This is a genomic window from Serratia sp. OLAL2 (assembly GCF_002752475.1).
In the GTDB taxonomy this organism is placed as follows: Bacteria; Pseudomonadota; Gammaproteobacteria; order Enterobacterales; family Enterobacteriaceae; genus Serratia; species Serratia bockelmannii.
The window spans coordinates 57672-172531 of sequence record NZ_MSTL01000003.1; the positions used below are offsets into that span (position 1 = coordinate 57672).

Here is a 114860-nt window from a genome sequence, read left to right on the forward strand (position 1 = left end):
CAGCAAGGCCAGCATCGGCATCTTCATTCTCTGTTCGGTGCAGAACTTCGGTTACTACGGGCTGATGATCTGGATGCCGACTTACCTGGCGAAAAACTTCGGCTTCTCACTCACCAAGTCCGGCCTGTGGACGGCGGTGACGGTGGTCGGCATGACGTTCGGTATCTGGCTGTTTGGCATGCTGGCCGATCGCTTCGCCCGCTGGAAGATTTTCGTGTTGTATCAGGTAGGCGCGGTAGTGATGGTGATCGGCTACGCCCAGTTGAGCGATCCGATGCTGATGCTGTTCGCCGGCGCCGTGATGGGCATGTTCGTCAACGGCATGATCGGCGGCTACGGCGCATTGATTTCCGATACCTACCCGGTACAGGCGCGCGCCACCGCGCAAAACATCCTGTTCAATCTGGGGCGCGGCGTCGGCGGCCTGGGGCCATTGGTGATCGGTGCGCTGGTGACGCAGGTGTCGTTTACCGCCGCCATCAGCCTGCTGGCGGCGATTTACCTGCTGGATATCTACGCCACGCTGTTCCTGCTGCCGAAAAAACAGGGCGCAGGCGATACGCTGGGCGCGATTGGTTAACGCTGGCGATGGATTAAGCAGAGGAGCACGCACGGCGGGAGAGAACAAAAAGTTGGGGGCACTGCGTTAACAGTGCCCCCGGTTCGTTTTATAGCTATCCCGCTACACAGTGTGCTCCCTGCTCAATCCTTGAAAACTTTTCCTGCGGCCATCCTGACCAAGTGATCCTTGCATCATCCTGCAGCATCGTCCTGACGCGGTTCCTCAGCCTTCCTGACCCGCCGACAGTCCTGTGTCGGCTCTCAATCTCCGTCCTGGAGGTGTCCCTGGTTTCTATCCTGAAACATCCTGGGCATCTCCTGACGCCATCCTTCGCTCTGCCTGAGCGCATCCCTTTCTTCTTCCTGAAGCTGCATCATCCTGATGCTTTCCTGCTCCGCCGGTTCCGTTCCGGTAACGATAAGATCGCTTAAATTCCCCGGAATCACAAGGGTTTGGGAGGTGTCTCACACTAAATTAAGACTAAGAGTTATCCTAAAGAAATTCTAACCAATTGATCTGGATAACAATAATCTCATAGCCTGGAAAAAGGTGGGAAAAATTAAGAGCGATATCTCACAGCCCGTGTGAGAGATCTCTCACACGGGCGACGGCGAATCCGTCGCGATTCAGTCCAACACCGGGCGCAGCGCATCGAGGAAATTCCCGAGCGTCGCCGCCAACAAGGTGCGCTTATCGCTGCCGAACTGCTCCAGTACCACGTTGCCGCTGACGTTGCACAGCGACACCATCGTCATCTCGGATTCGGTGGTCGCCAGGAAGAGGGTCGGCGACAATTTGAGGCGCTTTTGCGTCACTAAATGGCCGATGAGGTTTTCCTGCAGGCGGATAAAATCCTCTTCGCTCCAGACCTGCAGCAGGCTCAGGCGATGCTCGCCGAACTGCGCGCTCATGTCGCCGGCGTATTGCTGCGTGTAGAAGCGATGCGCATCCGGCTGCAAACGCAGCTCCAGCGCGGTCTCTACCTTTTCCAGCGTCGCCGCCGGTTCGAAAGGCTGCGGCAACCACAGCACGTCGTCCTCGCGATTCTCCACGATGCAGGGCGACGGCACGCCGTACAGCGCCTCGCTGGCCGGCGCGTGGCCGCGCTCTTGCTGCCACAACTCGACATAGCGTTGAGTGAATTCACGCAGAGCGTGCGATACATCATGGTCCATATTCTTTCTCGCATACGTTAAACTGACGGCCATTGTACCTATCTCTGACCGAGGTGACAGCAGATGTCCTCATATCAAGACCACCAGGCCCTGTCAGGGCTGACGCTGGGCAAACCCACCGCCTACCGCGATCGCTACGACGCCACGCTGCTGCAGGCGGTGCCGCGCAGCATGAACCGCGAGCCGCTGGGGTTGTATCCCGACAACCTGCCCTTCCACGGCGCGGACATCTGGACGCTGTACGAACTCTCCTGGCTGAACGCCAACGGGCTGCCGCAGGTGGCGGTCGGCGAGATCAGCCTCAACGCCGACAGCCTGAACCTGATCGAATCGAAAAGCTTCAAGCTGTATCTCAACAGCTTCAACCAAACGCCGTTCGCCGATGGGGAAACGGTGCGCAGCACCCTGCAACGCGATCTGTCCGCCTGCGCCCAGGGCGAAGTCAGCGTCACCCTGTTCAGCGTCGAGCAGTTGGAAGGCTTGCCGATCGCCCGTCTGGCCGGCGACTGCATCGACCAGCAGGATATCCGCATCGACAATTATGAGTTCAACGCCGACTACCTGTTAAACGCCGCCGGTGAAGAGGTAGTGGAAGAGCAATTGGTCAGCCACCTGCTGAAGTCCAACTGCCTGATCACCCATCAACCGGACTGGGGCTCGGTGCAGATAAGCTATCGCGGCGCCAAGATCGATCGCGAAGCGCTCCTGCGCTACCTGGTCTCCTTCCGCCACCACAACGAATTCCACGAACAGTGCGTCGAGCGCATCTTCAATGATTTGATGCGCTACTGCCGGCCGCAGAGCCTGACGGTTTACGCTCGCTACACCCGTCGCGGCGGGCTGGACATCAACCCGTGGCGCAGCAACGTCGCGTTCACTCCCGAGCACGGCCGCCTGGCGCGCCAATAAGTGCGAAACATTGCTCAACAACTGAGCTAACGAGCGGTTTGTGTTGGTAAAAGCGCAGGGACGGCGGTAAGGTTAAAACGAGGCTGCAGCCGGGCAGAACGCCCGTTGCACCGCAGCACGCCAACCATAACGAGATGCTGTTTTGCTGCGTATGGATTACTACCGCCCCGCACCGGGTGCAAAGGAGTTACCTTGATTACACACATCAGCCCGCTTGGCTCTATGGATTTATTGTCGCAGCTGGAAGTAGACATGCTGAAACGCACTGCCAGCAGCGACCTGTACCGCCTGTTCCGCAACTGTTCGCTGGCCGTGTTGAACTCCGGCAGCCAAACCGACAACAGCAAACAGCTGCTGTCGCGCTATGAAACCTTCGATATCAACGTGCTGCGCCGCGAGCGTGGCGTGAAACTGGAGCTGGTCAACCCGCCGGAAGAGGCGTTCGTCGACGGCCGCATCATCCGTTCATTGCAGGCCAACCTGTTCGCCGTGTTGCGCGACATCCTGTTCGTGCACGGCCAAATCGCCAGCGCCGGCCGTTTCCAGCATCTGAACCTGGAAAACTCGGCCCACATCACCAACCTGGTGTTCTCGATCCTGCGCAATGCACGCACGCTGCATCTGGATGAAGATCCCAACATGGTGGTGTGCTGGGGCGGCCACTCGATCAACGAGAACGAATACCTGTACGCGCGCAAGGTCGGCAGCCAACTGGGCCTGCGCGAGCTGAACATCTGCACCGGCTGCGGGCCGGGCGCCATGGAAGCGCCGATGAAAGGCGCGGCGGTCGGTCACGCGCAGCAGCGTTACCGCAACAGCCGCTTCATCGGCATGACCGAACCGTCGATCATCGCCGCCGAGCCGCCTAACCCGCTGGTGAACGAGCTGGTGATCATGCCGGACATCGAAAAACGCCTGGAAGCCTTCGTGCGCATCGCGCACGGCATCATCATCTTCCCTGGCGGCGTCGGCACCGCCGAAGAGCTGCTGTACCTGCTGGGTATCCTGATGAACCCGGAGAACAGCGAGCAGGTGCTGCCGCTGATCCTGACCGGGCCAAAAGAGAGCGCCGATTACTTCCGCGTGCTGGACGAGTTCATCATGAACACGCTGGGCGACGCCGCGCGCCGTCACTACACCATCATCATCGACGATCCGGCGGAAGTGGCACGGCAGATGAAAAAAGCCATGCCGCTGGTGAAGGAAAACCGCCGCAACACCGGCGACGCCTACAGCTTCAACTGGTCGATCCGCATCGCACCGGATCTGCAGCTGCCGTTCGAGCCGACCCACGAGAACATGGCGAACCTCAATCTGTATCCGAACCAGCCGCCGGAGCAATTGGCCGCCGCGCTGCGCCGCGCCTTCTCCGGCATCGTGGCCGGTAACGTGAAGGAAAACGGCATCCACGCCATTGAACAGTTCGGCCCGTACAAGCTGCACGGCGAACCGCAGATGATGAAGCAGATGGACAGCCTGCTGCAGGGCTTTGTCGCCCAGCACCGCATGAAGCTGCCGGGCAGCGCCTATGTGCCCTGCTACGAAATCGTCGCCTGATCCTCAATCCTGGGCGGCGTAACGGCCGCCCTGTTTTTTCTGACCTTGCCGCCCATGATGATACACCTACTGATTGTCGACGCCCTGAACCTCATCCGCCGCATTCACGCCGTACAGGGCTCTCCTTGCGTCAACGCCTGCCGCCACGCGCTGCAGCAGCTTCTCCAGCACAGCCGCCCGACCCACGCGGTAGCGGTATTCGACGAGGACGATCGCAGCGATAGCTGGCGTCACCAAATTCTGCCGGACTACAAGGCCGGGCGTTCGCCGATGCCGGAAAACCTGCAGCAGGAGATGCCGCAGTTGCGTGAGGCCTTCGCCGAACTGGGCGTCGCCAGCTGGCATTCACCCGGCAACGAGGCAGACGATCTGGCGGCCACGCTGGCGGCGAAGGTCGCCGGCGGCGGCCACCAGGTGACCATCGTCTCCACCGACAAAGGCTATTGCCAGCTGCTGGCGCCGAACGTACAGATCCGCGATTACTTCCAGAAACGCTGGTTGGATATGCCTTTCGTGCAGCAGGAATTCGGCGTGCAGCCGCAGCAACTGCCGGACTACTGGGGGTTAGCGGGGATCGGCAGCAGCAAGATCCCCGGCGTGGCCGGCATCGGGCCGAAAACCGCCGTGCTGCTGTTGCAGCAGTCGGGCAGTCTGGACGGGATCTATCAGCACCTGGAGCAGGTGCCGGAGAAATGGCGCGGCAAGCTGGAGCAGCACCGCGAGCTGGCCTACGTCAGCAAACAAGTCGCCACGCTGCGCACCGATCTGTCGCTGGACGGCAACCTGCAGCAGCTGCGACTGCCGATACAATAAGGGCGCTGCAAGCAGCGCCCTTCATCAGGTTTAACGCGATTAATCGCGCTCGTCGCGGCGACCCGGCACCGCCGACCACATGCGGCGCACGTGTACGGTGATCTCTTCGCGGTCGTGATACAGCTGTTTGGCGTGCACTTCGACGCTGATGCCGGCAGCGCCCAGCGCTTCGCGGATGCTCATCAGGTTTTGCGACACTTCCTCATAGCGCTTTTTCATCGGCAGCTTGAGGTTAAAGATCGCTTCGCGGCACCAACCTTTCACCAGCCACTGAATCATCAGGCTGGTCACTTTCGCCGGTTTCTCCACCATGTCGCACACCAGCCAGTAGATTTTGCTGCTGTTCGGCTCGAACTTGAAGCCGTCGGCGCGGTGGTGCGTCACCTGGCCGGTTTCCATCAGGCTCGGCGCCATCGGGCCGTTATCCACCGAATGCACCATCATGCTGCGTTTCACCAGCTGATAGGTCCAGCCGCCCGGGCAGGCGCCCAGATCGACCGCGTGCATGCCGCTGGCCAGGCGTTCGTCCCACTCGTCGACGGGGATGAACACGTGGAACGCTTCTTCCAGCTTCAGCGTCGAACGGCTCGGCGCATCGGCTGGGAAGCGCAGACGCGGAATGCCCATGTAGAACGGCGAGTTGTTGTTGCTGTAGGAGTAACCGACGTAGCAGCAGCCCGGCGCGATGAAGAACACGTGCACCACCGGGCGAGTCGGGTTCTCGCGCGCCATCAGCACCTTCTGCTCGCGCATCGCGGCGCGCAGCGGCACCGTCAATTTGCGGCAGAATTTCATCAGCTCTTTGCTTTCGTTGGTGTCCGGCACTTCCACCCGCAGCTCGCCGCCGCGGTCAACCACGCCGATCAGCATGCCAACGATCGGCGATACCCGATCTTCCGGTGGCAGATCGCGCAGCAGCTCACCTACCACGATCATCTGGCGGGCGAAAATCAGTTCGCGGAACGGAATCTCCCGCGCCAGGCGATCGGCATCGTCCGGCTGATAGCATTCGAACAGCACGTAACCGCTGTGCTCTTTTACTCGTGCAAAGCCGTAAATCTCCAGCTGGGCGGCTTTGTCGGTGATCTCTGCCGCACACTCTTTTTCAAAGCCTGGGCGGCAGTACAACGCAATCTTATTCATGGCGCTCGGCCTTTTTCCTCAGACGCAAAGCGCCAATCAACATCAATATCCAGCCGATCAGGAAGCACACGCCGCCAACCGGCGTGATATATACCCAGACCTTCAGGTGCGACAGCGCCAGGCAATAGAGGCTGCCGCTGAACAACACGGTGCCGAACGCCAACAGCGCTCCGCTCCAGTAAAACCACAGGCTCACGCGGCGCTGCATCGCGACCGCCAGCGCCAGGATGGCCAGGGTGTGGAACCCCTGATACTCCAGCCCGGTACGGATCCAGGCCATTTCATTGGCGCCGAGCGTACCGCTTAACACATGCGCGCCGAATGCGCCCAACGCGACAAACACAAAGCCGCTGATAGCGGCGAAAACCAGCATGGAACGGCTGCTCATCGTGATCTATCCCATTAAAAATCACCGGCCGCGGCAAGGCGGCGGCCGGCCTTATTGTTCGTAGCGGAAGCGGAACTTCTCTTGTTCGCTGGCGGCACGCGCCAGGATCCACTGCCGGAAGGCGGCTATTTTACCCAGTTCTGCCTGGCTGTCATGACATACCAGATAAAAAGCGTTTTTACTGACCAGCACATCGTTGAACGGGCACACCAGGCGACCGGCTTCAATCTCGGTTTGCGCCATCACGTTGTTCACCAGCGCCACGCCCTGACCGTGCACTGCCGCCTGCACCACCATGGCGCTGTGGCTGAAGATCGGCCCCTGCTGCACGTTGATGTGCTGCAACCCCAGCTGGCGCGTATAGGCCAGCCAGTCGCGGCGTGAAACGTCATGCAGCAACGTATGATAAGCCAGATCCTCTGCGGTTTTCAGCGGATGATCGCCGGTCAGCAGGCTCGGCGAACACACCGGCAGCAAATATTCCGCATACAGGCGCTCGGCGCGCAGTCCCGGCCAGTTGCCGCGGCCGTAGAAAATCGCCACGTCGACGTCGTCCGCCAGCTTGTCCTCTTCGCGGTCCACCGCCTGGATGCGCACGTCGATGCCCGGATAAGCTGAGTTAAAGCCGGACAGCCGTGGCACCAGCCACTGAATGGCGAAGCTCGGCGGCAGACTGACGGTCAATGCCCCCTTGGCGCTACGCGCCTGCAGCTTGCGCGTCGCCTCGTTGATCGAAGAGAAAATCTCCTTGATATCGAGGTAGTAACTTTGGCCCTCTTCGGTCAGAAGCAGCGAGCGATTGCGCCGGCGAAACAGCTTCAGTCCGAGAAAGTCCTCCAGCGACTTGATCTGGTGGCTCACCGCGGCCTGGGTCACGAACAACTCTTCCGCCGCCTTGGTGAAACTCAGGTGGCGAGCGGCCGCATCGAACACGCGCAGCGCATTGAGGGGAGGTAAGCGTTTAGACATTAAATTAGCTACTTTTGTGTAACATTAATCCGAATGATTCGGCGCCGAAAATCGGGCGGCTTTGTGTGGCAAGCCATCGGTAAACGCTAACGGCGTATTGCCATTAGTTTTTTTAATCCGAGCCATTATAATTTGTCCGTTGAGGATGCGCCAGCAAATACCTATAGTGGCGGCACTTCCCGGGCCGGAACGAAAAGGGAGTGGGTGTCGAGGACGCCGATGAACTTTTGGCTTGTGGTTGTGATGTTGTGTTTGCAAATTGTCCGGCGATTCCGGACATGGTAGCTAGGCTACTGTTTTTTCACTTCCTGTACATTTACCCTGTCTGTCCATAGTGATTTTATGCAGCACCGCAAAACTTGCGGTGCTTTTTTTTGCCTGACGGTTACTGGTTGCTTTCAACCATCTCTTTCACATCGGCGCGGTTGATCTGCTGCTCGACGCCGTTAGCGTCTTTATAGCTGATCATGCCGGTATCGTTGTCCACTTTTGGCTTGCCGTCAGCGACAATGGTGCGTCCGTCATTGGTATGCATCACGTAGTTGCTGGAACAGGCGGCCAGGGTGAACGTAAGCATCAGGGCAGAGAGAACTGCGGCTGTTTTCTTCATTGAGGACTCCTTTTTAGTTTTAAATGCTGATAAATACCTTTTATGTGTATAGATGCGATTAATAAGCGCACATTTAATAGCATAACAAACTTTTCCAATTTTGCCAGGCGATAAGTCCTAATAGGCAGGATCGCTTGTCTCCGGCGGCAAAATAGGACAGGATCACCCATCGACTCAAGCCAGTGACAATCAGGGTATGACGCCTTTTAACCCCAGCCTTTTTCGCCAACAGTTTCCCGCGCTCGCGCAGGATGGTATCTATCTGGACAGCGCCGCCACCGCGTTGAAACCGCAGGCGGTCATCGACGCCACGCAGCAATTTTATCGCGATGACGCCGCCACCGTGCACCGCAGCCAGCATCGGGCGGCGCAGGATCTGACTGCCCGCTTCGAGCAGGCACGCGGCCAGGTGGCGAAATTGATCAATGCGCCGTCGGCCGACGACATCGTCTGGACGCGCGGCACCACCGAGGCGATCAACCTGGTGGCGCAGAGCTACCTGCGCCCGCGTCTGCTGCCGGGCGATGAAATCCTGGTGAGCGAAGCGGAACACCACGCTAACCTGATCCCCTGGCTGATGGTGGCGGAACAAACCGGCGCGCGGGTGGTGAAACTGCCCATCGGCGCCGATCGGTTGCCGGATTTGACGCAGCTGCCCGCCCTGCTCAACGACAAAACCCGCCTTTTGGCGCTGGGGCAAATGTCCAACGTCACCGGCGGCTGCCCGGATCTGGCACCGGCAATCGCCATGGCGCATGCCGCCGGCGCGCACGTGATGATTGACGGCGCTCAGGGCGTGGTTCACGGCCCGGCCGACGTACAGCGGCTCGACATCGATTTTTACGCCTTCTCCGGCCACAAGCTGTATGGCCCGACCGGCATCGGCGCGCTGTACGGCAAAGCCGAGCTGCTGGCGCAGATGGCCCCCTGGCAAGGCGGCGGCAAGATGCTGACCCAGGCGTCGTTCGACGGTTTTACCCCACAAAAGCCACCGCACTGTTTCGAAGCCGGCACGCCAAACATCGCCGGCGTGCTGGGGTTGGCCGCCGCGCTCACCTGGCTCAGCGAACAGGACATGGCGGCGGCGGAACGTTACAGCCGCGAGCTGGCTGACCGGGCGGAACAGCAGTTGGCGCAGCTGCCGGGCTTTCGCAGCTTCCGCAGTTCCGGTTCCAGTCTGCTGGCGTTCGATATCGCCGGCGTACACCACAGCGACATCGTCACGCTGCTGGCGGAGCAAGGCATTGCGCTGCGCGCCGGCCAGCACTGCGCGCAGCCGCTGATGGCGGCATTAGGCGTCAGCGGCACGCTGCGCGCGTCGTTCGCCCCCTACAATACACAACAGGATGTCGATACGCTGGTCAGCGCGTTGACTCACGCCCTCGATCTGCTGGCCGACTGACGTGATTTCCGGAGACACTATGCTCGCCCCCCATCCTTTTGGCCGAGAGATCACCGCCGAAGCCTTGATCGCTACCTTCAGCGCGCTGAAACAGTGGGAAGACCGCTACCGCCAGCTGATCATGCTCGCAAAACGGCTACCGCCGCTGCCGGAGGCCTTGCGCAGTGAAGAAATGGCGTTGAGCGGGTGTGAAAACCGTGTCTGGTTAGGGCACCAATTGCTGGAAGACGGCACGCTGCACTTCTATGGCGACAGCGAGGGCCGCATCGTGCGCGGCCTGCTGGCGGTGCTGCTGACCGAAGTGGAAGGAAAAACGCCGCAGCAGATCGCCGCATTGGATCCGCTGGCGCTGTTCGACCGTCTGGCATTGCGCGCGCAGCTGAGCGCCACCCGCGCCAGCGGCCTGGCGGCCTTGGGCTCCGCCGTCAAGGCGATCGCCGCCCGTTACGCCTGACGCGCCGCCTTCGCCACCATCTTTTTCAGCGCGTGCGATACGGCGACGAAACCGAAGGTGGCGGTAACCATGGTCGCCGCACCGAACCCCGCGCTGCAATCCATTCTTTTTGGCCCTTCCGCCGTGCTGCGCGAAGCGCACACCGAACCGTCCGGCTGCGGGTAAACCAGCGGTTCGCTGGAGAAGACGCAGTCGATGCCCAGCTTACCCTTACCGTTTTTCACCACGTTGAAATCGTGCTTCAACCGCTCGCGCAGCTTGGCGGCCAGCGGATCCTGGATGGTTTTGGCCAGATCGGCCACTTCGATTTTGGTCGGGTCGACCTGACCGCCGGCGCCGCCGGTGGTCACCACCGGGATCTTGAAGCGGCGGCAGTATGACAGCAACGCCGCCTTCGGCCGCACGCTGTCGATCGCGTCGATGACGTAGCTGAAGTTATGGTCCAGCAGCTCGGCGACGTTGTCCGGGGTGATGAAATCGTCGATGCAGGTCACCCGGCATTCCGGGTTGATCGCCAGGATACGCTCCGCCATCACCTCGGTTTTCGATTGCCCGACATGCTGGCGCAACGCGTGGATCTGGCGGTTGGTATTGGTAACGCAGACATCATCCATGTCGATCAGGGTGATGGCGCCGATGCCGGTGCGCGCCAGCGCCTCAGCCGCCCAGGAACCCACGCCGCCGATACCGATCACGCAGACGTGCGCCTGCGCGAACACCGCCAGCGCCTGCTGGCCGTACAATCGCGCCGTGCCGCCGAAACGCTGCAGATAGGCTTCCGAATAAGCTGTGCTCATAACGCTTTAATTACCTTCGTAATGCAAATGATAAGGGCCGGAAAATCCGGCCCTTGCGGGTCAATCTTTTCACGTCGTATGCGTTTACCGAGTGGCCAGCAACGAACCGCCGCCGTTTGACTGATTGGCGCTGAACAACTGACCGCCACCGTTGTTCTTCAGCACCCAGACGCGGCCATAGTGGTTGTAGTATCCCGCCGAGTGGCCGGCATCCGGCCCGATGCCCTGATACATGTCAAAATGCTGGCCCTTGATGGCCCCGCCCACGTCGAGTGCGACCATCAGACGCATCTCGTATTTTCCCGTGAATTTACCCTTGTTGTCCAGCAGCGGCACTTCGGCCAGCAGCGTAGTGCCCGCCGGGATCAGCGAACGGTCGGAGGCCACCGAGGCTTTGGCGATCAGCGGCACCGCACTGGCGCCCTTCACCGGCGCAAAAGCTTCCGGACGGAAAAACACGAACGACGGGTTCTGCTCCAGCAGCTCACGCACCTCTGCGGCGCTGTGGGTATCCGCCCACTGACGGATCGCCTGCATCGACATGTCCGCCTTGGCCACTTCACCGCGATCGATCAGCACCTTGCCGATGCTGCGATAGGCGTGGCCGTTCTTACCGCCGTAGCCGAAGAACACCAGCGGCTGGCCGTTGCCGTAGTCGACATAGCCACTGCCCTGGACTTCCATCATGAAGTTGTCCATCAGCGAGTTGGTGTAAGCGATGATATAGCGATCGTCAAGCGCGCCAGAATAGATGCCCGCGCGATCCGGCAAGCGGCCTCTGCCCTTCGGCGGCATGCGGTACAGCGGATAGCGGAACTCGCCCTGTTGGGTATAGCGCGCCTGCACCACCGGCGTATAGTAGCCGGTAAACTGCACGTTGCCGTAATTGTCGACACCTTCCATCTGGTAAGCGCTGAGGCCGTACTGGCTCAGCATGCGCGTGTCGGCGCCGGACGCCATCCAGCTTTGCACCGCCTGATAGGTGCTGTTGTTGCGGTTAAACAGCGAAGGCGACGCGTACTTGATCTCCATCAACTGATCCGAATAATCCTTGGCGTTGACCGGCGAACCTTTGGCGTTGGGCTGATTGACCAGCTCCAGCGATTGATCCAGACGGCCGTCTTTATATTGCTGACCCCGATCGGTCGGCTTGGACGAACAGCCCGCCAACACCGCCACCAACAACCCGCCCAGCAGGTATTTGCCCCAACGTCCTTTCATCGCGCACACTCTCAAACTGATATGATCTACCGGCTGAACGATAACAAACGCTCATTGATAAAGGAATCGCTGCAAATAAAAAAAGCCGCACGGAGGATGGTGATGAAAAAGAAGGCAAATTGCGGGCAAATCCAGCAGAAAAACGGGTTTAGGCCAATAAAATGCAAAAAGGGTTTGCAACAAAACGCACGGAGAGTATAGTGCGCATCCATCGGACGCGGGGTGGAGCAGCCTGGTAGCTCGTCGGGCTCATAACCCGAAGGTCGTCGGTTCAAATCCGGCCCCCGCAACCAACCGATGCCGCATTGGCGGTATTTGCGTTTGGCTTCGATAACAAAGTATTATACGGACGCGGGGTGGAGCAGCCTGGTAGCTCGTCGGGCTCATAACCCGAAGGTCGTCGGTTCAAATCCGGCCCCCGCAACCAACCGAATGTCGTACCAGCGGCATAACATGAACGGTGGCTTCGTAGTAATACAGCATCAAGACGGACGCGGGGTGGAGCAGCCTGGTAGCTCGTCGGGCTCATAACCCGAAGGTCGTCGGTTCAAATCCGGCCTCCGCAACCAACTCTTGATGACAACAGATAAGCACCCTTCCGGGTGTTTTTTTGTATCTGCAATCCGCAAAAATAGCCGGACTCTCGCCCGGCCCTGCTTTTATCGGCTCGCCAGCGCGCCGCCGTTGGCGAAATAAGCCTTGATCCCCGCCAGAATCGACTCCGCCACCTGCTGCTGGAAATGGCTGGTGCGCAGCTTGCGCTCCTCTTCGATGTTGCTGATAAATGCCGTCTCTACCAGGATCGACGGGATATCCGGCGCCTTCAACACCGCAAAACCGGCCTGATCGACGCGATTCTTGTGCAACCGGTTGATTTTCCCCATCCTATTCAACACTTCCTTGCCGAACTTCAGGCTGTCGTTGATGGTCGCGGTCTGGATCAGATCGAACATGGTATGGTCGAGATAGCGGTCGCCGCTCTTGCTAACGCCGCCGATTTGGTCCGACGCGTTCTGCGTCTGCGCCAGGAACTTGGCCGCCGAGCTGGTGGCGCCCTTGGTGGACAACGCGAACACCGATGAACCGCGCGCGGCGCGGCTGGTAAAGGCGTCAGCGTGAATCGAAACGAACAGATCGGCGCGCTGCTTGCGCGCCTTGGCGACACGCACCTTGAGCGGGATAAACACATCTTCGTTGCGCGTCATGAACACTTTCATGTTCGGCTCGCGCTTGATCATGGCGCTTAGCTTGCGGGCAATCTGCAGCACGATATCTTTCTCGCGCGTCTTGTACTTGCCGATCGCGCCGGGATCTTCGCCGCCGTGGCCAGGATCCAGCATGATGACGATCGGCCGATCGCGCCCCGCCTTGCCGGCCTGCGGCGCTTCCGGCGGCAGCGTGCGCTCCAGATCGCCCTTGTTGTAATCTTCCAGTAACGCCAGTAGCGGATCATACTCCTCACCGCCGCTGCCGCCCTTGGTCGGGTAGAGATCCATCACCAGACGGTTGCGATACTCCGGCACCGGCGCCAGCGTGAAAATATGCGGGCTGACGCTCTGCTTGAGCTCCAGCACCAGCCGCACGGTATTCTGATCGAACTGGCCGACGCGCGCCTGCTTGAGATACGGATCGTCGGCGCGCACCTGCCCGGCAATGCCTTTCAGCACGCTGTTGAGGTGTACGCCTTCGATATCCACCACCACGCGATCGGGATTGGTCAGGGCAAACTGCTTGTATTTCAGTTCGACGTTGGATTCGAGCGTGACGCGGGTATAAGTCGAGGATGGCCAGACGCGCACGGCGATCACGTGCGATGACGCGGCGAAGCCCGTGCGACTCACACTCAGCAACCAGCTGGCGGCAACGCCCTGTAATAAACGACGGCGGCCCAGATTGTGATTAGAGTTTGGCATGCGGCTCCGGCAGTAATAGCTGTTTACAACAGATGAAAAAAACACCAATAGAATGGGGATGCCGAAAACTTTAACCAATCATTCCAGCCCTGTCATCAGAAAATCTTTTTATGGTTTTTCAATTTATTAACGATTTAGCACCCTTAGCGCACTCTTCATGACGATTTCCCACTTGCCATTGGCGCCACAAAAGAATAAAAATACAAAAATATCGTATAAATATGCAAAAGAGGTTTAGCCGTGAAGGAACGTAGTACAGAGCTGGTGCAAGGATTCCGTCACTCAGTCCCCTATATCAACGCCCACCGCGGCAAAACGTTTGTCATCATGCTCGGCGGGGAAGCCATCGAACACGAGAATTTCTCCAATATCGTCAACGATATCGGGCTGCTGCATAGTCTGGGCATTCGCCTGGTGGTGGTTTACGGCGCACGGCCGCAGATCGACGCCAATCTGGCGCAACATAACCATGAGCCGATCTACCACAAGCACATCCGCGTGACCGACGCCCATACGCTCGAACTGGTCAAGCAGGCCGCCGGTTTATTGCAGCTCGACATCACCGCCCGGCTGTCGATGAGCCTCAACAACACGCCGCTGCAGGGCGCGCACATTAACGTGGTCAGCGGCAATTTCATCATCGCTCAGCCGCTGGGTATTGATGACGGCATCGACTATTGCCACAGCGGCCGCATTCGCCGCATCGATGAAGAAGCGATCCATCGCCAACTCGACAGCAACGCCATCGTGCTGATCGGTCCGGTCGCGGTCTCAGTCACCGGCGAGAGTTTCAACCTGACTTCGGAAGAAGTGGCCACCCAGTTGGCGATCAAACTGAAAGCGGAAAAAATGATCGGTTTCTGCTCCTCACAGGGCGTGACCGATGCAGAAGGCAATATCCTTTCCGAACTGTTCCCCAACGACGCGCAAAAGCGCCTTGAAGAACTGGAGGAAGGCGGCGATTACCATTCCGGCACCGTGCGCTTCCTGCGCGGCGCGGTGAAAGGCTGCCGCAGCGGCGTGCGCCGCAGCCACTTGATCAGCTATCAGGAGGATGGCGCGCTGGTGCAAGAGCTGTTCTCGCGCGACGGCATCGGCACCCAAATCGTGATGGAAAGCGCCGAGCAGGTGCGCCGGGCGACGATCAACGACATCGGCGGCATCCTGGAACTGATCCGGCCGCTCGAACAACAGGGTATTCTGGTGCGCCGTTCACGTGAACAGCTGGAGATGGAGATCGACAAGTTCACCATTATCGAACGCGACAACCTGACCATCGCCTGTGCGGCGCTGTACCCGTTCCTGGAGGAAAAAATCGGTGAGATGGCCTGTGTCGCGGTACATCCCGATTACCGCAGTTCTTCGCGCGGCGAGATGCTGCTGCAGCGGGTAGAAAACCAGGCGCGCCAGATGGGGCTGAAGAAGCTGTTCGTGCTGACCACCCGTAGCATTCACTGGTTCCAGGAACGTGGCTTTACCCCGGCGGAGGTCGACGTGCTGCCGATGCAGAAACAGGCGTTGTACAACTACCAGCGCCGCTCCAAAATTCTGCTGGCGGATCTGTAATCACAGTGGGCGCGGCCGTTGCCGCGCCCGTTCATCGCTTATTCCGTTGCCTGCAACCGTTCAGCCAATCCGCTGCGGCGCTGGGTCGGCGTGCGAATAGCCCGCAGCAGTACCGTCTCCGTAGCGTACAGTGAGAGCTGCTTACGCGCACGAGTGATCGCGGTATAGACCAGCTCACGCGTCAGCACCGGCAGGAAATGGTTCGGCAACACCAGAACCGTATGGTCAAACTCCGATCCCTGTGATTTGTGCACCGTCATGGCATAAGCGGTTTCATGCGCCGGCAAACGGCTTGGCTGTACCGACTTGATGCTGCCGTCGGGCAGTTGGAAATGCACGCGCAGATCGCCGTGCTCATCCGGCAATGTAATGCCGATATCCCCATTGAACAGCCCCAGTGCGCTGTCGTTGCGGCCGATCATCACCGGCCGCCCCCGGTACCAGCGGCCGAGCACGCCCGGTTTGCGGTCGATCAGGCCCGCACGCTGCAGCCCGAGCTCAATGCGCTCGTTCAGGCCGGCGACGCCGAACGGCCCTTCACGCAGCGCGCACAGCACCTGGAAACGGCCAAAAGCCGCCAGCACCGTCGCCGCGTCCGCGCCTTCGGCGGTCAGCCGCAGATAGTCGCGGTAGCCCGCCACGCAGGCATCCAACAGCGCCTGATACTCTTCGCTCGTCGCCAGCGCATAGCCCGCGACATCGCCGAAACTGCCGTTTAGTGCCGCCAGTGCGCGATCCCCCGCGCCGGCGTTGACCGCCAACGCCAGCTGGCCGATGCCGGAACGGGCATCGAAGCGATAGCTCTTGCGCAGCAGACACAGGCTATCGCGCACCACCGCTTCCGCGTCGGCCTGCCGCCCTTCGATCGAACAGCCGGTCAGGCGGCTCAGCTCTGCGGCACGCGCATCGCTGTATCCCTGCTCGGCAAAACGGCAAATATCCCCCAGCACCGCGCCGGCCTCTACCGAAGCCAGCTGATCGCGGTCGCCAAGGAAAATAACCCGGGCCCGATCGGGCAACGCGGCAATCAGGCGCGCCATCATCGGCAGATCGACCATCGAGGCCTCATCCACCACCAGCACATCCAAATGCAGCCGGTTGCCGCGGTGATAGCGCATGCGCTGACTGTTCGGTTGCGCCCCCAACAGACGGTGCAACGTCGCCGCCTCCGTCGGGAACAACGCCTGCTGCGCCGGGGTCAACGCCAACTGACGGCTGGCGCTGCCAAGCGACTCCGTCAGGCGCGCCGCCGCCTTGCCGGTCGGCGCCGCCAGCTGAATTCGCAAGCGCGCACTTTCATCCAGCTGCACCAGCGCCGCCAGCAGCTTGGCGACGGTGGTGGTTTTACCGGTGCCCGGCCCGCCGGAAATCACCGCGATACGCCGCGTAGCCGCCACCGCGGCGGCGATCTTCTGCCAGTCGGGTTCGTCACTCGCCGTGCCGAACAAGCGGTCGAGAATGGCGCGCAACGCCTCCTCCGGCACCGCCAGCGATTCACCTTCGCCGCCGATAAACGCCGCCACTTCACCTTCGTTTTGCCACATGCGCTGCAGGTATAAACGCGGCCCGCGCAGTACCAGCGGCGTTGCGCCGCTGCCATCCCCGACCGCCGCACTGGCCGCCAAACGCTGCTGCCAACGCGCGCTATCCGGTCGCCCGACCGCCTCCCACACCGCCAACGCCAGCGCCGGTTGGCGCCCTTCAAACAGCGTGTCCGCCTGCAGTTGCTCCAGCATCAGGCAGACATGACCGGCCCCCGCCTCTGCGCTCAGGCAGGCGGCGGCCAGCAAAATATCAGGCTCGTCTTCGTTCGCCACCACTCGGGCGAACTGCACGTCCAGCGGGCGCAGCGCGCCAAGCGCCACCGCCTGCTCCAGCAGTGCGATCATGATCCTTCCTCCGCCGCCGCAGCCTCGCCGCTGAACAAGCGATCCATCCCCTCCACCAACTCAAACTCGGGGAGACAGGTGAAAATGCCATTGCCCGGGTGCGCCGCATCCACGCCGCGCAGGAACAGATAAATCACCCCGCCAAAATGGCGTCGGTAATCATAATCCGGCAACCGATGGCGCAGATAACGATGCAACGCCAGCGTGTACAGCTGGTATTGCAGATCGTAACGATGCTCCGCCATCGCCTGCTCCATCGCCGGCCGGGTATAGGCGCTGCTGTCCTCTCCTAGCCAGTTGGACTTGTAGTCCAGCAGGTAGTATTTGCCCTGCCAGCAGAACACCAGGTCGATAAAGCCTTTCAGCATGCCCTGCACCTGGTGAAAATCCAGCGCCGGACAGCGGGCGGAAAGCGGATCGTAACGCTTCACCAGGGAATCGAGCTCCTTCGCCTGCAACAGCCGATTAATCGGTAAATAGAACTGCAGCTCTGCCTGCTTATGCTGCGGCGTCAGCGCCGCCAGCGTCACGCCGCTGTCATCGAGCGACGTATTGAGCAGCACCTGCATCCACGCCAGCAGAATCGGTTGCCAGTGTTCGGCGAACCCTTGCTGCTGTAGCTGTTCCAGCAGCCACTGTTCGTCGAGCGGCTGGGTGAAGTCCAGCGTTTCAAACAGGCTGTGCAGGAAGGTGCCGGGCGTTGCGCCGCGCGGGAAGGTATGCGGTGTAAGCGCTGGCTCACTTTCTTCCCCGCGCTCACCGGCCGCGTCGACATCCAGACGCGGCAGCAGATCCTGCATCAGGCTCGCGCCGTGCTGTTGCAAACCGGTATAGCTGGTCACCCGCCAAAAATCCTGGATCCGCCGGGTAAAGCTTTTCGCCTCCAACGCCTCGGTTAGCGAAGCCTGGGGGTGCCAGGGTTCTTCATCCGGCGGTTCAACCAGCGACAGCGCGATACCGCCGCCCGCTAATTGCTGCAGCCGCTCCTGCAGATACACGGCGTCACCGGCTTGCCCGCCCTGCACCAGATAACCCAATGCGCTGCGGTGCAGATCGGTATCGCCCTGTTTCTTGCGCGTGCCCTGGAACAACGGTGCGATGCCGATGCTGCAGTGGTACACCGAGCGGGTCAGCGCCACATACAGCAGACGCAGGTCTTCCGCTAATCGCTCCTCCTCCGCCCAGGCCTGGCTCTCTTCATTGGCGTCGAGATCCAGCAACGCCTGGAAACTGTGGCGATCGTGATACAGCGCCTGTTGCTGCTGGCGGAAGTTGCCGACGAACGGCAGCCACACCAGATCGAACTCCAACCCCTTAGACTTGTGAATCGTGATCACCTGCACCAGATGCCGGTCGCTCTCCAGCCGCAACTGCTGATTATCGGACTGACGATTAGGCTGGGCGATCTGCTGCGCCAGCCAGCGCACCAGCGCATGCTCGCTGTCGAGCTGCGCCGCAGCCTCTTGCAACAGCTCCCCCAGATGCAGCACGTCGGTCAAGCGACGCTCGCCGCCGGCGCTGGCCAGCAGGTTCTCCGCCAGCTGGCGCGCTTTCATCACCTCGCTCAGCATCGGCAACACGCCGCGGCGCAGCCAGAGCGTGCGGTAACTGTCGAATTCATTAACCAGCGAGTCCCAGGCGCGCTCATCGCGGCTCAGGCCGTCCAACGTCGGCGCGTCCAGCCCCATCAGCCCGGTGGCCATCGCGCTGCGCAGCGTGCGCTCTTGCTCCGGCGCCAACACCGCCTGCAACAACCACAGCAGGTCTTTGGCCTCCGGGGTGTCGAACACGCTATCGCGGTTGGACAGATACACCGAAGGAATAGAAAGCGCACTCAGCGCATCGCGCACCAACGCCGCCTCATTGCGGCTGCGCACCAGCACCGTGATATCGGAGGCTTGTACCGGCCTTGGCATCTTGCCGCCCTGCAGCCACGCCTGCCCCTGCTGCCCGGCGCTGAGCCAGTCGCGAATTTGCGTGGCGCACAGGCGCGCCATCAGCTGTTGGTAATCACTTACACCGGCGCCTTCCCCCTGCTGCAGCCAGAACTGCATCGCCGGTTGCGGCTTGCCGTGCAGGTCAAACGCCAGCCCTTGGTTCTTTTCCGCCGCGCTGACCTCGATAAAGGGGATTTGGCCGAACAGGAAAGGCTTTTCTACCTGAGAAAACAGGTGATTAACGCTGGCGACCATCGACGGCGACGAGCGCCAGTTGGTCTCCAGCGTATAGTGGGCGCTCACCTCTGAGCGCGCCCGCATGTAGGTAAAGATGTCGGCACCGCGAAAGGCGTAAATCGCCTGCTTGGGATCGCCGATCAGCAGCAGGCCGCAATCGGGCCGGCCGACGTAAAGTTTTTGGAAAATGCGGTATTGCTGCGGATCGGTATCCTGGAATTCATCGATCATCGCCACCGGGTAACGCTGGCGGATCGCCTGTGCCAGCTGTTCGCCGCCACCGCTTTGCAAGGCGCCGTCCAGCCGGCTGAGCAGGTCGTCAAACCCCAGCTCGGCGCGCTGGCGCTTTTCTTGCTGAATGGAAGTGCGGATCTCGCTGAGCGCGCGCGCCATGATCAGGTCGCGCAGCGTCAAGGGTTCATCAAACAGCTCGTCGATCGCCGTGAACAGCGCATGCCGCGGCGGCTCGCCTTTCTTGGTCTTCTCCAGCAGCACCGACTGGCGAAATTTATCCAGTTCCTTCGGCAGCTGGTAGTCCTGAGTCTCCTGCCCGCTCCATTCGCCGACCTTGTTCAGCCAGTTCGGCAGGTGTTTACTGCTGTAACTGCGCTTATCGACACCGGACTGGGCGATTAACGCCTCCAGATCGCCCGCCGCCGCCCGCCATTGCGCCTTGATGGCGTCGATGCGCGCGACGATCTGCTCGTGGCGCATCAGGACGGTTTCTTCGTCCTTCGGCGGCCGACGCAGCGCCGGCGCTTCACCGTGCAGATAACCGGAAAGGTCGGCCAGCAACGCTTCCGGGCCGCTCCACTCCTGGCTGACCGCTCGCGCCACGCCCAGTGGCAACGGATAGCAGTGGCGACGCCAGAAATCGGCACAGGCCTGCCGCCGCAGCGGCAGCTCGTCCTGCACCAGCGTTTGTTCAAACAGCATGCCGGACTCAAAGGCGTTGTGCGTCAACATTCGTTGGCAAAAGCCGTGAATGGTGTAGATCGCCGCTTCGTCCATCTGCCGCTCCGCCGCCAGCAGCTGCGAGGCGGCGTCGGTCAAATCGTCAATTTCTTCCATCAGCGCCGAAAACAGCGGGTTGGCGCTGATACCGCGCACGCAGGCGATGCGCAGCCCGTGGATATTGTCGCGGATGCGCCCGCGCAGCTCCTCGGTGGCGGCCTCGGTAAAGGTCACCACCAGGATTTCTTCGACCGTCAGCGGCCGGGGAAACGCTGCTTCACCGCCCAACCCCAGCAGCAAACGCAGGTACAGCGCGCCGATGGTAAAGGTTTTGCCGGTGCCCGCCGACGCCTCGATCAGGCGTTCGCCGAACAACGGTAACGTCAGCGGCTCCAGCCTTTGCGGGGCAACTTCCGTCATGGCGTCGCCACTTTGCGCGGCAGGAGCTGCTGCAATGCAGACGCGTTCGGATAGGTAACCCAATCCTTAGGCGCCGCGTAATCCGCCTTGTCTTGCCCGCTGCCGCTCACCTGCGACAGCACCGCCAGCCCCTGCGGTTGGATCACCGCCTGGTGGAAATAATCCGCCAGCTTGGCCGGCGTCAGCTGTTGCACCTGCGCAATCAGCTTCTGACGGGTATCGAAGGCGAAATTGCCGCGATCGAAATCGTTGGCGAACCGGCTGGCTTCTTCGCTCAGGGTTTGCGGCCGCTGCTTCAGCTCATTGATGAGCGCCTGTTTGTACTGCTCAAAATCGGCCTCGCTCATGTCGCGCAGGCGCTTCTCGGTTTTCGGGTAGAAATCCTGATAGCGCTGGTACAGGTAGGCCGGCTGCTTGCTGTTGCTCTGCAGCAGGAAGCCCACGCCCCACTGGCGCCCCACCGACATCGGGAAGGCGAAAACCGCATACCCCAATTGCTCCTGGGTGCGCAGCTGGCTGTAGAACCACGGCTGAATGATCTGCCCCAGCAGCGAGCTGTAGGCCATGCCGGTCACTTCGTCGTAGCCGGTCGGCACATAGACCGCCGCCAGCGCCGAGTCGGTGCTGCTGCCCACCTGTTGCAGGTTGGCCAGCTGATTCTTGTCCACCACCACGTCTTCGCCGTGCCACCATTCGATGCCGGTACAGCCCAGACGATGTTTCAGCGTCGACGCCAACGTGTCGACCTGCTGCTTGCTCATGTTGCCCACCACCAACAGCTCCGGCGTGGCCTCCGCCAACAGGCTGTCGCGATAAGCCAGCACGTCTTTCAGCGTCAGCGTCTTCAGCACTTCACGGCGCTCGCTACGTTCGGAATACGGCACGCGGGAAACCATCTGCACCGGCTGAATGGCCAGTTCAAACGCCTTGCCCTTCTCGGCGGCGTCCAACTGCTCCAGGTACCAGGACTTGGCCTGCGCCAGCTGATCTTCCGTCGGCGTGAAGCTGGAATAGCCCTCGATCAGCGCCGTCAGCAACTGCGGCAGGCGCTGGGTAAAGCCGTTGGCGTTAAACATCAGGCCGTTGTTCGGCGACGTCGAGAAACTCAACCCGCCGACCGACGCCTGATAGCTCAGTTGATCCAGTGCGAGACCGGCCAGATAATCCGTCAGCGAGAACAGCACCTGGTTGCGCGCGGAGTCCATGGTCTTGGCGTTGCGGAAAGCGACGGTGACGTCGGCCTTCGGCTCGTCGGCGAAATAACGGCTCGGCATATACAGCACGCGCAGGCCGGGTTTATCCACCACCATTTCTGGCTTTTTGAACTCGTGCGACGGTTTGGTCAGGGTGAAATCATCCGGAATGTACGGGTTGAGCGCTGGCAACGACAGAGAAATGCCGCTGCCCAGCTGCTGCCACTGCGTAAAGCGCTGTGGCGTGATTTTGTCGACCTGGTAAGGCGCGTTGACGAAATAGGCCGTCTTGTTGTGCGGCTCATCGGGGCTGACGAACCAGATGCGCGCATTTTGCGGCGTCATGGCATCCAGACGTTCAGCGATCGCCTTGGGATCATAACGATCGGCCAGGTAGGGTGCGTCCAGCGCATGCTCAACCGGCACACGCAGCATCGTGTCCACCAGCCATTCGATGTAGTCCATGTCGCGCGTGATCGACGGATAACGGAAGTCCAGATTCAGAACGTGCGAGATTTCGTCGAAATAACTCTGCTTGATGCCTTCGCTGCGCAGCATTTTCAGGTAGTTGAAAATGGCGGCGACGACCTCGTCGCGTTTGGCCAGACCTTTGTCGGTCAGTGAAACGCTGATGGCGAAGACGCCGCCGTTGCGATCGACCATCGGATCCGCGCCGGCATTGATGGCATCCGCCAGCCCCTGCTTCTGCAACCAGTCAGACAGGGTGTTTTTGCTGCGGTTGCCGATCAGGTAGCTGATGTAGGTATCGGTTTTGCTGCGAAACGCGGCGCTGTTGTTATCGATGCGGAACTCGACCTTCAGCTGCTTGCGCGGCTGCGCCGGCACATAGTGAATGATGATTCCCTGCTGTTCCGGCGTCACGGCCGGCACGGTGATCGGCGGCACGCTGGCGTCGTGATTCGGCACGCGGCCAAAGGTTTTCGCCGCAATATCCGCCAACTGCGGCAGCGGCTGATTACCGTACAAAACGCCCATCATCAGGTTGGCGGAGTAGTAGCGTTTATAGAAGCCGGTCAGTTCATCATGCAACTTGCTGTCCGGCTTGTCTTTCAGCGTATCGAGATTGCCGCCGGAGAAGCGCGCGCTCGGGTGCGCCGGGTTAAGGGTTTCCGCGCCGACCTGCGCCATGCGCATGCCGTCGCGCGAACGCGCCATCGTCAATTCGGCGTTCACCGCGTTGCGCTCACGATCGGCATTGCCCGGATCCAGCAGCGGCTCGGCAATGGCGTCGGCCATGCGATCGACCGCCGGCTCCAGCGCGTCATTCTCCACTTCCAGATAGAAGGCGGTGCGATAAGAGGCCGTGCTGGCGTTATGGCTGCCGCCGTGCTTTTTCAGGAATTCGGACAGGTTTTCCGGCTCTGGATAGCGTTTGGAGCCCATCAGCACCATATGTTCCAGATAGTGCGCCAAGCCCAGTTGGCTGTTCGGATCTTCGAGCGACCCGACCGGCAATGCCAGCGCCGCCAGCGATTTCGGCGCCTGGGCATCGGACACCAGCAACACCGTCATGCCGTTAGCCAACTTGATCGCCTCGTACTGACGCGGATCGTGTTCGCTCTTGTTGATCTTCTCCGCCAGCGGTTGCCATCCTTGCGCGGCCCAACTCAACGGTGCCCAACACATAGCCAATAATACCAGCCCGGCGATACGGGCCAACTGTCTGCGCATATCCAAAATAAACCCCTATTCTGACGTCGCTACGCCCACTCCCTGACGTTGGCGACGTGCATCAAAACCACATAACCAAATCGGTACTCGCCGGGTTCTTCGCCAATGTGGCGGTCCGAACACGGCGGGTATATGCCTGTACGTTATGTCAGACCGGGAATTACCCCAATGGTTGAATATAACCTTCGTTATTTTTACCACCTCCCGCTGCACAGCACCACCGGGGGATTGTTACCCCAGGTTATGCCGCGCCACCGGCAGCAGATAACGCTCTGTTTCGGCCAGAATTTGCGCCAAGTATTCATTATCCAATTGGCGGAATACTCGCTGCACGTAGGGATCTTCCCCTTCTCCGGGAATGCGCTGATCGCCCTGCCAGGCCTGCAGCAATTTGGCGCGGGCCTTAATTTGCGCGTCTTCCTCCCAGTCGATTTGCTGCGTTTCCGGCAGATAGCACTGGCTCAGCCACGCCCAGCCGCTCTTGTTCAGCAACAGCAGCGGCTCACACAGACCGCGTTGATAGCCCGCCAGCAGTTCCGCCAACTGCGCCTGCGCCTCTTCTGGCGCCAGCGCGGCAAAGCGCCAGGCGGAGTTCTTGCGGCCATACATGCGGCTCTCGCCGGTGCCGCCGGCACAGCAATACACCAGGTGCTCCAGCCACAACAATATGCCGTCCACCGCCGACAGCGTAGCGGGCCGCCAGCGCAACAGGCCGTCATCCTGCACCTGGTGCAGCCAGCCACTGAGGCGCACGCCGGCGATATCGATATCCAGCTCCAGGCTATGGCTCTGCGCCCGTTCCGCACGCACCTGCTCGGCCAGTTCGCTCATTTCTTCCTGCTGCTTTTGCCAATAAATTTCGCCGAAGGCGCCATAGGGCAACCCACCGGCGGCGCGCACCCGCTGGAATAGCCGCTCGGGATCGTCGCCGTCGATAAGCGTATTCAGCAGTTGACTGTTGAACTGGTAACGGCTGAGGTTATCCAGCGTGAAGGGTTCTTCGTCCGGCAACTCGGTCTCTTCCAGGATAAAACTGACGCCCAAGCGCAGCTGGAAGAAGGCACGAATCGGATGGCGATAAAACCGCAGCAGCTCATCCAACGCTATTTGCTGCAGCGCTTCGGCGGGCAGCGGCTGGTTGAACGCCGGATGCGCCGCACCGCGACCATCGGCGGCGGGCAGCCACTCGGCGGCATAGCTTTGCGCCTCCGAGCCCGGCAAGAAATTCTCGGCGGCGAACGGCATGCGCGCATGCCACTTCAGCAAGTGCTCGCCCACTAGGCGGGCGCTGTCGTCTGCACTAAGTTCCTCGTCTCCCGGCAGACAATAGCTTTGCTCCAGGTACTCCAGCAGCTCGGTGACCAGCACCGAAGGATAGCGCGGGCTGTTGTCCTGAATGGAACGGCCGATGAAGCTGATATACAGCCGCTGCTGAGCGGACAAAATCGCTTCCAGGAACAGATAGCGGTCGTCATCGCGACGGCTACGGTCGCCACGTTTGACCTGCTGCGCCATCAGATCGAACCCCAGCGGCGGCAGCGTGCGCGGATACACGCCGTCGTTCATGCCCAGCAGGCACACCACCTTGAACGGAATGGAACGCATCGGCATCAGCGTACAGAAGTTGATTTGCCCGGCGAGGAAGCGCTGACTGATGCGTTCCTGATCGAGGCGCGCCGCCAGATCGTCACGCAGAATGGTCAACGGCACCTCGTCGGGATAGCGCGCCGCCAGGCCAAAATTGATGGCCTGCTGCCACTGCTGTTCGATCAGCGCCAGCACGACTTCAGTGTCACTATCCGCGGCGAAGAAGGCATCCAGCAGTTGCCGGCACAACGGCAGCCACGCCTCGAGCGGGCGCGCTTCGCTCAAGACTTGCCGCCAGTGGCTGAGCTGCGCCAGCAGGTCTGCCAACTGCCCCGCCAACTCGGCGGCCAACCCGCTCGATTCGTCGTAAGGTAAAATGCCCTGCCAATCGCCGGCATTGCTGTCCATCGCGTAGCCAAGCAGCATGCGCGTAATGCCGAAGCGCCAGGTATGCTGGCCAGTGGCGGGCAGATCCAGTTCGCGCACGTTATCGTCGTCCAGGCCCCAGCGAACGCCGGATTCACCAACCCAGTGACGCAGCAGGCGCAGCCCCTCTTCGCCGATGGCGAAACGGGTAGCCAGGGCAGGCACCTCCAGCAGCGCCAGCACCTGTTCCGAGGTAAAGCGGCTTTGCGGCAAATCGAGCAGTGAAATGAACGCCTGCAGCGCCGGATGCGCCTGCCGCGCTTTACGGTCAGAAATGGCGAACGGCAGGTAGCGCTCGGCGGGGGCGTTGCCGAACACAGCCTGAATATAAGGCGTGTAGCTGTCGATATCCGCTACCATCACGATGATGTCGCGCGGTGTCAACGACGGATCCTGCGCCAGCATGGTCAGCAGTTGATCGTGCAGCACCTCCACTTCCCGCTGTGGGCTGTGGCAGGCGTGCAGGCTGAGGGAGCGGTCATTCTCATCAAGCGGGCGTTTGCTGACGCTGCTTTCCAGCGTTTCCGCGGTAATACCGATCACCGCATGATCTTCCAACTCCAGCATGTCGCGCTGAACGGCGTGCAGCATGGTATCCGCCGGGATATCGACAAAGGCGTCGACCTCTTGCGCCCCTTCCATCTGCGACAGCAGATAGAGATGATCGCGCCCCAGCTTGCCCCAGGAGGCCAACAGCGGGTTGCTGAGCTGCTGCTGGCCTTCGGCGTCAAACAGGCGCGCCGCGTCATCCGGCTCGCGGAACAGCCCCTGCTCACGAGCCTGGTGGTAGTGACGGCGTTTACGGCTCTGCAAGCGGGCCAGGAAAGCGTAATCCTGAATGTCGCCCCAGTAATAACGACAGGGGTTGGTGAACATCAGGTGGATATCGATATGCCGCCCCAGCGCCTGCAGCGCCTCCAAATAGACCGGCGGCAACGCCGAGATGCCGCAGATAAACACCCGCGGCGGCAAACCAGGCGGGCACGTTTTTGCCTGCTCCAGCGCGTGGATAAAGCGGCTGTACAGATTAGCGCGGTGCCATTCCGGCTGCCCCAGTTCGCGCGTGTACTCTACCAACCGCGCCCAGAGCGGCGCCTGCCATTGCTGAGCCTCCGCCAGACCGTCGATGCGCTCACCGCGCTGCCAACTCTCCAGCCACTGCGGGCGATAAACCAAATATTGGTCGAACAGGTCGGCGACCCGGCCGGCCAGCTGATGAATTTTGCGCTTGTCGCCGTCATCGGTCAGATAGTGCTGCAGCGGCGCAAACGCCGGTTGGGTCAGCATCTCTGGCAGCAACCACATCAGCTTCCAGGTCATGGCGTCCTTGCTGAAGGCGCTCTCTTTCGGGATATCCGGCAGCACCCGGGTGAACATGTCCCAAATAAAGGTCGCCGGCAGCGGAAACGCGACATTGGCGGCGATGCCGAACTGTTCCGCCAGCTGCATCTGCAGCCATTGCGCCATCCCGGGGCTCTGCACCAGTACCACTTCCTGTTGAAAAGGATCGGCCAACGGATCTCTGGCTATCAGCGCGCTGGTCAGCGTCTTCAATAAATCCAGCTGATTGGAATGATAAACCGTGAACATGAACGCTCCTTTAAAACAAAAAACATACCGGCTCAAAAACGGGTGCAATACCAACGGCTCAGCGTTGCCCACTGCCGCTGCGGCGTTTGAACCCTGACCGTCAATCGACGGCAATCACTCTCCGCATCGTCAAGCGCCGCCTCACGTCGCCAGCCTTCCGGCGGTGGTTTGGCATCGAGCCGCCCGGTGACGGCGAACGCTTCCAACTGCTGGTGCGCCAGCGCCCAGGCTTGCCGGTAGTGCCACTGGCGCTGAAACGACTGCAACAGCACCTGATGATACTGTAACAAGCCAAGCAGCGACACCGAGAACAGCAAGGCTGCCACCAATACCTCCGGTAGGCTGAAGCCGTTGCGGGATAGCCGCCCTGCGCGAGCGTTAGCCATCGCAGTCAGCCAGCCTTTTCTCGGGGCAAAAATCCAGCCGCCCCCCTGGCTGCGCTTGCACCTTGCCAGCAGCCTCTGCATCGTCAAACACGCCCCATTGATACAGCCAAAGCGGCTCCCCCCCGTGCATCTCACCAAGGCCGCGTACCGTCACCACCCCCGCTCTGGTAGACAGCCGGGCGCAGGCCGTCAATTCCACGCGCTGCCTGCATAGCCAGGCCGCTGCACTCAGCTCGGCGCGCGGCCAGCGCTGGCTCATCCCCCAACTCAGCGCCGAAGCGGCCTGATTGTAAGCCTGAAGGTAACGCTGCTGATCGGCGGCCAGTAACAGCGCGTTATCCAATTGCCGATGCTGAGCATTGAGCAACATCAGCCCCAGCGCCAGCAGCAACATCACCGCCGCCAGGGTGCTACCGCCTCGCTGGGTGCGCCGCTTCATGGCAGCGCCGCCATTTCGACGCTCCCGCTCAGACTGCGCCTGATACGCGTATCGCTGGTGGAGCGCCCCGTCAGCGTCAGACGAGCCAACGCTGCGCCGTGATCGCCCCGCTCTATCGCCACATGAAACCGCTCAATGCGCACTTCGCGCACTTCGTCATGATCGAGCAGCCGCTCCCAGCCGCCGCCATCGCATTGGCTTACGCCGCGCTGCCCTTCCAAGCCGCCATTGCGCAGCCGATAACCGAAATAGCCTGCATCCTCGCCCGAGGTGGGCCATTGCCCGCTGCGGGTGATGTCGTAAGCGACGATAACGCAGCTGCCCGCCGCTTCTCCCGATGCCTGGCCGATCAGCAACGGACGGCCTGCGCACTGCCCGGCGCAAAAACCGGCGCGGCGCAGATCTTTCTCAATGCCGAACGCCAGCTGGCGCAGCGTTGACTCCAGCCGAAAGTGCTGACCAACGGCCACGTTCTGCTGGCGTAACAGCGGGTAAGTTTTTGCCGCGCCAAGCGCGATCACGCTGCCGAACACCAGCGCCAACATGACCTCCGGCAGAGTAAAACCGCGTTCGACAGTCAGCATGGCGCGATCCCCCTTATCCGGAGCCCTTCGCTGCATAAACGCAGCCGCCCTCGGGCAGACAGCACTAGCCGCAGGCCGCCTGCCTCATTGCTGAGCTGGATATGCCCCGCCTGCGCAGTATTGCGCAAACCGTAAAACCCGATTTCTTTGTCGGTATAACCGCTCAGCGCAACGTCGCGATAAAACGGTGAAAAAACGGGGCCTTCGGCTGAACCACAATCCGGCGGCGGCACGCCACCGCCCAGACACCAGGGCGTGCCGCTCTTGAACCACAGCAGCGTCGTGCGGTTACGCCAGTTGGCGTCCGCCTGCAATCGCAGCAAAAACGCCAGCAGTTGTTGGGCCGTGTGTTCCAGCCGCAGCGCTTGCTGATGATAGCGCCATTGCCCGACGCCCCAGCCGGTAAGCATGCCGGCGATCAATATCGCCGCTAACAGTTCAATCAGCGTCATGCCACGCTGGCGGTCATCAATGTTCGAGAGAGTCTTGTCTTTCATGCGGCCAGTGTAAGGGCCGTAACAAAGCGGTAAAGCCGTATGCGCAAGCCTTGCGGCAAGCTGCGCAATGTTTTCTCAGTAGTGACAAGTGGCGACAATAAAATGCGGCGCAGTGCGCAATGCGGATAAAAAAAGGGGCGCAATCGCTGCGCCCCTGGTGTGATGCGGTTAAGGTCAGATCGCGACCGGCGCCTTGATGGCCGGATGCGGATCGTAACCTTCGATCTCGAAGTCTTCGAAACGGTAATCGAACAGCGAAGCCGGCTTGCGTTTGATCACCAGTTTCGGCAACGGACGCGGTTCACGCGTCAGCTGCAGCCGCGTCTGTTCCATGTGGTTGCTGTACAGGTGGGTATCGCCGCCAGTCCAGACGAAATCACCCACTTCCAGATCGCACTGCTGCGCCATCATGTGCACCAACAGCGCATAGCTGGCGATGTTGAACGGCAGGCCCAGGAACACGTCGCAGGAACGCTGGTACAGCTGGCAAGAGAGCTTGCCGTCCGCCACGTAGAACTGGAAGAACGCGTGGCACGGCGCCAGCGCCATCTGGTCCAGCTCACCGACGTTCCAGGCGGAAACGATGATGCGGCGCGAATCCGGATCCTGCTTCAGCTGTTGGAGCACGTTGCTCAGCTGATCGATCTGACGACCATCCGCCGCCCCCCAGGCGCGCCACTGCTTGCCGTACACCGGGCCGAGATCGCCGTTTTCATCGGCCCACTCGTCCCAAATGGTGACCTTGTTGTCACGCAGGTAGGCGGTGTTGGTATCGCCGTTCAGGAACCACAACAGCTCATGAATGATCGAACGCAGGTGACATTTTTTCGTGGTCACCAACGGAAAGCCATCCTGCAAATTGAAACGCATCTGGTGGCCGAAAATCGACAACGTGCCAGTGCCGGTACGGTCGGCTTTAGGAGTGCCCTCGGCGAGCACCTTGTTCATCAAATCCAGATACTGTTTCATTTGTCCCTCACGACAGTTGTTGCTGCGGGCGACGACGGTACGCCCAAATCATCATAATAATACCGGCCACCACCATCGGGATGGACAGGATCTGCCCCATGCTGATCACGCCGTCGAACAGGCCAAGCTGGGCATCCGGCTGGCGGAACGCTTCGACGATGATGCGGAATGCGCCATAACCGATCAGGAACAGGCCCGATACGGCACCCATCGGCCGCGGCTTGCGGATGAACAGGTTCAGAATGATAAACAGCACCACGCCTTCCAGCAGCAGTTCATACAGCTGGGACGGGTGACGCGGCAGTACGCCGTACTGGTTCAGCAGCGGCAGCAGAGAAGGATCGGCGGCGGCGAGGGCCACGTCTTCGCTGCGCGAGCTTGGGAAAAGCATCGCCCAAGGGGTGTCGGTAGTCACGCGGCCCCACAGTTCACCGTTGATGAAGTTGCCGAGGCGGCCGGCGCCCAAACCGAACGGGATCAATGGCGCGATAAAATCGGAAACCTGGAAGAAGGTGCGTTTGGTACGACGAGCGAACCAGAACATCACCAGAATCACCCCCATCAAACCGCCGTGGAACGACATGCCGCCATCCCAGACCTTGAACAGATAGAGCGGGTTATCCAGGAACAACGGCAGGTTGTAGAACAGCACATAGCCCACGCGGCCGCCGACGAATACGCCCAGGAAACCGGCGTAGAGCAGGTTTTCCACTTCGTCTTTGGTCCAGCCGCTGCCCGGCTTGTTGGCGCGGCGCACCGCCAGCCACATGGCAAAAACGAAGCCGACCAGATACATCAGGCCGTACCAATGCAAAGAAACCGGGCCAATGGAGAAAATGACCGGATCAAATTTAGGAAACGCCAGATAGCTATTGCTCATCTATCACCACAACATGTCTGTTATTTTTCCCCATGCGGGGGCGGCAGGTGCCAAACGGCGACGGACATTACCTCGCGCCTTGCAAACGGCAGCATTGGCCGCTGCGGTTTGCAAGACGACGAACATGCGTCGCGCTGAGGTTGCGCATCATAACATAGGCTTAGCGTGGTCCGGGCCGGCAGCGCGGGAAAAGTTCTGTAAAAAAATCACATCGCGCGGCGATTATCTGCCGCCGCGAATCAACCCGCCCATGCCGCGTCGCTCCATAAACGCCGCCACCAAATGGCGCACTTCCGTGGTCATTTGGGTGTTCAACACCCGGAGCGCCAACACTTCCGCGTCGGCAAGGTCGATATGTCGCAGCAGGTATTTGATGCGCGCCACGCTGCGGCCGTTCATGCTCAGATTGCGATAGCCCATGCCCACCAGCAACAGCGCGCCCATCGGATCGCCGGCCAGTTCACCGCACAGGCTAAGCTGCAGCCCGGCCGCTTTCCCCTGTTCGGCGATCAGCTTCAGCACCTGCAGCATCGCAGGATGCAGACTGTCGTACAGCGAGGCTACCCGCGTGTTGTTGCGATCCACCGCCAGCAGGTACTGGGTCAAATCGTTGGTGCCTACCGAGATGAAGTCGACGCGCCCGGCCAAATGCGGGATCAGGAAAATCATCGACGGTACTTCCAGCATCACGCCGATTTTCGGTTTCGGGATCGCGTAGCCAAGCACCTCTTCCACCTCGCGCCCGGCGCGGTCAATCAGGCGCTTGGCCTCATCGACCTCTTCCAGGCTGGTGACCATCGGCAGCAAAATGCCCAGGTTGCCGGTGCCGGCATTGGCGCGCAGCATGGCGCGCACCTGTATCAAAAAGATCTCCGGCTGGTCCAGAGTGATGCGAATGCCGCGCCAGCCCAGGCAGGGATTTTCTTCGCTGATCGGCATGTAGGGCAGTTGCTTGTCGGCGCCGATGTCTAGCGTGCGCAACGTGACCGGTTTGTTGGGGTAAAGCTGCAACATACCTTGATACTGCGCGACCTGTTCTTCTTCGGAAGGGAAACCGCTTTGCAACATGAACGGAATTTCAGTGCGGTACAATCCCACGCCGTCCACCCGGCCGCCCAACAGCTGTTCATGTTCCGGGCTGAGGCCGGCGTTCAACATCACCTGAACGCGTTCGCCGCTTTTCAACTGCGCCGGCTGTTCGACGTCGTCTTCCGCCAGCTTGCTCAGTTCCTGTTCTTCGCTGATCAGCCGTTGGTATTCCTGCACCAGCACCGGCTCAGGATCGACCAGCAGTTCGCCGCGATACCCATCAACGATCAGCAGCCGCTGGCTGAGCAGAGAAGGCTGGATGTCGGCGCCCATCACCGTCGGCACGCCCATCGCCCGCACCAAAATCGCCGCATGCGAGTTGGCGGCGCCGTCGCGCACCACCACGCCGACCAGGCGATCCTGCGGCACTTCGGCCAGCAATGTCGCGGTCAGTTCATCCGCCACCAGCACAAAACGCGCCGGCCACTGGGTGGCGCCCTGAGTGGTGTCGTCGAGGTGGAACAGCAGGCGCTGGCCCAGCGCGCGCAGGTCGCTGCCGCGCTCGCGCATATAGGTGTCCTGCAGTTTGGCGAACTGTTCGGCAAAGGCTTCTATCACCTGCTTCACCGCCCATTCCGCCACCGAGCCGTTATCAATTTCGGCGAACAATTCGCGCTTGAGGCGGGCATCGTTTAGCAGGTGAGAATAAAGATCGAAGATCGCCGCGCTCTCTTTTTGCGAGCTGGCGGCAAAACGCTTGCTGAAGCGACGAAATTCGGCGCCGGCCTCTTCCAGCGCCAACGTCAGGCGCTCGCGCTCGCTGGCGGTGTCCAGCGTCGACGCGCGGTAAACCTGATCGAGCGAAGGCTGGCTGCTGTCCTGCCACCCTTCCGCCACCGCCACGCCGGGCGAGGCCGCCAGCGCGCGCACGCGCGTTTGGCGATACTGGCCGAAAATGGCGTTAAGCTGCGACTGTGACAGGATCCCGGCCATCTGCGTGGCCAGGGTGACCATGAAAGACTCTTCGCTTTCGTCGAACTGGCGCAGCTCACGCTGCTGCACCACCAGCACGCCCAACAGCTGGCGCCGGTGAATGATTGGCACCCCGAGGAAGGATCGGAAACGATCCTCTTTCACCTGAGGGACATATTTGAAACTGGGATGGCTTTGAGCATCGGCCAGGTTGATAGGCTCGGCCCGGCGGCCGACCAACCCGACGACGCCCTCGTCAAACGCCAATGCGATAGTGCGCCCGCGCGGCTTTTTCAGACCGCGCGTGGCCATCAGGTAGTAGCAGCGGCGATCGTTGTCCGCCAGGTAGATGGAACACACTTCGGTGTCCATCGCCAGACAGGTTTCATTGACCAGCAGATCCAGCGCATCCGTCAGACTGGCCGCCGCGGCCACCTTCTCTACAATTTCTCGCAAGCGCGTGAGCATAGTCGGCTTAACTTAACCTCTCTTTCGGCGATAAGCGGGGGCCGGCCGCGGCGCCGCCTGCTCTTGCATCGGCATCACGGTCACGGCGAATTCTTTCATCACCCGGCGGTAAACGTCGCGTTTGAACGACACCACCTGGCGCACCGGATACCAGAAGCTCACCCAGCGCCAACCGTCGAACTCCGGCGTGCTGCTGCGCTGCATATTGATATCAGCGTCATTGCACAGTAGCTGCAACAAAAACCATTTTTGCTTTTGGCCGATACAAACCGGCTTTGTGTCCCAACGCACCAAACGTTTCGGCAATTTATAGCGCAACCAGTTGCGGGTCGAAGCCAGGATGCGCACATCCTTTTTACTCAGCCCCACTTCTTCGAACAGCTCACGGTACATCGCCTGCTCCGCAGTTTCGCCAGGGTTAATCCCACCTTGGGGAAACTGCCAGGAGTGCTGACCGTAACGGCGGGCCCATAAGACCTGCCCCTGACGATTACAGATTACGATACCAACATTCGGGCGGTAGCCATCATCATCGATCACCGGACTACCTCGATAAGCTTAAATTCGCATAGATGTCCTGATTGTTTCACACAAGCTACAGGCGGTAAACCACTGCTTTACGGTGCTGCGGGCCGGATAACATTGGGATAACTCACAGATATAGGCAAAGTTATAAACATACCCCAGCCTTTTAAGCCGGTTTTATTCACTTTTTCTGTGGATAGGTGTGTGCAGAACTCGAGGGATAAGCCGGTAAAACTCTCACACCCTCAAATATCCCCTCATACCGAAAAACACACATTTACTTTAAAAACATATAATTAACCAACAACACACAATGGTGAACAGGTCAAAAATGTGATCTATGCACGGTAAGGATCTTACCCTGGCGAAAGATCCACCAACGCCGTTTTTATCCACAGATTATGCGGGCAAGTTACGCACAAAACGGACAAATTCGTAAAAAACCGCCTGAGTCAAGGCTGTAAATTGAACCAGTGATCGGCAAAAATTTGGGTTATCCCATAAATCTGTGGATAAATAGGTGTAAGATCCTGTTTATTGTCGGTGGCTTCAGGTGAACAAGCCCCGTGAGTGTATTGTCGGCCACGTAAGGAAAGAAAAAAAGTCATGTAAAATCATGCTACTATTATTCTTTTCCCCAGGCGACAGCGGTTATCGCTCGCCGCGTATAATTGCAGTACATTTTTCAACCAAATTCGACAGGCTTGATTTATGGCATTTTTATCCCCTTTGCCGCCCCCGCCGGAAAATGAACGGCAGCTGTTCGAGCGCGCTCAGGCGCTGGCCGGCTTCAGCTTTGGTGAACTGGCCGCCCGTGCGCAATTGCCGATCCCCAAGGATCTGAAACGCGATAAGGGTTGGGTGGGCATGCTGCTGGAGCTGTATCTCGGCGCCATGGCCGGCAGCAAACCGGAACAGGATTTTCCCGAGCTGGGCATTGAGCTGAAAACCATTCCTGTCGACGCCGCCGGCAAACCGCTGGAAACCACGTTTGTCTGCGTCGCCCCGCTCACCGGCAACAGCGGCGTCACCTGGGCCAGCAGCCACGTTCGCCACAAGCTGGCGCGCGTGTTATGGATACCGGTAGAAGGCGAACGGCAGATCCCGCTGGCCCAGCGCCGCGTCGGTTCGCCGCTGCTGTGGAGCCCGAGCGCGGCAGAAGAAGAGAGGTTGCGCCGCGATTGGGAAGAACTGATGGATCTGATCGTGCTCGGTCACGTAGAACGCATCACCGCGCGCCACGGCGAAGTGCTGCAACTGCGCCCCAAAGCGGCCAACAACAAGGCGCTCACCGAAGCCATCGGCGAACAGGGGCAACCTATCATGACGCTGCCGCGCGGTTTCTATCTGAAAAAGGGTTTTACCGGCGCGCTGCTGGCAAGTCATTTCTCAATCTAGGCGATTTCGTTTAACTCTGGTTTAGCTAACCCTGTCAGCGCCGCGATAAACGCGTATAATTCACACTTTGCATTTATTTAGTATTAAGGTGTGTCGGGCAATGTTCGAATGGATTATGGATCCCAATGCCTGGTTAGCGTTAGGTACGCTAACCATTCTTGAGATCGTACTGGGTATTGATAACATCATTTTTCTGTCGCTGGTGGTGGCCAAGCTGCCCAAAGCGCAACAGAACAAAGCTCGCCGGCTCGGGCTGGCCGCCGCCATGATTATGCGGCTGGCGCTGTTGGCCTCCATAGCCTGGGTGATCCGCTTGACGCACCCGCTGTTCACCGTGCTGGATCACTCTATTTCCGCCCGCGATTTGATCCTGCTGCTGGGGGGATTGTTCCTGATCTGGAAAGCCAGCAAAGAGATCCACGAAACCATCGAGGGGTCGGAAGAAGAGCACCACACCAAGGTGCACAGCTTCTTCGGCGCGATCGTGCAAATCATGCTGTTGGATATCATCTTCAGTCTGGACTCGGTGATTACCGCCGTGGGCCTCTCCGACCATCTGTTCATCATGATGGCGGCGGTGGTGATCGCCGTCGGCGTGATGATGTTCGCCGCCCGGCCGATCGGCGAATTCGTCAATCGCCATCCGTCGGTAAAAATGCTGGCGCTGGCGTTCCTGATCCTGGTGGGCTTCACGCTGATGCTGGAAAGCTTCCAGGTGCACGTGCCGAAAGGCTACATCTACTTCGCCATGTTCTTCTCCATGTCGGTAGAGGCGCTCAATCTGATGCGCAGCAAGAAAAACCGTTCGCCGGAATAACCCTACGCGGAGGCCGCCATAGGCGGCTTCCGCCGTTTCGTTGCCCCCTCATTTCACTTTTTCTTATCAGATAAAGACTTATCTGAGACGCCCCCGGCCAAGAGTTTGCTAATCTTGAAAGAACATTGTTTTCTGCATAATCGAGGATCCGCAGGATGAAAAAGTGGGTAATAGCAGTGTCTGCGCTGGTGATGGCCGCCGGTTTGGCGGGATGTTCCAGCGACTACGTCATGGCGACCAAAGACGGCAACATGATCCTGACGCAAGGCAAACCAGAGATCGACACAGACACCGGACTCATCAGTTATAAAGATGAGAAAGGCAACCACCGCCAGATCAACGGCGATCAGGTTTCCCAGGTTATCGAACGCTAATCACCGCCCGCCGGCTATCGCCCGCTCGAGCGCGGTAGCCCTCATTCGTGTCCGCACGGAATCCGCTTCCCCCATCTTCACCGCTTGGTTATAGTCAGGAAAGGCGACATCGCCGCCCGACGGACTTTGCGCCGTCTTCTGAATTGGGCTCCTGTTTCACCGGGCCGCACGGCCCGTCAGCGCTAACAAGAAAGGAAGGCCGTTAATGCAATACCACCGTATTCCCCACAGTTCTTTAGAAGTGAGCGTGCTGGGACTGGGCACCATGACCTTTGGCGAACAGAACAGCGAAGCCGACGCCCATGCGCAACTGGACTATGCATTGGCCGCAGGCGTGAACCTGATAGACACCGCCGAACTGTACCCGGTACCGCCCCGCCCGGAAACCCAGGGCCTGACCGAAAGCTATATCGGCAGTTGGATCAAAGCGCGCGGCAATCGCGAAAAAATCGTCCTGGCCAGCAAAGTCTCGGGCCCGGTGCGCGGCACCGACAGCAGTATCCGCCCGCAGCAGGCGCTGGATCGCAAAAACATCCGCGCCGCGCTGGACGCCAGCCTCAAGCGGCTGAATACCGATTATCTCGATCTTTACCAATTGCACTGGCCGCAGCGCGCCACCAACTGCTTTGGCAAACTCAACTATCAATACACTGACGACAAAGCCACGGTCACGCTGCTGGAAACCCTGGAGGCGCTGACCGAGCAGGTGCGCGCCGGTAAAATTCGCTATATCGGGGTTTCCAACGAAACGCCCTGGGGCGTGATGCGCTATCTGCAGCTGGCGGAGAAACACGAGCTGCCACGCATCGTGTCGATCCAAAACCCGTACAGCCTGCTGAACCGCAGCTTTGAGATTGGCCTGGCCGAAATCAGCCAGCACGAAGGGGTAGAACTGCTGGCCTATTCCAGCCTGGCGTTCGGTACGCTGAGCGGTAAATACCTCAACGGCGCTAAACCGACCGGTGCGCGCAATACGCTGTTCACCCGCTTCAATCGTTATTCAGGGCAGCAAACCCAGCTGGCGATCGCCGAATACGTGGCGCTGGCCAAAAAACACGGGCTGGACCCTTCGCAGATGGCGCTGGCCTTCGTGCGTCAGCAGCCGTTCGTCGCCAGCACCCTGTTGGGCGCCACCTCGGTGGAGCAGTTGAAAATCAACCTCGACAGCCTCGACGTGATTCTGGATGAGGACGTGCTGCAGGCGCTCGAAGAAATCCACACCCGGTTTACCATTCCGGCACCTTAATACCCTGAGGGCGCAGCCAGGCTGCGCCCCGTTTCACCGCCGCTGCGACCACCACAACGCGCAAATCGCCAGCGCAAACACCACGCCAAACCCTACGCCGACGCCCACTACCGGCACGCCCAGCTTCACGACCAAAGAATACAGGCCCAGCATCAGCAACATGGCGGCGTTTTCACCCAGGTTTTGCACCGCGATCGCATTGCCGGCGCCGACCGAATGTTTGCCCCGCTCCTGCAGCAACGCATTGAGCGGTACGACGAAGAAGCCTCCCAGCATGCCGATGATCGCCAGCAAGACGTAGGCATTGAGCATGGTCGTTTGCAGCGCAAATACCGCGACCGCGACGCCGATCAGGATCCCGGCCGGCATACAGCGTTTCACCGTCTCCAGCGTGACGAAGCGCGCGGCGGTGCCGGCGCCCACCACGATGCCGACGGCCACCATGGCGTTCAGCAGCGTCGGCGTAGCATTATCGGCAATACCCAGCGCCACCGGCACCCACAGCACCAACAGAAAACGCAGCGTCACGCCGGCCCCCCAAAACAGGCTGGTGCCAATCAAGGAGAAACGCGTCTGCCCATCGCGCCACAGCGTAACGCAGGCGGTAAAGAAACTGTTCGTCATGGCCCGCGGCCGCCATGAAGCCCCCGGGCGCGCTGCCGCCAGACGCGGAATATACAGGTTGGCGACCACTGCCCCCGCATAAACCAAGGCGCAGGCCGCCAGCGCCGCGACCACATGCCAGTCCGCCAGAATACCGCCGGCCACCGAACCGGTCAGAATGGCCGCGATGGTCGAGGCTTCGATCAGGCCGTTAGCCTTGACCAGTTTCTCGCCGCTGGTGATCTCGCCCAGAATGCCGTATTTGGCCGGTGAATATGCGGCGGCCCCCACGCCGACCAGGCTGTAACCCAGGAACGGGTTCCCCCCAAAACAGATCGCCAACGCCCCCGCCAATTTCAGGGCGTTGGCGAACATCATCACCCGCCCTTTGGCAAAGCTGTCGGCGATCTGCCCGACGAATGGAGCCAGAATGATATAGGTGGCGACGAAGGCCATCTGCAGGATCGGCTGGCTCCAGTCCGGATACAGCTGCTGCTTGATCAACGCCAGCGTGGCGAACAGCAATGCATTGTCGCCGAACGCCGAGAGGAACTGCGCGCTGATCACCGCGATCATGCCGCGTGACAACAAAGGGGATTCGGTCGAAGGATTCATCAGGCACTCTCCGGCTGTTCGGCCATATGACGCAGGGTGACGAAATCGGGTTTGCCGCTGCCGAGCACCGGCAGCGTTTTCAACAGGCGAATATCGCGCGGCACCGCCAGCTCCGGGCTGCCCAGCTCGCGCGCCACCCGCAGCAATGCCTCGCGGGTAATGGCGGGATCGGTGGTGAACAGCACCAACGCCTCCCCCTTGCTGCTGTCGCTTTTGACCGTGGCGGCATGCAGCTTTTCCGGCGACAGCCGTTGCGCCAGCAGTTCGACGCTCTCGAGCGACACCATCTCACCCGCCAGCTTGGCGAAGCGTTTCACGCGGCCGCGAATGGTGCAGTAACCCTGCTCATCCAGGCTGACGATATCACCGGTGTCATACCAGCCCGGCTGCAACACGCCGTTCGCATCTTCCGCCGCCGGCGGTTCCAGCTCACCGGGGCGTTCAACCCGCAGATAACCTTTCATGATATTCGGCCCCTTCAGCTGCAGACGGCCGCCGTTATCGATGCCCGGCACCGCGATCAGACGCGCCTCCATCTGCGGCATGATGCGGCCGACGGTGCCCACCTTGGTCGCCAGCGGCACGTTGATCGAGACCACCGGCGCGCACTCGGTCACGCCATAGCCTTCCAGAATGCGGATGCCGTATTTGTCCTGATAGATCTGTTTGGTGCTGTCCGCCAGTTTCTCCGCGCCGGCCACGACATAGCGCAGGCGGGCAAAATCATACGGATGCGCGAAGCGCGCATAGTTGTTAAGGAAGGTCGCCGTGCCGAACAGCACCGTGCAGTTACGGTCATACACCAGCTCCGGCACCACGCGATAGTGCAGCGGGCTGGGGTAGAGGAAAATGCGGCTGCCGGTGAGCAGCGGCGTAAGCAGCCCCACCGTCAGGCCGAACGAGTGGAACAGCGGCAGCGACGACATGAAGCGGTCGCGCGGCGTGAAATCGGCGATGGTGCGAATTTGTTCTACGTTGGCCAGCAAGCTGGCGTGCGAATGCACCACGCCCTTGGGGTGGCCTTCAGATCCAGACGTGAACAGGATCAGCGCCGCGTCCTCCGGACGTTGCGGCAACGCCGCGCGCTGCGGCTGCAGTAAGTGACGCAGGATCCACAGCTTATCCGCCAGCGTGACAGTGTCTTTCAGATCTTCCAGATACACCCAGTTAGCCTGCGGCACCTGTTCCGGCAGGTGGGTCAGCTTGCCCTTCTCCAGAAACTGGCGCGAGGTGACGATGGTCTTGATACCGGCGGCCGTCATCGCGCTGTTCAGGCCCTTGGCGCCGGCGGTGTAGTTGAGCATCGCCGGAATGCGATTGCGCAGCGAAGCGCCGAAGATCGCCGCCGCGGTGATAGTGGCGTTCGGCAACAGCAGCCCGACGTGTTCCCCTTCGGCGGTAAAGCGTTGCAGAATGCGGCTGACACCCAGCGATTTTTTGATCAGCGTCTGGTAGCTGTCTTCTTTGAAAGCGATGTCTTCGATACACGGTTTTCGGCGCCCATAGCGGTGCTGCGCCGCCAGCAAGGCATGGAACAGCGTCTGCGGTTCGCGCGTGTCCATCCGCGCTCGCATCATAATCTGCATCAGCCGATCGCCCGCCAACGCCCGGCGATCGCGCGCACGCGGCGCCTCCGGCATCGGCAGCGTGGTCGGCGGCAAGATGCGAATGTTGATTTGCGGGAACCAGCGGATCTTGAACACCCCAGCCATACGGCCGAACGGGCTGAATTCGGGGCCGTCGATCCGCACCGGCACCACGGTGGCGCCCGATTTGGCGGCGATAAACGCCGCGCCGTCGTAGATTTTCATCAGCGCGCCGGTCACGGTGATGCGCCCTTCAGGGAACACCACGATCGGCCGTCCCTGTTCGACCATCCGCACCAGCTGCTTGATGGCCATCGGCTTGGTAGGATCGAGCGAGACAAAATCGATGTAAGGTCGCAGCCAGCGCATAAACCAGCTCTCGCCGATGCTGGCGTAAACCGCAAACACCGGTTTTATCGGCAGGAATAGCGCCAACAGCACGCCGTCGAGGAAAGAGACGTGGTTCGGCGTAATCAGTAATTTTTGCCGTTCGAAGTGCTGGACGTCCCCTTCGACCCGAACCCGAAACAACAGGCGAAACAGCGCGCGCAGCAGTGAAAAGATCATGCCCTTCTCCCTTGGCCATGGAAGCGTAAATCGTTGTAGGGAAAAGAATACTATATGGCAGGCAAAAAAAAACCTACGCATCCGCGTAGGTTGGTGCAATTGAAAATGGCTTCAACATACAGAGTATGCTGATTTCTCACCAATCAATACCTCTGGGATCACCTACTCTAGAGAGATGTCGTGCAGGAAACTACCGCCGAATCGCAAGAGTTCTGCTCCAAATGCAACCAGCTGTAAATTTCCCGCGTTCTGTTGTAATAACTCAATGAAACTTAAATAATCCTCACGACGGAAAGATCAATAATGATGCGTCATCCGCAGGAAGCGAGTGAGGGGAGCAAAAAGACCATGCGCATATGCAGGTAAGTGCAGCACATGAGGGTTCGGCCTAATCGAGACTGAAGCAGATCCTTTAATCCCTCTTGTATCATCCACGCTAAAGAAATCAATTACGAAAACTATTCTCAAACGCAAGAGCCAAGTTAGACGTGATATCCAACGTGTCATTTTGATCAACGTATGCAATGCGTTTTCTTGCTTTTCAAGCACGGCAACAATAAAAAGACAAAGTCAAAAAGCGCCAGCTAACAACAGAGCCGCCTCCAGACCTTGCTGTTATCGTGATCTCACGGCAAAAGTGCGCACCGAGGATAATTAATTATTAATAATTAAAAAAACCGCAAGCAATAAAACCTATGCATTAACAACCGAACAGAATTAATAATTAAAATTGAATAACAAAAATCTAACAATCAGAATATAAATCTATTTTGATGTAAATTTTTAGCAGAATATTGCAAGAATTGAGATTGAAAAATAAAATAACCCTGCATTGAATCGCTAGTAAAAAATTGCGACATCCTTGCTTTATATTTTCAAGCAATACGACTTTTATTTATTTAGTGGCATATTCTCAGAAGGAAATCTGAATGAAGAAATATTTATTTTTAGCCCTGCTACCTCTGTCGTGCACGAGCGTACTGGCCGCAAAAACAGCCAGTACGTCTGTAAATTTCTCCGGAGAAATTTACAATAACACCAGCTGCAGTATTGCTGCCAACACCAATAGCATTGATCTTGGCCGCCATTCCAGCGAAGCTTTTGATAAAGTAAATCCTGTCCAGTTGGAAGGCAACGGCATGGGCAGCATCCCGTTCACCGTAAACTGCACGGCACCGACCAACATGGGTATTGAAGTTACCAGCGCCAGCGGCGATGCCGATTATCAATATATGGACAGAAGCTTCACCGCATCGCTGGCAAAAGACGCCAGCAATAAAGATATCGCCGTGCTGGGCCTTGCACTGTCAGATATCGCTATGGATGGTGAAACCGTGCGTGCGGCGCTGATTCCTGAAGGCGATGATATTTTCGATTTAACCAATGTAACTGACGGTGCAGATCACGAACAGGCTATGTTCTCTGTTGCCTCAGGTAATCGCTTTGCGGTCACATCAGATGCTAATTACGACAACATGGCGATCGGCCAGAATCTGAGCGGCACATTCAACTACCGTTCATTCCTTACCCCGCTTAGCTACATTGATGATAAAAGCATCCAAATGCAAGATAGCATTGCATTGCAAGCTTCTGTGAATCTTTCGGTTCACTACCTGTAATCACCAGGTGGGGACACTTCGCTGTTCCCACTTATTTCAGCCTCTTTGTTTGGCAAAACATCTTAACGTCCTTTGACTAGAGTTCGTTATTCTCCGCTATTCAGGAAATAAAATGAAAGGTCTCATCCATTATCTCACCGCAATATTTATATTGCTTATTCCATTTTATGGTCAAGCAACCATTAAACTGGAAAAAATAAGCCTCTTGGTCAATCAAGAGAAAGGAGAGACAACGGTAAGAGTCGATAATATCGGTAATTATCCTGTGTTGCTATTCTCATCCGTTGTTAAAAATGCATTAAGCAAGCAAGGAGAAGATCCCTTATTCATTCTTTCTCCGCCAGCCGCGCGTATTGATCCGGGTAAATCTCAGCTGGTACGCGTCATGCTTGCCAATCCATCGGGACTTGATAAAACCCGTCAGCAAATGCGCCATATCTATTTCCAGGAAATTCCCGATATGGGAGAAAAAAGCAACCAGCTTAAGGTGAATACTCGGCATCGGGTCGTCGCTATCGCCACGCCCTCCGCGCTGGCGGAAAACAAATCTCCCTGGCAAACCTTGCATTGGCAACAAAATGGGCATTCTATACAAGTCAAAAATCTCAGCCCTTACGTTGTCAGGTTAGCCCCTACCATCACCGTACAACCCAGTAACCAGCAGTTTGTTTTAGAACAACCTTATTTGCTGCCTGGGCAAACGATCGGTACACGTAAGAGCGATAGGCTTACCAGCCCCCCCTCCCGTTTGCACTTCACGCCAATCAGTAACACGGGGCGCGCCATACCCGATATCACGGTCAACCTTGCCCCAATCCAGTGAGGCAGCCTTTGAAATTGCATATACCGCTACGTCTGCTGGCGTTTTGTCTGCCTATAGGCTATGCCTCGACCAGCCTGGCTGACTACGATATTGAAATGATGCGCGCACTTGGATTACCCAGTGAGATTGCTGATTACTTTTCCTCTGGAGCGAAATTCCCCGCAGGAAAACAAGCGTTATTCATCAACGTCAACGGACAAAATCATGGACGGCATGAAGTCAACATAGACAAACAAGGCGAATGGCAATACGACGCTGAACTCGTAGAAAGCCTGGGATTACACCCCTGCAAGCTCAACACTCAGGCAGAAATGCTGATGAGCCAATGTTATCAAGGCAGCCGCATCGACAATGAAACCGGTAATAATCAATTGATTTTGCTGTTGCCCGAGCGCTATATCCGTCGACAACCGGCGGACTATGAATTTGGCGGCCATGCCCTGATGCTGAATTATACCGCGAGCCGATTCGACAGCCAAACTCACAGCAGTGATTATGCGGCGTTGGAAACCGGCTTCAACAGCAACAATTGGCTGTTTCGCCATAATGGTACCTATAACAAGTCAGAACGACATCAGGGGTACACGCCTTATAATAGTTATCTGCAGCGGACATTGACGGATCACGACGCCATGATGCGTTTGGGACGAGCGACGTTATCAGATTCGCTTTACAGCGGCATTACCTTAGATGGCCTGCAATGGCTGCCTGACTCGTCGCTGTCATTGAGTCAACGCAGTGATGTGCCGGTAGTCGAAGGTATCGCCGAGAGCCAAGCCAAGGTTGAGATTTTTCAGAATGGCAGATTAGTTTACGCCACGCAGGTGCAACCGGGCACTTTCCGCCTGACTGATATCCCTGCGCAGTTCGACGCAGTCGATTTGTCCGTCACCGTCACGGAAAGCAACGGTAGCCGCAAACAATTCATCGTCCCTTATCTGACGAGCTCAGGACGCTCTACTCCCCGCCAGGGCAGTTACTCCCTTGCTCTCGGGCGCACTCACAGCCTGGCAAAAAGCACAGAAATGCCTTTCATCACTGGCTCATTCTCTTTGCCATGGCTCAACCACCACCAGGTGAGAGGGGGAAGTTTCCTCAGCCGCGATTATCGCGGCATCGCCGCCGGTTATAGCGTTGCCAATAGCGATTATCGTTTTACAGCCTTGAGCCACGTGGCGCAGTCGTCAAGCGGAAAGGGCACGAAGCTGCAGCTGAATAGCGCATTGCCCCTGATAAAAAACCTTAAGCTGAACGCCGGTTACAGCATCCAGTCAGAGCGATACCGCTCGCCCACACAGCTCCGTTCTCCGCGTAAAGATGACGGCGAAGGAACTTATTGGCCTGTATCGCACGGTGAGTCATCTTCACACCAACGTCAAAGCTACAGCCTGGGCCTAGGCTGGCACCATAAATACATCGGAAATCTATCTTTAGGCGTTACACGCGCTGAAGGCGGAGATAAGCAACAAAATCAACGAGTCTACGCCTTCTGGAACCGTCAATTTGGCGCAGCCACCGTTGGCATTAGCCTGGAAAAAGAGCGCAGCCGCGAGGTTCGCGATAACGATACCAGGGTGTTCGCCACCCTTTCATTACCGCTGGGAAAAAACCGACGTTATAGCGCCAATATGATAAGCAACGGAAGAAATCGTAGCATCAGCAATTCGCTTTCCGGCCAAGCGTTGAATGGCGATCTGGCTTATGGATTCAATGCAACACAGGACACCCAATCCAACAACGGCACCTACTCAGGCAATGTGAACTATTTGAGTCCGTTCACAACGCTTTCCGGCAGCTATAGCCATCTGTCAGAAAATCAGCAGGCATTTTACTACAGTGCCTCTGGCTCCCTGGTGGCAGACAGTAGCGGGCTAACGCTCTCACCACAGAAAATCGGCGATACCTTCGGCGTCTTGTCGATACCGGGCCTCGCCGGAGTCAGCGTGTCTACGCCAGGCGGCAAGGTGAAAACCTATGGCAAGCAAGGTAAGGCGGTCATCCCAAGGCTGCGTGAGTATCAACCAAGCCTGATTAACGTAGACACAAGCACCTTACCTCCCGGTGCCGATATCGATAACGGCGTGCGCAAGATCAATCTGGCACGTGGCAGCGTTAAACATATCAATATCGATGCCATTAATACATTGCGGGCCATTGTCCAGATTAGCTATGCAGACGGCACCAGACCCGCTATCGGCAGCATGATTTTGGATGAACAACAACGAGTGGTCGCTTTTACCAATGATCAGGGCGCAGCCTTCATTGAACATCAGAAAGCACACCACGCGAAGAACGATGCGTCCTCACAACGCTTCAGCATGAAAAATTCGTCGGGACAGGCATGTTATTTCACAATTGCTGCAGACACCTCTTCCCGCAATCGTGCCGGTATCAGCCACTCCGAAGCCGTGTGTCGCTAAACGTTCATCGATATCAGGAGAACACATGAAAGTGATTTATTATGGGGTGGCAGCCATAGCCATCAGTTTTGGGGCTAACGCTAACTGCACGCTAACGACCACACAAAACAGCATTTATCTGGGGGAGCACAATATTGGGACACTGTCTCAGCAATCCACTCTGCTGCACAGCGCCCCATTGCAGTATCGGTTGACTTGCGATGAGCCAGTGCAGTTGCAGGGGTTCACTCTGCGGGAGAATAGAAACCTGGCAGAAGGAGGCGGCGCAACCGATGCTTCTAGCTATCTCAGCCTCACGGTTGATGAATTACGCAACGATGATGGTGAGCCCCTTTCCTTTTCACTCGCCCCCGGGCAACCACGCCAAAGACATCTACCCAACTATCGTTTATCCGTCGATCGGGAAGCATTACACATCCTTGTACCGGATAACGAGGTTGGGCAACACTTCACACTGTCATTAACAGTCTCCAGTTTCGCCGCGGCCGCGACACAACTGCGTCAACAGCAACGCGATAACATCCCGCTGTCGACCCAATTGCTGGTCAGTGCTAACTATCTTGATCCCGACGTTCGGTGAATGCGCTGACCTCCACCAGACAGCTCATGGCGTTCGGCCCCTGCGTCAGCGGCGAGGTGCCGATATCGAGCGTCAGCACGTTCGGGTTGCCCGCCTGCTCGACCGGCCGGCGCTGCGCGTCGTAACCCGGCTCGAACCAAGCGCCGGTCGCCATCAGCACCACGCCGCGCGTCACGCCATCGGTGAGCGATACCCCCGCCAGACAGCTGCCGCGTGCGTTGCTAACCAGCACTTCGGCGCCGTCCGCCACGCCGCGCGGCGCCGCATCGTCCGGATGCATGTACAAGGTTTCGCGCCCGGCAGTCTTGTTGCCCTGCGCCAGCGGCGCCGGATCCATCTGGCTATGCAGGCGATCGCTCGGTTGAATGGAGATCAGGTGCAGCGGCCAGTTTTTGGCCTGCGGCGCGCCCAGCCACTCCACCGGCGGCCGCCACTGCGGATGCGGCGCGAAATCTTCGTAGCGATAGCCGGCGATCCGCTCGCTGAACAGCTCTATCTTGCCGCTGGACGTTTGCAGCGGGTTAGCCTGCGGATCGGCGCGGAACGCCTCAAAAAAGACGAACTCTTTGGCCGGCGCGGGCAGTTCGACATAGCCCCGGCGCCAGAAATCCTCAAACTCGGGCCAGGCGACGCCGGCGCGCTGCTGCGCTGCGCCGCATTGCCGGTAGATAGCTTCGATCCAAACCCGCTCGTCGCGATTCTCGGTAAAGCGCTCACGATAGCCGAGGCGCTCCGCCAGATCGGCGAAAATATCGAAATCATTGCGCGCCTGATGCTGCGGCGCAATGGCCTGATGCATCGCCAACACGTAGCGATCGCGCGACGAGCCGCCGATGTCGTTACGTTCCAGCGAACTGGTGACCGGCAGCACGATGTCCGCCATTTTGGCCGCCGCCGTCCACCAGATATCTTGAACGATCACCGTGTCCGGCTTCTGCCACCCCTCCACCAGCCGATTCAACTGCTGATGATGATGGAACGGGTTGCCGCCGGCCCAGTGCACCAAATGGATATCCGGATAATGCCGCGTCTCGCCGCAAAATTGATAGGCTTCGCCGGGGTGCAACAGCATGTCGCAGATGCGCGCCACCGGGATCGCCAGCCCGGCCGGGTTTTCTCCTACCGGCATGGTCGGCGCGGGGGTATCCACGCGCGGGTTGCCGACGCCGTTCATCGAGCCGTGGCCGAACGAGAAGCCGCCGCCCGGCAGCCCCACCTGGCCCAGCATCGCCGACAGCGCGATCATCATCCAGTACGGTTGTTCCCCCCGATGTGCGCGTTGCACGGAGTAGGAGCAGGTGATGAAACTGCGCACGCCGATCAGTTGCCGCGCCAGCAGCGCAATACGCGCCGCCGGAATGCCGGTAATGGCGCTGGCCCAGTCGGGGGTTTTCGCCACGCCGTCACCGGCGCCGTTCAGGTAATCCGCCAGCTGTTGATAGCCCACGCAGTGGCTGTGCAGGAAGGCTTCATCCTGCGCGCCCAGCCGCTGGATTTCATAAGCCAGCGCCAGCATCAGCGCCACGTCGGTATTCGGCCGGATCGGGATCCATTCCGCGTTGACGAACGCGGGGCAGTCGTCGCGCATCGGGCTAATGTTGATCACCGGCGTGCCCTTATGCGCCAGCTTTTGCAGCCAGGGTTTGAGCGCATGTTCCGCCGCGCCGCCGGAAGAAACCTGAGCGTTTTTCAGCGCCAGCCCGCCAAACGCCACAAACAACTCACAATGCTCCACCACGCTCGGCCAACTGGTGACGCGCCCGGTCAAGGGCGAGAAAGTGCCGATCACATACGGCAGAAAGAACTGTGCCGTGCCCCAGCTGTAGTTGCCCTGCTGATCGACCCCGCCGCCGCCGCCGAAGTAGAACCGCCGCACCAGCGAGCGTGCATGGTGCAGCCGCCCGGCCGACGACCAGCCATAAGAACCGGTGAACAGCCCGGAGGCGCCGTAGCGATCGCGCACCCGGCGATTCTCTTCCGCCACCAAATCGAGCGCTAACTCCCAGCCCACCTCGACGAAATCTTCCCTGCCGCGCAGCTTACGGTCGCTGCCCTCGCGCTTTTGCAGCCACGAGCGGCGCACCGCCGGTTTGCGAATGCGTTTGTCGGAGTAGACCATCGGGACGATGGAATCGAGCAGCGGCGAAGGGTCGGGATCGTCGACGAAGGGTTCACAACGGATAAGCCGACCGTCTTCAACCACGGCGGTATAAGCGCCCCAATGGGCGAGCTGCGGATAGCGTTTAATGGACATGGCATTCTCGGCGCAAATCGGAATGCACAGACGTTACCTCAGCCCGGCGCCAGTGCCAACGTACAAATTGCGCTATCGTTCGGTCGTCGATGGTTATGCGTACAGACTCGAAGAGATTCTGCAACGGCCGCCACAAGTTGCGCACGAGACCGCTTGCAGCCCCGGTTTTTTTCCGCAAAACTGGGGGATGTAAGCGATTACCCAGGATGTGTTGACTGATATGGCTACGATAAAGGATGTTGCCAGGCTGGCGGGTGTTTCCGTAGCCACGGTATCCCGCGTGATAAACAATTCCCCCAAGGCCAGCGAAGGGTCGCGCACCGCGGTGCTGGCCGCCATGGAACAACTGCAGTATCACCCTAACGCCAACGCACGGGCGCTGGCGCAGCAATCCACCGAGACGCTGGGCCTGATCGTCTCCGACGTTTCCGATCCCTTCTTCGGCGCAATGGTCAAAGCGGTCGAGCAGGTGGCCTATGCCACCCACAATTTTCTGCTGATTGGCAACGGTTACCACGACGCCGAAAAAGAGCGCCAGGCGATTGAACAGCTGGTGCGGCACCGCTGCGAAGCGCTGGTGGTGCACGCCAAAAGGCTGAGCGATCAGGAACTTTGCGGCTGGATGCAACAGATCCCGGGCATGGTGCTGATCAACCGCACGCTGCCGGGCTTCGAAACACGCTGCGTGGCGCTCGACGATCGCTACGGCGCCTGGCTGGCGACCCGTCATCTGATCCAGCAAGGGCATCAGCGCATCGCCATCATCTGCTCCACCCACCAGATTTCCGACGCCACCGACCGGCTGCAGGGCTATCTCGACGCGCTGCGGGAACACGGTATCGCGGTGGATGAAAAGCTGATCGCCTATGGCGAACCGGACGAGATCGGCGGCGAACAGGCGATGACCGAGTTGCTCGGCCGCGGCCGTTCGTTCTCCGCCATTACCTGCTATAACGATCCGATGGCCGCCGGCGCGCTGTCGGTGCTGAGCGATAACAGCGTCGACGTACCGGGGGAAATTTCGCTGATCGGTTTCGACGACGTGTTGATTTCGCGCTACCTGCGCCCACGCCTGACCACCATTCGCTACCCTATCGTCGCGATGGCCACCCAGGCGGCAGAGCTGGCCCTGGCGCTGGCCAACCGGCAACCGCTGCCGGAAATCACCAACATGTTCAGCCCGACGCTGGTGCGCCGCCACTCGGTCGCCACCCTCAACAACGCGCACGAACAGCCGTAATGACATCGCTGCATGGGTGAGCAGTCACCCATGCGTTCATATTGCGTAGCCCGCCGCATTTCCCGCTTTTGGATTTTTTCCGCTCCCTGCGTTCGTGCATATTGATCGAACAATAACCTTTACGCTATATAGCATAAACGCTATATTCTGAGCACATCATGTGGCAAGTGGTGACCGTCGAACGGTTCGACGACTGGTTTTTAGCGCTGAACAACGCCCAGCAAACCAGCATCCTGGCGGCGATCTTCAAATTACAGACGTTCGGCCCGCAGTTGGCGCGGCCGCACGCCGATACGCTGCATTTTTCCGACGCGGCCCGGCAGTTGAAGGAGCTGCGCGTTCAACATCGCGGGCGCCCTTTCAGAGGGTTTTTCGCTTTTGACCCACAGCGGCAAGCGGTATTGCTGTGCGGCGGCGATAAAACTGGCGACAAACGCTTTTACCAGCGCATGTTGCCCATCGCCGCCATGGAGTTTTCACATTATCTGGCAACCCGGAGGTAGTACAGATGGCCAAACCTTTATCCCAACTGATCGATAAACTCGATCCCGCCGTCGTTGCCGCCGCCAGGCAAAAAGCGGACAAGGAAATTTTCGAACTGCGGCTGGCAATGCTGAGGGAAGAGCTGGCGGTCTCTCAGGTTGAATTGGCGAAGCGGCTCGGCATCAGCCAACCCTCCGTCGCCAATTTGGAAAAGCGCGGCAGCGAAATAAAGCTGTCGTCGCTCAAACGCTATATCGAGGCGATGGGCGGCACGCTATCGCTGGATGTGCAATTGCCCAATGGCCAGCACCGCCGCATGACGCTGTGAAGCGGGCGCCAGGCGCCCGCCCGCTGATCAGATAAGCTCCAGCGCGATCAGTTCTTCGATGGTTTGGCGGCGGCGGATCAAGCGCGGCTCGCCGTTTTCGAACAGCACTTCAGGCAACAGCGGACGGCTGTTGTAGTTGGAGGACATCGATGCGCCGTAGGCGCCGGTATCGTGGAACACCAGATAATCGCCGATCTGCACCGGCGGCAGTTCACGGGTTTCCACGCCGCCGCCCGCCTGCTGGGTGAAGACGTCGCCGGATTCGCACAGCGGCCCGGCGATCACCGTGTCGCGCAGCGGTTGCCCCGAGGTGTCACGCCCATCGGCCGGCAACAGCGAAATATGGTGATAGCTGCCGTACATCGCCGGGCGCATCAGATCGTTAAAACCGGCATCCACCAGCACAAAGTGGCGGCTGCCCATGTTTTTCACCGCCCGCACCTCGGCCACCAAGACGCCCGCTTCCGCCATCAGGAAACGCCCGGGTTCAATCTCCAGCTGCACCGGGTGCCCCAGATGCGCGGCGATGCGCTCACGCGCCCGGTTCCACAAACCGAAATAGTGTTCGGTATCGATCGCCTCTTCGCCGTACTGATACGGGATAGACAGGCCGCCGCCGGCGGAAATGGCGCTGATGTCATGACCGAGATCGATCACCTGCTGCACCATCGCATCGCAGACGCGCTCCAGATGCTGGTAATCGACGCCGGAACCGATGTGCATATGCACGCCGATCAGTTTCAGGCCGTAGCGGCGGATTTTCTCCACCGCCTGCGGCAGATCGGCATACCAGATGCCGTGCTTGCTGTTTTCGCCGCCGGTGTTGGTTTTCTGGCTATGGCCGTGGCCAAATCCCGGGTTAATGCGCAGCCACACCGGATGCCCTGCGGAAACCTGGCCGAGCTGATCCAGCATGTCGATGGAACCGGCGTTAACCGGGATCTTCAATTCGCTGACGCGCGCCAGCGTGGCATGATCCAACACGTCCGCGGTAAACACGATCTCACTCGGTTCGCCGCCCGGCTGAAAACCGGCCTGCAGCGCCCGTTCGATCTCGCCCAGCGACACCGAATCCACCTTCACGCCCTGCTCGCGCATCAAACGCAAAATATGAATGTTCGAACAGGCCTTCTGTGCGAAACGAATGGTGTCGAAGTGGCGCAGCTGAGCGATGCGCTGGCTGATGATGTCCGCATCATAGGCCCAGACCGGGCAACCGAAACGCTGCGGCAAGGCCAGCAGGTTAGCGGCATTCAACGCGGTGGAGGTGTCGTGCAACGGGCGAGGCATGGCGATATTCCCAATTCGAAAATGACGGCAGATAGAGCCATAGTGCCGCACGCTGAATCGGGTGAAAAATATCTATTTAGCCGTAGTCTATTCATTTATGATATGGCTTTCTCTATAGTCGAGCAGCCTCGCCATGCACAGCATCTCTTTGCGGCAGATCGAAATCTTTCGGGCGGTGATGACCACCGGCAACCTGACCGAGGCGGCAGCCCTGTTGCAAACCTCGCAACCGACCGTCAGCCGTGAGCTGGCGCGCTTTGAGAAGCTGATCCGGCTGCAGCTGTTCGACCGGGTGCGCGGGCGCTTGTCCCCCACGGTGCAGGGCCTACGGCTGTTCGAAGAAGTGCAACGCTCCTATTATGGCCTCGATCGCATCGTCAACGCCGCCGCCGGCATCCGCCAGTTTCAGCAGGCGCAGCTGTCGATCGTGTGCCTGCCGGTATTTTCCCAATCGCTGCTGCCGGCGGTGTGCCGGCCCTTTATCGAACGTTACCCGGAAGTCAGCTTCAGCGTGATCCCGCAAGAGTCGCCGCTGCTGGAAGAGTGGTTGTCGGCCCAGCGCCACGATCTCGGGCTGACGGAAACCACCCTGACGCCGGCGGGCACCGAGCGGGTAACGCTGATGACGTTGAATGAAGTCTGCGTGCTGCCGGCGGGCCATCCTTTGCTGGCGAAAGACCCACTGACGCCGCAGGATTTCGCCGGGCAGAACTTTATCAGCCTGTCGAGCACCGACAGCTATCGCCACTTGCTCGATGCGCTGTTCGCCGAGCAGGGCGTCGAGCGCCGCATGGTGATGGAAACGCACAGCGCGGCGTCGGTGTGCGCCATGGTGAGGGCCGGCGTGGGGGTGTCAATCGTTAACCCGCTGACGGCGCTCGACTATGCCGGCAACGGCGTGCACGTGCGATCCTTCAGCATCGACGTACCGTTCACCGTCAGCCTGATACGGCCGCTACACCGCCCTTCGTCGGCGCTGGTGACGGCCTTTATCGACCATTTGCATCAACAGGCCGCACTGTTCTCCGCTCGCCTGGCCGCTGCCGTCAAGCGGTGAAAACGGCGTGGGAATGTTGCCGAAGCCTCAGCGCAGCGTCGCCTGCCACTGCGGATCGCTGGCGAACCACTCCACCAGAAAGTCCAGCATGGTACGCAAGGTGGCAGGCATCTGGCGGCGCGAGGTGTAGATGCCGTAGATGCCCATCGACTGCGGCCGGTAACCCGGCAGCAGCTCCACCAATTCGCCGCTGGCCAGCAGCGGCGCCGCCGAATAGTAGGGCTGCATGGAAATGCCCGCGCCCTGCACCGTGCCGGCCATCAGCACCACCGACTCGTTGGCGCTCAGGTTACCGCTGACCGCCACCGCCGATTTCACCCCCTGTGCGTCGAAATGCCACAGGCTTTTGCCGAAATAGGAGTAAGTCAGGCAGTTGTGCAACGCCAAATCTTGCGGTTGGCGCGGGGTACCGTGCGCCGCCAGATAAGCGGGCGCGGCGCACACCACCGACGCACAAGTGGACAGCGGCCGGGCGATCAGGTTGGGATCCAGCTCATTGGTGATGCGCAGCGCCAGATCGATGCGCTCTTCCACCAGATTCACCGCCCTATTGTTCATCTGCAGATCGACCGCCACCTGCGGATGGCGCTTCAGATACTGAGCGACCGCCCCCACCAGCGCCGTTTGCCCGAGCGATTGCGAACAGGTGATGCGCAGCAGGCCGCGCAGCTCGTCGCTCTGCCCTTCCTCCACCAGATCGATCTCCCCCGCCAGCGCCAGCATTTGTCGGCAGCGCTCCAAAGTACGCTCACCGGCGTCGGTCAGACTAAGCTTACGGGTAGTGCGGTGCAGTAAACGCGCCCCGGCCCATTGCTCCATCTGCGCCAGGTAGCGCGTGACCATCGCGCGCGACATCTCCAGCGTTTCCGCGGCGGCGATCATGCTGCCGCGATCGACGATGGTGACAAAAACCTCAGCGGCGGTAATGCGATCCATGATTAGTCCGATTTATGCAACGAATAATTGCTTATTATCCGGTTTTTCTATCGCTTTATGCAACCTAACATCATTACAACATTAACCGATACCTAAGGACCTCTGCCCATGTTTAAGAAATCACTGTTAACTCTGGCCTTCACCGGCGTCGCCACCCTGAGCACTTATGCCACCGCTGCCGATACCCTGACCATGGAAGTGTATAACCCGGGCGAAAAAAGCGTGTTCCCGGTGTCTTCCGAAATCGTCAGCGGCAAACACGAAGTGGCGCTGATCGACGCTCAGTTCCAACGTAATGATGCTGAAGAGCTGGTGAAAAAGATCAAGGCGACCGGCAAGAAGCTGACCACCGTTTATATCAGCCACTCAGACCCGGATTTCTATTTCGGTCTGGACGTGATCAAGGCGGCCTTCCCGGAGGCGAAAATCATCGCTTCGCCTGGCACCATCAAAGACATCAATGCGACCAAAGACGGTAAAGTTGCCTACTGGGGCCCGATCCTGAAAGACAACGCGCCAAAAACCGTGATCGTGCCGCAGCCGCTGCAAGGCGATAGCTTCACCATCGACGGCCAGAAAGTGGAAGTGAAAGGCCTGAACGGCCCGACCCCCGATCGCACCTTCGTGTGGATCCCGGCGCTGAAAGCGGTCGTGGGCGGCGTCGCGGTCGCCGGTGACAATATCCATCCGTGGATCGCCGACAACCAGAGCGTGGAATCGCGCCAGCACTGGCAGCAGACGCTGAAAAATATCGAAGCGCTGAAGCCGCAGGTCGTCGTACCGGGTCACTTCCTGCCGGGCGCCGCGCAAACGCTGGCATCGGTGCACTTTACCCAAAAATACCTGACCACGCTGGAAGCCGAACTGCCGAAGGCCAAAGATTCCGCCGCGCTGATTGAAGCGATGAAAAAGCACTACCCGACGCTGAAAGACGAATCGAGCCTGGAACTGAGCGCAAAAGTGCTGAAAGGCGAGATGAAGTGGCCGCAATAAGCGCCCCTGCGTGATTGAACCAGCCCTGGCGCCGCGGTGAACTGCCGCGCGCCAAGCGAGGAGTAAAAATGACCGAAACCACTCTGCATTATATTTTCGATCCGCTGTGCGGCTGGTGCTACGGCGCCGCGCCGCTGGTGAAAGCGGCTCAGAGCCTCCCCGGGCTGAAGGTCGTGCCGCACGCCGGCGGCATGATGACCGGCAACAACCGCCGCCAAATCACCGACGAATGGCGCAACTACGTCATTCCGCACGACAAACGCATCGCCGAGATGACGGGCCAGCCTTTTGGCGAAGCCTATTTCAACGGCCTGCTGCGCGACACCACGGCAGTGATGGATTCCGAGCCGCCGATCACCGCTATCCTGGCGGCGGAGAAACTGGCGGGACGCGGGCTGGACATGCTGCACCGCATTCAGCGGGCGCACTACCAGGAAGGCCGGCGCATCGCCGACACGCCGGTGCTGGAAGCGTTGGCGAAAGAGCTGGGGTTGCCTTCGGCGGCGTTTATCGCCGAAATGCGCTTTAGCAGCGGCGCGCCGACCGCGCAACACATCGCGGAAAGCCGGGCGCTGCTGGCCAAAGTGCAAGGCCAGGGCTTCCCGACCTTTGCGCTGCAGGACAGCGAAGGCCGCCTGCATCTGCTGCCGGCCGGCAACTATCTGGGTAACGTGGAAGCCTGGAAAAACCTGCTGGGTGCCGCCGCGCTGGCGTAACCCTTCTCGCCCCGATCGCCGGGGCGGGTCATTCGACCCGCACGAACCGCCCTTCCGCCCGCACGTTGTGACCGAACCCGCAATCCCCCCGCGTGTGCATCTCCAGCGCTTGTTTGCCAAACGCCATTGTCACGTCGCAGACCTGCGCGCTTTCCGCTTCATGCTGGTGGTAGACAGCCTTGCCGTGTTCGATCGGCAGCTCGGCGGTGAAGTCGCCCATGTTCGGGCCGTAATACAGCCCCATCTGCGGCATGGCGTAGCCGGAAAACGCGATCAACCAGCGCTCGCCCTGCGGCTTCACTGTCACTTCGCTCCACACGCCGCGCCCGGCGTATTGCCAATACACGCCGACCGGCCCCTGCGGCTGTGGCCACTGCGCCAGGCGTTGGCGCAACAGGCTCATGTTGTGCTGCGATTTGTCATCGTGCGGCGCCAGCGCCAGATAGGCCTGCGCCTTGAGCAATTCGCCGGCGTGCATCAGCGACAACGCCACGTTGTTGTAAGCCGTGGCGACAGCCTGCTCGCTCAGGCCGCAAAACTCGCTCCAAGCCGCCTGATCGCGAAAGATGTCGGCGGCTTTAGCGTAATCCTGCCGCTGATAGGCCTTTTTTCCCAGTTCGGCGTAGCTCGCCACCTTTTGGCAGTCGGCGGCGATGTCCGGCTCGTCAATGTGCGCCCAGGCCCGGACGCTGGCGAAGACGCCGCAGGTCAGCAACAGAGGAAACCAAGCCTTCATCGTTTATCCTTTCTGCAAAAATTCGGCGCCAGTATAACCGCCCGGCGCCGGAGTGTATGCCGCAATTGCGCCCAGCTGCACGCTGCCGGCGATTCAGCCGCTTTATTTCAAACGGTTAGCGGAGTTAAAACTGCTTACAGTCACGGTTTGTTTGTTACCGGCCCGCAGCCCATGCTGAACGAAATACCGCAATTATCGAGCCGTTATGAACGCAACCCCCTTGCAGAAACACGCCGTGTGGCAGCTGATCAAACCCTTTTGGGTGTCGGAGGAACGATGGCGCGCCTGGATGATGCTGATCGCCATCGTCATCCTGTCACTCGGCCTGGTCTATATCAGCGTGCTGATCAACCAGTGGAACCAGGTGTTCTACGATGCGTTGCAGAACAAAAATTACCCGGTATTCAAGGCGCAGCTGTGGCGTTTTACCTATCTGGCGCTGATTTTCATCGTGCTGGCGGTCTACAAGATCTACCTCACCCAGGGGCTGCAGATGCGCTGGCGGCGCTGGATGACGGAAAAGTTCATGGGGAAATGGTTGGCGCACCAGGCGTATTATCACACCGAGCAGCAACAGATCGTCGATAACCCCGATCAGCGTATCGCGGAAGATCTCAACGTGCTGACCCAATATACCCTGTCGCTGTCGCTCGGGCTGCTCTCCAGCCTGGTGACGCTGTTTTCCTTTATCGACATTTTATGGCACGTCAGCGGGCCGATGACCTTCGCGCTCGGTCAGCACGCCATCACGCTGCCCGGCTATATGGTGTGGTTCGCGCTGCTGTATGCGGTGCTGGGATCGCTGCTGATCTGGTGGGTCGGCAAACCGCTGGTCATGCTGGGCTTCAACCAGGAACGGTACGAGGCGAACTTCCGTTTCGGCCTGATCCGCATCCGCGAAAACAACGACGCCATCGCGCTGTACCACGGCGAACCGCGCGAGGCACAGCAGCTAGGCGATCGTTTTGACACCATTCGCAGCAACTGGTGGGCAATTATGCGCATCACCCGGCGGCTGAACATTGCCACCAACTTCTACAGCCAGTTCGCCATCGTGTTTCCCCTGCTGGTGGCCGCGCCGCGCTATTTCTCCGGCGCCATTCAGATGGGCGGCCTGATGCAGATCGCCTCGGCCTTCGGTCAGGTACAGGGGGCGCTGTCGTGGTTTATCGACGCGTTTAACGACTTGGCGACCTGGAAAGCCTGCGTTAACCGTTTGGCCGGCTTCAACGCCGCCGTCGATCAGGTTCACCATCAGCCGCGCGGCATTCAGCTGCGGGAAGAGGCCGCCCATCCGTTAACGCTGGATAATCTCAGCCTGAACTTACCCGACGGCCAGCCGCTGCTGGCCGGCGCCAAGATGACGCTGCAACGCGGCGATCGCCTGCTGATCGTCGGTCCTTCCGGCTGCGGCAAGTCGACGCTGCTGCGGGCCATCGCCGGCATTTGGCCTTACGGCGCGGGCGCCATCGGGCGGCCGGCCAACGCCAATACCCTGTTCCTGCCGCAGCGCAGCTACATTCCGATCGGCACGCTGCGCGAGGCGCTGAGCTACCCGAGCCAGGCGACACAATACAGCGACGAGCAGCTGATGCGGGTGCTGGAAAACTGCCGCCTGAAGCACCTGCAGCGCTGGCTGGATACCGCCGCCAACTGGAGCCACCGCCTGTCGCCGGGCGAGCAACAGCGGCTGGCGTTCGCCCGCGCCCTGCTGATTCGCCCGAGCATCCTGTTCCTCGACGAAGCCACCAGCGCGCTGGACGACGAAACCGAGCAACTGATGTACTGCCTGCTGGTGGATGAACTGCCGGACGTGACGCTGATCAGCGTGGCGCACCGCAACAGCGTGGCGAAGTACCACCAGACCTGCTGGCGCTTCAGCCGCAGCGAAGATCAACCGGCGCGCCTGGCGCTGAGCCCGCTGCCGGTATAACCCGCAGAGCCGGGCGCTACCGCGCCCGGCGTTCGTTCAGATGCCGTCGGTCTGCACGTCTTCGCACTTCACTCGGCGGCGCTCATGCCACAGGCTGGTCAGGCCCCGTTTGCCGCACGCCAGCGCCACCTCGCGAAACTCATCCAGGCTCAACCCGTCGCGCTCCAGCATCATTTCCGCCGCCAGCTGCATATTGACGCCGGTGAGCACTTCGCAATCGCCCTGCTCATCCGCCAGTTCGCAGGCGCTGCGAAACGGCGAACCGCCGAGCATATCGGTCAGGAACACCACGCCGTCCGGCTGCATCACCGCAGCCAGCGCCGAGCGTAGGGCGTCCCTGAGCTGCGCGGTACTCATCTGTTCGGGGAAATCAACCGCCGCGCAGTGCCGCTGCGGCCCCACCACCTGTTCCACCGCCTGCAACAGCCCGGTGGCAAAACCGCCGTGGCCGGTAATCACAATGCCTGGCATCGCCCGCTCCTCACAAAATGCCGATAAATTTGCCCACTACGCCAATCGCTACGGTGACGCCTATCAGCTTCACCGGTGAGAATCCGCGCTTCATCAGGAAGAAAATAAGCAGCGTGAAACACAGCGGCAATAAATTGGGCATCAACTTGTCCAGCACGTCGGTCTGCAAGGCCACGCTGGCCTTGCCGGCATGCATTACCAGCGGCGTGGACAGGTGCACATACGACGCCACCAGCGCGCCGATCACCGTCATGCCAACGATCGACGCGGCGTGAGAAATGCGCCGGGTGTGGGTCTTCAGCAGCGCCAGCGCGCTGGTGCCGGCCTGATAGCCGTAGTGCGCCAGCCCAAAACGCAGGCCGAAATGAAACAGGTTGAACAGCAGCAGGAAGACGATAGGCCCGAACAAGCTCCCTTCCAACGCCAGCGAAGCGCCTATCCCGGCACAGATCGGCAGCAGCGTCAGCCAAAATAGCGCGTCGCCGATACCGCCGAGCGGCCCCATCAGCGCCACTTTCACCGCGCGAATGGTGGAGATTTTCTCCTTGTTCTGCTCCATCGCCAGCACCAGGCCGGACAGGAAGGTGACGTCGAACGGGTGCACGTTGATAAATTCCATGTGCATCTTCATCGAGTTGGCCAGATCCTGCGGGTTGCGGTGGATCTTGCGCAGCCCGGGGATCAGCTGATACAGCCAGCCGCCCGCCTGCATGCGTTCATAGTTGAACGACGCCTGCAGCAGCAGCGAACGCCAGGCCATACGGTTGATGTCGCCGCGCGTCAGCGCCTCGGCGGGCTGGCTGTCCAGATAATCATCCTGCTCCACCTGGCTGGTGGCCAGCGCCTGCGCCATGCGCTGCTCGGCCTTTTGCGCCAGCAGATCGTCGGAATCGTTAAATGCCATCTTCGGCGTCCTCCTGCGGAGCGGGCCGGGCGGTCGCCTCTGCCGCGCCGCGTTGCGTGTTGAAGAAATCAATCAAAGCGATCGCCAGGGCGCCCAGCGCCACTGCCAGGATCGGCAGCTTGAGGAACGTGACCGAGATGAAACCGAGGATAAAATAGGCCACGTAGGTTTTTTTCATCATCACCTTCATCAGCAGCGAGAAACCGATCGCCGGCATCATGCCGCCCGCCACCGCCAGCCCGTCCAGCAGCCAGCCCGGCGCTTTCTGCACCATGGCGCTGGCCGCGTCGGCGCCGAAGTAAATCGGTAGGAACGCCACCACGAAATAGAAGATGAACAGGATGCTGATGCCGAGATAGTTCACCCGTTCGATGCCTCGCCAGTTCAGCTCTTTCACCATGCGATCGCAGCGGTGCATCATCGGTGAGAACAGCGTAAACAGCAGCGTGATGCAGCCCTGCACCGCAATCGAGAACGGCACTGCCACGCCGATCGCCACTTTAGGATCGGCCTTGGTCAGAATGGCGAACGCGGTGCCGATCACCCCGCCGATCACCACGTTCGGCGGTTGGGCGCCCGCCAGCGGCACCATCCCCATCCACACCAGCTCCAGCGTCCCGCCCACCAGCAAGCCGGTGTAGACGTCACCCAAAATCAGCCCCACCAGCGGCCCCATCACCACCGGCCGGTGGAAGTGGGTTAGACCGTCGAACAGGTCAACCCCCGCCAATCCGGCCAACAGCGCAATCATTAACGCATCCGTCAACATGCTTCCCCCCAGGCTCAAAAGAGCAATTTGCCGATCGCCTCACCCGCTTCATCCGGCACCCGGCGCACTTCGCACTCCACGCCCAGCGCCGCCAGCGCGCGGAACGCGGCCACGTCGCCGTCGTCCAGCGACACCGTTTTGTGCACCTGCCGCTTCCCCTCGGCGAAGTGCATATTGCCGACGTTGACGAAACGGATCGGCACCCCGCCGCGCACCAGCGTCAACACGTCCTGCGGTGTTTTGCACACCAGAAAAATCTTCTGCCTGTCCGCCGCCTTGTGGATCACGTCGATGGTTTTCTGCAGCGTGAAGTAGCGGGTCTGCACCCCTTCCGCCACCACCATGTCCATCAGGTTCTGCTGCACCGGATCGGCGGCGGCCTCGTCGTTGGCCACCACCACCAGGTTGGCACCGAGGGTATTGGTCCAGGTCACACCCACCTGGCCGTGCACCAGGCGATTGTCGATGCGGGTCATTAAAATGTTCGGCATGTCAGCGGCCCTCCGGGTAACAGGCGGCGTGGTAATCGTCGAGCACCTGCGTCACTTTATGCAGCACCCACTCCTGCGGATCGGCGCTTAATTCGCCGGCGTTCAGCGCCCGCGCCTGATCCGGCAGGTACTGGCTGAGCAGCGCCAGCGGTGCCGGGCTGCGGCGCAGGTTGTCCAGCAACCCGTCGACGGCCTGCTGCACCTGCGGCTGCGGCCAGTAGTAACGCACCCGATCGCTCAGGCTGTAGTGGCGATCGAGATACTGCTGGTGCGGCGTGCCGTGGTAATAGCGGCTCCACTGCTGCGGCTGCTCGCGCATCACCTGCTCCAGCGTGGCGCACAGCTGCGCCGACTGGCGTTCCCCCAGCCATTCACGCTCGATGCGATCGAGGGCGAACAGCGCTTCGCGCAGCGCGAAGGTCAGCGCCGGCCCCACCTTCAGGATGGCGAAGTGATCGCGCACCAGTTGGCGGTAGGCCTGCGGTGGTTGGTAGTCCGTAGAGTGCGCTTCATAGATCATGCCCGGCTGCCTTTCGATGAAGTGGCTCAATGCGTCGGCGCGCTGCGGTTGGTAATGCTCAACGCTGTGGTGATCGAACTCGACGCCCGGCTGTACCACCAGCGCGATAGTTCGCTGCCAGGCATCGTTCAGCTCGGCTTTTTGCCAGGCGATGCGGTGCGTTTCCAGCGTTTGCGCCACCGCCTGCGGCGTGGTGACCTGCAGACCCGCCAGCGCCTCCTGCGCGCCGCCCGGGACCGGCACTTCGGTGCCGATTACATAGACCGGCGCTTCGCCGCCGCTCTGCGCCCAGGCCCACTCCGCCACCGCGCACAGGCGCGCCGCACGCTCGGCGACCGTGGCATCCCCCAGGGGCGAGGGATCGCCGGCGCACGACATGGAACAATCGAGGTGAATTTTGCGAAATCCGGCGCGAACGTAATCGTCGATCAAGGTTTCCGCCAGCGCCATCGCCTCCTGAGCCGGGCGATCTTGCCAAGCGTTGGGCCCCAGGTGATCGCCACCCAGCCACACGCGCTCGCGCGCCAGGCCCACTTCATCCGCCAGGCGCCACAGCGCATCGCGGAACTGGGCCGCCGTTTGGCCGGTATAGCCGCCGAATTGATTAACCTGGTTAGACGTCGCCTCCACCAATACCGGCGTGCCGCGCGCTTTGGCCTGCCGCAGCGCGGCCTTCAGAACCCAGGGATGGGCGGAACAGACGGAAAAGATCCCGACCGGCATACCGGCCTTGTGCTGCTCGACAAGCTGTAACAACTGCTGCATGAAGCCCCCATGCAGGCGCCCTGCTACCGATCGGCGATGATGACCTCCACGCCCAGCTCGGTTAACGCCCGCTCGTAATCGTCCGGAAGACGGCTGTCGGTGATCAGCCGATGGATTTGTCCGGCTTCGCGAATCATGCAAAAGCTCTTGCGACCGAATTTGCTGGCATCCGCCACCGCGATAATCTCGCGCGCCACCTCGCACATCACGCGATTGAGGTGCGCCTCACCGGGGTGAGGCGTGGTGATGCCGGCGCTCAGATCGAACCCGTCGACGCCCAAAAACAGTTTGTCGAAGCGGTACTGACGCAATTGCTGCTCGGCAGCCGGACCGTAGAGCGAGTAAGAGTTGCGGCGCACGCTGCCCCCCAGCACCATGACTTCCACCCCGTCGTTTCCCGAAAGCTCGTAGGCAATGTTCAGCGCATTGGTCATCACCACCAGATCGCGCCGCCCCTTCAGGAACGGCACGATCTGCGCGGTGGTGGAACCGGAATCGAGGATCAACGCATCGCCATCGCGCACATAGCCGGCCGCCGCATTGGCGATCAGCGTTTTGACGTCGCGATTCAACCGCCCTTTGTCCCGCAACGGCCGATCGAAAGCGAATTGCTGATTGAGCATTGCGCCGCCGTAAGCGCGCAGCGCACACCCTTTTCGTTCCAGAAAGCGCAGATCGTTGCGGATCGTCACCGTGGATACCGCAAACTGTTTGCTGAGCTGCTCCACGCGCACGCTGCCGTGCTCGCATAACAGATCGATAATGTGTTCACGTCGCTTTGCGGTATTCACTGGCATGAGCTGCGGTCCTCAGGTTTCCGGCATCGCCGGGGAGAAGATGGCTTTCGCTCTACTGCGCTGGCATTACAGCAAAGCGAAAGCAATGAAATTGTGATCGGGCTTACAGCCCCGTTTTAGCAAAAAAACCGCCAAAAAACCTTTCGAATCGAAACGAATCGAAAAGCAAAAAGTGGAATGGGAGAAAAATGAAATGCCATGACGAGCGCTAGCCCCCGGAGCGCTGAGACGTGGGCTGCACGGAAAGCGAAAGCGGCGCATGGTGCGCCCCACGCCATGACTTTTAGTTCACTCCGTGACCAGGATCACATAATGATAATTATCCTGCGGCCGGCGGGGATTAACCGCCACCATCCCGCCGGGCCATCCCCTTGTCAGTACGAGCCATCTTCCCTACACTTGCGATCAGATATCGGCCCCTTGTCGGTACGTAAGCGTTAACGTCAATCAACGCATCACGCCATGCAGCGCTGATTGACTGCATGCCCTGGTGCGAGGAACCCATGCCGCAACCCGCTTCATCCCCAGCGTCCACCGCGACCCCGCGTCGCCGGTTACACCGCCCTATTTTGCTGATCGTCGGCATTATGCTGATCGCGGCCAACCTGCGCGCCGCCCTGACCAGCGTCGGCCCGCTGCTGGAGCAGATCCAGCAACAGCTGGCGTTGTCCGCCACCGCCGCCGGCCTGATCAACTCACTGCCGCTGATCCTGTTCGCCGTTCTCTCGCCGCTGACCCCAGCGCTGGCGAAACGCATCGGCATCGAGCGCACCCTGGGCCTGGCCCTCGCGCTGCTGGTCTGCGGTATCGTGCTACGTTCCCTGCCGCAAGACGCCATGCTCTGGCCGGGCAGCGTCCTGATCGGCGCCGCCATCGCCTTCGCCAACGTGGTGCTGCCAACGCTGGTGAAAAGAGATTTCCCACATCGCGCCGCCGCGATGATCGCTGCCTATGCGGCGGTGATGTCACTGGTTGCCGCCATCGCTTCCGGCCTGGCCGTGCCACTGGCCTCCCTGGCCAACCTCGGCTGGCGGTTCTCTTTGCTGTGTTGGGGTTTGCCCGCGCTGCTGGCGCTGTTGGTGTGGCTGCCGCAGCTGCGGCGCTCCGCCACCCCCGTCGCCAAAGAGCCGCAGCCAACAGAGCTGCAACGCTATCGCTCTCCCTGGGGCAGCGCACTGGGTTGGCAAGTAGCGATGTTCATGGGGCTGCAATCGATCGCCTTCTACACCATCATCGGCTGGTTCAGCGCCTTTGCCGCCAGCCACGGCACCTCCGCTCAGCAGGCGGGTTTCGAACTGTTCGTTTACCAGGTGGTGGCAATCGTCGCCAACTTTGTCATGGTGGTGATTTTGCCGCGTGCGCGCGATCAGCGGGCAATAGCGTTGGGCAGCTCGCTGCTGATCTTCATCGGCGTCGGGGGATTATTGGTGCAACCCGCCAGTTCACTGGTGTGGCTGACGTTTGCCGGGTTGGGGGCGGGGAGTTCGCTGGTGCTGGCGCTGTCGTTCTTTGGATTGCGCAGTCAGCATCATCATCAGGCGACGCTGCTGTCGGGTATGGCGCAATCCGTCGGTTATCTGTTAGCGGCGCTGGGGCCCACCCTATTTGGCTTACTGCACGATCTGACGGAAGGCTGGCGCTGGCCGTTGATCGCCCTGCTGTGCCTGACCGTCTTGCAAATGCTGTTCGGCGCGTTGGCCGGCCGCAGCCGCGTGATCAGCTAACGCTGCGGCGCGATGGGGGCCGCGCCGCCTCAGAGTCGGTGTCCTGCCATAAATCTTCAATAAAGGCGCGCTGCTCATCGCTCAGCACCCATGACGGCGGAATTTTGGACGGTGCGCGACGCTCAGCGCCCTCACGGTTTTTAGCCTGCTTTTTGTTCACGAATCGCCTTCCTGCTTAACCTGCTAACTCAGTAACCAGTAAATCACGGCGGCGGTTAACAGCCAGAATAGCCCGCTACCGATAAACACACACAGCCATGCTCTACGTTTGATATCAGATCCATCCTTGCTCACCACAGCGCCCTCAACCAATAGATTAAACCATTCAAACATTAATTATCGATCTGTTTTAACGATCAATAAAGTCGTTTTTTCCTATGGAAATTTAAAAAACAGCTGCTAGCCATAGATCTGCATTACCGCCCTGGTAAGAACGGCACCGTGGATATCACTGTTATCGGCAGGCGATAACTTGAATTGATAGGCGAACGAACGTGCAGTGTGTCATACCTTGAAAGGTCAAAATTAAACCACTGGTAAATAATTCAACTATCAATTATTTGACTGGCCGTAAGCCAAATCGACAACAGACAGCGCTAAAGGCGGGGGATAAAATGAAACGACATACTGGGGTCATACGAAGAGAAGCACCGGCCCGCTTTGGTCTCGCCCGGGCCGGCGTGAGTTAACCGATTCTGCTGACGGAATCCCGGCTGGCATGTTCACGCTCGCTGCCGGTCAGCTCACGTAAATGACCCGAGCGCATCTCAAGCAACCGATCGGCGTATTCGAAATAGTGATCGTCATGGCTGATGGCAAACACCGTTTTGCCCAGCGCACGCAGTTCTGGCAATAGTTCACGATAGAAAATGCGCCGGAATTGCGGATCCTGATCCGCGGCCCATTCATCCAACAGCAAGATATCACGCTGTTCCGCCACCGCCAGCAGCAAAGCCAGACGCTTGCGCTGCCCCTGCGACAGTTGCGGGTTGGTCACCCTGGTGCCGTCGAACTGCAGTTTGCTTTTCATATTCAACCGCTCGAGCCAGGCGGCGACCAGCTTCGCATCGGGTTCACCGCCTTCCGGCCCTTGTAAACGATCGAACTGATGAAAATCGGTGAAAATCGCCGAAAATAGCCGGCGGTAGTCCGGCATATCCGCCGCGGTCTGGGCGACGCCATCCAGCACGATGTGGCCGCTCACCGGTCGGTACAATCCGGTCAACAGCATCGCCAGCGTTGACTTGCCGCTGCCGTTGCCGCCGATCAAAAAGACCAGCTCGCCACGCCGCAGCGTCAGATTAAGCGGCCCGACGGCAAAACCGGGCTGCTGTTCCTTATCTGCATAGTGAAAAACCACGTCACGCAGCTCCAGCGTCTGCCAGGAACGGCAGGCGGCGACAGGGAACGCCGGTTGGTACTCGGCCAAGTGCAGCGTCTTCAGCTTGTTGAAGGCGACTTCGGCGCTGACCAGCGTCGGAAACGCCCCCACCGCCTGCAGTAATGGCGTGCGCAAGAACAGCAGCGTCAGGGAATAGGTGGCAGCCACCGCCGAGTCCGCCCATCCCAGGCTGTTAGCCATAAAGAACACCAGCCCAATCGCGCCTAACATCATGATATTTGACCAGTTGAGCGCACTCAAATGGAAGGTATCGGCGCGAATGATATGGTGGCGGTAAGCTTGCGCATCGGGTTGATAGGTCTGTTCGTACAGCGCCTGCGCTCGCTTGCGGTTTAACGTCAGTTCCTTGCGACCGTCAATCACCGATTCGTAATGATGATAGAGACGCTCTTCCGACTCGCGCAAACTGGCCATATGGCGATAAACCCGCGAGACCAGGCAGCCGCTGCCCACCACGGTGACGGCGACCCACACCGCCGTCACCGCCAACATTTTCGGCGATAACCACCCCAGATAGGCCGCCGACCCCAAGGTTAAAATCACCCCTTGCACCAGTTCGGGCAAGCGCACGAAGGCGACGGTGATATTGCGGACATCGCTGGACAGGCTCGCCAACAATGAGGCGCTGCCTAACTGTTCAAGGCGTTCAATATCGGTATCCAGGATGCGCTTCACTAACTGCCCGCGCAGGCGGTAGACGAAGTAATGGCCCAATGTCGTCAGCGCCAATTGCGATCCCAGCGTGACCGCCATCAGCAATGCCAGCAGGGCGAGAAACATTGGCAGTACGGCCAACGCATCGCCGCCGGCGTCCATCAGGTATTGATTGATAAACGCAATAATACCGATGCCTAAGCCGGCGCTGGTCATGGTCAATGCCATAACCGCCAGAAATGGCCAACGATACTGGTGATAAACCACCCGTAGCAGTTCCATGAAAAAACCTCTGAAGTCGCGATCTGGCAGGCATTGTAAGCGGCACGAGAATGAGATCAAGACGAATTCTCATTGCTCGCGCAGCCTCTGATTTCGACGCCAAGGGCATTTTGATGATTGCTTATTGAAACGAGAGACTTACACTGACGCCTCTATCCGCTGAAGGGAACAGCCGATTATGCTCGCCACTCACGAATACGCCAACGACCTGATTCTGTTCGCCCTGATTGTCGACTACGGCTCGTTCAGCAAGGCCGCGGAGAGCGCCGGCATCACCAGTTCGGTGGTCAGTAAACGCATCGGGCGGCTGGAGAAATCCCTGGGCGCCCGGCTGCTGTACCGCACCACGCGCAGCCTGACGCTGACCGAAAGCGGCCAGGCGCTCTACCAACAGGCCAAAGAGATCGGCGCCAAAGTGCAGGAGGCACTGTACGCCGTCAGCGAAAAAAGCGAAGAATTAACCGGTACCATCCGCATGTCGGTGCCGACCATTTCGGGCGAGCTGCTGCTGAGCGAGAGCGTGGCGGAGTTTTGCGCACTGCATCCCAGTCTAAAGGTCGAAATGCGGCTGGAAAACCGCTTCGTCGATCTGGTGGAAGAAGGCATCGATCTGGCGATCCGTACCGGCACTATGCCAGATTCGAGCCTGATTGCCCGGCCGATCTTCGATTCCCGCTGGGTGATCGTCTGCTCGCCGGGCTATTTGGAAAGCCACCCGGAACCACGCAGCGCCGAAGACCTGCTCGGCCACAATTGCCTGACCTACACCTACCAGGAGAGCGGCACCGCCAACTGGCTGATGAAACGGCCGGGGCGCAACGAAATCTACGAGCTGCAGGTTAACGGCAACCTGTCGGCCAACAATGCGCGGGCGATCCGCAAAGCGGTGATCGGCGGCCACGGCATCGCCATGGTGCCGCGCTGCATGGTGTATGAAGATTTGCAGGACGGCAAACTGACGGAGATCCTGGCCGGCCACTGCGGCAAGGTATTGGGTATTTATGCCGTTTATCCTTACACCCGTAATCTGCCGTTAAAAACTCGCCTGCTGATCGAACATATCATCGGTTCCTACCAAAATATCAGCCACTACTTCTGAATGGTCCTCTCTGATTATTTCCCCGCTGCCGCAAAAGACCGCGGGGATTACGGCATTTTTGGACATAATCTATTGAACATTAGCGCCTAATTAATGTGAGCTCGCGCACTCATCACACAGCAAAGATCCCTATCACACTGATTTTAAATCAATTAATTTAACCCCTTCTACCGGCGATTTTCTCACCGCCGACGCCGTTCGCCGATGTTAAAAAATTACCGCATGGCATCGTCACCAACGTTGTGATTAGAATGAAAACGTTGCGGTAATTAACCTTTCAGCTACATATCTCTGCCCATAAAAATAATAACCCTGAGGATCTTATGCCCCTGCTTTTTAGTATTGCGCCCATCGTCCTGCTGATTTGGATGATGACCAAAAGGAATGGCGTGCCCTCTTACCTCGCCCTGCCGCTGACGGCCGCCGCGGTATATGCCGTACAGCTCCTGTGGTTCGATGCCTCGCTGCGGCTGCTGCATGCGAATATCATCACCGCGCTGGTGTCGACGCTGACGCCGATCACCATCATCGCCGGCGCCATCCTGCTCAACAAACTGATGCAGGTAAGCGGCGCGGAAAACGTGGTGCGGCGCTGGCTGGAAACCATCAGCCCCAATCCCGTGGCTCAGCTGATGATTATCGGCTGGGCATTCGCCTTTATGATCGAGGGTGCCAGCGGCTTCGGCACCCCGGCCGCCATCGCCGCGCCGATTCTGGTCGGGCTGGGCTTCAACCCGCTGCGCGTCGCCCTGCTGACGCTGGTAATGAACTCGGTACCGGTCTCCTTCGGCGCCGTGGGCACCCCCACCTGGTTCGGCTTTGCCAATCTCGGCCTGTCGGACGCCAGCCTGCTGGAGATCGGCCGGCAAACCGCGCTGATCCACTTCATCGCCGGCTTCGTCATTCCTCTGCTGGCGCTGCGCTTTATCGTTTCCTGGCAGGATATCCGCCGTAACCTGCCGTTTATCCTGCTCAGCGTGCTGAGCTGCACCCTGCCCTATCTGCTGCTGGCCCAGGTGAACTATGAGTTCCCGGCGCTGGTCGGCGGCGCCATCGGCCTGGCGCTCTCGGTGCTGCTGGCACGCGGCGGCATCGGTCTCGCCCGCAGCGACAAACTGCAGAACGCCGGGCAGGCGGTGCCGTTCTTGCAGGTGGTCAAGGCCATGACCCCGACCCTGCTACTGATTGCTATTCTGATAGTGACGCGCGTGCATCAGTTGGGCCTGAAGGCGCTGCTCAACAACACCACGCTGCTGTGGCAGGAAAACCTCGGCTGGCTCGGGGAGCTGCGCATTAGTCAGGCGCTGATCGTCGAACTGCAGCAGGTACTGGGCACCTCCGCCGCCGCCGGCTACAAAACGCTGTATGTCCCGGCGCTGATCCCGTTCCTGTTGGTGGTGGTGCTGTGTATTCCGCTGTTCCGTCTGAATGGCGGCCAGGTGCGGCAAATGTTCAGCGAAACCGGCGGGCGCATCGCGCGGCCCTTTATCGCGCTTTTCGGCGCGCTGGTGATGGTCAACCTGATGATGCAGGGCGGCGACAACGCGCCGGTGATCCTGATCGGGAAAGCGTTGGCGGCGCTGACCGGCGAGAGCTGGCTGCTGTTCTCTTCGTTCCTCGGTGCGCTGGGCTCGTTCTTCTCCGGTTCCAATACCGTTTCGAACCTGACGTTCGGCGGCATTCAGCAATCGATCGCCCAGAGCAGCGGCCTTGACGTCAATCTGACGCTGGCCCTGCAGTCCGTCGGCGGCGCCATGGGCAACATGGTGTGCCTGAACAACATTATCGCGGTCTGTTCGATCCTCGGGATCGGTAACGCCGAAGGCAAAATCATCAGAAAGACCGTGCTGCCGATGCTGGCGTACGGCGGGATTGCGGCCGGTATGGCAGCGATCCTCACGCTCTGACTGAACACTCGTTATCGCAAGCAAGACAAGAAGGTAAACACTATGATCATCTCCGCGTCAACCGACTACCGGGCCGCCGCCCAGGCCAAACTGCCGCCGTTTCTGTTTCACTACATCGACGGCGGGGCCTACGCGGAGCATACGCTGAAGCGCAATACCGCAGATCTGGCCGATATTGCCCTGCGCCAGCGCGTGCTGCGCAATATGTCCGAACTCAGCCTGGAGACCACGCTGTTCGGCGAGCAGCTGGCGATGCCGGTAGCGCTGGGGCCGGTGGGGCTGACCGGCATGTACGCCCGCCGCGGCGAAGTGCAGGCCGCGCGTGCCGCGGCCAAAAAAGGCATTCCGTTCACGCTGTCCACCGTGTCGGTCTGCCCGATCGAAGAGGTAGCGCCGGCGATCGATCGGCCGATGTGGTTCCAGCTCTACGTGCTGAAAGATCGCGGCTTTATGCGCAACGCACTGGAGCGCGCCAAGGCCGCCGGCGTGAAAACGCTGGTGTTTACCGTCGACATGCCGGTGCCCGGCGCCCGTTACCGCGACGCCCACTCGGGAATGAGCGGCCCTAACGCCGCCCTGCGCCGCGTGCTGCAGGCGTTTACCCATCCGCAGTGGGCCTGGGATGTCGGCCTGTTCGGCAAGCCGCACGATCTGGGCAACGTCTCGGCCTACCGCGGCAAACCGACCAGCCTGGAAGACTACATCGGCTGGCTGGGCGCCAACTTCGATCCGTCGATTTCCTGGAAAGATCTGGAGTGGATCCGCGAATTCTGGGACGGCCCGATGATCATCAAAGGCATTCTGGATCCGGAAGACGCCAAAGACGCGGTGCGCTTCGGCGCCGACGGCATCATCGTCTCCAACCACGGCGGCCGCCAGCTGGACGGCGTGCTGTCGACCGCGCGCGCCATGCCGGCGATCGCCGACGCAGTGAAAGGCGACATTACCCTGTTGGCCGACTCCGGCATCCGCAGCGGCCTGGACGTGGTGCGCATGATCGCGCTGGGCGCCGACAGCGTGCTGCTGGGGCGCGCCTTCGTCTATGCGCTGGCGGCGGCGGGCGAAGCCGGGGTGGCCAACTTGCTGGATCTGATCGACAAGGAAATGCGCGTCGCTATGACGCTCACCGGCGCGAAATCCATCACGGAGATCAACGCCGGATCGCTGGTCAGAAACGCCTGATTCACAGCGGCTGCACGCCCTCCGGGTACGCGTTGTAGCTCATCTTGCTGATGAATGCCCCGGCCGGTGACACCAGCACCCGGCCGGCGGCGTCCAGCCCGAGGAAGGTGCCGGTGCAGCGTCCGGAGATAAAGTCGAAGAAGAACACCGAGCACACCGGGATAATCTTTTCCCGGAAGGTGAACAGGAACATCTCATCCTCAAACTTGTAGTAAGTGGCGTAGTCCATGTCGCCGTGGCCGAACTGTTCGCCGCGCAGGTTTTGCCAGGCGTAGCGCTCGGTGTTGACGTAGAAGTGCTCGTAGTAATGGTTGGGGCTGTAGACGTTCAGCGTGCGATAGCCGATCAGCTCGCGGGTCAAATGCGGTGCGATGCCGCCCGGCGTGACGCCTGCAATCAGCCCAACGTGGAAGCTTTGCTTGAGGCGAGACCCCTTTTCTACCGCATGTTCAGGCAGTAGCGTGCTGCGCACCAGCAGCGCCCGGCCGCTGTCGCGGTTGAGCACCAGCGTCAGGCATTCGTTGCCCGGCGACTGCAGCGGAATATTGAAGAAATAGCGTGCGGCGGAGGTTTGCACCTCTTCGTAAGCGTCCTCGCCGCTCTCCCCGCCCCAGGCCCAGAGCACCCGCTGCCGATCGGCGCTGAAACGCAGCGTGAAGTCCCCGCCGTCTTCAAAGGCGATCTGCAATGTTTTGCCGCGCCAGTCCTGGGTGCCCGGCAACCGGTTGGTGTCGATGCCGCGTGCGAAATCGTCGTAATTCTTCCAGTCCGGTTCGGCATTTTGATTCAGTACGGATTGTTCTGCTGACATCTTCGCTCTCCTTGATTGAATGGGATAAAACCGTCTTACACGTCGGCAACGCTCGCCGGTTTCACCGTTCTGCGGCTCACCACCGCGGGTGCAGTTTCATCGAGAAAACAGCTCAGTACGCCGGCGCAGACCGCGCCGGCAGCCGCCAGCCACATCACGCTGACCAGGCCATAGCGATCGGCGATCAGCCCGGCGATAAACGGCGCCAGGCAGCCGCCAATCACCTCGCCGATCCCCATCACCAGCCCCAACGCGGTGGCGATGCGTGCCGGCGACACCGTTTCCGACGGGATAGTGGCCATAAACAGCGTGAAGCAGCCGAGGCCGGTATAAGACAGGAACACCAGCACGCCCAGCAGCCACGGGTTGTCGACGTAGCTCAGGAACAGCGGGCAGCACACCGCCAGCAGCGAAAAGAAAATCAACGTCGGTTTGCGCCCAAGGCGATCGGAGATCGCCGGTACCGCCACGCCCCAGAAGACCCAGGCGGCGCCGATGGCGCTCATGATGCCGCCCATCGTGCCTTCACCGAAGCCACGGTCGGTCACCAAAAAGTTAGGGGTGAAGGTAATGATGATCATGAACCAGGTGACGAACACGCAGGAAATCAGAATGCACAGCGCCACGTTCTTGATTTTGAACAGCTCGCCGTAAGCGGCTTTGCCCGCCGCCTTACCGGTCGCCGGCGCGGCGATAAAGGCGGGATCTTTTTTGCCGTTCACATGGCGATAGATCAACCACGCCAGAATGATGCCCGGCACGGCGGTCAGGTGAAACGCCATGCTCCAGCCCCACTTCTGCGCCAGATAGATGATCAGCGGCGGCGCGATAATGCCGCCCAGCAGCCCCGGCGCCGCGCCCTGGATCAATCCCATGTTGAAACCGCGGCGCTGCGGCTGCGATTTTTCCACCATCAACGATTGCGCGATCGGCAAAACCGGCCCTTCGGCGATCCCCATCAGCGCCCGGAAGATCAATAGCATGGCAAACCCGCTGACCAACCCCGACAGCGCGGAGAACAGCGAAAACACCAGGATCGACAGGATCAGCATCGGTTTGCGGATATTAAAGCGATCGGCTATCGCCCCCAGCCCCGCGCCAGACAGCGCCCAAGTCAATGCCAGCACCGCCGACAGCGTGCCGAGATGCACGTTGCTGAGCTTGAGGTCGGCGGCAATCATCGGAAACAGAAACGAGATGGTCAGACGATCGACGAACACGCAGCCGAAGACGAAAAACAAAATAATCAGCAACCGGTTCTCTTCACTTAATGCGCGGCGAGGCCCTGGCGATGTATTCATAGCGTCATTTGTCCATAAGTTAACTTATGAATGGCGACCCGCCATGGCATAAGTGTATTAAGCGCTCGGCCAAGAGAAACATTGGCCCTCCGTCACGACAACAACTCATTAACATATTAATGACATAAAATTATCGCAAGCCGGCGGTCTGTCAACCGGCGCTTTCTTAGAGACGAATGAAGTTTTTATCCGGTACTATTTTAAAATAGAATTATCACAATCAGATATTTTATCACTTTGTTTTTACAGACAATAAAATAATAACGGGTATTTTCCCGCGGTTAAAAACGCCTATTTTCACGCCATCTGTGAATAATCTCACCATTAACTCTTCAGGTTTATTAATTTGTTATCCCCTTTCAGTTAACGATAGGCAGCATTCGGATTCGTTTTTATCTATTGAATAATTTCGTTTTATTTCATGACCGCACAACAAAATAACTCTTACGAGGGAAAGGCTATTGGCAGGGTTACATCATTTAATCTGGACAATAACAAAAGCGCAGAGCGTGACGTAAATCACGGCAATCATGCCGTATCCTGCAAAGTAATTATGCTCGCAACAGCAATTATCTATTGCGATTAGGGCTGTTTATCTCAATTAAGCGCCATGCAACACTTCGTGCCATCGTTCGACACCGCGCCGCAAGGCCAGAGACGGAGTGACACATGAGCATCGAAAAACTAACCCGGGAGCCGCTTTCCATCGGCATCGAGTTGCCGCTGGACAACGATTGGTCCACCAGCGGGCAGCTGAAACGCCAGCAGGATGGGCGACCGTTCGGCGTGCCGGACATGAGCGAACACGCTGCGCGCATCAAGCTGGCCGATGAGCTCGGCTTTCGCGCCGCCTGGGTTCGCGACGTGCCGCTGTACGATCCGGACTTCGGCGACGCCGCGCAGGTGTTTGAGACCTTTACCTACCTCGGCTACCTGTCCAGCCTGACGCGCAATATTCTGCTGGGCACCGCGGCCGTGGTGCTGCCGCTGCGCCAGCCGTGGCTGGTACGCAAAGCGGCTTCCACGCTGCAAATGCTGAGCGGCGATCGTCTGCTACTCGGCGTCGCCAGCGGCGATCGCCCTGTGGAATACCCGCTGTTCGGCGCCGATTACGCCGCGCGCGGTGAACGCTTTCGCACCAGCGTCGGCATTCTCAAAGGGGAAGCCGACAGCGCGCTCCAGCCTGGATTGCGCCTGCTGCCGGCCACGCCGCCGCCGCCGCTGCTGGTCGCCGGGCTGGCGCAACAAACGCCTGAGTGGGTGGGAAAAAATATGGATGGCTGGCTGTCGTATCCCGGCACGCCTGCGGACCACGTTTCGCGGGTCAAACTCTGGCGTAACGTGGCCGGTGACAAACCCTACGTCAGCTTTATTCATCTCGACCTCACAGATAACGCCGACGCGCCGATTCAGCGCCATCGCTTCGGCATCAAGAGCGGCCGCAATGGGTTGATTCAGGAACTGAGCGCCATGCGTGACGCCGGGGTCAACCACATCGGCCTGCATTTCCGCCGCAACCAGCGGCCGCTGGAAGAGACGATGCAGGAGATCGGCCAACTGGTGTTACCGGAATTCCATCGCGCCTGACGCCCGCTTTAGCCCGCTATTCCGACCTGAGCTGGTCTTTGCCCCGTTACCGGGGCTTTTTTATTTCCGCCGCTGCTAGTTCATAACAACTCAGTCTAATCCCTGCGGCAAAACGGCGGCATGATGACGGGGAAACGAGCCACCATGAGGAATGAGCAATGACGGCAAAACTGACAGAAGCGGGCTTTTGGCGCAAAACCGCCGACTCTTCATCGCTGCGCGAGCCGCGCGTGCTGATCCGGGTCTACGTCGACGAAGGCGAGATTGACCGCGCCATCGCGTTTTACGAGCAGCTGCACGGCGTGGAAGCGGATATGCGTTTCGACTTTCCCGAGCATCGGTTGGTGCTGGCAGCGGTAGGACCGTTTCTGATCCTGGAAGGCGCGGAAGAAAACCTGCGCCCTTTTCGCAGCACCGTCGGCACGCTGCTGGTCGATGACATTTACCCTTACCACCAGCGGCTGCTGGCGGCCGGAGCCGAGATCTTCTTCGGCCCGGTGGAAGTGCCCACCGGCGCCTGTTTCAATGCGCGCCTGCCGGACGGCACGATTGTCGAGTACGTGCATCATCGGCCGCGCGCGGACGAATAAACCGCCTCAGGGGATCGCCGGCGTCATGGCGTAACCGCGCAGATCCTTGCGCAGGCTGACCATGTACAGCACGATCACCGCCGAGAACGGCAGGCCGCACAGCACCACCGCGGTTTGCATCGCGCTGAAACTGCCGGCGTACAGCAACCCGGCGCACACCAGCGTGGTGACCGCCGCCCAGAACACTCGCAGCCAGGCCGGCGCGTCATCGTGCGCGGAACCGCCCTGGCAGGAGAGGTTAGCTATCATCAGCGTGCCGGAGTCGACCGGCGTCAGGAACAGCACAAAGCTTATCACCACCACGAAACCGGCGGTCAGCTGGGTATAGGGCAGGTATTCGAACAGCTTGAACACCGCCATCGGCGGATCGCTTTGCGCTACCTGCCCCAGGATCGCCTGCCCGCCTTCCAGCACCAGGCTGATGGCGGTATTGCCGAAGATCGACAGCCACGCCAGCGTGAACCCGAGCGGGATCAGCAACACGCCGAAGATCAGTTCACGGATGGTGCGGCCTTTGGAAATGCGTGCGATAAACAGCCCGACGAACGGCGCCCACGCCACCCACCAGGCCCAATAAAACAGCGTCCAGGCACCCTGCCATTGGCGCGCCTTGCCGTACAGATACATATCAAAGCTGCGGCTGACGAGCGAGGTCAGATAATCCCCGAGGTTCTGCAACATGCCGTTGAGCAGGTTCAGCGTCGGGCCAGCCAGAAACACGAACAGCAGCAGCAGGCACAGGAAGCCGACGTTGATGTTCGACAGCATGGCAATGCCCTTCTCGACGCCGGTGACCGCCGCCAGCGTGGCCACCACCATCATCACCACGATCAGCGCCAGCAGTACGCCGGTGCTTTGCGGGATGTCGAACAGGTAAAACAGCCCCGAGTTCACCAGCAGCGCGCCGATCCCCAGGTTGGTCACCATCGAGATAACCGTCACCAGAATGCCGAAGCTGTCCACCAGATGGCCGACGCCACCGTGGATACGCTCGCCGAAGATCGGGTACAGCGCCGAACGCAGCGCCAGCGGCAAACCGCGACAATAGGCGAAATAGGCGAGCGCGGTGGCGATCAACGCATACAGCGCCCAACCGTGCAGCCCCCAGTGTAAAAAGGTCAGCGCCATCGCCTGCCGCGCCGCCTGTACGCTGCCGCCGCTGCCTTCCGGTGGCGACAGGAAGTGATCCAGCGGCTCATAGGCGCCGTAATACACCAGCGCAATACCGATGCCCGACGAGAACAGCATCGCCACCCAGGAGGGGTAGCTGAACTGCGGCGGCTCGTCATCCTGGCTCAGGCGAATATGGCCAAAGCGCGACAGCGCCAGCCAGAACACGAACGCCATGCAGGCGACCATCAGCAGCATGTAATACCAGCCGAACACATCGGCCACCCAGCTTTGCGCGACATTCAACCACTGTTTGCTGGCGGCGGGAAACAGCACAATCAGCGATCCCAGCAGCAGGATCACTGCCGCTGAACCGAAAAATACCGGGACATTTAATCTGACAGGTTCTTCGTCAAGCGATGGGGGAGTTTTCATTGTCATTGGCAGGCTTCCATGATGCGAAAGACAGACGATTTAAATGCAACCTTCAGTTAACATCTTATCGTCATTTATTTGACATTTTCGCAGCATATAGAGTATTGATTGACCGTTCAATCAATCAAATTCAAAGTGTGATTTGCCTATCAGTTGGGGAAAATATGTACCGCAGAGACATTCCTGAGCAGCGCAAGGAGCAGCTGATTAACGCCGCCTTCGAAACCATCAGCGTGGTGGGGCTGGCCGGCGTCACCCTCTCTCAGGTGGCGAAAGAGGCCGGGCTGTCGACCGGCATCGTCAGCCACTATTTTGGCGATAAAGAAGGATTGTTGAGCGCGACCATGCGCAAGATCCTGCGCGATCTGCGCGACGCGGTGGCCGAGTGCCGCGCTCAGGCGGCAAGCGACAGCCAGTCGCAGCTGTGCGCCATCATTCAGGGCAACTTCCACCCCAGCCAAACCAACGCTATTTCCATGCGCGCCTGGCTCGACTTCTGGGCCGCCAGCATGCACCAGCCGGTGCTGCGCCGCCTACAGCGCGCCAACGATCGGCGGCTCTATTCCAATATTTGCAGCCAGTTCCGCCGCGAGCTGCCGCTGCAGCAGGCGCGCGACGCGGCGCGCGGGCTGGCGGCGATGATCGATGGGCTTTGGCTGCGCGGTAGCCTGGCCGGGGATGACACCGATCTGCAGCAGGATTACCGCATCGCCTGCGACTACGTGATACAACGGCTCAGGGCCGCGCCATCGGCGGAGTGAACGGCAGCGTCAGCGCGGTTCCTGCTCTTCGCTGTACTGGGTTTGCCACATGGCAGCGTAGCGGCCGTTCGCCGCCAACAGCGCCTCATGCCCCCCGCGCTCGACGATCTCCCCCGCCTCCAGCACGATGATCTCATCGGCATCCACCACGGTGGAGAGCCGGTGGGCGATCACCAGCGTGGTGTGGTTGCGGCTCACCTCGCGCAGATGCCCCTGGATTTCGCGCTCGGTCTGGGTATCCAGCGCGCTGGTCGCCTCGTCGAACACCAGGATGGCCGGATTTTTCAGGATGGTGCGCGCGATCGCCACCCGCTGCTTTTCACCGCCCGACAGCTTCAGCCCGCGCTCGCCCACCCGGGTGTCGTAACCGTCTGGCAGACCGACGATAAAATCATGGATATGCGCCAGCCGCGCCGCCCGCTCGATGTCTTCATCGCTGGAGCCGGTTTTGCCGTAACCGATGTTATAGCGCAGCGTATCGTTGAACAACACCGTATCCTGCGGCACGATGCCGATCGCCTGCCGCAGGCTGGCCTGCGTCAGTTGGCGAATGTCCTGGCCGTCGAGGGTAATGGCGCCGCCCTGCACGTCGTAGAAGCGGAACAGCAGGCGCGACAGCGTGGACTTGCCCGCGCCGGAGGCGCCGACCACCGCCACCGTGTGGCCTGCCGGAATGGTAAAACTCACCTGCTTGAGGATCGGCCGGCGCGTGTCGTAACCGAAGCTGACCGCGTCGAACCGCACTTCGCCGCGGTCGAGGCGCAGCGGCTGCGCATCCGGGCTATCGACGATCTCACGCTTTTCCTGCAGCAGATCGAACATGTTCTCCATGTCGATCAGCGCCTGGCGCACCTCCGAGTAGATAAAGCCGAAGAAGTTCAGCGGCTGGTACAGCTGCAACAGGTAGGCGTTGACCAGCACGAAGTCGCCGACCGTCATCGTCCCCTGCGTAATGCCCTGCGCCGCCATGGCCATCATCACGATCAGCCCGATCGAGATAATGGCGGTTTGCCCCAGGTTGATCGCGGTAAAACTGAATTGGTTCTTGATGGCGGCGTATTCGTACAGCCGGCGCGACAGATCGAAGCGCTCAGCCTCGAACGCTTCATTGCCGAAGTACTTCACGGTCTCATAGTTCAGCAGGCTGTCGATGGATTTGCTGTTGGCGTCGGCGTTGGCCTTGTTGAGCTCGCGGCGAAAGCGGGTGCGCCAGCTCACCGCCAGCACGGTGAACAGGATGTAGCAGCCGACCGTGGTCAGGATCGCCAACGCGAACCAGCCGTTCAGCATATGCCACATGATCGCCGTGACCAGCGTCAGCTCGAACAGGATCGGCACGATGGAGAACAACAATCGCGACAGCACCGTGGACACCGCCTGGGTGCCGCGCTCGATAGACAGCGACAGCCCGCCGGTCTGGCGCTCCAGATGAAAGCGCAGGCTCAGCGCATGCAGCTGGCGAAACACCCGCACGCCCAACAGGCGCGTGGCGTTCTGGCTGACGTGGATAAACATCACGTTGCGCAGCTCCTCAAACAGCGCACCGCCCACCCGCGCCACGCCGTAGGCGATAATCAGCCCCAGCGGCACCGCCAGCATTTTCGCCGTCTCGCCGCTCAGCGCATCGACCATCGCTTTGTAGGCCAGCGGCACCAGCGTGGTGCTGACCTTGGCCGCCACCATAAACACGAAGGCCACCACCAGATACCCCCGCAGCCGCGGGTTGTCTTTCGGCCACAGGTAGGGCAGTAGGAATTTCAGCAAACGGGAACGGTCCATCATGTAATATTCATCTTCTCGGTCGGGCTCGCGGCGCATGGCCGCGCGGGGGTTATGAGTTTGGCCTGGCCGGCGGCGAACGCCGCAGCCATTCCGTTTTCCTGCGGTGGCAACTCAGCATCATCCGTCAGGAGAAGCAGCAGCGACTCGGGCAAAGTTCAGGCATGGAGGAGACAATCACATGACCCAGACGTATGCAAAGCGCTTTGCGCAGGTCTTTGACTATATCGACCGCCACCTGGACGAGGCGCTTACCGTCGACACGCTGAGCGAAGTGGCCCATTTTTCGCGCTTTCACTTTCAACGCCAGTTTAGCGCGTATTGCGGCATCTCGGTGTGGCGTTATATCCAGTGGATGAGGCTTAAACGCGCCTCTTACCGCCTGGCGTATAACCCGCTGGAGCCGGTGATTGACATCGCGCTGGACGCCGGTTTTCAAAACCCGGAGTCCTTCAGCCGCGCCTTCAAACAGGCGTTCAGCCAAACGCCGAGCCAGTTTCGCAAACAGCCGGCCTGGATCGATTGGCAGCAGCGCTTTCCCGAACCGAAACACAAAAGGAAACAACCCATGAAGGTAGACATTGTCGATTTCCCGGCCACGCCAGTGGCGATGATCGAACATAGCGGCCCGCCCGCGCTGGTCAACGAAACCGCCGCACGCTTTATCGAGTGGCGCAAAACCAGCGGCCTGTCGCCGGTCAGAAGCAGCCGCACTTACGGCATCGCACCGCACGATCCGGCCACCACCGACGCGCAAGACTTCCACTTCTTCATTTGCGGCGAGGTCACTGCACCGATCCCGGAGGACAACGCCTCTGGCGTGGTGAACGGCACGCTGCCGGCCGGACGCTGCGCGGTGCTGCGCCATCACGGCTCGCTGGATGGGCTCTCGGAAAGTGCCCACTATCTGTACCGCGAGTGGTTGCCGGCCAGCGGCGAGGAGCTGCGTGACTTTCCGCTCTATTTCCACTACCACAACTTCGTGCACGAGGTGGCGGAATATGAACTGGTGACCGATCTTTATCTGCCACTGAAATAGCTGACATCCGGCCCCGTAAGGAGCCGGATTAATGTTAACAGGACGGCGACGATCCCTGCGGCGGCAGATAGCGCTGTGGATCGAGCGCGGTGGCGCGGTAGCGGATCTGGAAATGCAGGAACACCGAATCGGTGCCGGTGCTGCCCATGGTGCCAATCTTCTGCCCCGCTTTCACATCCTGGCCGTTGCGCACCAGCGTGGTGTCGTTGTGCGCGTAGGCGGTAATAAAGTCTTCACCGTGCTTAATCATGATCAGGTTGCCGTAGCCGCGCAGTTGGTTGCCGACGTACACCACTTTGCCCTTGGCGGAAGCATAGATCGGCTGGCCGCGCTTACCGGCGATGTCGATGCCCTTGTTGCCGCCATCGGCATTGGAGTACGCCTGCACGATCCGGCCGCTGGTCGGCCAGCGCCAGCAACGTGCGGCGCCCGGCGGCGGCGTTTGCTTGGCGATCGCGGAGGAAGACGTTTTACGGCGCGTGGCGGCGGTTTTGGTCGGCGCGCTGCCGCTCAGCCGCAGCTTTTGCCCCACTTCCAGGCTATAAGGCGGGCGTATCTTGTTGATTCTGGCCAGATCGCTGACTTCGCTGTCGGTGATCCAGGCGATGTAGTACAGCGTATCGCCCCGTTTGACGGTGTAAGACTTGCCGGTGTAGCTGCCCTTCGGCAGTTTGTCGTAGTCACGGTTGTAGGTATTTTTACCCGAACACCCGGCCAACAATAGCCCCAATGTCAGACACACCGCGATGCGGCGCCACCTCGCCAGCTTGCTTCCTGTGCTCAAATCCTGTCCCCAATCGTCTTTTCGGTTCTGATACGCGTCAGCCGCACAGTGTAACATTTGCGCCGGGTCAGTCAAAAAGCGGGAAAGAGGCAACTATCGGAAAACAACTGGCACGGAGGCCGCTGCGGCACGATCGGCGGGAGGAAAAATGGCGCCATAAGGCGCCAAATCATGCAGCGATGCCGGGGTTACTGTTTACCTGAGGTCAGCAAACTGAAGCTGGTCATCAGATTGCGATAGTCAGGGATATGTTGAGAGAACAGGTTCCCCAACCCTTCGATATCATTTCGCCAATCGCGGTGCAATTCGCACGCCGCGCCAAACCAACTCATCAGCTGCGCGCCGGCCTGGGACATGCGATCCCAAGCCGCATCGCGCGTAATCGCATTGAACGTGCCGGATGCGTCGGTGATGACGAAAACCTCATACCCCTCTTCCAACGCAGAGAGCGCAGGAAACGCCACGCAAACCTCGGTCACCACGCCGGCGATGATCAGTTGTTTCTTGCCCGTGGCCTTTACCGCCTTGACGAAATCTTCATTATCCCAGGCATTGATATTGCCGGGACGAGCAATATAGGGGGCGTCAGGGAACGTTTGCTTTAGCTCTGGCACCAAAGGGCCGTTCGGTCCGTTTTCAAAACTCGTGGTCAGTATCGTCGGTAAATTGAAGTATTTAGCCAGATCGGCCAGCGCCAAAACATTATTTTTGAATTTATCCGGATCCTGATCTCTAACCAGGGACAGTAGCCCCGTCTGATGATCGACTAATAACACGGCGGCCTGTGCCTTATCTAATCGGCTATATTTAAAAGTCATTCCCTTCTCCTTTATCATCAAAATCATCAAATTCCGATCGCCCCATGCATTCCAAGCATGTAGCATGCTTTCAAACGCTCCGACATCAGGCTAGCAATGAACCAGCCGGGTAAATAGAACGATTATTGGGAATGAGTATCTCACCACTGGGAAGGTCAACTTTATATGATAGATTTCAATGAGATGGTTATGTTTGCCAGAGTAGTTGAATGCGGTGGATTTCTTTCCGCCAGTAAGAAGTTTGGTATACCCAAATCGACGCTATCAAGACGAATATCCAATTTGGAAAAAAGGCTCAATGTCAGACTTATTCAGCGTTCAACGCGAAACCTCATGGTCACCGATATAGGAAAAGAATATTATCAGTACTGCCTGCAGATGATTAGCACCGCAGAGAAAGCGGAATGCCTCATTATTAACAAAAGCGAAAAACCCACTGGAAAAATAAAACTAACCTGCTCAAACATTCTCCTGGATCTTGGCCTAACGGAAGTCCTGGCGAAATTCATGCTGCAATACCCCAAGGTCAATTTGCATGTGAAAATATTTAATCGCAACGTGGATATTATTTCTGAAGGGTATGACCTCTCATTAAAACTCATCGCCGATGAGCCCAAAAACAGCAACTTGGTGATGCGTCGAATTTGCGCTGTGCCCACCGCATTTATGGTCGCCCCCTCTGCAACTATTCAGTACCAAAGTATCAATACGCCCGAAGATCTCTCCAGTTTGCCAACGGTCGGGTGGTTATCGACCCATCTTCAGGCCGCCTGGACGTTTCAACAAGCCGATCGCGAAGTCAAAATAAACAACGAGTCGCGCATGGTGTGCGATGACATTCGCCTGATCAAGGAATCGATCGTAAAAGGCGTCGGTGTTGGCTGCCTGCCGCTGAAATTAGCCCGCCAGGAACTGCTCGACGGCAGCCTGAAAACGCTGCTCGACGACTGGACATTGGAACAACACAAGATTGTCGCGTTTTACCCTTCCAGACAAGGACTCCCCCCTTCGGTAAGAGCGCTGATTGATTTCATCGTTGATGAACTGGCCGAATAACACGCCGCTACCAAGCATAAACGCCACGCCGGATTTACCGCAGTGATTAAAAAGTGACTACTATAATAGAGCACTCGGAAAAATAGAGTGCCCCCGAGGATCGCAACAAAGAGAATGGAGCTGTAACATGCTAAACCTTGATCGCAATAATCTGCCCCTCCTGAGCGAAGAACTGCTCAAAAAGCAACGCACCACCCTGCTGATCATCGCCTTCCTGCTGCTGGCGGGCGGTATAGTGTGCCTGGTTAATCCTTTCGCCTCCGGCGCGGCGCTGAGCATCGTGGTCGGCGTCCTGCTGCTGTTGAGCGGCGCCGGGCTGATTATCGCCATGATCGCCAACCGAGCGCAGAATACTTGGCCGATGATCGGCGGCATTCTGCTGGGTGTGGCCTACCTGATTATCGGCTATGTGTTCATCACCAGCCCGCTGGCGGGCATTCTGGCGCTGGCAGTGTACCTCGCCGTGCTGTTCGCGCTCGGCGGCATCGCCCGCCTGGCGGCTGGCTATATGCGCCGCGGATTGCCGGGCAACTGGCTGCAGTTCGTTATCGGCGTGCTCGATTTGATCATCGCCTGGATGCTGATCGGTTCAGGCCCGGCGGCGTCGGTCACGCTGGTGACGGCGATCGTCGGCATCGAGATGCTGGTCAGTTCCTTTGCGCTGTTCCAGGCGGCGAATCTGTTTAAACGCGCCTGACTCTACCGGCCCGCCATCGCGGGCCTCATCGCTTTCGTTGCTTCTAGACAAAACAAGGCGATACCCCCTCGGCTTGTCCGTGGTTATCTTCATCGGTAAGTGCCAATATAGGCGCAGACAAGGGAGCTGAAACCGATGACAACCCATTCCAACCCGTTGAACTCGCGGGAAGTCTGCCTGCAATTACGCCATTTCAATCAGGTAATCGGGCAACAATGCCGCAATATGGCGCGCCAAAAAACCACCTGCCCGTGCTGCCTGACGGACATCGCCACCGGCTGCGACGCCGGTATCAAACTGTGTGGACAGCAGTTGGCCAAACCCAACCCGCAAACCCCGTTATTCCGGCAGATTCGCAACTTGCTGCTCGATCTGCGCGCAGAAGCGATAGGAGTTCACAGAATAGACGTCCTGAACCGCACCAATAACGAAATCTCCTGGCTGTTGCGCGAGCTGTATTTCGAGACGTTCTGACCCCGCATTTTGTCGGGGTCGCTAAAGCGAAAGCCGAAAGTGGGATACAGGCTTTTGGCGACGCGATTATGTTCATCAATCATTAACGTCACCGGCTCCACGCCCTACAAGCAGTCAGCAGGAGAGCCCGTTTAAAAGCGGCTCTGGCAAAAGAAACGTCCACCGACGCGGGGTTAACCGGCGGCAACGGTTTTCGGCAACACGAAGTCAACCCGCCGATTCTTGGCCCGGCCCGTCGGCGTGTCGTTGGAAGCCACCGGTTCAGCCTCCCCTTTTCCCCGTTCACTCAGACGAGATTTTTCTACCCCATGTGCGATCAGCCAAACAGCCACCGCACGTGCGCGTCGCAGCGACAGATCCTGATTATATTTATCGCTGCCCACCGCATCGGTGTGTCCCTCGATCACCACGTTCCCTACCGGTTCGGCCGCGATAAATTGCGCCACCTGTTGCAGCGCAGGCTCCGCTTTAGCAGCAATCGCATCGCTGTCGAAGGCGAACAGGACATCGCTGCGCATCGATAACGTTACGGCATTTTTGCTGTCTCTGACGGAAATGTCGGCGGATTGTTTAGCCAAATCCGCTGCCTTACTCTGCAGATCAAGGACGCCGGCATTCAGCCCCGAAGGCAAACCAACCAAACCCAGCCGGGTGGCCTTAAGATCGAGTATCACCGGTTTCCCCACGGATGCCGGCTCTCCGCTGTCAGCCCATGAACCCAATGACACCAACCCAAAGGCTAATATCCCACCCACACAGGCGGCTTTCCTGAGGCCGTTCATCGCTCAACGATCCGTAATGGCTATCGGCCCGAGCGGCTCGACGTTGGCGATCGTCAGGTACACCTCTTTCACATCAGGTGGAGGCGCAGGGAAGCTGCCAAACCAGGTGGCGACATAGGGAATGCCTGAACTTGAGCTGAATGACACGCTGGGAGAGGCCAGTGGGACATTATTGCTATCGGTAAGCAGCAGGTATTTTTTATTACCCACCAGAATATAGAAGGATTTCTCAAGGCTGCTTTTATCCAGACTGCTATACAAGCCTTGTCCATTAAGGTTGTCTTTCAACCCTTTGAAACGCACTTTGATGGTCAGGATTTCACCGTGGCGCACGGCCTCGGTCACTTGCGCTTCGGCTACGCCGCTGCTGACGATCCCGGTAGCCAACGGTGTCACGGGGGGATCTTCCGCGAAGGCCATGCCGGGGAACATTATCGACGCAAACAGGCAGGAAATGACGAATTTTCTGACATGCTGCATGATCGGAGTCCTTATTCAGGGGGAATTGAAGATTGTTCTTTCAACAACCAGGCAATGCCACTGCGGTCACTCTGTCCCGGAATTATAGTAAAGCACCTCATATTCATGAGAGTTATCCCTGAAAGCGTAACCTTGGTCACGTTATGCTTGCGCATGAATTCTCCCCCCGTTAGCGCTTATTTTGCTGAATGACCCGCTTCATACCGGCATTCCCTTTCGCTCATCCTCTCTACTGTTCACCCCACTTTACGACCGCCGTCACACCTCGCCACCGCCAAATTGCGTTGGTTATAGAGTCGTCTACAATTCAATCGAATTACCCCCTACAACATCAGAAATTATTATTATTAGAGGTGATTATGTTACAGAAACACGAAAACGTAATAAGTATGACTGTACTAAGCCCGCAAGCCACCCAACAGCTGATGCCATCGTTTTCCTCCTTGCCCCACACGCAACACGCCGACGGAAAATATCGCCTGCGCCGTTACTCGGTCGTCAAATACCTCAACCCCAACGTCGCCGAAGTGGGGCCGCGCACTTTCATGCAGTCGGATCAGATCAACCACTTTCAGGGCAACGTGGTGCGCCGCTTCGAACCTATCGACAGCGCCGTGTTGCAGAGCGCCGGCATGGCAGAGATGTGCAACCTGTTTGCAGAAAGCAACGAACTGCCGGAAGGCGCCGAGATAGAGATCCACCAGATGCGCGTGGTCGCCATCGAGAAAGACACCCAGGTGGCGCCGGAAGGCATTCACCAGGACGGTTTCGACCACATCGCGATGATCGCCATTCACCGGCACAACATCGTCGGCGGTGAAATCATGCTGTATGACGACAGCCACCACGATCCTTTCTTTAAAAAAGCGCTGGCGGACGGCGAAGCCGTGCTGCTGGCGGACAGCAAACTGTGGCACAACGCCACGCCGATCAACGCCGTGAGCCCAACAGAAGAAGGCCATTTGGACCTCTTCGTCCTCACCGCACGGGGAGAGAAAGCATGACCTTTACTCCCGAGCTCGCCCGCCGCCAGTTCAGCGCCCTGTCCCAGCTAATCGACGGCAAACCGGCGATCTTTTTCGACGGCCCCGGCGGTGCGCAGGTTTCACGGGGCGTGCTGGAAAAAATGACGGATTACCTGGGGGCATACAACGCCAACCTGGGCGGCCACTACTTCTCCAGCCGAGTCACCGGCGAGGTGATGGGCCAGGCGCGGGAATCGGTGCGCGCCTTGTTAAATGCCCCGTCGGCCGACACCATCGTCTTCGGCATGAACATGACCACGCTGACTTTTCATCTCAGCCGCATCATCAGCCGCGACTGGCAGGCCGGCGATGAGGTCATCGTCACCGCGCTGGATCACTACGCCAACGTCTCCAGCTGGCAGCAGGCCGCTGCCGACAGAGGGGCCGTGGTGCATCAGATACCGCTCGAGAGCGCCGACTGCGCATTGGATGCCGCGAAAGTGTGTGAGCGCATCAATGCCAACACCCGCCTGGTGGCGGTCAGCTACGCCTCCAACGTCACCGGCAGCATTGTCGATATCAAAACCATCGTCGAAGCCGCGCATCGGGTCGGTGCGCAGGTGTATGTCGACGCCGTTCATTACGCCCCGCATAACCTGATCGACGTACAGGCGCTGGGCTGTGATTTCCTGGTGTGCTCCGCCTACAAGTTCTTTGGCCCGCACGTCGGCATGGCCTACATCGCGCCGCAGTGGCTGCAGCGCCTGCGTCCGTACAAAGTCGAGCCGGCCACCGACGTCGGCCCCGGCCGTTTCGAGACCGGTACTCAGAGTTTCGAAGCGCTGGCCGGCGTCGCGGCCGCTGTCGAATATCTGGCGCAGTGGGGGACGCCGGGCGCGCCGTTAAGGCAGCGTTTGCAGGAGAGCTTCGCCGCCTACCACCAGCATGAAGAGGCGCTGTGCCGCCACTTCCTGCAACGGCTGCAGCAGCTCGACGGGGTGCGGCTTTATGGCAATCCCCAGGCGGACAGCGCGCGCCGCACACCGACCTTCGCCCTGACCTTCAGCGGCCATACGCCTGACGCAATCGCCCGCCGCCTCGGGCAGCACAACATCTGCGCCGGCAGCGGGCATTTCTATGCGTTGGGCTTGGTGCAACAGCTGGGGTTGCAGGACGGCGGCGTGCTGCGCATCGGCATGATGCACTACAACACTCAAGGCGAGATCGATACGCTGTTCAACGTGATCGCCGAAGATATTCTCAGTTAACCCGGCCACATCGCCCGCTCACCTTATTGAGCGGGTTGAGCGGACGAAAAGGAATCAAACTGCCCGCCTTTTCTTCCATGAGAGTCCACGGCACGCTGATGCGTGCCTTTCTTTCACTCCGTTACGAAATGCGGGGATAATGAACATACTCATGCTGGAACGGCAAAAGAAGCCGGGATCGGCGCATCGTGCGGTTGTCACCGGATACGCCGGAGGTAGCGCATTGCACGCATTCTCTTTTGACTCAGCAGTGGGCATAATGACAAACACGGTCTGGGTCAGATGAGTATGAATGGTGAAGTCGCAGCGAATTACGTTAAATGACATTGCTGTACTGGCGGGTGTAACCAAAATGACGGTCAGTCGCTATCTGCGCACGCCGGACAGGGTTAAACCGGAAACAGCTGCGCGCATTGCCGCCGTTATCGAGGAAGTCGGCTATCAGGCCGATCCCGACAATCCCGCCCTCTATTCCAATAGCCCTCCCCTCATCGGCGTTCTGGTTCCTTCTTTTAACAATCTGATATTTGCTGATGTCCTCGCCGGCATTGAATCCGTGACGTCTATACAGGGTTATCAGACGCTGGTCGTCAATTATGACTACAACAGCAAACGCGAAGAGGAGCAAATTGCCGCGATCCTGGCTTTTAAGATAAAAGGGCTGCTGCTGACCGAGTCGGTCCATAGTTTGCGGGCGGAAAAATTCCTGAAGACGGCAAAAATACCCGTTGCTGAAATCATGGGGCTGTCAGGCAATACAGATCGAATTAACGTGGGTTTTGATAATGTGAAAGCCGGCTACGATATGACCACCATGCTGCTGGCCAGCGGTAAAAAACGCATTATCTATTTTGGTTCAATGTCTGATATCCGCGATGAACAGCGTTATACGGGATACTGTCAGGCAATGGCTAACCATGATTTACCTACCGGTCGTATCTCCCCCAATAAGATCTCTTCCATTTCGATTGGAACAGGGATGATGACGCTTGCGAGCCAGATGTATCCGGATATGGACGGTATTCTCTGTACCAACGACGATCTGGCCGTGGGCGTGTTACAGGAATGTCTGGCAAACGGTATCAGCGTGCCAGCGCAAATGGCCATTGCCGGATTTCACGGTCTTGAGATCGGGCAGATCATTACTCCTCGGTTAGCCAGCGTACTGACGCCACGGTATGAGATGGGGAAAGTGGCGACAGAAATCATAATAAAAAAAATTAAAGGGCTGCCGACCATTGAACGTGTCGATCTCCACTTCCGCCTGTCAATGGGGGAGACAATATAGCTTGCCCCTGCCAGTGACTTTATCATTGGCCATCACTGCCCGCTTCGCCAGAAGACCATCTCTCGTTATCCCGGCCAGAGATTCGGCCAGATGGCGCCACCCACCTGACCGAACGCCCCCTTAACGTGCCTTGCGGCGGCGGAGCCAGAATAGGACCAGCAGAATAATGACGACCGCCGCGACGGCCATGCCAGGCAGAATCATCGGCTGTGCGCGCGCCAACAGCGGTTTCGGGCCCCCGGCGCGCACCTCACTCACGTCGGCCTCAGTCACGCTCAGCGTGCTGTTGCCGTATTTCTGCAGCACGAAGTTAGCGATATCGGCAACCTGCTTATCCGTCAGCTCTCCGACATAGGAACCGGCGCCAAAGCTCGGCATCAGGACGTGCTTACCGTCAACCCGGCGATCAACCCCCTGCAAAATGACGGCAATCAGGTTTGACGGATTGCTCGCGGCCGTGGTGGAGTTGTTGAACAGCGAAGGGTAGGCCTGGTTCAAACTGCCGCTGCCATCCGGCTGATGGCAACTGGCGCAGTAGCCGCTGTAGAGCGCCTCGCCGCTATTGAGCGTGTGGTTGGCGTTGGGCGAATTGATGCCGCGGAGATGGTGCTCAACGTTGTAATGCGCTTGACTAAAGCTATTGCCCTGGCGCTCATCGCCCTGTGACGGTACGGTCCTCAGGTAAGTCGCTATCGCCTGCAGCTGCCGGTCGGTCAGGTATTGGAAGCTGTGCTCAACGGCTTCAGCCATTGGCCCCGCCGCTTGCGCGCGCCCTTCCGCCCGACCGGTTTTCAGGTAGGCCACTAACTCCTGCTCGCTCCAGCCACCGATCCCTTCTTGGCGATCTGCGGTGATATTCGGCGCGTACCAAGAGCCCAACGATGCCCCCATCAGGAAGCGCGAATTGTCTTCCGCCATCAGCACATTACGCGGCGTATGACAGGTTCCGCAGTGAGCCGGGCCCTGCACCAGCGCGGCCCCTTCGTTCCACGCCTCACCTTTCGTCAGATCCGGAGTGAAGCGCCGATTGTCCAAATAAAGCCTGTTCCACACCGCCATGGAGAGGCGGATGTTGAACGGAAACGGCAGATCGGTTTGGTGCTTGGCCGGCTCATCGACCGGGGCAACGCCATGCATGAAATAGGTATACAGAGCGTGGATCTCGTCATCACTCAGACGGGTGTAGGCGGTGTAGGGCATGGCCGGATAGAGATACGCCCCATCTTTCCGGATCCCGGCGCGCAGCACGTCGGCAAACGCCGCTTCGGAATAGCCGCCGATGCCGTATTTTACCGATGGAGTAATATTGGTGGCGTAGATAGTGCCCATAGGGGAAGCGATGCCGTACCCCCCGGCAAAAGGTTTACCCTGCTGCTGCGTATTCGTATGGCAGGCCATGCAGTCCGAGGCGATAGCCAGCGCTTGCCCTTTAGCGATCAGATCGCCGTCCTGGGCATGCGCCGCAAAACCGCTTCCCAGCAGCAGCGTCGCTGCCAGCGCGTGGGTGATTTTATTCATTTGCTCTCCAGGGCTCGAAGTACGTCATTGGCCGCCTTGAGTCCAAGCGCCGCCATCGTCAACGTGGTGTTGACAACGCTGGCTGAAACCATGGCGCCTCCACCCGGGATCCAAAGGTTGTCGTGATCGTGAGCGCGGCAATTACCGTTCACCACCGAGTTCGTGGGGTCGCTGCCCATGATCGTGCCGCCCATAATGTGGTTGTTGGCATTCAGCTTGTCGTTAATCACAAACTCTTGCGCATCGAACAAGTCGCCAATCTGCCGTAGCTGGGCTTTGACCACTTCCAGCCCTTTGCGCACGTAATCGCCGACGTCGTAGTGGATGTCCGGGCAGGCCAGGCCATGCTTGTCTTTGCGAGTGGGGCTCAGGGTCAGACGGTTGTTCGGGTCCGGCAGCGGTTCCAGGCTGATGGAGAGATCCACCGAGCGGCTGGCGCGATCGCGCACTTCATCCTGCAGCGCCTTGCCGACCTTGCCCGTTTTCAGGACTTCAAGGGCGGAGGGGATCACCCGGTTGATGTTGTTGATGATGATCTTGTTGGCGGAGTGGTCGCTGCGGAACGCGCCGTCACGATACCCCACCATGCAGCTGCTCTGCGCCGGGCCGCGGCCAACCCACAGGGCCTCTCGCGCCAGGAAGGAGCAGTGCAGGCCCGAGTGATCCATCATGTTGCGTCCCACCTGATCCGAGCTGTTCGCGATGCCGTTCGGGTTCTTTTCGTTGGCCGCCAGCAGCAGCAAGCGCGGGTTCTCAATCCCATTGCAGGCCAGAACGAACGTTTTACCGATCGCCCGATGGGAGTTGTGCGCCGTGTCATACCAGTGAACGGCGGTGACGCGGTTATTGTCGTCGGTGTCAATTTTGTACACCACCGCTTCAGGGATCACCTTCGCCCCCTTGTGTTCGGCCCGTTCAACGTGGTGAATACCGTTGTACATCGCCCCGATCGGGCAAATCGGCTGGCAATTGTTATTGCCGCAGCAGGTGGGCCGTCCATTCCAGGGCCGGGTGCTGCGGCCTTGCGGAATGGGCACCGATTTAAAACCGTGAGGATTAACAATCTCAGCAATGCGTCTGTCGCCGTAGGCCCAGGGCACCATGTCCATCGGGTAAGGCCCGCTGCGTTCCGCAGGGGACTGCCACTCCGGATTATTCGGGCCGGCAACGCCTATTTCCTCTTCGGCTTTCGCGTACCACGGTTCGATATCTTCGTAAGAAATAGGCCAGTCTCTCCCCACGCCATAGAGAGATTTCATGCGAAAATCATTGGGATGGTTGCGCCAGCAAGAAGCGGCCCAGTGCCAGGTGGTTCCCCCCACCACACGCAAATAGCCCTGTTTAAAGCCAGAGCCATTGGGGCCGGTCAGTTTGATATAGTCGTTCTCCGGGAAATAGAGCGGCGCGGTGGCGTACTCCTATTGCGGGTAAAGCCCCTGAAAATCCGACCCCGCACGATTGTGCAGTGGCATATTGCGCCAGTTTTCCACAGCCTGTGCGCGCTCAATGCGCGGGCCTGCTTCAAGTACCAGCACCGAGTAGCCCTGGCTCACCAAAGCATCCGCCATCAGACCGCCCACAATACCGGAACCGACAATGACGACATCGGCCTCTGCATCGCCGGAAGCATTAATTATTGGGCTTTTCACACGCGGTCCTCATATTTTTTATCGGCTACGGCAGGCAAATCTGTTGCGGGAATGGAAGGTTGGCGGGTAACGCCCGGCGGCAGGCCGGTCCACCACAGCGGGCCAAAATTGCACCAGGTCGGCACGATCAGGGCATCCTGAACCGTGCGATACATCAGTGCCTCTTTATAGGTAATCAACTGACCCTGCTCGGCGCTTGAAGGATCTACGGTTCCGGTATACCACGCGGTCACGATGGCCTGAATAAGCTCCCTCTGCCCCTGTTCAATCGCATGTCGGTTCAAGGTTTCCGCATCGGTAGCTTGCTGGCTCAGGGTGAACAGGGCGTTGAGTTGCGAGTTCAACTGCGGAAAATGTTCGCGCAGTGCGGAAAAATAGCGGGCGGAGAGGGTGACGTCCAAATCGTCAAACTCGGTAATTTTTCTCGAAATTTGCAAAAATTGCGCGTATTCAACGGGCGAGGCGGCAATTTGTGCCCGTTCGGCATAGGTTATATTTGAATAAGGCAACAGGCTGGCGGCGACGATGACGCCCACCATTTTTCCCAGCGCCTCCCTGCGGGTAAGCACGATTTGCAACGACATTGTTAGCTCCAAAATAATTTATTTTTATATAGTTTTTTTAATATCTATCAGAACGCAGGCAAACCAAAATAAAAAATTGTGCCAATGGGGAGGAACCGCATTAAAAGATCAAGGCGTTATGAGATTGGCTACATCGACTACAGAGGTAAACTCACGGCCTTTAAGGATGTAATGTGAACCTGAAGAAAATATCCCTGTAAATAATACGGCGTAATCTCTGCCGTAAATTTATTCAACCCAACTCAATCTTTAAAAATTAGGGGCTATGGCTTTGACGGGAAAGGCGTATTCTTCGGAATCGCTGCAGACAGCGGATGAGCGAGGCTTTCCGCCGGGCAGCCTGAAGTCGCGATACCAGCCGCCGCTGAACGTCTTGCTACGTCAGCAGGGCGCAGTCGATTTTCGCCACAATTTTACGCAGAGCTGCCGGTGCCGTGCAGGTACTCATCGGGCGGTGCAACTCACCCGGGAAGATAACAGCCAGTTCACCGGGTTGCAGGTGGATGAGAGTCTCACCGGGGATCGCCGGGCTAAACCCAAGATCGTGCGCCTCGTTAAACGGCTCACTCAGGGGCAGAGGTAGCCCCAGAACCCCGGCGCCAATCACTTCTTTCCCTTCCAGGACAAGATGGATATCCAGATACTGGCGATGAAACTCTGGCTTCTGGTCGGCCAATAGTTTGGTTTCCCCTTCAACGACGTTAAAGAACATCTGTTTACCCTGCACCTGATAGTGCCCGACAGGTAAATTGTACGGCTCATTTTCAATAATACTGGCCAGCATTTTACGGATGGCCGCCGGATAGAACCTATTATTTACGGCAGTGGTTAAAGCATCAATAATCATAATATTTTCTCTGGTCAATATCGGCTCGGTATTTCACCGACAAAAACAATGGTTGGATAGTGTTATGGCAACACGCAATCTCGGCGTAATTACGGCAGAATCACTATTAGATCGTTCTACGGGCGTCACTATGAATAAACAACAAAGCAAACCGCTTTGTTTCTAATATTTACAACCTATCACCACTGTGAGTAAACTCCACCTGAAAGGCCATTCGGTATGGTGAAATAAGTCATGGCCTATCTCACGGTTTTTAGCCGTTTAAAACTGTGACAAAAGTCACTTAATTAAGTGTTACGAAACAGCGTTACTTATCCTGTGATCCACGGCAGAAAATCACTGGCTATTCACCCTTTTCACCAGAATCGACCGATTTCACACTCTCCGCCTACGGGCATAACGGGCTATCGCCCCCGATAATAATCGACAGAAGCCACGAAATTGCACACGAGATCACGCCAGCAGTAACATGCTTTTTTAACACTCTTTGGCGTGATGTAGATCGCAATAATAAGCGGTAAAAAAACGTCTGATACAGGATATCCCCTATTGTTTTCAGACAGGATCGCAACGATGCACACTGACACTCAACCTACCATTTTACTTATCGCGCCGGTGATGGATGCTTTACAGGCCGCGTTGGACGCCAGTTACCGGGTATTCCGTCTCTATGAACAATCAGATATTCCAGCCTTCCTGGCTCGCCATGGCGCAGACGTTCAGGCGGTGGTCACCCGTGGTGACGTGGGGGTAACCCGGGAGACGCTGGAGCAGCTGCCGCAGGCGGGCATGATTGCTGTTTTTGGCGTGGGAACTGACGCTATCGACCTCAACTACACCCGGGAACGCCATATCAGCGTCGGGATCACCGCCGGCGTGCTGACCGATGATGTGGCCGATCTGGCGATGGGGCTAATGCTGTCCGCCAGCCGCCGCCTCTGCCAAGGAGACCGTTTTGTACGCGAAGGCCGCTGGGAAACGACGCCGCCACCGCTGGCGACCAAAGTGAGCGGTAAGCGCATCGGTATTTTTGGCATGGGGAATATTGGCCAAGCCATCGCCCGCCGGGCGAAAGGCTTCGATATGACCATCCTGTATACTGACCGCCGGCGCAAAGACGACCTGGATTACCCGTGGTGCGCCGATCTGCACACGCTCGCAGCGCAGAGTGATTTCCTGGTGATCGCGGCATCTGGCAGTGCGGAAAACCGCGGGATTATTGATGCCAGCGTATTTAACGCCATGCCCGATCGTGCCTGGCTTATCAATATCGCCCGCGGCAGCCTGGTCGATGAGGCGGCGCTGATAAAGGCGTTACAAAATCATGTTATCGCCGGGGCCGCTCTGGATGTGTTTGAAAACGAGCCCCATGTCCCGACAGCGTTCTTTGCGCTCGAGAATGTTTTGCTTCAGCCCCACGTGGCCAGCGCTACCGTAGAAACCCGCCAGGGAATGAGCCAATCCGTTTTGGATAATCTCGCAGGTTATTTTTCCCATCAGGATATTCCTGGCTTAATTCAATAAAAATGATCGCCTGAATGGCGCACCATCATTTTTATTCAGCCTAACAAAATATCCGCTTATCGTGGCGGATATCATCGAGGCATTACTATGACCGATAAAATACCAGGAACTCGCTGGCTGCGGGTTATCGCGCCGATCCTTGTCACCTGCATTATTTCATTTATGGATCGCGTTAATATCAGCTTTGCTCTGCCGGGCGGCATGGAACAGGATTTAGGTATTACCAGCCAAATGGCTGGCGTGGCCAGTGGGATATTTTTTATTGGTTATTTATTTCTGCAAATCCCTGGCGGACGACTTGCGGTTTACGGTAGCGGGAAACGTTTTATCGCCTGGTCGCTCGTGGCCTGGGCGATTGTCTCTATCGCCACCGGCTTTGTCACCCATGAATATCAGCTGCTCGCGCTGCGTTTTATTCTCGGGATCTCCGAAGGAGGAATGTTGCCCGTCGTGCTGACCATGGTCAGCAATTGGTTCCCGGAAAAAGAACTGGGCCGGGCCAATGCCTTTGTCATGATGTTTGCCCCACTAGGGGGGATGCTGACTGCCCCAGTTTCCGGCGCGATTATTGCCACTCTCGACTGGCGCTGGCTGTTCATTATCGAAGGCTTGTTGTCGGTCGTGGTGCTGGCCATTTGGTGGCTGGTGATCAGTGACCGTCCGGAAGAGGCGCGTTGGCTGCCGGCGAAGGAACGCGACTATTTATTGACCGAACTGGCCCGGGAGCGCAAAGCGCGAGAAGGGATGGTGCCGGCGGCAAAAGCACCGTTAAAAGCGGTGTTTCGCAACAAGGGATTGATGCGCCTGGTCGTGCTGAATTTCTTTTACCAGACCGGAGACTATGGATATACGTTGTGGCTGCCCACCATCTTGAAAAACCTGACCGGTGGCAGCATGGCCAATGTTGGGGTATTGGCGATCCTGCCGTTTGTTGCCACTCTGGCGGGGATTTATGTGATTTCGATGTTCAGCGATCGCAGCGGTAAACGCCGTTTGTGGGTCAGGATCTCCCTGTACTGTTTTGCGGCGGCGCTGATAGCCTCGGTGATCCTGCATGAGCACGTGGTGGCCGCCTATATCGCGTTGGTGGTGTGCGGCTTCTTCCTTAAAGCGGCGACCAGCCCCTTCTGGTCAATTCCCGGACGCATTGCGACGGCAGAAGTGGCGGGCAGCGCACGCGGGGTGATCAACGGGCTGGGCAACCTCGGTGGGTTCTGCGGCCCCTATCTGGTAGGCGTCATGATTTATGTGTACGGACAGAACGTCGCGGTTTGCGCGCTGGCGGCATCGCTGCTGCTGGCGGGAAGTATCACCTTCCTGCTGCCGAAAGAATGCGATCGCTCCTGCGAAGAAACGGACAATCTCCTCCCCTCCGGGGCTAAACAGAAATGGAGCTAAGCGGCAATGGCGCGGTGTGGGCAGCAACGGTGGCTCACACCCGCATCAGGACTGGATGGCGCGTTGTGTTATCGCGGTAAGATGCCAGGCCAGCGGCTTGCTCGTCTCACACGTCAACCCACACCAAACGGTGATGCAATCGTTGAGAATCAGCTTTTCTGAAAACGGTTATAGCTCAATGGGGTGATGTTTACGGAGGTTTTGGAGCGGGTGAAGGGAATCGAACCCTCGTATGCAGCTTGGGAAGCTGCCGTTCTACCATTGAACTACACCCGCATCGGTGTGCGACAGGCATTATAACCGGTTATCGGCGGCGGGCAAGCGGAGATGGCGCGTAACTGTCGATGTTTTAAGCGGTTAAGTCCCGTAGACGAAAAAAAACCGGCGCAGTCGCCCGCACCGGTTGTTACACGCTAAACGCGATTATTTCTGTGGGCGCATCGCCGGGAACAGAATCACGTCGCGGATGGTGTGGCTGTTGGTGAACAGCATGACCATACGGTCGATACCGATGCCCAGACCGGCGGTCGGCGGCAGGCCGTGCTCCAGCGCGGTGACGTAGTCTTCGTCGTAGAACATCGCTTCGTCGTCGCCGGCGTCTTTGGCGTTCACCTGATCGGCGAAGCGCTGCGCCTGGTCTTCGGCGTCGTTCAGCTCGGAGAAACCGTTGCCGATTTCACGGCCGCCGATGAAGAACTCGAAGCGGTCGGTGATTTCCGGGTTCACGTCGTTGCGGCGCGCCAGCGGCGACACTTCAGCCGGGTACTCGGTGATGAAGGTTGGCTGAATCAGATGGCTTTCCGCCACTTCTTCGAAGATCTCGGTCACGACGCGGCCCAGACCCCAGCTCTTCTCAACCTTGATGCCGATGGATTCGGCGATGGCCACCGCTTTACCCATGTCGGCCAGGTCAGCCAGATCGGTTTCCGGACGGTATTTCTTGATCGCCTCGGTCATGGTCAGCTTCTCGAACGGCTTGCCGAAGTCGAACACTTCGTCGCCGTACTGCACCTGAGAGGTGCCCAGCACTTTCTCGGTCAGGGTGCGGAACAGGGTCTCGGTCAGCTCGATCAGGTCTTTGTAATCCGCGTAAGCCATGTAGAGTTCCATCATGGTGAACTCTGGGTTGTGACGCGGAGAAACGCCTTCGTTGCGGAAGTTGCGGTTGATTTCGAACACGCGTTCGAAGCCACCGACCACCAGACGCTTCAGATACAGTTCCGGCGCGATGCGCAGGTACATGTCGATATCCAGCGCATTGTGATGCGTGATGAACGGACGCGCGGACGCGCCGCCCGGGATCACCTGCATCATCGGGGTTTCGACTTCCATGAAGCCGCGTTCCACCATGAAGTTGCGGATAGCCGACATCACCTGCGAGCGCACTTTGAAGGTGTTGCGCGATTCTTCGTTGGCGATCAGGTCCAGGTAACGCTGGCGGTAACGGGTTTCCTGATCTGCCAGGCCGTGGAATTTGTCCGGCAGCGGGCGCAGCGCTTTGGTCAGCAGACGCAGCTCGGTGCAGTGGATCGACAGTTCGCCGGTCTTGGTTTTGAACAGCTTGCCGCGCGCGCCGAGGATATCGCCCAGGTCCCACTTCTTGAACTGCTCGTTGTACACGCCTTCAGCCAGATCGTCGCGCGCGACGTACAGCTGAATGCGGCCGCCCACGTCCTGCAGCGTAACGAAGGATGCCTTGCCCATAATGCGGCGGGTCATCATACGGCCGGCGACGGTCACTTCTACGCCCAGCGCTTCCAGCTCTTCGTTGTCTTTATCACCGTACGCGGCGTGCAGTTTGTCGGAGGTGGAATCGCGACGGAAGTCATTCGGGAACGCAATGCCGTTCTCACGCAGGCCGGCCAGCTTCTCGCGGCGGGACTGCAGTTCGTTATTGAGATCCAGCGCCTGATCGGCGCCCTGTACTTGTTGTTCAGACATTTCTATTCCTCATAACCCGGCTTTCAAACTTGCCTCAATGAATTTATCCAGGTCGCCATCCAGTACGGCCTGCGTGTTACGCGTTTCGACGTTGGTGCGCAAATCCTTGATGCGGGAGTCATCCAGCACGTAAGAACGGATTTGGCTGCCCCAGCCGATGTCGGACTTGTTGTCTTCCATCGTCTGCTTATCAGCATTTTTCTTTTGCATCTCAAACTCGTACAGCTTGGCTCGCAGCTGTTTAAACGCTTGATCCTTGTTCTTATGCTGAGAACGATCGTTCTGGCACTGCACCACGATGTTGGTTGGCAGGTGAGTAATACGTACGGCGGATTCGGTTTTGTTGACGTGCTGACCGCCCGCACCGGAGGCGCGGTACACGTCGATACGCAGATCCGCCGGGTTGATTTCGATATCGATATCGTCGTCCACTTCCGGGTAGATGAACACCGAGCTGAACGAGGTGTGGCGACGGCCGCCGGAATCGAACGGGCTCTTGCGCACCAGGCGATGCACGCCGGTTTCAGTGCGCAACCAGCCGAACGCGTAGTCGCCGATGATCTTGATGGTGGCCGATTTCAGGCCCGCGACGTCGCCGTCGGATTCTTCGATCACTTCGGTCTTGAAGCCCTTGGCTTCGGCCCAGCGCAGGTACATGCGCAGCAGCATGCTGGCCCAGTCTTGCGCTTCGGTGCCGCCGGAGCCGGCCTGGATATCCAGGTAGCAGTCGGCGCTGTCGTATTCGCCGGAGAACATGCGGCGGAATTCCAACTGATCCAGCTTGCTCATCAGTTGATCCAGCTCGGCGACCGCTTCGTTGAAGGTTTCTTCGTCGTCGGCTTCCACCGCCAGTTCCAGCAGCCCGCCGACGTCTTCGCCGCCCTGCTCCAGCTGATCGATGGTTTCAACGATGGCTTCCAGCGCGGCGCGCTCTTTGCCGAGCGCCTGTGCGCGCTCCGGCTCGTTCCAAACGTCCGGCTGCTCCAGCTCGGCGTTGACTTCTTCTAGGCGTTCCTTCTTGGCATCATAGTCAAAGATACCCCCTAAGAACCGCAGTCCGCTCGGACAGGTCCTGAATTCGGTTTTTTACCGGGTTAATTTCAAACATGGTTTCGTTCTTTTACGTTGATGTCGTCGATGGCGGAATGCCATTGGAACCGCTAATTCTAACGGATCCGGGCGGCAGTTTATAGCGAGTTGGTCAGTTTTTGTGGCGATCGGGCGACAAAGCGGGTGGCAGGAAGAGCAGGAATTTCACCAGCGTTTTATTACCGGTGCCCCTCACGCCGCTAAGCTGTTCAAGTATTGAGCAATGTGGTCATTGAGACTATAGTCGCTATGATGACTCACAGGGACAGGCGGTGCCAAAATGGACATTTTCGTCACGGATGATTTCGACAAATTGATGAAGAAAAATCGCATCGTCGATCAAAAGATTTGCACCGCGGCTCACGAACTCGCACACGGTAACCATGACGGCGATCTGGGCGGCGGCGTCTACAAGAAACGTATTTCGCTCAATCGGGGTAAACGGGGTGGTGCTCGATCCATCGTGGCGTTTAAACGCGGTCGTCATCAGTATTTTATTGATGGATGGCTGAAAAACACCGTAAAACAGAACGGTGCAAAAGAAATCAACGATGATGAATTGGCAACCTATCGCGAGCTCGCCAGAGATTTTCTTGCCATGCCGCCGGAAATTATCAAACGAGCCATCGATAGCGGCTACTTGCGAGAGGTGAAATGCGATGACTGATAATCGCCTGCTCAGACTGCAAAAAATGGCACAGCGTTTTAATGAGATCGGTGCGGTGTCAGACGATACCGTACGCAACATCGCCACACGAGTACAGGCGCAGGAACAACATGCCCAGCGTGAGCAGCATGATCAAATGGACGGCGCACGCATCAAAATGCTGCGCAGACGGCTCGGCTTGAGCCAGGCCGATTTAGCGGCCGTGGTCAACATGTCGACCACCAGCGTACAAAAATGGGAACGTAACGCGGTAAAACCCCAGGGAGCCGCACTCAGAATGCTGGAAATTATCGAACAGAAAGGGGTCGCCAGCCTGATCATCTCACCACGAAACTGATGAGCGTTCGTGCACCAGTCACTGACCGATGCACGAACGTCAATTCCGCCTCAGCGCGGCCAAAGATGCTGGATCAGCAGCTGCACGTTGCGGTTGCCGCGAAACTCGTTGACGTCGAGCTTGTAGGCCAGTTCCACCTCGCGCACGCTGCTGTCAGGCCACAGCGTGGTGTCCACGTTGAACGCGATGCCGTCGAGCAACGGGCCGCCGCCGAGCGGCTCCACCATCAGCTTCAGGTGTTTCTCGCCCACCAGCCGCTGCTGCAGGATGCGGAACTTGCCGTCGAAGGTCGGTTCCGGGAACGCCTGGCCCCACGGGCCGCCCTCGCGCAGCAGCTCCGCCGTTGTCAGCGACAGCTCCTGCATCGCCAGTTCGCCGTCGGACCAGATCACCCCTTCCAGCATCGCCGGATCGAGCCATTCACCCACCAACTCGCCGAAACGCTGGCGGAACTCGTCGAATTTGGCCTCTTCCAGCGACAATCCGGCCGCCATCGCGTGGCCGCCGAACTTCATCATCAGCCCGGGGTTCAGCATATCCAGCCGCTCCAGCGCATCGCGCATGTGCAGGCCGGGCACCGAACGGCCGGAGCCTTTCAGTATGCCGTCGCCCGCCGGCGCGAACGCGATCACCGGGCGGTGGAAACGCTCTTTGATGCGCGAAGCGAGGATGCCCACCACGCCCTGGTGCCATTCCGGGTGATACATCGCCAGCCCGTAAGGCAGCTCGGTGCTGGTGCGCTCCAGCTGATCGCACAGCTGCAGGGCTTCCACCTGCATGCCTTGCTCTATCTCGCGTCGCGTCTGGTTCAGCGCATCGAGATCGTTGGCCAGCATACGCGCCTGCGCAATGTCGTCGCTCAGCAGCAGCGCCACGCCGATAGACATGTCGTCCAGCCGGCCGGCGGCATTGAGGCGTGGACCGAGAGCGAAACCGAGATCGTTGGCCGCCAGTTGGCGGGCATCGCGATTAGCCACTTCAAGCAGCGCGCGGATGCCCGGTCGGCATTTGCCGGCGCGGATGCGGTTTAACCCCTGATACACCAGAATACGGTTGTTGGCATCCAGCGGCACCACGTCGGCCACGGTGCCGAGCGCCACCAGGTCCAGCAGCTCCGCCAGATTGGGCATCGCCAGCGCGCGCTGCTCGAACCAGCCGCTGTCCCGCAGGCGGGCGCGCAGCGCCAGCATCAGGTAGAACGCGACACCAACCCCCGCCAGCGATTTGGACGGGAAGGCGCAGCCGCGCAGGTTGGGGTTAACGATCGCTTCGGCCGCCGGCAGGGTCTCGCCCGGCAGGTGATGATCGGTCACTAGCACCTGCATACCCTTGGCGTGCGCCACGTCGACGCCGGCGTGGGAGGAGATGCCGTTATCGACGGTGACAATGAGTTCTGCGCCGCGCGCCGCCGCCTGCTCCACCACTTCGGGGCTCAGGCCATAACCGTCTTCGAAACGGTTAGGCACCAGATAATCGACGGCTGCGCCGCCCATGCTGCGCAGCGCCAGCACCGTCAGCGCGGTGCTGGTGGCGCCGTCGGCGTCGAAATCGCCCACCACCATGATGCGGCGGCCGTCGGCCAGCGCCTGTTGCAGCAGGCCGACGGCGTCGACGATGCCGTCCAGCTGTTGCCAGGGCAGCATGCCCTTGACGCCTCGTTCCAGCTCTTGCTCAGCCTGCACGCCGCGCAGGGCGTAAAGCCGACGCAGCAGCGGCGGCAAACTGGCGGGCAGATGCGTGTCGTCCGCCGCCGGGCGGCGGCGTAGTTGCGTTTTGATACTCACCGGCGATTAACCACCGGCTTTGGTGGCGGCCTGGTGCGCATCCAGCATGGCGGCCATCTCTTTCGGCCCCTGATAGCCCGGGATCATCATGCCGTTTTCCAGGATGATGGCCGGCGTGCCCTGAATGCCGAACTGCACGCCCAGCTCGTAATGCTTGCTGATGTCGGTTTTGCAGGTCGCCGGAGAAACGGCATCGCCCTTCATGGCGGCGTCGAACGCCTTGGCCTTGTCGGCGGTGCACCAGATCGACTGCATGTCTTTTTCAGCCTGGGAAGCCAACCCCTGGCGCGGGAATGCCAGGTAACGCACGGTAATGCCCAGATCGTTGTACTCTTTCATCTGCTGATGCAGTTTGTGGCAGTAACCGCAGGTGATATCGGTGAACACGGTGATCACGTGTTTCTCTTTCGGCGCTTTGTAAACGATCATCTGATCTTTCAGCGCGTCCATCTTGGTGCCCAGCAGTTGGTTGGTCACGTTGACCGGCTCTTTGCCGCTGACGTCAAACAGCGGGCCCTGCAGGATGTGCTTGCCGTCTTCGGAGGCGTATAGCACGCCGCTGTCGGTCAGCACGGTTTTCAGGCCGTTGACCGGTGAAGGCTGCACGTCCGCCTGCTGGATACCCAGGCTGGCGAGCGCTTTTTTGATCGCCGCGTCATCGGCATGGGCGGCGCCGGCCACCGAAGCCACCAGCAGAGAGAGCAGCATTAAACCTTTTTTCATTGTTCCAATCCTTTCGAACCCGCCGCTCAGGCGCGCGGGTGATGCTGTTGATGTAGCTGTTTCAGTCGTTCGGTCGCTACATGTGTATAAATTTGCGTGGTCGAGAGATCGCTGTGCCCTAACAACATCTGTACGACACGGAGATCGGCCCCATGGTTCAGCAAATGGGTGGCGAACGCGTGCCGCAACACGTGCGGCGACAGACGCTCGCTGTCGATGCCCGCAAGGATGGCATAGTGTTTGATGCGATGCCAGAACGTCTGTCGGGTCATTTGCTGGCAGCGGGTGCTGGGGAACAGCACATCCAGCGTCTGGCCATTGACCAGCCATGGGCGGCCGTGCTCCAGGTAATTTTCGATCCAGTAGACCGCCTCTTCGCCCAGCGGCACCAGCCGCTCCTTGTTGCCCTTGCCGATCACCCGCACCACGCCCTGGCGCAGGCTGACGTCGCTGATGCTCAACCCCACCAGCTCGGAAACCCGCAGCCCGGTGGCGTACAACACTTCGAGCATCGCCTTGTCGCGCAGCTCCAGCGGTTGATCGACGCAGGGCGCCTGCAACAGCGCATCGACCTGCGCCTCGCTCAGATCCTTCGGCAAACGCTGCGGCAACTTGGGAGACGCCAGTTGCGCGGTGGGATCGTCGGCGCGCAGCTTCTCGCGGTACAGATATTGAAACAGGCGCCTCATGGCGCTCAACAAACGCGCGGAGCTGGTGGCCTTGTAGCCGCCGTCCACCCGCTCGGCGAGAAACGCCTGCAAATCCAACGCCTGCGCCTGCAGCAAGGTGGTATTTTGCTGGCCAAGCCAGGCGCCCAGGGCCTGCAAATCCAGCCGGTAGGAGGCCAGCGTATTTTCCGCCAGATTGCGCTCAAGCCACAGCGCATCCAGGAATTGTTCAATCAGCGCATTGTCTTGCTGTTGCACGCGGTCCTCTCTTTGTTGCATTTCCACCCGCGCCATTATGCCTTAAGCCGACGCAAATCAGGTATACTCGCTGCAATTCTCTAAACAGCAACGTAACGGTTTACACATGAAGATTGGTCTGTTTTACGGCTCCAGCACCTGCTACACCGAGATGGCGGCAGAAAAAATCCGTGAGATTCTGGGTGAAGACCTGGTCGACCTGCACAACCTGAAAGACGTCTCGCCCAAGCTGATGGAGGACTATTCCATTCTGATCCTCGGCATCCCGACCTGGGATTTCGGCGAACTGCAGGAAGACTGGGAAGCGATCTGGCCGCAGTTGCCAGAGCTGGATCTGAAAGGCAAGATCGTCGCCATGTACGGCATGGGCGATCAGCTCGGTTACGGTGAGTGGTTCCTTGACGCGCTGGGCATGTTGCACGATCACATCGCGCCGCTGGGCGTGCAGTTCATCGGCTTCTGGCCAACTGAGGGCTTCGAGTTCACCAGCCCCAAACCGCTGAGCGCCGACGGCAAACACTTCGTCGGCCTGGCGCTCGATGAGGTCAACCAATACGATCTGAGCGAAGAGCGCCTGCAGCAATGGTGCGAACAGATCCTGCTGGAGATGGAGCCGCTGTTGTAGCCGCTATCGGGCGCTGAGCGCGCCCGATTCCCCTCGCTTATTTCCACAGCCGGAAGCGTGGCTCATCTTCCCCGACCGGTGTTTCCTTGGTCAAACGCGCCGGATCGGCCACCTGATACCAGTCCAGTTTGCGCGTCAACAGCATAATGCCCGCCAGAATGGCGAACAGCAGCCCGGCTCCCAGCACCAACGCATTGTCCTCCGACTGCAACAGCAAATAGAGCACGCCGTACAACAACAATAGGCTCGCGGCGAACAGCGCACCGCGCAGCTTGCCGCGCAGTACGGCGCTCAGATAGAAACCGATCAGCCCGCTGCAGGCGATGCTGGCCGCCAGATAAGCGAGAGCGAATCCCAGGTGTTCGGAGAAGGCCAGCAAAATCAGGTAGAACAACACCAGCGCCGCGCCGACCAGCAGGTACTGAATCGGGTGCACCCGCAGCCCGGTCAGGGTTTCGAACAGGAAAAACGCCATAAACGTCAGCCCGATAAACAGCAGCGCGTATTTGACCGCGCGCTCGGTCAGCTGATAGTGATCGACCGGTTCGACCAGGCTGGCGCTGAAGGCCGGCAGCTTGTCCTCGTCGATAATGGCATCGTCGTAATGGAACGCACTGTTGATGTTGTTGGCAAACCAGGTGCTGCGCCAGCGAGCGCTAAACCCTTGCTCCGTCACCTTGCGTTCGTCCGGCAGGAAGTTGCCGAGGAAATTCGGGTGCGGCCAGTTGCTTTGCAGCTGCAGCTCGCTGCTGCGCCCCAGCGGCACCAGCGACAGGCTACTGGTGCCCGCCAACGTCAGGGTGAAGTCGGCGTTCAGCCCCTCTTTTTGTTGCAGCATCGCCAGCGTCAGCGGGGCGTGGATCCCCTGGCGCAACGATCCCACGCCGGTGCCCGGTTCAAACGCCACCGGCTGCGGCATTGCCAGCGGGGAAATGCGCTTGATGCCGCGAGAGTCGCTCAGCGCCACCAGCAGGAACGGCTGGCCGACGGTCACGTTGGCGCGTTGCAAATCCGTCAGCTCCGGCTGGCCGAAACGCACCTTGAAGTTCAGCGGCCCCTGGTAAACCTGCGTCTGATAAATGCCCAACTTGCGCACCTCCACATTCGGCGCGCCCTGTACCTGAAGCGACTCCGGCAGCAAATAGCGGTAATGCTGCACCCGCTGCACTACCGTTTGTCCTTTCTCGTCTTTCTTCTCTTCGCGTTCGACATAGGGAATGACAATCAACGGACCGAGCACGCGCTGCGCCCCGCTGGTGCTTTCGCTCACCTGCCCGACCACGCTTTGCCGATAGCCGCTGCGTTCGTCGATCACGCTCATCAGCTGGGCGATGGGGATCAACATCACCACCATCAATCCCAGCAGCGTGGTTATTTTCCAGAAAAGTACCGATTTCATCATGCTCGCTCCTCGTAGGTAATAAGGCCACGATAAAACCCGCAGGTGAAATCAGAATGTGGTTATGTGAAGGGAAGGTGAAGTCACAGCGATAACATGAAAGTCGCTTCCACCCCGTGCGGCCGGCGGTTGCGCAGGTGAATGCCGCCATGATGCAGACGGGCGACTTCCTGCACGAAGTTCAGGCCCAGCCCGCTGCTTTTCGGCCGTTCGGCGCGCGGCAGCGAATAAAAACGTTCGAACACTTTATCGAGGGCGTAGTCAGGAATGCCGCTGCCGTCGTCACAGACGCTGATGCAGTAATGCTGTTCCCGCCGTTCGCCTCGCACGCTGACGCACCCGCCCGACGGGGTAAAGTCGATCGCGTTGTCCAGCAGGTTGGTCAACGCCTGGCTGATCAGCAACGCATCGCCGTTCAGCGTCACCTCCGCCAACGCCTCCAGTTGCAATCTGACGCCGCGCTGCATCGCCTGCGCCTCTTTGCCCGCCATCGTCTGGCTGACCAGCGCCGCGATCGCGATGGGCGCGGTCTCCATGTCTGGCCGGCTCTCCAGCCGCGCCTGCACCAGCAGTTTGTCCACCAGCTGCTGGATGCGTGCGCTTTGCTGCTCGATGTTGGTGAGAAAACGCCGGGCGGTATCCGGCGGTGGCAGCTCCTGCAACAGCTCCGCCGCGCCCCTGATCGCCGCCAGTGGGCTTTTCAGCTCATGCGTCAGGGTATGTGCATACTGTTCGATATAAGCTTTACCTTCCAGCTTCAGTCGCATGCTCTCCAACGCCTGCGCCAGCTGCGTCAATTCCCGCCCGCCCACTTTGGGCAGCGGCGCGCTTTCCCCTTGCGCCACCCCGTCGGCATAACGCACCAGCCGGCCTATCGAACGGTTGATCCACCAGACGAATACCACGCCGATCAGCAACGCAATCCCCAGCAGCAACGCGCCGGCCCATAGAATGCGCCGTTCGCTGCGTTTGATCACCGGCGCCATGGTGCTGTTGGGTTTGCCCACGGTGAGCACGCCGATAATACGCCCTTGTTCTATCACCGGCGCGGCCACATACATCACCGAACTGTTTTCATCTTCTGGATCGCTACGGGTGCTGCGGGCGCCGTACTGGCCGCGCAGCGTCCGATAAACGTCATTCCAGCGCGAGTAGTCTTGCCCCTGCGCGCGGCCGGCAGAATCGAAAATGACCCGGCCCTGGGCATCGGTAAGATAGACGTGGTATTCACTGCGATCCTTGCGGATGCCGGAGATATTGGCGCCGATCGGCCGCTGGTTCAGCTGCGTGAACGCCTGCGCCAGTTGGCCATGCGCCGCATCGCCGCGCTGCATGTCCTGACGGGCGATTTGCGCCAACAGGTTGGCGGTGTCCACCAGCGTGCCTTCGGTAGCGCGCCGCACGCCGGGCTTCACTTCCTGGACGAAAATGCTCAGCACGAAGTACCCGGCCACCGCCACGATCAGAAAATATCCCAGCAGCAGGCGCAGGCCAATTTTCATGGCTGGCGGCTCACGCTGTAGCCCAATCCGCGGTGGGTGTGGATGGGCGGCTCACCGGGCTCAACCGCACGCAGCTTGGCGCGCAGCGTCTTGATGTGGGTATCGACGGTGCGATCCAGGCTTTCTTCCGCCTGCGCCCAAACGCTTTCCATCAGTTGCTGCCGCGAGAACACCCGTCCAGGCGCCAACAACAGCGTCTTCAGCAGCAAGTATTCGTAACGGGTCAGCGGCAGCGGCCGCTGATGGTAGGAGATGGTGGCCGCGTCTTCGTCAAGCGTGAAAGCGCCGAAATGGTAGCGCGCGCTCTGTTGCAGGCGCTGCTGCTTATGCAGGCGGCGCAAAATGGTGCGCACCCGGGCGCTGACCTCGCGAGGGGAGAACGGCTTGGCGACATAGTCGTCGGCGCCGATCTCCAGCCCGATCAGGCGATCCACTTCATCACTGCGGGCGGTAAGAAACAGAATCGGCAGGTCAGCCGCCTGAGCCAGCAGGCGGCGACACAATTCAAAACCGTTGATATCCGGCAAACCGACATCGAGGATAGCGAGCGCGGGCGCGCCTTGCGCCAGCGCCTGCAACGCCGGTTCCGCACGTTCGAACCAGCGTACTTCGAAGCCTTCGCTCTCCAGCGTGTAAACCAGCGTATCGGCAATGCTGGGTTCATCCTCCACCAACCAGAGCACGGGTTTCATCAGGGTTCCTCGCCGTTACCCGCCGGCGGATACAGCAACAGCTGCCGCAGGTGGCGCCACTCCTCTTTGCTCATGCAGTCGGAAGCCAGCCACAGCCGGCGGCGCTTTTTGCCTTCCATCGGCTGCAGCGTCAGCAGCAGGCCGTAGCCCGGCATCCAGGGCTTTTTCGCCAGCCGCCATTCTCGGCCGTGCCAGCTGAAACGCCGGTCCGCCAGCAGCCGCAGCTCGCCCTGCACTGCGGCGATGCGCTTCTGGCTACGAATGCACTGAAACACCACCAGCGTCAGCAGCACCAGCCAAAGCGGGCCATAACCTTCCGGCCAGGGCGAAATCAGGATCAGCAAGATCAGAACGCCATGAGTCAACAGGGAAAAAAGCTGGGTGCGCCAGGAAATGCGGATATCACATCGCCACTGGGCCACGGTCTTTATTTCGCGTTTGGATCAGGGTCACCATTCTCTGCAGCTCGCCGTCCTGCGGCGCGCCATGATTCATCAGCCAGTTGAACAGATCGGGATCGTCACACTCCAGCAGGCGGATAAACAGCGCCTTGTCCGCGTCATTCAGGCTGTCGTATTCGTATTCGAAGAACGGCATGATGGAGATGTCCAGCTCGCGCATGCCACGACGGCAAGCCCAGTGAATACGTGCTTTGTTGTTAATATCCATGTTGTTATGACTCACCTCTTTTCAGCGCGGCAGCGCCAGCGCAGGGTTCAAATGACACACTGTATGGCAACGCCGTCGCAATATAATTCCATCAGCCGGGGATCTGTCTGCAAGGGTGCCCTGGCCGCAAGCCTATAGAGTAACAATTTGACATACACGCCGGGAAGGCGCTTTGCTGCGGAAAACGTAATAAAGCGCAAAATGCCAAAAAAAGCGCCCCCCGGTCCCACGGCGCGAATAACAGTTTGCAAAGCCCGCCGCCTCTTTTACCATGGGTTCAATACCCTTCAGGTAAGCTAAACGTTGAGCAGGAACTTACTATGGCGCATAACATTCCATTCCCACCCCGTCAGCCCTCCGCTTCCACCCATCTCCCCCTGACGCTGATCTCGCTGGAAGATTGGGCGCTGGTGACGTTGAACGGGCCGGACACAGTGAAATATCTTCAGGGCCAGGTGACGGCGGACATCGACGCGCTGGCGGCCGATCAGCACGTGCTGTGCGCCCACTGTGACGCCAAGGGCAAAATGTGGAGCAACCTGCGTCTGTTCCACCGTGGCGAAGGCTTCGCCTATCTGGAACGCCGCAGCGTGCTGGACAGCCAGCTGGCTGAAATCAAAAAATACGCGGTGTTCTCCAAAGTCACTATCGCCGCCGATAATGACGCGGTGTTGCTGGGCGTCGCCGGTTTCCAGGCGCGCGCCGCGCTGTCGGGCCTGTTCGCCACGTTGCCGGACGCCGAGCACCCGGTGGTGCAGGACGGCGAGACCACGATTCTGCACTTCGCTACGCCGGCGGAACGTTTTCTGCTGGTGACCCGCCCCGCCGTGGCCGAACAGCTGATCGGCAAGCTGCATGACCAGGCAGAGCTGAATGACAGCAGCCAATGGCTGGCGCTGGAGATCGAAGCCGGTTATCCGGTTATCGACGCTGCCAACAGCGCACAGCTGATCCCGCAGGCTACCAACCTGCAGGCGCTGGAAGGCATCAGCTTCAGCAAGGGCTGCTATACCGGTCAGGAGATGGTGGCGCGCGCCAAATTCCGCGGTGCCAACAAGCGGGCGCTCTACTGGCTGGAAGGTAAAGCGGCCCGCGCCCCGCAGGCGGCGGAAGATCTGGAGCTCCAACTGGGTGAAAACTGGCGCCGCACCGGCACCGTATTGGCGTCGAGCCAACTGGCCGACGGCACGCTGTGGGTACAGGTGGTGATGAACAACGATTTGGATGCCGACAGCCAGTTGCGGGTGCGCGACGATGCCGCCAGTCAACTGGCGATCAAACCGTTGCCCTACTCGCTGGCCGAAGAGAAATAATCCGTCGGCCGCAGGCGCCCTGCCTGCGGCCATCTTCATTACTCGTCCAATTCCCCGTCGCGCTGCACCAGATAAATCAGCACCAGAATGATGGTGACGAAGAAGCGAAACGCATCCGGCACGCCGTTCCACTGCTTCGACATCCACATGCCAAACCACTCGCCCCCAATCGACATAAAGCCGACCTGCCAGGTGAGAAAACCCAGCGTCAGCCCCACTACCGCCAGCTTTTTCCGACCGTTAAAGGCGTGCGCAGGCAGTTTCAGGCCGCCCAACAAACGCAGGCCGCCAATCCAGCACAGCAGCGCGGTCAGGCTTTCCAGCGCGATGATGAAAATATAACCGGCGTGATGCAGCCACGGCGTCTGTATCGAGCGGTATCCGATGGTGGCGTCGGGGAAAATCGTGTCCATCATAAAGACGTGGCGCACGAAGGCGAAGTTGGAACCGTAGTCGGTGATGTTGCCGAAGGCGACCAGCGAAGCGAACAAGGCGATAGCGCAGACCAGCAGCGCTTTGGATAAGCGAACGATCATCTTGGTGAGTCCTGAACAGAGGTTAAAGAAACGGTATGCGGGCTCAGAAATGAAGGAACGGGCTTGCTGGATACCCGAAAGAAGCAAGCGCCTCTTTTTTAAAACAAAAGAGGCGCCAGTTCAATACGTATTCATACGTAGCGGGAACGCTTAGACGTAGAGGTAGATCGCCATGAAATGGCAGGCGCTGCCGCCGAGCACGAAGGCGTGCCAGATGGCGTGGCCAAAGCGAATGCGCTTGGAGGCGTAGAAAATCACGCCCAGGGTATAGACCACCCCGCCGATCGCCAGCAGCGTGACGCCGCCGGCCTCCAGCCGCGTAACCAACTGATAAATTACGATCAGCGACAGCCAGCCCATCGTCAGGTAGGTCACCAGCGACAGGGCTTCAAAACGGTGGGCGAAGGCCAGCTTGAACAGCACGCCGAGCAGCGCCAATCCCCAGATTACCGCCATCAGGCCCTTCGCCAGCGGCGAATCCAGCCCCACGAGTAAAAACGGGGTATAAGTGCCGGCAATCAGGAGATAAATGGCACAGTGGTCAAATTTTTTCAGCCAATGCTTGGCCTTCTGATGCGGGATCGCATGGTAGAGCGTGGAAGCGAGAAACAGCAGGATCATGCTGCCGCCGTACAGGCTGTAACTGGTGATGGCCGTCGCATCGGCGCCGGTATTCACCGCCTGCACCAACAGCAATACCAGGCCGACGATGCCGAACACCAGCCCGATGCCGTGGCTGATGCTGTTGGCGATCTCTTCCGCCCACGGATAAGCCGCGGCGACAATCTTATTGCTCCCGGCTTTCACTACGTCCGTTTTCCCCATAACGCGCAACCCCTCAAAATGCCCTGCTTTGTTCGAAATTAACGCAAAGCAGCTTAACTGAGAATAATTCCAGTGTACACGTGTACGCTAAAATAAAAATGTGAACGCGTGTAACCATCGAAATCCCCCGCCCGGTGGTCTACAATCGTCAGGCTTCAACCCACCCACCTTGAGGTTTACACCATGTCATCCGCTGTACCCGCGTTAGATTTCGGCTCAATGACCCAAGTCATCCAATTCCTGATGGAAATCGATAAGTTGAAAGGTGTTCAACGCCGCACCAAAGTGCTGGGCACCCAGCGCCAGGAAAACTCCGCCGAACACAGTTGGCACTTCGCCATCGCCGCCATGAGCCTGGCGCCCTACGCCGGTGATGACGTAGACATTCAGCGCGTGATCCAGATGGCGCTGCTGCATGACATCGTAGAAATCGACGCCGGCGACGTGCTGGTCTACGATCTGGCGGCCCGCGCAGCGATCCACGATCAGGAAGTGGCGGCGGCACGTCGTCTGTTCGGCATGTTGCCGGAGGCTCAGCGCGAGTATTTCACCGCTTTATGGCAGGAGTATGAAGATGGCGAAAGCGCCGATGCACGCTTCGCTCTGCTGCTGGATCGCACCATGCCGATGCTGATGAACCTGCACAATGAAGGCCAGAGCTGGGTGGAAAACGGCATCAGCCTGGAGCAGGTGCTGGCGCGCAATGCATCGATCGCCGACGTACACCCCGAGCTGTGGCACCATATGGAGCAACACCTGCGGGATGCGCAGCGCAAAGGCTGGTTGAAGTAAGGGACCGGGCTGCCGCTTCTTGGCCGCAGCCCGTCTTCGTCAAGCGAACGCCTGCTGGCGTTCCAACGCCTCCTCATAGCTCGGCATCGATCCCGCCGCCCCGGCCCGTTCCACGCAGACCGATGCGTAGGCGGCGGCAAAGCGCACCGCATCGGCTAACGGCACCTGATTTGCCAGCTGCGCCGCCAGGGCGCCGTTAAACGCATCGCCCGCGCCGGTGGTGTCTTTCGGCTGCGCCGGAAACGCCGGGATCAGCTCGCTGTTTTCCCCGTCCGAGAACAACGCCCCCTGCGTGCCCAACGTCACGATCAGCAAACGAATGCCCTTAGCGTGCAACACCTGCGCCGCCTGGCGCGCCGAAGCCACATCGCGCACCGGCACGCCGGTCAGCAACGTGCACTCGGTGGCGTTGGGCGTCAGCAGATCGACCTGCGCCAACAGGCTGTCCGGCACCGGCTGAAACGGCGCCGGGTTGAGTATGATGAACGTTTGCGCTTCGCGGGCGATGGCGATCACCTGCTCAATCGCCGGCAGGTTGTTCTCCAACTGGGTCAACAGAATATCCGCCGCGGCGATCGCCGGGCGGCACTGACGCACCTCGTCTTCGCTGACCGTCAGGTTGGCGCCGGGATCGACGGCGATCATGTTTTCCGCCTCCTCGCCGGCAACATAGATAAGCGCATTGCCGGTGGGGCAATCGCCGGTCGAGAACAGCGTCACCGCATCGAAACCGGCGGCGGCGAGGTGGCGCCGGGCGAAGGTGCCGAAGTCGTCGCGCCCCACCTTGCCGATATAATGCACCCGCGCCCCGGCGCGCAGCGCGGCGGTGGCCTGGTTGGCGCCCTTACCGCCCGCGCCCATCATGCTGTTGCGGGCGATCAGCGATTCACCGGGCTGCGGAAAGCGCGCCATGCCGGCGACGATATCTAGGTTGAACGAACCGAACACGCAGACTTTGCCTTTCATTGCGGGTACTCCCTGCTCAATTGGAGGTGGCGCCGGGCGGCCAGGCAGGCGCCTTTGCTGCCGGTTTCATCGGTCAGGCGGCTGACGGAGATCGCCAGCCCCTGCGCCGGCTGCGGCCCGCGTAAATGGCGGCGGATCTCTTGCTCAAGGTGCGCCAACGGGAAACCGCTCATGGCGATCACGCCGCCGCCCAGGATCAGCCGCTGGGGATCGAGCACGTTCATTTCGATGGCGATGGTCTGCGCCAATCGTTCGACGAAGCACCGCAGATCCGGATGATCGCCGTGGCGCTCAAACAGCCGGTCGAACGGCGTTTGTGCCGCGTTGGCGCGCGCCCAGCCGGTCAGCCAATGGCCGGAGGTCAAACTCTCGACGCAGCCCCGTTTACCGCACGGGCACTCGCCCTGATGGCCGGGCCAGGGAATGTGACCCAGCTCGCCGGCGGCGCCGTGCGCCCCGTGATAAAAGTCGCCGTTCAGCCACAGGCTGTTGCCCATGCCGGTGCCCAGATACAGCCCCACCGCCACCTGCGGCAGCGCCGGCAGCTGCTGCAAATCCCACCACAGCAGATGGTTGACGTCCTTGTCCATTCGCACCGGCAACGCCAACAAATCGGCCAACAGCGCCGCCACCGGCTGGGCGTCCAGCGCCGGGATAAACGGCAGCGACAGCACCCGCGAGCGATCGCGACTGAGGATCCCCGGCAGCCCCAGCATCACCTGCGCCACCTGACGATCCTCGCAATGCCCGGCGATCAGGCGGCCCAACGCCGCCAGCGGATCGGCCTGCTGCGCC

General features: G+C 59.3%; 102 protein-coding genes, 4 tRNA genes and 1 pseudogene (2 of these 107 cut by a window edge). 46 read left to right on the forward strand and 61 right to left on the reverse strand.

The features are described from left to right. Positions 1–580, forward strand: partial view of an MFS transporter gene (locus BVU99_RS03810; RefSeq protein WP_049206166.1) — the final stretch only. It extends 659 nt beyond the left edge of the window; only the last 580 of its 1239 coding nucleotides appear in the window; the start codon falls outside the window, past its left edge; its stop codon occupies positions 578–580. A 608-nt stretch (positions 581–1188) separates the two neighbouring features. Here the strand turns inward: BVU99_RS03810 and syd are convergent. Further along, complete coding sequence (syd, locus tag BVU99_RS03815) at positions 1189–1737, reverse strand: SecY-interacting protein (protein ID WP_025304045.1); 549 nt, start codon at positions 1735–1737, stop codon at positions 1189–1191. A 63-nt stretch (positions 1738–1800) separates the two neighbouring features. Between syd and queF the strand changes: the two genes are divergently transcribed. The 3 genes from queF (at position 1801) to xni (ending at position 5016) form a co-directional block, all read left to right on the forward strand. Beyond that, complete coding sequence (gene queF / locus BVU99_RS03820; RefSeq protein WP_049206165.1) at positions 1801–2646, forward strand: NADPH-dependent 7-cyano-7-deazaguanine reductase QueF; 846 nt, start codon at positions 1801–1803, stop codon at positions 2644–2646. A 192-nt stretch (positions 2647–2838) separates the two neighbouring features. Next, a complete protein-coding gene (gene ppnN / locus BVU99_RS03825) occupies positions 2839–4203 on the forward strand; it encodes a nucleotide 5'-monophosphate nucleosidase PpnN (protein ID WP_019455737.1) in 1365 nt (454 codons plus the stop codon). A gap of 54 nt (positions 4204–4257) precedes the next feature. Next, positions 4258–5016 (forward strand): flap endonuclease Xni, encoded by a 759-nt coding sequence (gene xni, locus BVU99_RS03830; protein ID WP_015378904.1) that lies wholly within the window; start codon positions 4258–4260, stop codon positions 5014–5016. Between the two features lie 39 nt (positions 5017–5055). Here the strand turns inward: xni and rlmM are convergent, their stop codons facing one another. The 4 genes from rlmM to BVU99_RS03850 all read right to left on the reverse strand — a co-directional run bounded on the left by rlmM (position 5056) and on the right by BVU99_RS03850 (position 8126). Then, positions 5056–6159, reverse strand: coding sequence for a 23S rRNA (cytidine(2498)-2'-O)-methyltransferase RlmM (rlmM, locus tag BVU99_RS03835; protein WP_049206163.1), 1104 nt, complete (start codon positions 6157–6159; stop codon positions 5056–5058). Further along, on the reverse strand, positions 6152–6547 hold the full coding sequence (locus BVU99_RS03840; RefSeq protein WP_004931896.1) for a DUF423 domain-containing protein: 396 nt from the start codon (positions 6545–6547) through the stop codon (positions 6152–6154). Before BVU99_RS03840 ends, rlmM begins: the two co-directional genes overlap by 8 nt. A gap of 51 nt (positions 6548–6598) precedes the next feature. Next, positions 6599–7516, reverse strand: coding sequence for a transcriptional regulator GcvA (locus BVU99_RS03845; protein WP_025304049.1), 918 nt, complete (start codon positions 7514–7516; stop codon positions 6599–6601). A gap of 385 nt (positions 7517–7901) precedes the next feature. Beyond that, a complete protein-coding gene (locus BVU99_RS03850; protein WP_025304050.1) occupies positions 7902–8126 on the reverse strand; it encodes a YgdI/YgdR family lipoprotein in 225 nt (74 codons plus the stop codon). Between the two features lie 196 nt (positions 8127–8322). On the opposite strand from BVU99_RS03850, the gene csdA reads away from it, so the two are divergent. Together csdA and csdE are read left to right on the forward strand one after the other, a co-directional pair. Further along, a complete protein-coding gene (gene csdA, locus BVU99_RS03855) occupies positions 8323–9528 on the forward strand; it encodes a cysteine desulfurase CsdA (RefSeq protein WP_089196215.1) in 1206 nt (401 codons plus the stop codon). Between the two features lie 19 nt (positions 9529–9547). After that, positions 9548–9982, forward strand: coding sequence for a cysteine desulfurase sulfur acceptor subunit CsdE (csdE, locus tag BVU99_RS03860; RefSeq protein ID WP_049206161.1), 435 nt, complete (start codon positions 9548–9550; stop codon positions 9980–9982). Here csdE and tcdA read toward each other — a convergent pair. Then, on the reverse strand, positions 9973–10779 hold the full coding sequence (tcdA, locus tag BVU99_RS03865) for a tRNA cyclic N6-threonylcarbamoyladenosine(37) synthase TcdA (protein ID WP_025304053.1): 807 nt from the start codon (positions 10777–10779) through the stop codon (positions 9973–9975). The genes csdE and tcdA overlap by 10 nt on opposite strands. 84 nt (positions 10780–10863) lie before the next feature. Beyond that, entirely contained in the window at positions 10864–12000 is a 1137-nt protein-coding gene (gene mltA / locus BVU99_RS03870; protein WP_025304054.1) for a murein transglycosylase A, read from the reverse strand. 216 nt (positions 12001–12216) lie between these two features. Here mltA and BVU99_RS03875 point away from each other — a divergent pair. The 3 genes from BVU99_RS03875 (at position 12217) to BVU99_RS03885 (ending at position 12569) form a co-directional block, all read left to right on the forward strand. Beyond that, a tRNA-Met gene (locus BVU99_RS03875) sits at positions 12217–12293 on the forward strand. 57 nt (positions 12294–12350) lie between these two features. Next, a tRNA-Met gene (locus BVU99_RS03880) sits at positions 12351–12427 on the forward strand. Between the two features lie 65 nt (positions 12428–12492). Next, positions 12493–12569 (forward strand) — tRNA-Met (locus BVU99_RS03885). A 90-nt stretch (positions 12570–12659) separates the two neighbouring features. Here the strand turns inward: BVU99_RS03885 and amiC are convergent. Further along, a complete protein-coding gene (amiC, locus tag BVU99_RS03890) occupies positions 12660–13913 on the reverse strand; it encodes an N-acetylmuramoyl-L-alanine amidase AmiC (RefSeq protein WP_099817548.1) in 1254 nt (417 codons plus the stop codon). Between the two features lie 240 nt (positions 13914–14153). Here amiC and argA point away from each other — a divergent pair, with 240 nt between their 5' ends. After that, positions 14154–15479, forward strand: a complete 1326-nt coding sequence (argA, locus tag BVU99_RS03895; RefSeq protein WP_049296158.1) for an amino-acid N-acetyltransferase — start codon at positions 14154–14156, stop codon at positions 15477–15479. 38 nt (positions 15480–15517) lie between these two features. Here the strand turns inward: argA and recD are convergent, their stop codons facing one another. The 12 genes from recD to rppH all read right to left on the reverse strand — a co-directional run bounded on the left by recD (position 15518) and on the right by rppH (position 34168). Next, positions 15518–17368: an exodeoxyribonuclease V subunit alpha gene (gene recD / locus BVU99_RS03900; RefSeq protein WP_025304057.1), complete on the reverse strand. Its 1851-nt coding sequence runs from the start codon at positions 17366–17368 to the stop codon at positions 15518–15520. Beyond that, entirely contained in the window at positions 17365–20916 is a 3552-nt protein-coding gene (recB, locus tag BVU99_RS03905) for an exodeoxyribonuclease V subunit beta (protein ID WP_099817549.1), read from the reverse strand. Before recB ends, recD begins: the two co-directional genes overlap by 4 nt. Further along, positions 20913–23801, reverse strand: coding sequence for a pitrilysin (gene ptrA / locus BVU99_RS03910; protein ID WP_025304059.1), 2889 nt, complete (start codon positions 23799–23801; stop codon positions 20913–20915). Before ptrA ends, recB begins: the two co-directional genes overlap by 4 nt. A gap of 231 nt (positions 23802–24032) precedes the next feature. After that, positions 24033–27404, reverse strand: a complete 3372-nt coding sequence (gene recC / locus BVU99_RS03915; protein ID WP_099817550.1) for an exodeoxyribonuclease V subunit gamma — start codon at positions 27402–27404, stop codon at positions 24033–24035. A gap of 32 nt (positions 27405–27436) precedes the next feature. Next, the gene (locus BVU99_RS03920; protein ID WP_099817551.1) at positions 27437–27790 is read right to left on the reverse strand and encodes a prepilin-type N-terminal cleavage/methylation domain-containing protein; all 354 of its coding nucleotides are present in this window, start codon (positions 27788–27790) and stop codon (positions 27437–27439) included. Then, positions 27783–28229 (reverse strand): YgdB family protein, encoded by a 447-nt coding sequence (locus BVU99_RS03925; protein WP_043139853.1) that lies wholly within the window; start codon positions 28227–28229, stop codon positions 27783–27785. The genes BVU99_RS03920 and BVU99_RS03925 overlap by 8 nt, the downstream gene beginning before the upstream one ends. Next, positions 28226–28813: a prepilin peptidase-dependent protein gene (locus BVU99_RS03930; protein WP_099817552.1), complete on the reverse strand. Its 588-nt coding sequence runs from the start codon at positions 28811–28813 to the stop codon at positions 28226–28228. Before BVU99_RS03930 ends, BVU99_RS03925 begins: the two co-directional genes overlap by 4 nt. Next, entirely contained in the window at positions 28807–29310 is a 504-nt protein-coding gene (locus tag BVU99_RS03935) for a prepilin peptidase-dependent protein (protein ID WP_025304064.1), read from the reverse strand. The genes BVU99_RS03930 and BVU99_RS03935 overlap by 7 nt, the downstream gene beginning before the upstream one ends. 174 nt (positions 29311–29484) lie before the next feature. Continuing rightward, positions 29485–30279 (reverse strand): thymidylate synthase, encoded by a 795-nt coding sequence (gene thyA / locus BVU99_RS03940; RefSeq protein WP_025304065.1) that lies wholly within the window; start codon positions 30277–30279, stop codon positions 29485–29487. Between the two features lie 7 nt (positions 30280–30286). Then, complete coding sequence (gene lgt, locus BVU99_RS03945; RefSeq protein ID WP_016929919.1) at positions 30287–31159, reverse strand: prolipoprotein diacylglyceryl transferase; 873 nt, start codon at positions 31157–31159, stop codon at positions 30287–30289. 222 nt (positions 31160–31381) lie between these two features. Next, positions 31382–33628: a phosphoenolpyruvate--protein phosphotransferase gene (gene ptsP / locus BVU99_RS03950; protein ID WP_043139841.1), complete on the reverse strand. Its 2247-nt coding sequence runs from the start codon at positions 33626–33628 to the stop codon at positions 31382–31384. A 12-nt stretch (positions 33629–33640) separates the two neighbouring features. Beyond that, on the reverse strand, positions 33641–34168 hold the full coding sequence (rppH, locus tag BVU99_RS03955) for an RNA pyrophosphohydrolase (RefSeq protein WP_099817553.1): 528 nt from the start codon (positions 34166–34168) through the stop codon (positions 33641–33643). 696 nt (positions 34169–34864) lie between these two features. On the opposite strand from rppH, the gene mutH reads away from it, so the two are divergent. The 4 genes from mutH (at position 34865) to BVU99_RS03975 (ending at position 37988) form a co-directional block, all read left to right on the forward strand. Further along, positions 34865–35551 carry a DNA mismatch repair endonuclease MutH gene (gene mutH, locus BVU99_RS03960; RefSeq protein ID WP_099817554.1) on the forward strand — a complete coding sequence of 229 codons (687 nt, stop codon included), beginning with the start codon at positions 34865–34867 and terminating at the stop codon, positions 35549–35551. Between the two features lie 100 nt (positions 35552–35651). Beyond that, positions 35652–36368 (forward strand): TerC family protein, encoded by a 717-nt coding sequence (locus tag BVU99_RS03965; RefSeq protein ID WP_025304068.1) that lies wholly within the window; start codon positions 35652–35654, stop codon positions 36366–36368. A 155-nt stretch (positions 36369–36523) separates the two neighbouring features. Then, positions 36524–36742, forward strand: coding sequence for a YgdI/YgdR family lipoprotein (locus BVU99_RS03970; RefSeq protein WP_099817555.1), 219 nt, complete (start codon positions 36524–36526; stop codon positions 36740–36742). A 205-nt stretch (positions 36743–36947) separates the two neighbouring features. Further along, a complete protein-coding gene (locus tag BVU99_RS03975; protein ID WP_099817556.1) occupies positions 36948–37988 on the forward strand; it encodes an NADP(H)-dependent aldo-keto reductase in 1041 nt (346 codons plus the stop codon). Between the two features lie 33 nt (positions 37989–38021). Here the strand turns inward: BVU99_RS03975 and lplT are convergent, their stop codons facing one another. Beyond that, positions 38022–39206, reverse strand: a complete 1185-nt coding sequence (lplT, locus tag BVU99_RS03980) for a lysophospholipid transporter LplT (RefSeq protein ID WP_049206117.1) — start codon at positions 39204–39206, stop codon at positions 38022–38024. After that, complete coding sequence (aas, locus tag BVU99_RS03985) at positions 39206–41359, reverse strand: bifunctional acyl-ACP--phospholipid O-acyltransferase/long-chain-fatty-acid--ACP ligase (RefSeq protein WP_049206118.1); 2154 nt, start codon at positions 41357–41359, stop codon at positions 39206–39208. Before aas ends, lplT begins: the two co-directional genes overlap by 1 nt. Before the next feature lie 929 nt (positions 41360–42288). Between aas and BVU99_RS03990 the strand changes: the two genes are divergently transcribed. From BVU99_RS03990 to BVU99_RS04005, 4 genes are all read left to right on the forward strand, one after another. Continuing rightward, on the forward strand, positions 42289–42978 hold the full coding sequence (locus BVU99_RS03990) for a hypothetical protein (protein WP_144334748.1): 690 nt from the start codon (positions 42289–42291) through the stop codon (positions 42976–42978). A 112-nt stretch (positions 42979–43090) separates the two neighbouring features. Beyond that, positions 43091–43801 carry a fimbria/pilus periplasmic chaperone gene (locus tag BVU99_RS03995; protein ID WP_043139824.1) on the forward strand — a complete coding sequence of 237 codons (711 nt, stop codon included), beginning with the start codon at positions 43091–43093 and terminating at the stop codon, positions 43799–43801. Positions 43802–43809: 8 nt separating this feature from the next. Continuing rightward, positions 43810–46221, forward strand: a complete 2412-nt coding sequence (locus tag BVU99_RS04000) for a fimbria/pilus outer membrane usher protein (protein WP_043139821.1) — start codon at positions 43810–43812, stop codon at positions 46219–46221. 25 nt (positions 46222–46246) lie between these two features. Then, positions 46247–46801, forward strand: coding sequence for a hypothetical protein (locus tag BVU99_RS04005; RefSeq protein ID WP_043139818.1), 555 nt, complete (start codon positions 46247–46249; stop codon positions 46799–46801). Here the strand turns inward: BVU99_RS04005 and BVU99_RS04010 are convergent. After that, positions 46773–49055: a molybdopterin guanine dinucleotide-containing S/N-oxide reductase gene (locus BVU99_RS04010; protein ID WP_099817462.1), complete on the reverse strand. Its 2283-nt coding sequence runs from the start codon at positions 49053–49055 to the stop codon at positions 46773–46775. The two genes, BVU99_RS04005 and BVU99_RS04010, sit on opposite strands and share 29 nt — an antisense overlap. 220 nt (positions 49056–49275) lie before the next feature. Here BVU99_RS04010 and galR point away from each other — a divergent pair, with 220 nt between their 5' ends. The 3 genes from galR to BVU99_RS04025 all read left to right on the forward strand — a co-directional run bounded on the left by galR (position 49276) and on the right by BVU99_RS04025 (position 51106). After that, positions 49276–50295 (forward strand): HTH-type transcriptional regulator GalR, encoded by a 1020-nt coding sequence (gene galR / locus BVU99_RS04015; protein ID WP_028127674.1) that lies wholly within the window; start codon positions 49276–49278, stop codon positions 50293–50295. 158 nt (positions 50296–50453) lie between these two features. Next, entirely contained in the window at positions 50454–50798 is a 345-nt protein-coding gene (locus BVU99_RS04020; protein ID WP_049206122.1) for a type II toxin-antitoxin system RelE/ParE family toxin, read from the forward strand. Between the two features lie 5 nt (positions 50799–50803). After that, complete coding sequence (locus tag BVU99_RS04025) at positions 50804–51106, forward strand: helix-turn-helix transcriptional regulator (protein ID WP_025304078.1); 303 nt, start codon at positions 50804–50806, stop codon at positions 51104–51106. Between the two features lie 27 nt (positions 51107–51133). Here the strand turns inward: BVU99_RS04025 and lysA are convergent, their stop codons facing one another. Further along, positions 51134–52396, reverse strand: coding sequence for a diaminopimelate decarboxylase (gene lysA, locus BVU99_RS04030; protein ID WP_099817461.1), 1263 nt, complete (start codon positions 52394–52396; stop codon positions 51134–51136). A 133-nt stretch (positions 52397–52529) separates the two neighbouring features. Between lysA and BVU99_RS04035 the strand changes: the two genes are divergently transcribed. Beyond that, complete coding sequence (locus BVU99_RS04035; RefSeq protein WP_049208169.1) at positions 52530–53453, forward strand: LysR family transcriptional regulator; 924 nt, start codon at positions 52530–52532, stop codon at positions 53451–53453. Between the two features lie 27 nt (positions 53454–53480). Here the strand turns inward: BVU99_RS04035 and BVU99_RS04040 are convergent, their stop codons facing one another. After that, positions 53481–54389, reverse strand: coding sequence for a LysR family transcriptional regulator (locus BVU99_RS04040; RefSeq protein WP_025304081.1), 909 nt, complete (start codon positions 54387–54389; stop codon positions 53481–53483). A 108-nt stretch (positions 54390–54497) separates the two neighbouring features. Here BVU99_RS04040 and BVU99_RS04045 point away from each other — a divergent pair, with 108 nt between their 5' ends. Continuing rightward, a complete protein-coding gene (locus tag BVU99_RS04045; protein ID WP_025304082.1) occupies positions 54498–55382 on the forward strand; it encodes an MBL fold metallo-hydrolase in 885 nt (294 codons plus the stop codon). Positions 55383–55450: 68 nt separating this feature from the next. Further along, positions 55451–56098, forward strand: coding sequence for a DsbA family protein (locus tag BVU99_RS04050; RefSeq protein WP_025304083.1), 648 nt, complete (start codon positions 55451–55453; stop codon positions 56096–56098). 28 nt (positions 56099–56126) lie between these two features. On the opposite strand, the gene BVU99_RS04055 is transcribed toward BVU99_RS04050, so the two are convergent. Further along, positions 56127–56834, reverse strand: a complete 708-nt coding sequence (locus BVU99_RS04055; RefSeq protein WP_099817460.1) for a tetratricopeptide repeat protein — start codon at positions 56832–56834, stop codon at positions 56127–56129. 205 nt (positions 56835–57039) lie between these two features. Here BVU99_RS04055 and BVU99_RS04060 point away from each other — a divergent pair, with 205 nt between their 5' ends. Then, complete coding sequence (locus tag BVU99_RS04060; protein WP_099817459.1) at positions 57040–58767, forward strand: ABC transporter ATP-binding protein/permease; 1728 nt, start codon at positions 57040–57042, stop codon at positions 58765–58767. Positions 58768–58803: 36 nt separating this feature from the next. Here BVU99_RS04060 and agaF read toward each other — a convergent pair whose 3' ends face one another. Genes agaF through agaR form a run of 6 tightly spaced genes read right to left on the reverse strand, consistent with a single transcriptional unit; the run spans position 58804 to position 63484 of the window. Next, positions 58804–59238 (reverse strand): PTS galactosamine/N-acetylgalactosamine transporter subunit IIA, encoded by a 435-nt coding sequence (agaF, locus tag BVU99_RS04065; protein WP_025304086.1) that lies wholly within the window; start codon positions 59236–59238, stop codon positions 58804–58806. A 10-nt stretch (positions 59239–59248) separates the two neighbouring features. Further along, positions 59249–60142, reverse strand: coding sequence for a PTS system mannose/fructose/sorbose family transporter subunit IID (locus BVU99_RS04070; RefSeq protein WP_025304087.1), 894 nt, complete (start codon positions 60140–60142; stop codon positions 59249–59251). Next, on the reverse strand, positions 60132–60911 hold the full coding sequence (gene agaW / locus BVU99_RS04075; protein ID WP_099817458.1) for a PTS N-acetylgalactosamine transporter subunit IIC: 780 nt from the start codon (positions 60909–60911) through the stop codon (positions 60132–60134). Before agaW ends, BVU99_RS04070 begins: the two co-directional genes overlap by 11 nt. 14 nt (positions 60912–60925) lie before the next feature. Then, the gene (agaV, locus tag BVU99_RS04080; protein ID WP_019455696.1) at positions 60926–61402 is read right to left on the reverse strand and encodes a PTS N-acetylgalactosamine transporter subunit IIB; all 477 of its coding nucleotides are present in this window, start codon (positions 61400–61402) and stop codon (positions 60926–60928) included. Between the two features lies 1 nt (position 61403). Further along, entirely contained in the window at positions 61404–62687 is a 1284-nt protein-coding gene (locus BVU99_RS04085; protein WP_049208171.1) for a D-tagatose-bisphosphate aldolase, class II, non-catalytic subunit, read from the reverse strand. A 23-nt stretch (positions 62688–62710) separates the two neighbouring features. After that, positions 62711–63484 carry a transcriptional repressor AgaR gene (gene agaR / locus BVU99_RS04090; RefSeq protein WP_004931804.1) on the reverse strand — a complete coding sequence of 258 codons (774 nt, stop codon included), beginning with the start codon at positions 63482–63484 and terminating at the stop codon, positions 62711–62713. Between the two features lie 503 nt (positions 63485–63987). On the opposite strand from agaR, the gene BVU99_RS04095 reads away from it, so the two are divergent. Then, positions 63988–65208 (forward strand): MFS transporter, encoded by a 1221-nt coding sequence (locus BVU99_RS04095; protein WP_049208173.1) that lies wholly within the window; start codon positions 63988–63990, stop codon positions 65206–65208. Positions 65209–65391: 183 nt separating this feature from the next. On the opposite strand, the gene BVU99_RS04100 is transcribed toward BVU99_RS04095, so the two are convergent. Further along, positions 65392–65505, reverse strand: coding sequence for a YmiA family putative membrane protein (locus BVU99_RS04100; protein WP_049232362.1), 114 nt, complete (start codon positions 65503–65505; stop codon positions 65392–65394). Positions 65506–65893: 388 nt separating this feature from the next. Continuing rightward, the gene (locus BVU99_RS04105) at positions 65894–67546 is read right to left on the reverse strand and encodes a multidrug ABC transporter permease/ATP-binding protein (protein WP_025304090.1); all 1653 of its coding nucleotides are present in this window, start codon (positions 67544–67546) and stop codon (positions 65894–65896) included. A gap of 178 nt (positions 67547–67724) precedes the next feature. Here BVU99_RS04105 and BVU99_RS04110 point away from each other — a divergent pair, with 178 nt between their 5' ends. From BVU99_RS04110 to lldD, 3 genes are all read left to right on the forward strand, one after another. Next, on the forward strand, positions 67725–68645 hold the full coding sequence (locus tag BVU99_RS04110) for a LysR family transcriptional regulator (RefSeq protein ID WP_049208175.1): 921 nt from the start codon (positions 67725–67727) through the stop codon (positions 68643–68645). 323 nt (positions 68646–68968) lie between these two features. Next, positions 68969–70552 (forward strand): L-lactate permease, encoded by a 1584-nt coding sequence (locus BVU99_RS04115; RefSeq protein WP_043139775.1) that lies wholly within the window; start codon positions 68969–68971, stop codon positions 70550–70552. A gap of 42 nt (positions 70553–70594) precedes the next feature. After that, positions 70595–71734, forward strand: coding sequence for an FMN-dependent L-lactate dehydrogenase LldD (gene lldD / locus BVU99_RS04120; RefSeq protein WP_025304093.1), 1140 nt, complete (start codon positions 70595–70597; stop codon positions 71732–71734). Between the two features lies 1 nt (position 71735). Here lldD and BVU99_RS04125 read toward each other — a convergent pair whose 3' ends face one another. Both BVU99_RS04125 and BVU99_RS04130 read right to left on the reverse strand, forming a co-directional pair. Then, entirely contained in the window at positions 71736–72545 is an 810-nt protein-coding gene (locus BVU99_RS04125; RefSeq protein ID WP_038629879.1) for a MoaF C-terminal domain-containing protein, read from the reverse strand. Positions 72546–72580: 35 nt separating this feature from the next. After that, positions 72581–73798: an MFS transporter gene (locus tag BVU99_RS04130; RefSeq protein ID WP_043139766.1), complete on the reverse strand. Its 1218-nt coding sequence runs from the start codon at positions 73796–73798 to the stop codon at positions 72581–72583. 717 nt (positions 73799–74515) lie between these two features. On the opposite strand from BVU99_RS04130, the gene BVU99_RS04135 reads away from it, so the two are divergent. Together BVU99_RS04135 and BVU99_RS04140 are read left to right on the forward strand one after the other, a co-directional pair. Continuing rightward, complete coding sequence (locus tag BVU99_RS04135) at positions 74516–75433, forward strand: TIGR03571 family LLM class oxidoreductase (RefSeq protein ID WP_099817456.1); 918 nt, start codon at positions 74516–74518, stop codon at positions 75431–75433. 158 nt (positions 75434–75591) lie between these two features. After that, positions 75592–76023 (forward strand): glyoxalase/bleomycin resistance/dioxygenase family protein, encoded by a 432-nt coding sequence (locus BVU99_RS04140; RefSeq protein WP_049206127.1) that lies wholly within the window; start codon positions 75592–75594, stop codon positions 76021–76023. 6 nt (positions 76024–76029) lie between these two features. Here BVU99_RS04140 and BVU99_RS04145 read toward each other — a convergent pair whose 3' ends face one another. Beyond that, entirely contained in the window at positions 76030–77574 is a 1545-nt protein-coding gene (locus tag BVU99_RS04145; protein WP_025304098.1) for a BCCT family transporter, read from the reverse strand. A 158-nt stretch (positions 77575–77732) separates the two neighbouring features. On the opposite strand from BVU99_RS04145, the gene betI reads away from it, so the two are divergent. Then, positions 77733–78329 (forward strand): transcriptional regulator BetI, encoded by a 597-nt coding sequence (gene betI, locus BVU99_RS04150; protein ID WP_025304099.1) that lies wholly within the window; start codon positions 77733–77735, stop codon positions 78327–78329. A 9-nt stretch (positions 78330–78338) separates the two neighbouring features. Here the strand turns inward: betI and BVU99_RS04155 are convergent, their stop codons facing one another. Then, positions 78339–80108 (reverse strand): ABC transporter ATP-binding protein/permease, encoded by a 1770-nt coding sequence (locus BVU99_RS04155; RefSeq protein ID WP_099817463.1) that lies wholly within the window; start codon positions 80106–80108, stop codon positions 78339–78341. A 181-nt stretch (positions 80109–80289) separates the two neighbouring features. On the opposite strand from BVU99_RS04155, the gene BVU99_RS04160 reads away from it, so the two are divergent. Next, positions 80290–81147, forward strand: coding sequence for an AraC family transcriptional regulator (locus tag BVU99_RS04160; protein ID WP_043142553.1), 858 nt, complete (start codon positions 80290–80292; stop codon positions 81145–81147). 34 nt (positions 81148–81181) lie between these two features. Here the strand turns inward: BVU99_RS04160 and actS are convergent, their stop codons facing one another. Both actS and ycaC read right to left on the reverse strand, forming a co-directional pair. Continuing rightward, positions 81182–81931 carry an amidase activator ActS gene (actS, locus tag BVU99_RS04165; protein ID WP_025304102.1) on the reverse strand — a complete coding sequence of 250 codons (750 nt, stop codon included), beginning with the start codon at positions 81929–81931 and terminating at the stop codon, positions 81182–81184. A gap of 188 nt (positions 81932–82119) precedes the next feature. Then, positions 82120–82749, reverse strand: a complete 630-nt coding sequence (ycaC, locus tag BVU99_RS04170) for an isochorismate family cysteine hydrolase YcaC (RefSeq protein ID WP_060448426.1) — start codon at positions 82747–82749, stop codon at positions 82120–82122. A gap of 189 nt (positions 82750–82938) precedes the next feature. Between ycaC and BVU99_RS04175 the strand changes: the two genes are divergently transcribed. The 3 genes from BVU99_RS04175 (at position 82939) to BVU99_RS04185 (ending at position 84976) form a co-directional block, all read left to right on the forward strand. Then, entirely contained in the window at positions 82939–83805 is an 867-nt protein-coding gene (locus tag BVU99_RS04175; protein WP_158523427.1) for a LysR substrate-binding domain-containing protein, read from the forward strand. Positions 83806–83932: 127 nt separating this feature from the next. Continuing rightward, positions 83933–84502 (forward strand): HdeD family acid-resistance protein, encoded by a 570-nt coding sequence (locus BVU99_RS04180; protein WP_043142563.1) that lies wholly within the window; start codon positions 83933–83935, stop codon positions 84500–84502. Positions 84503–84637: 135 nt separating this feature from the next. Continuing rightward, a complete protein-coding gene (locus BVU99_RS04185) occupies positions 84638–84976 on the forward strand; it encodes a hypothetical protein (protein WP_025304105.1) in 339 nt (112 codons plus the stop codon). Positions 84977–85149: 173 nt separating this feature from the next. On the opposite strand, the gene BVU99_RS04190 is transcribed toward BVU99_RS04185, so the two are convergent. Next, entirely contained in the window at positions 85150–85758 is a 609-nt protein-coding gene (locus BVU99_RS04190) for an OmpA family protein (RefSeq protein ID WP_099817455.1), read from the reverse strand. 3 nt (positions 85759–85761) lie between these two features. Continuing rightward, on the reverse strand, positions 85762–86238 hold the full coding sequence (locus tag BVU99_RS04195; protein ID WP_004931717.1) for a hypothetical protein: 477 nt from the start codon (positions 86236–86238) through the stop codon (positions 85762–85764). A gap of 389 nt (positions 86239–86627) precedes the next feature. Here BVU99_RS04195 and BVU99_RS04200 point away from each other — a divergent pair, with 389 nt between their 5' ends. The 3 genes from BVU99_RS04200 to BVU99_RS04210 all read left to right on the forward strand — a co-directional run bounded on the left by BVU99_RS04200 (position 86628) and on the right by BVU99_RS04210 (position 89759). Beyond that, on the forward strand, positions 86628–87242 hold the full coding sequence (locus BVU99_RS04200; protein WP_225735536.1) for a 2OG-Fe dioxygenase family protein: 615 nt from the start codon (positions 86628–86630) through the stop codon (positions 87240–87242). Beyond that, positions 87239–88471: a cysteine desulfurase-like protein gene (locus tag BVU99_RS04205; protein ID WP_089196227.1), complete on the forward strand. Its 1233-nt coding sequence runs from the start codon at positions 87239–87241 to the stop codon at positions 88469–88471. The genes BVU99_RS04200 and BVU99_RS04205 overlap by 4 nt, the downstream gene beginning before the upstream one ends. A 295-nt stretch (positions 88472–88766) precedes the next feature. Beyond that, positions 88767–89759, forward strand: coding sequence for a LacI family DNA-binding transcriptional regulator (locus tag BVU99_RS04210; RefSeq protein ID WP_025304110.1), 993 nt, complete (start codon positions 88767–88769; stop codon positions 89757–89759). Between the two features lie 120 nt (positions 89760–89879). Here the strand turns inward: BVU99_RS04210 and BVU99_RS04215 are convergent, their stop codons facing one another. The 4 genes and pseudogenes from BVU99_RS04215 to BVU99_RS04230 all read right to left on the reverse strand — a co-directional run bounded on the left by BVU99_RS04215 (position 89880) and on the right by BVU99_RS04230 (position 94357). Next, positions 89880–91277, reverse strand: a complete 1398-nt coding sequence (locus tag BVU99_RS04215; protein ID WP_099817454.1) for a cytochrome c — start codon at positions 91275–91277, stop codon at positions 89880–89882. Next, positions 91274–92926, reverse strand: a pseudogene (locus tag BVU99_RS04220) (GMC family oxidoreductase). The gene BVU99_RS04215 and the pseudogene BVU99_RS04220 overlap by 4 nt, the downstream one beginning before the upstream one ends. Further along, positions 92923–93510 carry a sugar dehydrogenase complex small subunit gene (locus BVU99_RS04225; RefSeq protein ID WP_049206132.1) on the reverse strand — a complete coding sequence of 196 codons (588 nt, stop codon included), beginning with the start codon at positions 93508–93510 and terminating at the stop codon, positions 92923–92925. Before BVU99_RS04225 ends, BVU99_RS04220 begins: the two are co-directional and overlap by 4 nt. A gap of 376 nt (positions 93511–93886) precedes the next feature. Further along, on the reverse strand, positions 93887–94357 hold the full coding sequence (locus BVU99_RS04230; protein ID WP_025304114.1) for a YhcH/YjgK/YiaL family protein: 471 nt from the start codon (positions 94355–94357) through the stop codon (positions 93887–93889). Positions 94358–94930: 573 nt separating this feature from the next. On the opposite strand from BVU99_RS04230, the gene BVU99_RS04235 reads away from it, so the two are divergent. Beyond that, on the forward strand, positions 94931–95881 hold the full coding sequence (locus BVU99_RS04235) for a 2-hydroxyacid dehydrogenase (protein WP_049206133.1): 951 nt from the start codon (positions 94931–94933) through the stop codon (positions 95879–95881). 87 nt (positions 95882–95968) lie between these two features. Then, entirely contained in the window at positions 95969–97279 is a 1311-nt protein-coding gene (locus BVU99_RS04240) for an MFS transporter (RefSeq protein ID WP_099817453.1), read from the forward strand. Between the two features lie 202 nt (positions 97280–97481). On the opposite strand, the gene BVU99_RS04245 is transcribed toward BVU99_RS04240, so the two are convergent. The 3 genes from BVU99_RS04245 to prfB form a co-directional block, all read right to left on the reverse strand. After that, positions 97482–97555, reverse strand: a tRNA-Gly gene (locus BVU99_RS04245). Between the two features lie 147 nt (positions 97556–97702). Further along, on the reverse strand, positions 97703–99220 hold the full coding sequence (lysS, locus tag BVU99_RS04250; protein ID WP_004931697.1) for a lysine--tRNA ligase: 1518 nt from the start codon (positions 99218–99220) through the stop codon (positions 97703–97705). A 9-nt stretch (positions 99221–99229) separates the two neighbouring features. Continuing rightward, a protein-coding gene (prfB, locus tag BVU99_RS04255; RefSeq protein WP_096242572.1) for a peptide chain release factor 2 occupies positions 99230–100328 on the reverse strand; the annotation gives its coding sequence in 2 pieces (ribosomal slippage) (positions 99230–100252 and positions 100254–100328; 1098 coding nt in all). 261 nt (positions 100329–100589) lie between these two features. On the opposite strand from prfB, the gene BVU99_RS04260 reads away from it, so the two are divergent. After that, positions 100590–100976, forward strand: a complete 387-nt coding sequence (locus tag BVU99_RS04260; protein WP_099817452.1) for a type II toxin-antitoxin system RelE/ParE family toxin — start codon at positions 100590–100592, stop codon at positions 100974–100976. Next, entirely contained in the window at positions 100969–101313 is a 345-nt protein-coding gene (locus BVU99_RS04265) for a helix-turn-helix domain-containing protein (RefSeq protein ID WP_025304117.1), read from the forward strand. The genes BVU99_RS04260 and BVU99_RS04265 overlap by 8 nt, the downstream gene beginning before the upstream one ends. A 50-nt stretch (positions 101314–101363) precedes the next feature. Here the strand turns inward: BVU99_RS04265 and recJ are convergent, their stop codons facing one another. From recJ to xerD, 3 genes are read right to left on the reverse strand one after another with little or no spacing between them, the layout of a single operon-like run. Then, positions 101364–103097, reverse strand: coding sequence for a single-stranded-DNA-specific exonuclease RecJ (gene recJ, locus BVU99_RS04270; protein ID WP_099817451.1), 1734 nt, complete (start codon positions 103095–103097; stop codon positions 101364–101366). A 6-nt stretch (positions 103098–103103) separates the two neighbouring features. Then, on the reverse strand, positions 103104–103820 hold the full coding sequence (gene dsbC, locus BVU99_RS04275; RefSeq protein WP_025304118.1) for a bifunctional protein-disulfide isomerase/oxidoreductase DsbC: 717 nt from the start codon (positions 103818–103820) through the stop codon (positions 103104–103106). Positions 103821–103846: 26 nt separating this feature from the next. Continuing rightward, a complete protein-coding gene (gene xerD, locus BVU99_RS04280; protein ID WP_154747450.1) occupies positions 103847–104767 on the reverse strand; it encodes a site-specific tyrosine recombinase XerD in 921 nt (306 codons plus the stop codon). A gap of 85 nt (positions 104768–104852) precedes the next feature. Here xerD and fldB point away from each other — a divergent pair, with 85 nt between their 5' ends. Beyond that, positions 104853–105371, forward strand: coding sequence for a flavodoxin FldB (gene fldB / locus BVU99_RS04285; protein ID WP_025304119.1), 519 nt, complete (start codon positions 104853–104855; stop codon positions 105369–105371). Positions 105372–105408: 37 nt separating this feature from the next. Here fldB and creD read toward each other — a convergent pair whose 3' ends face one another. The 5 genes from creD to sdhE all read right to left on the reverse strand — a co-directional run bounded on the left by creD (position 105409) and on the right by sdhE (position 109633). Beyond that, entirely contained in the window at positions 105409–106773 is a 1365-nt protein-coding gene (gene creD / locus BVU99_RS04290) for a cell envelope integrity protein CreD (RefSeq protein WP_099817450.1), read from the reverse strand. Between the two features lie 80 nt (positions 106774–106853). Then, positions 106854–108272 (reverse strand): two-component system sensor histidine kinase CreC, encoded by a 1419-nt coding sequence (gene creC / locus BVU99_RS04295; RefSeq protein ID WP_089181251.1) that lies wholly within the window; start codon positions 108270–108272, stop codon positions 106854–106856. Next, positions 108269–108964 (reverse strand): two-component system response regulator CreB, encoded by a 696-nt coding sequence (creB, locus tag BVU99_RS04300; protein ID WP_025304122.1) that lies wholly within the window; start codon positions 108962–108964, stop codon positions 108269–108271. The genes creC and creB overlap by 4 nt, the downstream gene beginning before the upstream one ends. Continuing rightward, a complete protein-coding gene (locus tag BVU99_RS04305; RefSeq protein ID WP_025304123.1) occupies positions 108964–109386 on the reverse strand; it encodes a protein YgfX in 423 nt (140 codons plus the stop codon). Before BVU99_RS04305 ends, creB begins: the two co-directional genes overlap by 1 nt. Further along, positions 109367–109633 carry an FAD assembly factor SdhE gene (gene sdhE / locus BVU99_RS04310; RefSeq protein ID WP_004931679.1) on the reverse strand — a complete coding sequence of 89 codons (267 nt, stop codon included), beginning with the start codon at positions 109631–109633 and terminating at the stop codon, positions 109367–109369. Before sdhE ends, BVU99_RS04305 begins: the two co-directional genes overlap by 20 nt. Before the next feature lie 320 nt (positions 109634–109953). Here sdhE and ygfZ point away from each other — a divergent pair, with 320 nt between their 5' ends. Continuing rightward, the gene (ygfZ, locus tag BVU99_RS04315; RefSeq protein ID WP_099817449.1) at positions 109954–110946 is read left to right on the forward strand and encodes a tRNA-modifying protein YgfZ; all 993 of its coding nucleotides are present in this window, start codon (positions 109954–109956) and stop codon (positions 110944–110946) included. Positions 110947–110984: 38 nt separating this feature from the next. Here the strand turns inward: ygfZ and BVU99_RS04320 are convergent, their stop codons facing one another. Next, complete coding sequence (locus BVU99_RS04320; RefSeq protein WP_025304125.1) at positions 110985–111482, reverse strand: DUF2165 domain-containing protein; 498 nt, start codon at positions 111480–111482, stop codon at positions 110985–110987. Between the two features lie 150 nt (positions 111483–111632). Next, positions 111633–112307: a hemolysin III family protein gene (locus tag BVU99_RS04325; protein WP_033639467.1), complete on the reverse strand. Its 675-nt coding sequence runs from the start codon at positions 112305–112307 to the stop codon at positions 111633–111635. A gap of 183 nt (positions 112308–112490) precedes the next feature. On the opposite strand from BVU99_RS04325, the gene BVU99_RS04330 reads away from it, so the two are divergent. Continuing rightward, positions 112491–113099, forward strand: coding sequence for an HD domain-containing protein (locus BVU99_RS04330; RefSeq protein ID WP_025304127.1), 609 nt, complete (start codon positions 112491–112493; stop codon positions 113097–113099). 39 nt (positions 113100–113138) lie between these two features. On the opposite strand, the gene rbsK is transcribed toward BVU99_RS04330, so the two are convergent. Next, positions 113139–114065, reverse strand: a complete 927-nt coding sequence (rbsK, locus tag BVU99_RS04335) for a ribokinase (RefSeq protein WP_025304128.1) — start codon at positions 114063–114065, stop codon at positions 113139–113141. Then, positions 114062–114860 carry the 3' portion of an allose kinase gene (gene alsK / locus BVU99_RS04340; protein WP_099817448.1) on the reverse strand. Its footprint extends 110 nt past the window's final position, so the window shows 799 of its 909 coding nt (coding positions 111–909); its start codon lies beyond the right edge, outside the window; it ends in the stop codon at positions 114062–114064. The genes rbsK and alsK overlap by 4 nt, the downstream gene beginning before the upstream one ends.

Coding starts and splice junctions, on each gene's coding strand:
- syd (WP_025304045.1), bottom strand. CDS start 1,737: ATGGACCATGATGTATCGCACGCTCTGCGTGAATTCACTCAACGCTAT.
- queF (WP_049206165.1), top strand. CDS start 1,801: ATGTCCTCATATCAAGACCACCAGGCCCTGTCAGGGCTGACGCTGGGC.
- xni (WP_015378904.1), top strand. CDS start 4,258: ATGATGATACACCTACTGATTGTCGACGCCCTGAACCTCATCCGCCGC.
- rlmM (WP_049206163.1), bottom strand. CDS start 6,159: ATGAATAAGATTGCGTTGTACTGCCGCCCAGGCTTTGAAAAAGAGTGT.
- BVU99_RS03840 (WP_004931896.1), bottom strand. CDS start 6,547: ATGAGCAGCCGTTCCATGCTGGTTTTCGCCGCTATCAGCGGCTTTGTG.
- BVU99_RS03845 (WP_025304049.1), bottom strand. CDS start 7,516: ATGTCTAAACGCTTACCTCCCCTCAATGCGCTGCGCGTGTTCGATGCG.
- BVU99_RS03850 (WP_025304050.1), bottom strand. CDS start 8,126: ATGAAGAAAACAGCCGCAGTTCTCTCTGCCCTGATGCTTACGTTCACC.
- csdA (WP_089196215.1), top strand. CDS start 8,323: ATGACGCCTTTTAACCCCAGCCTTTTTCGCCAACAGTTTCCCGCGCTC.
- csdE (WP_049206161.1), top strand. CDS start 9,548: ATGCTCGCCCCCCATCCTTTTGGCCGAGAGATCACCGCCGAAGCCTTG.
- tcdA (WP_025304053.1), bottom strand. CDS start 10,779: ATGAGCACAGCTTATTCGGAAGCCTATCTGCAGCGTTTCGGCGGCACG.
- mltA (WP_025304054.1), bottom strand. CDS start 12,000: ATGAAAGGACGTTGGGGCAAATACCTGCTGGGCGGGTTGTTGGTGGCG.
- amiC (WP_099817548.1), bottom strand. CDS start 13,913: ATGCCAAACTCTAATCACAATCTGGGCCGCCGTCGTTTATTACAGGGC.
- recD (WP_025304057.1), bottom strand. CDS start 17,368: ATGATCGCACTGCTGGAGCAGGCGGTGGCGCTTGGCGCGCTGCGCCCG.
- recB (WP_099817549.1), bottom strand. CDS start 20,916: ATGACGGAAGTTGCCCCGCAAAGGCTGGAGCCGCTGACGTTACCGTTG.
- ptrA (WP_025304059.1), bottom strand. CDS start 23,801: ATGCGCAGACAGTTGGCCCGTATCGCCGGGCTGGTATTATTGGCTATG.
- recC (WP_099817550.1), bottom strand. CDS start 27,404: ATGTTCACGGTTTATCATTCCAATCAGCTGGATTTATTGAAGACGCTG.
- BVU99_RS03920 (WP_099817551.1), bottom strand. CDS start 27,790: ATGGCTAACGCTCGCGCAGGGCGGCTATCCCGCAACGGCTTCAGCCTA.
- BVU99_RS03925 (WP_043139853.1), bottom strand. CDS start 28,229: ATGAAGCGGCGCACCCAGCGAGGCGGTAGCACCCTGGCGGCGGTGATG.
- BVU99_RS03930 (WP_099817552.1), bottom strand. CDS start 28,813: ATGCTGACTGTCGAACGCGGTTTTACTCTGCCGGAGGTCATGTTGGCG.
- BVU99_RS03935 (WP_025304064.1), bottom strand. CDS start 29,310: ATGAAAGACAAGACTCTCTCGAACATTGATGACCGCCAGCGTGGCATG.
- thyA (WP_025304065.1), bottom strand. CDS start 30,279: ATGAAACAGTATCTGGATTTGATGAACAAGGTGCTCGCCGAGGGCACT.
- lgt (WP_016929919.1), bottom strand. CDS start 31,159: ATGAGCAATAGCTATCTGGCGTTTCCTAAATTTGATCCGGTCATTTTC.
- ptsP (WP_043139841.1), bottom strand. CDS start 33,628: ATGCTCACGCGCTTGCGAGAAATTGTAGAGAAGGTGGCCGCGGCGGCC.
- mutH (WP_099817554.1), top strand. CDS start 34,865: ATGGCATTTTTATCCCCTTTGCCGCCCCCGCCGGAAAATGAACGGCAG.
- BVU99_RS03965 (WP_025304068.1), top strand. CDS start 35,652: ATGTTCGAATGGATTATGGATCCCAATGCCTGGTTAGCGTTAGGTACG.
- BVU99_RS03970 (WP_099817555.1), top strand. CDS start 36,524: ATGAAAAAGTGGGTAATAGCAGTGTCTGCGCTGGTGATGGCCGCCGGT.
- BVU99_RS03975 (WP_099817556.1), top strand. CDS start 36,948: ATGCAATACCACCGTATTCCCCACAGTTCTTTAGAAGTGAGCGTGCTG.
- lplT (WP_049206117.1), bottom strand. CDS start 39,206: ATGAATCCTTCGACCGAATCCCCTTTGTTGTCACGCGGCATGATCGCG.
- aas (WP_049206118.1), bottom strand. CDS start 41,359: ATGATCTTTTCACTGCTGCGCGCGCTGTTTCGCCTGTTGTTTCGGGTT.
- BVU99_RS03990 (WP_144334748.1), top strand. CDS start 42,289: ATGAAGAAATATTTATTTTTAGCCCTGCTACCTCTGTCGTGCACGAGC.
- BVU99_RS03995 (WP_043139824.1), top strand. CDS start 43,091: ATGAAAGGTCTCATCCATTATCTCACCGCAATATTTATATTGCTTATT.
- BVU99_RS04005 (WP_043139818.1), top strand. CDS start 46,247: ATGAAAGTGATTTATTATGGGGTGGCAGCCATAGCCATCAGTTTTGGG.
- BVU99_RS04010 (WP_099817462.1), bottom strand. CDS start 49,055: ATGTCCATTAAACGCTATCCGCAGCTCGCCCATTGGGGCGCTTATACC.
- galR (WP_028127674.1), top strand. CDS start 49,276: ATGGCTACGATAAAGGATGTTGCCAGGCTGGCGGGTGTTTCCGTAGCC.
- BVU99_RS04020 (WP_049206122.1), top strand. CDS start 50,454: ATGTGGCAAGTGGTGACCGTCGAACGGTTCGACGACTGGTTTTTAGCG.
- BVU99_RS04025 (WP_025304078.1), top strand. CDS start 50,804: ATGGCCAAACCTTTATCCCAACTGATCGATAAACTCGATCCCGCCGTC.
- lysA (WP_099817461.1), bottom strand. CDS start 52,396: ATGCCTCGCCCGTTGCACGACACCTCCACCGCGTTGAATGCCGCTAAC.
- BVU99_RS04035 (WP_049208169.1), top strand. CDS start 52,530: ATGCACAGCATCTCTTTGCGGCAGATCGAAATCTTTCGGGCGGTGATG.
- BVU99_RS04040 (WP_025304081.1), bottom strand. CDS start 54,389: ATGGATCGCATTACCGCCGCTGAGGTTTTTGTCACCATCGTCGATCGC.
- BVU99_RS04045 (WP_025304082.1), top strand. CDS start 54,498: ATGTTTAAGAAATCACTGTTAACTCTGGCCTTCACCGGCGTCGCCACC.
- BVU99_RS04050 (WP_025304083.1), top strand. CDS start 55,451: ATGACCGAAACCACTCTGCATTATATTTTCGATCCGCTGTGCGGCTGG.
- BVU99_RS04055 (WP_099817460.1), bottom strand. CDS start 56,834: ATGAAGGCTTGGTTTCCTCTGTTGCTGACCTGCGGCGTCTTCGCCAGC.
- BVU99_RS04060 (WP_099817459.1), top strand. CDS start 57,040: ATGAACGCAACCCCCTTGCAGAAACACGCCGTGTGGCAGCTGATCAAA.
- agaF (WP_025304086.1), bottom strand. CDS start 59,238: ATGCCAGGCATTGTGATTACCGGCCACGGCGGTTTTGCCACCGGGCTG.
- BVU99_RS04070 (WP_025304087.1), bottom strand. CDS start 60,142: ATGGCATTTAACGATTCCGACGATCTGCTGGCGCAAAAGGCCGAGCAG.
- agaW (WP_099817458.1), bottom strand. CDS start 60,911: ATGTTGACGGATGCGTTAATGATTGCGCTGTTGGCCGGATTGGCGGGG.
- agaV (WP_019455696.1), bottom strand. CDS start 61,402: ATGCCGAACATTTTAATGACCCGCATCGACAATCGCCTGGTGCACGGC.
- BVU99_RS04085 (WP_049208171.1), bottom strand. CDS start 62,687: ATGCAGCAGTTGTTACAGCTTGTCGAGCAGCACAAGGCCGGTATGCCG.
- agaR (WP_004931804.1), bottom strand. CDS start 63,484: ATGCCAGTGAATACCGCAAAGCGACGTGAACACATTATCGATCTGTTA.
- BVU99_RS04095 (WP_049208173.1), top strand. CDS start 63,988: ATGCCGCAACCCGCTTCATCCCCAGCGTCCACCGCGACCCCGCGTCGC.
- BVU99_RS04105 (WP_025304090.1), bottom strand. CDS start 67,546: ATGGAACTGCTACGGGTGGTTTATCACCAGTATCGTTGGCCATTTCTG.
- BVU99_RS04110 (WP_049208175.1), top strand. CDS start 67,725: ATGCTCGCCACTCACGAATACGCCAACGACCTGATTCTGTTCGCCCTG.
- BVU99_RS04115 (WP_043139775.1), top strand. CDS start 68,969: ATGCCCCTGCTTTTTAGTATTGCGCCCATCGTCCTGCTGATTTGGATG.
- lldD (WP_025304093.1), top strand. CDS start 70,595: ATGATCATCTCCGCGTCAACCGACTACCGGGCCGCCGCCCAGGCCAAA.
- BVU99_RS04125 (WP_038629879.1), bottom strand. CDS start 72,545: ATGTCAGCAGAACAATCCGTACTGAATCAAAATGCCGAACCGGACTGG.
- BVU99_RS04135 (WP_099817456.1), top strand. CDS start 74,516: ATGAGCATCGAAAAACTAACCCGGGAGCCGCTTTCCATCGGCATCGAG.
- BVU99_RS04140 (WP_049206127.1), top strand. CDS start 75,592: ATGACGGCAAAACTGACAGAAGCGGGCTTTTGGCGCAAAACCGCCGAC.
- BVU99_RS04145 (WP_025304098.1), bottom strand. CDS start 77,574: ATGACAATGAAAACTCCCCCATCGCTTGACGAAGAACCTGTCAGATTA.
- betI (WP_025304099.1), top strand. CDS start 77,733: ATGTACCGCAGAGACATTCCTGAGCAGCGCAAGGAGCAGCTGATTAAC.
- BVU99_RS04155 (WP_099817463.1), bottom strand. CDS start 80,108: ATGGACCGTTCCCGTTTGCTGAAATTCCTACTGCCCTACCTGTGGCCG.
- BVU99_RS04160 (WP_043142553.1), top strand. CDS start 80,290: ATGACCCAGACGTATGCAAAGCGCTTTGCGCAGGTCTTTGACTATATC.
- ycaC (WP_060448426.1), bottom strand. CDS start 82,749: ATGACTTTTAAATATAGCCGATTAGATAAGGCACAGGCCGCCGTGTTA.
- BVU99_RS04175 (WP_158523427.1), top strand. CDS start 82,939: ATGTTTGCCAGAGTAGTTGAATGCGGTGGATTTCTTTCCGCCAGTAAG.
- BVU99_RS04180 (WP_043142563.1), top strand. CDS start 83,933: ATGCTAAACCTTGATCGCAATAATCTGCCCCTCCTGAGCGAAGAACTG.
- BVU99_RS04185 (WP_025304105.1), top strand. CDS start 84,638: ATGACAACCCATTCCAACCCGTTGAACTCGCGGGAAGTCTGCCTGCAA.
- BVU99_RS04190 (WP_099817455.1), bottom strand. CDS start 85,758: ATGAACGGCCTCAGGAAAGCCGCCTGTGTGGGTGGGATATTAGCCTTT.
- BVU99_RS04195 (WP_004931717.1), bottom strand. CDS start 86,238: ATGCAGCATGTCAGAAAATTCGTCATTTCCTGCCTGTTTGCGTCGATA.
- BVU99_RS04200 (WP_225735536.1), top strand. CDS start 86,628: ATGACTGTACTAAGCCCGCAAGCCACCCAACAGCTGATGCCATCGTTT.
- BVU99_RS04205 (WP_089196227.1), top strand. CDS start 87,239: ATGACCTTTACTCCCGAGCTCGCCCGCCGCCAGTTCAGCGCCCTGTCC.
- BVU99_RS04215 (WP_099817454.1), bottom strand. CDS start 91,277: ATGAATAAAATCACCCACGCGCTGGCAGCGACGCTGCTGCTGGGAAGC.
- BVU99_RS04225 (WP_049206132.1), bottom strand. CDS start 93,510: ATGTCGTTGCAAATCGTGCTTACCCGCAGGGAGGCGCTGGGAAAAATG.
- BVU99_RS04230 (WP_025304114.1), bottom strand. CDS start 94,357: ATGATTATTGATGCTTTAACCACTGCCGTAAATAATAGGTTCTATCCG.
- BVU99_RS04235 (WP_049206133.1), top strand. CDS start 94,931: ATGCACACTGACACTCAACCTACCATTTTACTTATCGCGCCGGTGATG.
- BVU99_RS04240 (WP_099817453.1), top strand. CDS start 95,969: ATGACCGATAAAATACCAGGAACTCGCTGGCTGCGGGTTATCGCGCCG.
- lysS (WP_004931697.1), bottom strand. CDS start 99,220: ATGTCTGAACAACAAGTACAGGGCGCCGATCAGGCGCTGGATCTCAAT.
- BVU99_RS04260 (WP_099817452.1), top strand. CDS start 100,590: ATGGACATTTTCGTCACGGATGATTTCGACAAATTGATGAAGAAAAAT.
- BVU99_RS04265 (WP_025304117.1), top strand. CDS start 100,969: ATGACTGATAATCGCCTGCTCAGACTGCAAAAAATGGCACAGCGTTTT.
- dsbC (WP_025304118.1), bottom strand. CDS start 103,820: ATGAAAAAAGGTTTAATGCTGCTCTCTCTGCTGGTGGCTTCGGTGGCC.
- xerD (WP_154747450.1), bottom strand. CDS start 104,767: ATGCAACAAAGAGAGGACCGCGTGCAACAGCAAGACAATGCGCTGATT.
- fldB (WP_025304119.1), top strand. CDS start 104,853: ATGAAGATTGGTCTGTTTTACGGCTCCAGCACCTGCTACACCGAGATG.
- creD (WP_099817450.1), bottom strand. CDS start 106,773: ATGATGAAATCGGTACTTTTCTGGAAAATAACCACGCTGCTGGGATTG.
- creC (WP_089181251.1), bottom strand. CDS start 108,272: ATGAAAATTGGCCTGCGCCTGCTGCTGGGATATTTTCTGATCGTGGCG.
- creB (WP_025304122.1), bottom strand. CDS start 108,964: ATGAAACCCGTGCTCTGGTTGGTGGAGGATGAACCCAGCATTGCCGAT.
- sdhE (WP_004931679.1), bottom strand. CDS start 109,633: ATGGATATTAACAACAAAGCACGTATTCACTGGGCTTGCCGTCGTGGC.
- ygfZ (WP_099817449.1), top strand. CDS start 109,954: ATGGCGCATAACATTCCATTCCCACCCCGTCAGCCCTCCGCTTCCACC.
- BVU99_RS04320 (WP_025304125.1), bottom strand. CDS start 111,482: ATGATCGTTCGCTTATCCAAAGCGCTGCTGGTCTGCGCTATCGCCTTG.
- BVU99_RS04325 (WP_033639467.1), bottom strand. CDS start 112,307: ATGGGGAAAACGGACGTAGTGAAAGCCGGGAGCAATAAGATTGTCGCC.
- BVU99_RS04330 (WP_025304127.1), top strand. CDS start 112,491: ATGTCATCCGCTGTACCCGCGTTAGATTTCGGCTCAATGACCCAAGTC.
- rbsK (WP_025304128.1), bottom strand. CDS start 114,065: ATGAAAGGCAAAGTCTGCGTGTTCGGTTCGTTCAACCTAGATATCGTC.